The organism is Oculatella sp. LEGE 06141, assembly GCF_015207605.1.
Taxonomy (GTDB): domain Bacteria; phylum Cyanobacteriota; class Cyanobacteriia; order Elainellales; family Elainellaceae; genus Oculatella.
This window is the reverse complement of sequence record NZ_JADEWO010000003.1, coordinates 57,090-172,432: the sequence shown is the minus strand read 5'-3', so window position 1 is coordinate 172,432 and position 115,343 is coordinate 57,090. Positions and strand designations below refer to the sequence as shown.

The 115,343-nt window shown below is 51.5% G+C and carries 106 protein-coding genes (1 of these 106 only partly in view); 58 read left to right on the top strand and 48 right to left on the bottom strand.

The annotated features are described in order from the left end of the window. Positions 1-153: 153 nt before the first annotated feature. The gene (locus IQ268_RS03775) at positions 154-504 is read right to left on the bottom strand and encodes a YkgJ family cysteine cluster protein (protein ID WP_193875691.1); all 351 of its coding nucleotides are present in this window, start codon (positions 502-504) and stop codon (positions 154-156) included. 191 nt (positions 505-695) lie between these two features. On the opposite strand from IQ268_RS03775, the gene psb30 reads away from it, so the two are divergent. Together psb30 and IQ268_RS03765 are read left to right on the top strand one after the other, a co-directional pair. Next, a complete protein-coding gene (gene psb30 / locus IQ268_RS03770; protein WP_193875690.1) occupies positions 696-827 on the top strand; it encodes a photosystem II reaction center protein Ycf12/Psb30 in 132 nt (43 codons plus the stop codon). A 684-nt stretch (positions 828-1,511) separates the two neighbouring features. Next, the gene (locus IQ268_RS03765; protein WP_370584637.1) at positions 1,512-2,504 is read left to right on the top strand and encodes a ribose-phosphate pyrophosphokinase; all 993 of its coding nucleotides are present in this window, start codon (positions 1,512-1,514) and stop codon (positions 2,502-2,504) included. Between the two features lie 291 nt (positions 2,505-2,795). Here the strand turns inward: IQ268_RS03765 and IQ268_RS03760 are convergent, their stop codons facing one another. Then, the gene (locus IQ268_RS03760; protein WP_193875689.1) at positions 2,796-3,764 is read right to left on the bottom strand and encodes a PRC-barrel domain-containing protein; all 969 of its coding nucleotides are present in this window, start codon (positions 3,762-3,764) and stop codon (positions 2,796-2,798) included. A 94-nt stretch (positions 3,765-3,858) separates the two neighbouring features. After that, positions 3,859-7,554, bottom strand: coding sequence for a chromosome segregation protein SMC (gene smc / locus IQ268_RS03755; RefSeq protein WP_193875688.1), 3,696 nt, complete (start codon positions 7,552-7,554; stop codon positions 3,859-3,861). Between the two features lie 139 nt (positions 7,555-7,693). Between smc and IQ268_RS03750 the strand changes: the two genes are divergently transcribed. The 5 genes from IQ268_RS03750 (at position 7,694) to IQ268_RS03730 (ending at position 10,688) form a co-directional block, all read left to right on the top strand. Next, positions 7,694-7,837, top strand: a complete 144-nt coding sequence (locus tag IQ268_RS03750) for a hypothetical protein (RefSeq protein ID WP_193875687.1) — start codon at positions 7,694-7,696, stop codon at positions 7,835-7,837. Next, entirely contained in the window at positions 7,834-8,016 is a 183-nt protein-coding gene (locus IQ268_RS03745) for a hypothetical protein (RefSeq protein WP_193875686.1), read from the top strand. Before IQ268_RS03750 ends, IQ268_RS03745 begins: the two co-directional genes overlap by 4 nt. Before the next feature lie 236 nt (positions 8,017-8,252). After that, positions 8,253-8,789 (top strand): hypothetical protein, encoded by a 537-nt coding sequence (locus tag IQ268_RS03740; RefSeq protein ID WP_193875684.1) that lies wholly within the window; start codon positions 8,253-8,255, stop codon positions 8,787-8,789. Between the two features lie 92 nt (positions 8,790-8,881). Further along, a complete protein-coding gene (locus IQ268_RS03735; RefSeq protein WP_193875683.1) occupies positions 8,882-9,715 on the top strand; it encodes a DUF1350 family protein in 834 nt (277 codons plus the stop codon). Positions 9,716-9,809: 94 nt separating this feature from the next. Further along, on the top strand, positions 9,810-10,688 hold the full coding sequence (locus IQ268_RS03730; protein WP_193875681.1) for a prohibitin family protein: 879 nt from the start codon (positions 9,810-9,812) through the stop codon (positions 10,686-10,688). Between the two features lie 47 nt (positions 10,689-10,735). Here IQ268_RS03730 and IQ268_RS03725 read toward each other — a convergent pair whose 3' ends face one another. Further along, the gene (locus tag IQ268_RS03725) at positions 10,736-11,521 is read right to left on the bottom strand and encodes an HAD family hydrolase (RefSeq protein ID WP_193875679.1); all 786 of its coding nucleotides are present in this window, start codon (positions 11,519-11,521) and stop codon (positions 10,736-10,738) included. Positions 11,522-11,561: 40 nt separating this feature from the next. Between IQ268_RS03725 and IQ268_RS03720 the strand changes: the two genes are divergently transcribed. After that, positions 11,562-13,229, top strand: coding sequence for a D-Ala-D-Ala carboxypeptidase family metallohydrolase (locus IQ268_RS03720; RefSeq protein WP_193875677.1), 1,668 nt, complete (start codon positions 11,562-11,564; stop codon positions 13,227-13,229). A 59-nt stretch (positions 13,230-13,288) separates the two neighbouring features. On the opposite strand, the gene IQ268_RS03715 is transcribed toward IQ268_RS03720, so the two are convergent. Continuing rightward, a complete protein-coding gene (locus IQ268_RS03715) occupies positions 13,289-13,720 on the bottom strand; it encodes a hypothetical protein (RefSeq protein WP_193875675.1) in 432 nt (143 codons plus the stop codon). A gap of 32 nt (positions 13,721-13,752) precedes the next feature. On the opposite strand from IQ268_RS03715, the gene IQ268_RS03710 reads away from it, so the two are divergent. The 4 genes from IQ268_RS03710 (at position 13,753) to IQ268_RS03695 (ending at position 16,127) form a co-directional block, all read left to right on the top strand. Next, positions 13,753-14,508: a TIGR04283 family arsenosugar biosynthesis glycosyltransferase gene (locus IQ268_RS03710; protein ID WP_193875673.1), complete on the top strand. Its 756-nt coding sequence runs from the start codon at positions 13,753-13,755 to the stop codon at positions 14,506-14,508. Between the two features lie 16 nt (positions 14,509-14,524). Continuing rightward, positions 14,525-14,983: a rhodanese-like domain-containing protein gene (locus IQ268_RS03705; protein ID WP_228035060.1), complete on the top strand. Its 459-nt coding sequence runs from the start codon at positions 14,525-14,527 to the stop codon at positions 14,981-14,983. Between the two features lie 94 nt (positions 14,984-15,077). Next, positions 15,078-15,482, top strand: a complete 405-nt coding sequence (locus IQ268_RS03700) for a DUF4112 domain-containing protein (protein ID WP_193875669.1) — start codon at positions 15,078-15,080, stop codon at positions 15,480-15,482. A gap of 147 nt (positions 15,483-15,629) precedes the next feature. Further along, positions 15,630-16,127 (top strand): DUF4112 domain-containing protein, encoded by a 498-nt coding sequence (locus IQ268_RS03695; protein ID WP_193875667.1) that lies wholly within the window; start codon positions 15,630-15,632, stop codon positions 16,125-16,127. A gap of 22 nt (positions 16,128-16,149) precedes the next feature. Here IQ268_RS03695 and IQ268_RS03690 read toward each other — a convergent pair whose 3' ends face one another. Both IQ268_RS03690 and IQ268_RS03685 read right to left on the bottom strand, forming a co-directional pair. Continuing rightward, positions 16,150-18,093 (bottom strand): ATP-binding protein, encoded by a 1,944-nt coding sequence (locus IQ268_RS03690; protein WP_193875665.1) that lies wholly within the window; start codon positions 18,091-18,093, stop codon positions 16,150-16,152. Position 18,094: 1 nt separating this feature from the next. Beyond that, the gene (locus IQ268_RS03685; RefSeq protein ID WP_193875664.1) at positions 18,095-18,985 is read right to left on the bottom strand and encodes a substrate-binding domain-containing protein; all 891 of its coding nucleotides are present in this window, start codon (positions 18,983-18,985) and stop codon (positions 18,095-18,097) included. Positions 18,986-19,164: 179 nt separating this feature from the next. Between IQ268_RS03685 and IQ268_RS03680 the strand changes: the two genes are divergently transcribed. Further along, positions 19,165-20,235 carry a hypothetical protein gene (locus IQ268_RS03680; RefSeq protein ID WP_193875662.1) on the top strand — a complete coding sequence of 357 codons (1,071 nt, stop codon included), beginning with the start codon at positions 19,165-19,167 and terminating at the stop codon, positions 20,233-20,235. Positions 20,236-20,283: 48 nt separating this feature from the next. Here the strand turns inward: IQ268_RS03680 and IQ268_RS03675 are convergent, their stop codons facing one another. Together IQ268_RS03675 and IQ268_RS03670 are read right to left on the bottom strand one after the other, a co-directional pair. Further along, entirely contained in the window at positions 20,284-21,090 is an 807-nt protein-coding gene (locus IQ268_RS03675) for an MOSC domain-containing protein (protein ID WP_228035059.1), read from the bottom strand. 11 nt (positions 21,091-21,101) lie between these two features. Continuing rightward, a complete protein-coding gene (locus tag IQ268_RS03670; RefSeq protein WP_193875660.1) occupies positions 21,102-21,989 on the bottom strand; it encodes a carbohydrate ABC transporter permease in 888 nt (295 codons plus the stop codon). A 272-nt stretch (positions 21,990-22,261) separates the two neighbouring features. Here IQ268_RS03670 and IQ268_RS03665 point away from each other — a divergent pair, with 272 nt between their 5' ends. Continuing rightward, on the top strand, positions 22,262-22,957 hold the full coding sequence (locus IQ268_RS03665; protein WP_193875658.1) for an aldehyde oxygenase (deformylating): 696 nt from the start codon (positions 22,262-22,264) through the stop codon (positions 22,955-22,957). A 63-nt stretch (positions 22,958-23,020) separates the two neighbouring features. Here the strand turns inward: IQ268_RS03665 and IQ268_RS03660 are convergent, their stop codons facing one another. Both IQ268_RS03660 and IQ268_RS03655 read right to left on the bottom strand, forming a co-directional pair. Then, on the bottom strand, positions 23,021-23,644 hold the full coding sequence (locus IQ268_RS03660) for a TMEM165/GDT1 family protein (RefSeq protein ID WP_193875656.1): 624 nt from the start codon (positions 23,642-23,644) through the stop codon (positions 23,021-23,023). A gap of 288 nt (positions 23,645-23,932) precedes the next feature. Beyond that, positions 23,933-24,289: a hypothetical protein gene (locus IQ268_RS03655; protein ID WP_193875654.1), complete on the bottom strand. Its 357-nt coding sequence runs from the start codon at positions 24,287-24,289 to the stop codon at positions 23,933-23,935. 630 nt (positions 24,290-24,919) lie between these two features. Between IQ268_RS03655 and IQ268_RS03650 the strand changes: the two genes are divergently transcribed. Next, on the top strand, positions 24,920-25,501 hold the full coding sequence (locus tag IQ268_RS03650; protein WP_193875652.1) for a hypothetical protein: 582 nt from the start codon (positions 24,920-24,922) through the stop codon (positions 25,499-25,501). A gap of 140 nt (positions 25,502-25,641) precedes the next feature. On the opposite strand, the gene IQ268_RS03645 is transcribed toward IQ268_RS03650, so the two are convergent. From IQ268_RS03645 to IQ268_RS32720, 3 genes are all read right to left on the bottom strand, one after another. After that, positions 25,642-26,685 carry a lipopolysaccharide assembly protein LapB gene (locus IQ268_RS03645; protein WP_193875651.1) on the bottom strand — a complete coding sequence of 348 codons (1,044 nt, stop codon included), beginning with the start codon at positions 26,683-26,685 and terminating at the stop codon, positions 25,642-25,644. Further along, positions 26,682-27,383: a sigma-70 family RNA polymerase sigma factor gene (locus IQ268_RS03640; protein WP_193875649.1), complete on the bottom strand. Its 702-nt coding sequence runs from the start codon at positions 27,381-27,383 to the stop codon at positions 26,682-26,684. Before IQ268_RS03640 ends, IQ268_RS03645 begins: the two co-directional genes overlap by 4 nt. Positions 27,384-27,918: 535 nt before the next feature. After that, on the bottom strand, positions 27,919-28,053 hold the full coding sequence (locus IQ268_RS32720) for a hypothetical protein (RefSeq protein ID WP_255527137.1): 135 nt from the start codon (positions 28,051-28,053) through the stop codon (positions 27,919-27,921). A 55-nt stretch (positions 28,054-28,108) separates the two neighbouring features. Between IQ268_RS32720 and nuoH the strand changes: the two genes are divergently transcribed. The 5 genes from nuoH (at position 28,109) to IQ268_RS03615 (ending at position 31,960) form a co-directional block, all read left to right on the top strand. Then, positions 28,109-29,227, top strand: a complete 1,119-nt coding sequence (nuoH, locus tag IQ268_RS03635) for an NADH-quinone oxidoreductase subunit NuoH (protein WP_193875859.1) — start codon at positions 28,109-28,111, stop codon at positions 29,225-29,227. 76 nt (positions 29,228-29,303) lie between these two features. After that, on the top strand, positions 29,304-29,930 hold the full coding sequence (gene ndhI, locus IQ268_RS03630; RefSeq protein WP_193875647.1) for an NAD(P)H-quinone oxidoreductase subunit I: 627 nt from the start codon (positions 29,304-29,306) through the stop codon (positions 29,928-29,930). A gap of 100 nt (positions 29,931-30,030) precedes the next feature. Continuing rightward, positions 30,031-30,675: an NADH-quinone oxidoreductase subunit J gene (locus tag IQ268_RS03625; RefSeq protein WP_193875645.1), complete on the top strand. Its 645-nt coding sequence runs from the start codon at positions 30,031-30,033 to the stop codon at positions 30,673-30,675. A gap of 39 nt (positions 30,676-30,714) precedes the next feature. Next, positions 30,715-31,020 carry an NADH-quinone oxidoreductase subunit NuoK gene (gene nuoK / locus IQ268_RS03620; protein WP_193875643.1) on the top strand — a complete coding sequence of 102 codons (306 nt, stop codon included), beginning with the start codon at positions 30,715-30,717 and terminating at the stop codon, positions 31,018-31,020. A gap of 19 nt (positions 31,021-31,039) precedes the next feature. Then, complete coding sequence (locus tag IQ268_RS03615; protein ID WP_193875641.1) at positions 31,040-31,960, top strand: NAD(+) kinase; 921 nt, start codon at positions 31,040-31,042, stop codon at positions 31,958-31,960. On the opposite strand, the gene IQ268_RS03610 is transcribed toward IQ268_RS03615, so the two are convergent. Then, positions 31,957-33,822, bottom strand: a complete 1,866-nt coding sequence (locus IQ268_RS03610; protein ID WP_228035058.1) for a hypothetical protein — start codon at positions 33,820-33,822, stop codon at positions 31,957-31,959. The two genes, IQ268_RS03615 and IQ268_RS03610, sit on opposite strands and share 4 nt — an antisense overlap. A gap of 419 nt (positions 33,823-34,241) precedes the next feature. Here IQ268_RS03610 and IQ268_RS03605 point away from each other — a divergent pair, with 419 nt between their 5' ends. Together IQ268_RS03605 and IQ268_RS03600 are read left to right on the top strand one after the other, a co-directional pair. Continuing rightward, positions 34,242-34,631: a VOC family protein gene (locus IQ268_RS03605; RefSeq protein WP_193875636.1), complete on the top strand. Its 390-nt coding sequence runs from the start codon at positions 34,242-34,244 to the stop codon at positions 34,629-34,631. 104 nt (positions 34,632-34,735) lie between these two features. Next, positions 34,736-35,791 carry a dipeptide epimerase gene (locus IQ268_RS03600; protein ID WP_193875634.1) on the top strand — a complete coding sequence of 352 codons (1,056 nt, stop codon included), beginning with the start codon at positions 34,736-34,738 and terminating at the stop codon, positions 35,789-35,791. Between the two features lie 62 nt (positions 35,792-35,853). Here IQ268_RS03600 and infB read toward each other — a convergent pair whose 3' ends face one another. The 5 genes from infB to IQ268_RS03570 all read right to left on the bottom strand — a co-directional run bounded on the left by infB (position 35,854) and on the right by IQ268_RS03570 (position 43,794). Then, the gene (infB, locus tag IQ268_RS03595) at positions 35,854-39,015 is read right to left on the bottom strand and encodes a translation initiation factor IF-2 (protein WP_193875633.1); all 3,162 of its coding nucleotides are present in this window, start codon (positions 39,013-39,015) and stop codon (positions 35,854-35,856) included. Positions 39,016-39,562: 547 nt separating this feature from the next. Continuing rightward, a complete protein-coding gene (locus tag IQ268_RS03590; protein WP_193875631.1) occupies positions 39,563-39,868 on the bottom strand; it encodes a YlxR family protein in 306 nt (101 codons plus the stop codon). Positions 39,869-39,979: 111 nt separating this feature from the next. Beyond that, positions 39,980-41,434: a transcription termination factor NusA gene (nusA, locus tag IQ268_RS03585; RefSeq protein WP_193875628.1), complete on the bottom strand. Its 1,455-nt coding sequence runs from the start codon at positions 41,432-41,434 to the stop codon at positions 39,980-39,982. A 161-nt stretch (positions 41,435-41,595) separates the two neighbouring features. Then, the gene (gene rimP, locus IQ268_RS03580; protein WP_193875626.1) at positions 41,596-42,057 is read right to left on the bottom strand and encodes a ribosome maturation factor RimP; all 462 of its coding nucleotides are present in this window, start codon (positions 42,055-42,057) and stop codon (positions 41,596-41,598) included. A 285-nt stretch (positions 42,058-42,342) separates the two neighbouring features. Next, positions 42,343-43,794 carry a hypothetical protein gene (locus IQ268_RS03570; protein ID WP_193875622.1) on the bottom strand — a complete coding sequence of 484 codons (1,452 nt, stop codon included), beginning with the start codon at positions 43,792-43,794 and terminating at the stop codon, positions 42,343-42,345. A gap of 247 nt (positions 43,795-44,041) precedes the next feature. Here IQ268_RS03570 and IQ268_RS03565 point away from each other — a divergent pair, with 247 nt between their 5' ends. Next, a complete protein-coding gene (locus tag IQ268_RS03565) occupies positions 44,042-44,938 on the top strand; it encodes an alpha/beta fold hydrolase (protein WP_193875620.1) in 897 nt (298 codons plus the stop codon). Positions 44,939-45,004: 66 nt separating this feature from the next. Here the strand turns inward: IQ268_RS03565 and IQ268_RS03560 are convergent, their stop codons facing one another. Both IQ268_RS03560 and IQ268_RS03555 read right to left on the bottom strand, forming a co-directional pair. Further along, entirely contained in the window at positions 45,005-45,577 is a 573-nt protein-coding gene (locus IQ268_RS03560; RefSeq protein WP_228035057.1) for a Rieske 2Fe-2S domain-containing protein, read from the bottom strand. A 79-nt stretch (positions 45,578-45,656) separates the two neighbouring features. Next, on the bottom strand, positions 45,657-46,130 hold the full coding sequence (locus tag IQ268_RS03555; protein WP_193875618.1) for a DUF1643 domain-containing protein: 474 nt from the start codon (positions 46,128-46,130) through the stop codon (positions 45,657-45,659). A 211-nt stretch (positions 46,131-46,341) separates the two neighbouring features. On the opposite strand from IQ268_RS03555, the gene IQ268_RS03550 reads away from it, so the two are divergent. From IQ268_RS03550 to IQ268_RS03540, 3 genes are all read left to right on the top strand, one after another. Beyond that, on the top strand, positions 46,342-47,121 hold the full coding sequence (locus IQ268_RS03550; protein ID WP_193875616.1) for a PspA/IM30 family protein: 780 nt from the start codon (positions 46,342-46,344) through the stop codon (positions 47,119-47,121). 254 nt (positions 47,122-47,375) lie between these two features. Then, positions 47,376-47,711, top strand: a complete 336-nt coding sequence (gene trxA, locus IQ268_RS03545) for a thioredoxin (protein WP_193875614.1) — start codon at positions 47,376-47,378, stop codon at positions 47,709-47,711. Between the two features lie 31 nt (positions 47,712-47,742). Further along, on the top strand, positions 47,743-48,918 hold the full coding sequence (locus IQ268_RS03540) for an LL-diaminopimelate aminotransferase (protein ID WP_193875612.1): 1,176 nt from the start codon (positions 47,743-47,745) through the stop codon (positions 48,916-48,918). 112 nt (positions 48,919-49,030) lie between these two features. Here the strand turns inward: IQ268_RS03540 and IQ268_RS03535 are convergent, their stop codons facing one another. From IQ268_RS03535 to IQ268_RS03525, 3 genes are all read right to left on the bottom strand, one after another. Next, the gene (locus tag IQ268_RS03535; protein ID WP_193875611.1) at positions 49,031-49,993 is read right to left on the bottom strand and encodes an NAD-dependent epimerase/dehydratase family protein; all 963 of its coding nucleotides are present in this window, start codon (positions 49,991-49,993) and stop codon (positions 49,031-49,033) included. 112 nt (positions 49,994-50,105) lie between these two features. After that, positions 50,106-50,783 carry a 5'/3'-nucleotidase SurE gene (surE, locus tag IQ268_RS03530; RefSeq protein WP_193875610.1) on the bottom strand — a complete coding sequence of 226 codons (678 nt, stop codon included), beginning with the start codon at positions 50,781-50,783 and terminating at the stop codon, positions 50,106-50,108. A gap of 122 nt (positions 50,784-50,905) precedes the next feature. Further along, positions 50,906-51,466 carry an SRPBCC family protein gene (locus IQ268_RS03525; RefSeq protein WP_193875609.1) on the bottom strand — a complete coding sequence of 187 codons (561 nt, stop codon included), beginning with the start codon at positions 51,464-51,466 and terminating at the stop codon, positions 50,906-50,908. Between the two features lie 527 nt (positions 51,467-51,993). On the opposite strand from IQ268_RS03525, the gene IQ268_RS03520 reads away from it, so the two are divergent. Together IQ268_RS03520 and IQ268_RS03515 are read left to right on the top strand one after the other, a co-directional pair. Beyond that, positions 51,994-52,182, top strand: coding sequence for a hypothetical protein (locus tag IQ268_RS03520; protein ID WP_193875608.1), 189 nt, complete (start codon positions 51,994-51,996; stop codon positions 52,180-52,182). Between the two features lie 28 nt (positions 52,183-52,210). Further along, positions 52,211-52,393 carry a hypothetical protein gene (locus IQ268_RS03515; protein WP_228035056.1) on the top strand — a complete coding sequence of 61 codons (183 nt, stop codon included), beginning with the start codon at positions 52,211-52,213 and terminating at the stop codon, positions 52,391-52,393. Between the two features lie 35 nt (positions 52,394-52,428). Here IQ268_RS03515 and IQ268_RS03510 read toward each other — a convergent pair whose 3' ends face one another. The 3 genes from IQ268_RS03510 to IQ268_RS03500 all read right to left on the bottom strand — a co-directional run bounded on the left by IQ268_RS03510 (position 52,429) and on the right by IQ268_RS03500 (position 56,283). Continuing rightward, positions 52,429-53,412, bottom strand: coding sequence for a YihY/virulence factor BrkB family protein (locus tag IQ268_RS03510; protein WP_193875606.1), 984 nt, complete (start codon positions 53,410-53,412; stop codon positions 52,429-52,431). 190 nt (positions 53,413-53,602) lie between these two features. Next, entirely contained in the window at positions 53,603-55,621 is a 2,019-nt protein-coding gene (locus tag IQ268_RS03505) for a GAF domain-containing protein (RefSeq protein WP_193875605.1), read from the bottom strand. 314 nt (positions 55,622-55,935) lie between these two features. After that, a complete protein-coding gene (locus IQ268_RS03500) occupies positions 55,936-56,283 on the bottom strand; it encodes a hypothetical protein (protein ID WP_193875604.1) in 348 nt (115 codons plus the stop codon). Positions 56,284-56,569: 286 nt separating this feature from the next. Between IQ268_RS03500 and tmk the strand changes: the two genes are divergently transcribed. After that, the gene (gene tmk / locus IQ268_RS03495; RefSeq protein WP_193875603.1) at positions 56,570-57,256 is read left to right on the top strand and encodes a dTMP kinase; all 687 of its coding nucleotides are present in this window, start codon (positions 56,570-56,572) and stop codon (positions 57,254-57,256) included. Continuing rightward, positions 57,214-58,176, top strand: a complete 963-nt coding sequence (locus IQ268_RS03490; RefSeq protein WP_228035055.1) for a DNA polymerase III subunit delta' — start codon at positions 57,214-57,216, stop codon at positions 58,174-58,176. The genes tmk and IQ268_RS03490 overlap by 43 nt, the downstream gene beginning before the upstream one ends. Positions 58,177-58,207: 31 nt before the next feature. Here IQ268_RS03490 and IQ268_RS03485 read toward each other — a convergent pair whose 3' ends face one another. Together IQ268_RS03485 and pruA are read right to left on the bottom strand one after the other, a co-directional pair. Continuing rightward, positions 58,208-58,423, bottom strand: a complete 216-nt coding sequence (locus IQ268_RS03485; protein WP_193875602.1) for a hypothetical protein — start codon at positions 58,421-58,423, stop codon at positions 58,208-58,210. A gap of 152 nt (positions 58,424-58,575) precedes the next feature. Continuing rightward, a complete protein-coding gene (gene pruA / locus IQ268_RS03480; RefSeq protein WP_193875601.1) occupies positions 58,576-61,584 on the bottom strand; it encodes an L-glutamate gamma-semialdehyde dehydrogenase in 3,009 nt (1,002 codons plus the stop codon). 194 nt (positions 61,585-61,778) lie between these two features. On the opposite strand from pruA, the gene nth reads away from it, so the two are divergent. Next, positions 61,779-62,513 (top strand): endonuclease III, encoded by a 735-nt coding sequence (nth, locus tag IQ268_RS03475; RefSeq protein WP_193875600.1) that lies wholly within the window; start codon positions 61,779-61,781, stop codon positions 62,511-62,513. Positions 62,514-62,517: 4 nt separating this feature from the next. Here the strand turns inward: nth and IQ268_RS03470 are convergent, their stop codons facing one another. After that, on the bottom strand, positions 62,518-63,396 hold the full coding sequence (locus tag IQ268_RS03470; RefSeq protein WP_193875598.1) for an alpha/beta fold hydrolase: 879 nt from the start codon (positions 63,394-63,396) through the stop codon (positions 62,518-62,520). 314 nt (positions 63,397-63,710) lie between these two features. On the opposite strand from IQ268_RS03470, the gene IQ268_RS03465 reads away from it, so the two are divergent. The 6 genes from IQ268_RS03465 (at position 63,711) to IQ268_RS03440 (ending at position 70,513) form a co-directional block, all read left to right on the top strand. After that, positions 63,711-64,673, top strand: coding sequence for a cobalamin-binding protein (locus tag IQ268_RS03465; RefSeq protein WP_193875596.1), 963 nt, complete (start codon positions 63,711-63,713; stop codon positions 64,671-64,673). Between the two features lie 254 nt (positions 64,674-64,927). After that, complete coding sequence (locus IQ268_RS03460) at positions 64,928-65,797, top strand: PD-(D/E)XK nuclease family protein (protein ID WP_339383480.1); 870 nt, start codon at positions 64,928-64,930, stop codon at positions 65,795-65,797. A gap of 128 nt (positions 65,798-65,925) precedes the next feature. After that, the gene (locus IQ268_RS03455) at positions 65,926-66,504 is read left to right on the top strand and encodes an SRPBCC family protein (protein ID WP_193875594.1); all 579 of its coding nucleotides are present in this window, start codon (positions 65,926-65,928) and stop codon (positions 66,502-66,504) included. A gap of 630 nt (positions 66,505-67,134) precedes the next feature. Next, positions 67,135-67,569: a DUF29 domain-containing protein gene (locus IQ268_RS03450; protein WP_193875851.1), complete on the top strand. Its 435-nt coding sequence runs from the start codon at positions 67,135-67,137 to the stop codon at positions 67,567-67,569. Positions 67,570-67,634: 65 nt separating this feature from the next. Continuing rightward, complete coding sequence (locus tag IQ268_RS03445; RefSeq protein WP_193875592.1) at positions 67,635-68,321, top strand: SOS response-associated peptidase; 687 nt, start codon at positions 67,635-67,637, stop codon at positions 68,319-68,321. Next, entirely contained in the window at positions 68,318-70,513 is a 2,196-nt protein-coding gene (locus IQ268_RS03440) for an N-6 DNA methylase (protein WP_193875590.1), read from the top strand. Before IQ268_RS03445 ends, IQ268_RS03440 begins: the two co-directional genes overlap by 4 nt. Here the strand turns inward: IQ268_RS03440 and IQ268_RS03435 are convergent. Next, positions 70,510-71,022, bottom strand: coding sequence for a single-stranded DNA-binding protein (locus IQ268_RS03435; protein ID WP_193875588.1), 513 nt, complete (start codon positions 71,020-71,022; stop codon positions 70,510-70,512). The two genes, IQ268_RS03440 and IQ268_RS03435, sit on opposite strands and share 4 nt — an antisense overlap. A gap of 157 nt (positions 71,023-71,179) precedes the next feature. Beyond that, a complete protein-coding gene (locus tag IQ268_RS03430; protein ID WP_193875586.1) occupies positions 71,180-73,753 on the bottom strand; it encodes a mannose-1-phosphate guanyltransferase in 2,574 nt (857 codons plus the stop codon). A gap of 498 nt (positions 73,754-74,251) precedes the next feature. Between IQ268_RS03430 and IQ268_RS03425 the strand changes: the two genes are divergently transcribed. The 3 genes from IQ268_RS03425 to IQ268_RS03415 all read left to right on the top strand — a co-directional run bounded on the left by IQ268_RS03425 (position 74,252) and on the right by IQ268_RS03415 (position 76,128). Beyond that, on the top strand, positions 74,252-74,431 hold the full coding sequence (locus IQ268_RS03425; RefSeq protein ID WP_193875584.1) for a hypothetical protein: 180 nt from the start codon (positions 74,252-74,254) through the stop codon (positions 74,429-74,431). Positions 74,432-74,585: 154 nt separating this feature from the next. After that, complete coding sequence (locus IQ268_RS03420) at positions 74,586-75,320, top strand: class I SAM-dependent methyltransferase (protein ID WP_193875582.1); 735 nt, start codon at positions 74,586-74,588, stop codon at positions 75,318-75,320. Then, positions 75,313-76,128: a cobalt-precorrin-6A reductase gene (locus IQ268_RS03415; RefSeq protein WP_228035054.1), complete on the top strand. Its 816-nt coding sequence runs from the start codon at positions 75,313-75,315 to the stop codon at positions 76,126-76,128. The genes IQ268_RS03420 and IQ268_RS03415 overlap by 8 nt, the downstream gene beginning before the upstream one ends. Position 76,129: 1 nt before the next feature. Here the strand turns inward: IQ268_RS03415 and IQ268_RS03410 are convergent, their stop codons facing one another. Next, positions 76,130-76,399 carry a YciI family protein gene (locus IQ268_RS03410; protein WP_193875580.1) on the bottom strand — a complete coding sequence of 90 codons (270 nt, stop codon included), beginning with the start codon at positions 76,397-76,399 and terminating at the stop codon, positions 76,130-76,132. A gap of 91 nt (positions 76,400-76,490) precedes the next feature. Continuing rightward, entirely contained in the window at positions 76,491-78,974 is a 2,484-nt protein-coding gene (pheT, locus tag IQ268_RS03405) for a phenylalanine--tRNA ligase subunit beta (RefSeq protein ID WP_193875578.1), read from the bottom strand. A gap of 455 nt (positions 78,975-79,429) precedes the next feature. On the opposite strand from pheT, the gene IQ268_RS03400 reads away from it, so the two are divergent. The 4 genes from IQ268_RS03400 to IQ268_RS03385 all read left to right on the top strand — a co-directional run bounded on the left by IQ268_RS03400 (position 79,430) and on the right by IQ268_RS03385 (position 83,168). Beyond that, positions 79,430-79,570, top strand: a complete 141-nt coding sequence (locus IQ268_RS03400; protein WP_193875576.1) for a hypothetical protein — start codon at positions 79,430-79,432, stop codon at positions 79,568-79,570. 72 nt (positions 79,571-79,642) lie between these two features. Beyond that, complete coding sequence (locus IQ268_RS03395; protein WP_193875574.1) at positions 79,643-81,289, top strand: serine/threonine-protein kinase; 1,647 nt, start codon at positions 79,643-79,645, stop codon at positions 81,287-81,289. A 59-nt stretch (positions 81,290-81,348) separates the two neighbouring features. Next, positions 81,349-81,654 (top strand): DUF3493 domain-containing protein, encoded by a 306-nt coding sequence (locus IQ268_RS03390; protein WP_193875572.1) that lies wholly within the window; start codon positions 81,349-81,351, stop codon positions 81,652-81,654. A 251-nt stretch (positions 81,655-81,905) separates the two neighbouring features. Beyond that, entirely contained in the window at positions 81,906-83,168 is a 1,263-nt protein-coding gene (locus IQ268_RS03385; RefSeq protein ID WP_193875570.1) for an aspartate aminotransferase family protein, read from the top strand. 65 nt (positions 83,169-83,233) lie between these two features. On the opposite strand, the gene IQ268_RS03380 is transcribed toward IQ268_RS03385, so the two are convergent. Further along, positions 83,234-85,105 carry a mechanosensitive ion channel family protein gene (locus IQ268_RS03380; protein ID WP_193875568.1) on the bottom strand — a complete coding sequence of 624 codons (1,872 nt, stop codon included), beginning with the start codon at positions 85,103-85,105 and terminating at the stop codon, positions 83,234-83,236. Between the two features lie 339 nt (positions 85,106-85,444). On the opposite strand from IQ268_RS03380, the gene IQ268_RS03375 reads away from it, so the two are divergent. Beyond that, the gene (locus IQ268_RS03375) at positions 85,445-86,299 is read left to right on the top strand and encodes a tryptophan 2,3-dioxygenase family protein (RefSeq protein ID WP_193875566.1); all 855 of its coding nucleotides are present in this window, start codon (positions 85,445-85,447) and stop codon (positions 86,297-86,299) included. Between the two features lie 73 nt (positions 86,300-86,372). Then, complete coding sequence (locus tag IQ268_RS03370; protein ID WP_228035053.1) at positions 86,373-87,971, top strand: gamma-glutamyltransferase family protein; 1,599 nt, start codon at positions 86,373-86,375, stop codon at positions 87,969-87,971. A gap of 95 nt (positions 87,972-88,066) precedes the next feature. Here IQ268_RS03370 and IQ268_RS03365 read toward each other — a convergent pair whose 3' ends face one another. Next, positions 88,067-88,408, bottom strand: coding sequence for a DUF4870 domain-containing protein (locus IQ268_RS03365; protein WP_193875564.1), 342 nt, complete (start codon positions 88,406-88,408; stop codon positions 88,067-88,069). A gap of 178 nt (positions 88,409-88,586) precedes the next feature. Here IQ268_RS03365 and IQ268_RS03360 point away from each other — a divergent pair, with 178 nt between their 5' ends. Next, positions 88,587-88,784 carry a hypothetical protein gene (locus IQ268_RS03360; protein ID WP_193875562.1) on the top strand — a complete coding sequence of 66 codons (198 nt, stop codon included), beginning with the start codon at positions 88,587-88,589 and terminating at the stop codon, positions 88,782-88,784. Between the two features lie 147 nt (positions 88,785-88,931). On the opposite strand, the gene IQ268_RS03355 is transcribed toward IQ268_RS03360, so the two are convergent. After that, a complete protein-coding gene (locus IQ268_RS03355) occupies positions 88,932-89,414 on the bottom strand; it encodes a hypothetical protein (RefSeq protein WP_193875560.1) in 483 nt (160 codons plus the stop codon). Between the two features lie 374 nt (positions 89,415-89,788). On the opposite strand from IQ268_RS03355, the gene IQ268_RS03350 reads away from it, so the two are divergent. The 6 genes from IQ268_RS03350 to IQ268_RS03325 all read left to right on the top strand — a co-directional run bounded on the left by IQ268_RS03350 (position 89,789) and on the right by IQ268_RS03325 (position 95,705). Continuing rightward, complete coding sequence (locus IQ268_RS03350; RefSeq protein WP_193875558.1) at positions 89,789-90,313, top strand: pentapeptide repeat-containing protein; 525 nt, start codon at positions 89,789-89,791, stop codon at positions 90,311-90,313. 130 nt (positions 90,314-90,443) lie between these two features. Beyond that, positions 90,444-91,964, top strand: coding sequence for an NAD(P)/FAD-dependent oxidoreductase (locus IQ268_RS03345; RefSeq protein ID WP_193875556.1), 1,521 nt, complete (start codon positions 90,444-90,446; stop codon positions 91,962-91,964). Between the two features lie 81 nt (positions 91,965-92,045). Beyond that, positions 92,046-92,951: a DMT family transporter gene (locus IQ268_RS03340; protein WP_339383477.1), complete on the top strand. Its 906-nt coding sequence runs from the start codon at positions 92,046-92,048 to the stop codon at positions 92,949-92,951. 96 nt (positions 92,952-93,047) lie between these two features. Next, the gene (locus IQ268_RS03335; protein ID WP_193875554.1) at positions 93,048-94,142 is read left to right on the top strand and encodes an AI-2E family transporter; all 1,095 of its coding nucleotides are present in this window, start codon (positions 93,048-93,050) and stop codon (positions 94,140-94,142) included. A 139-nt stretch (positions 94,143-94,281) separates the two neighbouring features. After that, the gene (locus tag IQ268_RS03330) at positions 94,282-95,166 is read left to right on the top strand and encodes a carbonic anhydrase (protein ID WP_193875552.1); all 885 of its coding nucleotides are present in this window, start codon (positions 94,282-94,284) and stop codon (positions 95,164-95,166) included. Positions 95,167-95,171: 5 nt separating this feature from the next. Then, positions 95,172-95,705: a nuclear transport factor 2 family protein gene (locus IQ268_RS03325; protein WP_228035052.1), complete on the top strand. Its 534-nt coding sequence runs from the start codon at positions 95,172-95,174 to the stop codon at positions 95,703-95,705. Between the two features lie 5 nt (positions 95,706-95,710). Here IQ268_RS03325 and IQ268_RS03320 read toward each other — a convergent pair whose 3' ends face one another. The 9 genes from IQ268_RS03320 to IQ268_RS03275 form a co-directional block, all read right to left on the bottom strand. Continuing rightward, positions 95,711-96,844 (bottom strand): toll/interleukin-1 receptor domain-containing protein, encoded by a 1,134-nt coding sequence (locus IQ268_RS03320; RefSeq protein WP_193875550.1) that lies wholly within the window; start codon positions 96,842-96,844, stop codon positions 95,711-95,713. A 142-nt stretch (positions 96,845-96,986) separates the two neighbouring features. Further along, on the bottom strand, positions 96,987-98,126 hold the full coding sequence (locus tag IQ268_RS03315) for a DUF4231 domain-containing protein (RefSeq protein ID WP_193875548.1): 1,140 nt from the start codon (positions 98,124-98,126) through the stop codon (positions 96,987-96,989). Positions 98,127-98,133: 7 nt separating this feature from the next. After that, complete coding sequence (locus IQ268_RS03310; RefSeq protein WP_193875546.1) at positions 98,134-98,877, bottom strand: hypothetical protein; 744 nt, start codon at positions 98,875-98,877, stop codon at positions 98,134-98,136. 245 nt (positions 98,878-99,122) lie between these two features. Continuing rightward, complete coding sequence (locus IQ268_RS03305) at positions 99,123-100,691, bottom strand: NAD(P)H-hydrate dehydratase (RefSeq protein WP_193875544.1); 1,569 nt, start codon at positions 100,689-100,691, stop codon at positions 99,123-99,125. An 89-nt stretch (positions 100,692-100,780) separates the two neighbouring features. After that, the gene (locus IQ268_RS03300) at positions 100,781-101,707 is read right to left on the bottom strand and encodes a hypothetical protein (RefSeq protein ID WP_193875542.1); all 927 of its coding nucleotides are present in this window, start codon (positions 101,705-101,707) and stop codon (positions 100,781-100,783) included. Positions 101,708-101,891: 184 nt separating this feature from the next. Then, entirely contained in the window at positions 101,892-102,257 is a 366-nt protein-coding gene (locus IQ268_RS03295) for an MGMT family protein (protein WP_193875540.1), read from the bottom strand. 97 nt (positions 102,258-102,354) lie between these two features. After that, the gene (locus IQ268_RS03290) at positions 102,355-103,482 is read right to left on the bottom strand and encodes a site-2 protease family protein (protein ID WP_193875538.1); all 1,128 of its coding nucleotides are present in this window, start codon (positions 103,480-103,482) and stop codon (positions 102,355-102,357) included. A gap of 346 nt (positions 103,483-103,828) precedes the next feature. Continuing rightward, on the bottom strand, positions 103,829-105,112 hold the full coding sequence (gene codA / locus IQ268_RS03280; protein WP_193875534.1) for a cytosine deaminase: 1,284 nt from the start codon (positions 105,110-105,112) through the stop codon (positions 103,829-103,831). A gap of 377 nt (positions 105,113-105,489) precedes the next feature. Beyond that, positions 105,490-107,004, bottom strand: coding sequence for a GAF domain-containing sensor histidine kinase (locus IQ268_RS03275; protein ID WP_228035051.1), 1,515 nt, complete (start codon positions 107,002-107,004; stop codon positions 105,490-105,492). Positions 107,005-107,635: 631 nt separating this feature from the next. Between IQ268_RS03275 and IQ268_RS03270 the strand changes: the two genes are divergently transcribed. The 5 genes from IQ268_RS03270 to IQ268_RS03250 all read left to right on the top strand — a co-directional run bounded on the left by IQ268_RS03270 (position 107,636) and on the right by IQ268_RS03250 (position 115,206). Then, positions 107,636-109,918 (top strand): transglycosylase domain-containing protein, encoded by a 2,283-nt coding sequence (locus tag IQ268_RS03270; RefSeq protein ID WP_193875532.1) that lies wholly within the window; start codon positions 107,636-107,638, stop codon positions 109,916-109,918. 207 nt (positions 109,919-110,125) lie between these two features. After that, a complete protein-coding gene (locus IQ268_RS03265) occupies positions 110,126-110,407 on the top strand; it encodes an RNA-binding protein (RefSeq protein WP_193875530.1) in 282 nt (93 codons plus the stop codon). A gap of 533 nt (positions 110,408-110,940) precedes the next feature. Further along, a complete protein-coding gene (locus IQ268_RS03260; protein WP_193875528.1) occupies positions 110,941-112,482 on the top strand; it encodes a YcjF family protein in 1,542 nt (513 codons plus the stop codon). Positions 112,483-113,215: 733 nt separating this feature from the next. Then, positions 113,216-114,466 carry an RNA polymerase sigma factor SigC gene (sigC, locus tag IQ268_RS03255; protein WP_193875526.1) on the top strand — a complete coding sequence of 417 codons (1,251 nt, stop codon included), beginning with the start codon at positions 113,216-113,218 and terminating at the stop codon, positions 114,464-114,466. Positions 114,467-114,750: 284 nt separating this feature from the next. Continuing rightward, the gene (locus IQ268_RS03250; RefSeq protein ID WP_193875524.1) at positions 114,751-115,206 is read left to right on the top strand and encodes a transcriptional repressor; all 456 of its coding nucleotides are present in this window, start codon (positions 114,751-114,753) and stop codon (positions 115,204-115,206) included. Positions 115,207-115,246: 40 nt separating this feature from the next. On the opposite strand, the gene IQ268_RS33220 is transcribed toward IQ268_RS03250, so the two are convergent. After that, on the bottom strand, positions 115,247-115,343 hold the 3' end of the coding sequence (locus tag IQ268_RS33220; protein WP_193875522.1) for a peptidoglycan-binding protein. 914 nt of this gene lie beyond the right edge of the window; 97 of the gene's 1,011 nt are visible here — the last part of the coding sequence; the start codon falls outside the window, past its right edge — the gene reads right to left on this strand; it ends in the stop codon at positions 115,247-115,249.

The window sequence follows — 115,343 nt, the reverse complement described above, 5'->3', positions numbered from 1 at the left end:
GATGCTCTCGTTCAGCAACAAAGAAGCGAACTGTAGTAGGAGACTTCACAGGCAATCGCAGTTAGATTGTTTTCATATTCTTTTCATTTTATGCCCTACCCGACTGGAAAAGGCAACTATCTGCTCTGAAGTTTGAACGAAGCCTGAGCCAGATTACAGTCCAACTTCTCGGTTGAATCGGACTAGTTCCAAACTGCGATAGCCGTAAATGCTCTCAATTTGCTCATGGCAACAGTCGATCGCAAAATCGTTGAGTTCATCAGGCTCTATCCCATAGAGATCATGGAATACATCTGGCTCAACCCGGCAAAACCGGGGGCGATCGGCATAAATGCGGCATTCCCGAGTAACCTGATCAAAATGTATGCACCACCCATCAGCACCAACGAGCGTCAAATACTGCTCCAGTTCTGCTGGCGATAGGTATTGATCCAGATCAGGGCGATCGGCTGGATCAAGCTGACAACAAGCTCCACAGTTCTTTACACAACGCCAAGTTGCCATACTGCTGAAATTTTATACAAAATGTCTCTTTTTGAGCTTAACGATTGGATTGGAACCCACAGGGGCAACGCCCAGAGATGACTAATTTCTTTACAATTTTCTCAGGTTTCTGAAGTGACAGGGCACTTAGCGGGTAGAATGTGATTCAGATATTTCAGCTGAAACTATACTGGGTCACCTTGGGAGGATCAATGGAGGCTTTAACAAGCGTATTTAGCGGTATCAACTGGGAAGCGATCGTTCAGCTCACCCTTGTCGGCATGATCATGATTGCAGGGCCAGTCGTCATTTTTGTTCTAGCCGCTCGGGGTGGAGATTTATAGGATTCCCATACTCGCTGAATTTTGGTTCAGTCGTCAAATCTAGAGAAAACCAAGAAATAGAAGTAGTGGGGAAACGAAATGGGCAATGCTCATGTCATTTCCCCACTTTTTATGGCCGCTTTTTGCCAGGGTGTAGTTTGGCTGAATAGCTCTATGGCGTTATTCCTATTGGGGCGATCGCTAATCAGAATGAATGAACCGTTCAGACCCATGTTTTTAATTTGAATCAGTCTTTTTTATAATCTTCAGAATCAAAGATTTATCTCTTTTGATGAATTCTGATATAGTTTTGGCTCAGTGTCCGCAACCCTATTTTCAACACCGATCGGAGTAGCCTAATTCCACCAGCATCACTGCTCTGAGCTGCTGGAGATGTTCTGAAGTCTGGGAAGACAAATCCTCACCACCTCATTTCCTTTGCACCCATCTTCGCGTGGCAAAGGCCACCCCACAAAGCACTAACTTCGTGCCAACGATCCGCTCACTGGCACCAGGGCTGGAGTGAGAACAAGGTTTTAATTAACCTTAAATTTAACGAGCATTTGTCTCTCTACCGTGCTGCAATAATTGCCCATAATGGCAGTACGTTGTACCGATTCAAGCGTGGATCTCCGCAAAAACCCTGGAAGATGTTTTGGGTCTGAAATGATAAGATTGCGGTGAATATTGCGTCGAGGACCTGTCGTGATCCGCTCTGCTACTTTGACTCTTCAGCCTCCTCTACCTCAAATTTCTGATAACAGCCGCCTGAGGCTATTTTCAGGGTCAGCTAATGTTCCGCTGGCTCAGGAAGTGGCTCGTTATTTAGGCATGGATTTGGGGCCGATGGTTCGGAAGCGATTTGCTGATGGAGAACTCTACATTCAAGTTCAGGAATCTATTCGTGGTTGTGATGTCTACCTGATGCAGCCCACCTGCTACCCGGTGAACGATCATTTAATGGAATTGCTGATCATGGTAGATGCTTGTCGTCGGGCATCTGCTCGCCAGGTAACGGCAGTGATTCCTTACTATGGCTATGCCAGAGCCGATCGCAAAACGGCTGGACGGGAATCCATCACCGCTAAGCTGGTGGCCAACTTGGTGACTCAAGCGGGGGCAAGCCGTGTGTTGGCAATGGATCTGCACTCTGCTCAAATCCAGGGCTATTTTGACATTCCCTTTGATCATGTCTATGGTTCGCCTGTCATCCTGGATTACCTGAACAGCAAGCAGCTTGAAGATATCGTTGTGGTTTCTCCCGATGTGGGCGGTGTAGCGCGAGCTAGAGCCTTTGCCAAAAAACTAGATGATGCGCCGCTAGCCATTATTGACAAGCGCCGTCAGGCTCATAATGTAGCCGAAGTGATGAATGTAATCGGTGATGTTGCTGGAAAAACAGCCGTTTTGGTGGATGACATGATCGATACGGGCGGCACCATTTCGGAAGGGGCTAAGCTTCTACGCGAGGAAGGTGCCCGCCAAGTGTACGCCTGTGCAACTCATGCCGTGTTTTCACCACCCGCCGTAGAACGCCTGTCCAGCGGATTGTTTGAAGAAGTCATTATCACTAACACAATTCCGGTTCCCGAGGAGAAGCGCTTCAATCAGCTAACCGTGCTTTCGGTTGCAAACTTACTCGGGGAAACGATTTGGCGCATTCATGAAGACAGTTCTGTCAGCAGCATGTTCCGTTGATTGCTTGAGGCTAGGGTGGGCAGGTGCCCACCTTTTGGTTGATTTGTGATGGCTTTAAGCGATCGCAACTTGGTTTAGCCGACATTGCACCCTTTGCCATGAGGGTCATGTTAAGAACGTAGAAGCATCGTTCTGGAAAAGGCTTGCAGTCACCGGCGTGCCAGCGCTATTTTTACCTTCAGGCAAGCGAAAACCGTGTCAGTTCTCAAAAAAATGGGCAGTCAGGAGACATGAATTACCCCAACCGCCCGTTCTATTATTGTTGACTGTCAAGCTATTTGAGAAGGAAGGCTAGTAATCCGTTTCCTCTTCGTATTCCACAACGCGCTTGCGCTCAGGGATGTTGATTTGGGGACGGCGTTCTGGCTTGGGGTTTTCGTCATCTTCCCATGCATCGCCCGTCACATCCTCATCCTCTCCATAGTCCGTCTGGCGATAGTCTACGTAGGGCGCTTCTTCCAAATAAGCAGGCTCGTCGGCATATCGAGCCTCTGCCGCGTTGTCGCTCCAGTTGTCTTCTTCGTAGTAAACGGGTTCCGGTTGACGCTGCTGACGGAGCGGCTCACGGATAGGGGCACGGCGCGACTCCGACTCACTCCAATGGTCGTCATCCCAGGTTTCGCTGGCAACTCGCGTTCCGGTGCCTAGCTGTTTGTCGGTTGAGGTCGGCATGACGTAGTAATCTTCTTCCTCGTCTCGCTCCCAGGGGGGCTTGCCAATACCAAGGCGTTCCAGCACACCGACGGTAAGCTGAACCAGTTTATCTTCCGCCCCTTCAAACACGATGAGGCGATCGGGACCACTGCTGACCACTTCATCCATAGATAGCTCATAGGTGCTAACCACCTGATCTGGAATCTGAGGCAACCCGATTGAGGCGATGATGAGCGAGACCACCTTGCCATCGTTTACATCAAACTTAAAGCCTCGAACTTTACCCAGCAACTCTCCCGTCTCGGTAATCACCTCGCTGCTAATCAGCTTGCTGAATGCCTCGACGTTGACTTCATCGTCTAAAACCGTATCGTCGTCCACCAGAATTACATCACCAATCTGACGGATGCTCGTTAGCATCATCGCTTGCTGCGTGTTGGACAGTACACCAGAGAGCATACTTTCACGTAGACCGATCGCAACCACTTCTCGGCGATCGACATCAACCCAGAGCTGGCTGACCACTCCCAGGCGCTTCCCGGTATCGCGGGTGATGATTTGAGTTCCTAGGATGTCTGAGCGTTGGCAAAGTTGTTCAAATGTCATTTTCGAGTCCTAACCTCGAAGCGGCTGGCATGAAGAATATAGATATAGTTACCTATAGATACCGTTCTTAGTCAATATTAACTACTTATAGCAATCAACTGTTGGATTGTAGACTAAGTCCTAGCACTTGAGTATAAGCTCCCCGTGCCTGAGTTACTCCAATTGTACGCTCGGCAGACTCAATCATGGGTCGCCGTAGACTGACGACAAGAAACTGAGCCTGCTGTGCTTGATGTTTGATCATTCTAGCTAATCGGTCTACGTTTGCCCCATCTAAGAACATATCCACTTCGTCAAACGCATAAAACGGGGATGGGCGGTAACGCTGAAGGGCAAAGATGAAACTCAAGGCTGTCAGAGATTTTTCTCCTCCCGACATGGATGCCAAACGCCGCACCTGTTTGCCCTTGGGATGCGCGACTAAGTTCAGCCCGCTGCCAAATGGGTCTTGGGGATCATCCAGATGTAAGTAACCATCCCCATCTGACAATTCAGCAAAAATAGTCTGGAAGTTTTCGTTCACCGCATCAAAGGCTTCCTTAAAGGCTCGCTGGCGCAGAGTGGTAAAGGTTTCAATTCGCAGCAGCAATTCAGTGCGTTCTTCCGCCAGAGTTCCCAATTTTTGGCTGAGTTCATCCAGGCGCGTCTGGGTGCGATCGTATTCCTCCAGGGCCAGCATGTTGACTGGCTCCATGGCCTGCAAGCGTTTTTGCAGCGATCGCAGGTCTTGCTGTAACTGCTCTAAACCTAGAGATTCGGGCAATTCGGGCAACGGATCGGGTAATTCGGCTTGCTGGGTGGCAAGCTGTTCTTGCAATGTCAGTTGTTCCTGCCGCCGCCCGTGCTGGGTTTCTTGCAATTTTTGCTGCTGCCATTCCAATTGCTGCTGTGCGGTTTGTCGGTCGCGCAGTTGGCGTTCGGCGCGATCGCGTTCTTGCTTCTCGGCAGAAAGCCGTTGTTCCAGGGCAGCCAATCCAGATTGGGTTTGGGCAATTTGTTCGCTGAGCGTCGTCTGCTGAGTGCTGAGCGCCGCCTGCTGGTTCAACTGCACCATCTGAGCATTGCGGTACTCCTGCACCCGCTGCTGCTGCTGCTCGATCTTTTCGTGAAGGCGCTGGTGCTGCACGTCTAAATCTTGCGATCGCTGCTCGGCACTGCGTAAGGCTAGCTGGCGTTCATTAAGCTGTGCTTCTTGTTCACGCACCTGCGCTTGCGCCTGCTGCCATTCACTGTGGGTTTGCGATTGCTCTAACTCGGCTAACACCTGCCGCTGCTGCTGAAGGTCGGCTTCTTGCAGCGGCAATTCCCGCCCCAGGGTTTGCAAGCGCTGTTGCACCGTATTCAGCTCTTGCGTGTTTTGTGAGAGCTGCGTTCGCAGTTGCCCTTCCTGGGTAATCAATTTAGCCAATTGGGATTGGAGTTGCTCGGTGTGTAGCTGCACTTCTCGCTGCTGCTGACGAGCTTCGATTAACGCCTGCGACTGTTGCTTCACCGTTGCGGTGGCTTCGGCTACTTCCCGTTGACAGCGAGACAGAATTTGCTCGATTACCTGCAACCGTTCTCGCAGGGCGATCGCTTCTGCCGATTCCCCCGGTTCCACGGTGCCAAAATGCAGCGATCCCTGACGAGAAGACAGGCTGCCGCCAGTCATAGCGCCGCTGGACTCCAACAGTTCACCGTCTAGCGTTACAATCCGGTACTGCCCCAGATGTCGCCGCGCGTCGCTCAGGGTGGAAAAGACCACCGTATTGCCAAACACATAGGCAAAGATATCGCGGTAGCGATCGTCGCAATCAATCAGTTCAGCCGCATAGTCAATAAACCCATCGGGGCGCTTCCAGGCGGGAACAGGGGTGAACTGGGGCGCACGAATTTTGTTCATTGGCAGGAAGGTTGCCCGTCCGCCCCGTCTTTGCTTCAGTAGTTCAATCCCTGCTGCTGCCACACCGTCATCTTCTACCACCAGATGACCTAGCCGCCCGCCTGCGGCAATTTCGAGTGCCAGTTGATAGTGGGAATCGACCCGACCTAACTGCGCCACCAGCCCACACACTCCAGATAATCCCGCTTGCAGCAAAATTTGGGCGGCACCCGTCCCCTGAGCATCACGAACGGCCTGCGTCTGCGCTTCTAATTTATCGAGTTGGCGCTGCTTGTCACGCTGCTCCTGGCTCAAGCGGTTTTGCGTCTCTTGATGGGTTTGTAAGGTTTGCTCAGCTTGAGCCACCCTGTTGCCCAACGAGTGAATCCGTTGCTGTGCAGTATGGTTATGGGCTTCAGCCTGCGTTTGCTGGGCTTGTTTGGTAGCAACGTCCTGCGCGATCGCCCCCAATGCCTCGTTTTGCTCCTGAATTTTTTGTTGAAGTTGATTCGCCCGTTCCTGCAAACGGGCTTGCTCGGTGCGCTGGGGTTCAACGGCGTGCAATAGGGCTTCGATGTGGTGACGCAACTCCGTTTGTTGCTGTACCCACGCTTCGGATGCTGAAGCGATCGCACTCGCCGCTTCGCGCCCCCGATCTAGCGCGTGCTGCGCCTGATCCCGCTCGGTTTGCAGGGACGCAATCAACCGCGTATCGACTTCGCGCTTTTCGTGCGACAGTCGTTCTAGCATCTGCAAGTGTTCCTGAATCTCGCGCTGCACCCGGTCTAAGTTAACCGTCGTCTCACGGCTGGTATTAGCGAGTTCCTGTTCCTGACGCTGAAGCTGGCGCAGTTCGGCCTCACGGGTGGCTAATGTTGCTTGCAGAGCCAGTTGCTCATCTTCCCCCAATGCTTTGACACGGGCATTCAACTGTTCCAGTTGGGCGGTGGTTTCCTGAATCTCTGCCGTGAGTGCCAGCAATTGCTGATTTAGATCCGCCGCAGTGCGATCGCCCATTTCAATCTGTTCAATCAGCTGCTGCACCTGCCGCTGCTGCATTTGCCACAGCAAAACTGCTTCCCATTGAGCCTTGTTCTGCAAATCAGCCTTGAGCCGTTGATATTTTTCGGCTTTGACTCGATCTTGAGCGAGGCGATCGCGCTGGGCAATCAATTCTCGTTCAACAATGCGGAACTGTTCTTCTCGTTCTTTGACCGCATCCAGCTTGTCTTTCGCTTGAATAATTTTGCGATCGAAGGTAGCAACCCCGGCCAGTTCATCAATAATTTCCCGCCGTTCGCGCGGATTCATTGAAATAATGCTGGTTACATCCCCCTGCAAGACGACGTTGTACCCTTCTGGATAAATCCGAAACTTATGGAGCTGCTCGTGAAGCTGATTGAGCGTGCAGGGTTGGGTATTGATGTAGTAGTTGGAGGTGTAGGTGCCCTGAGGTGTGACGCGAAGTTTGCGGGTCACTGTCCACTCTGTTAGTAATGGCGCTCCATTGTCTATATGTCCATTGTGGGTGGCGTTACCGTTACCGTTACCGCCTGCACCACTGCCGTTGCCGTGCTGCTCAGCATGAACACCATTATTGCCAGTACCGTTGGTGGCAGCACTGTCGCCGTCGGCATCCTCCAACAAGCTAGTGATATCCTCGTCTTCGAGCGAAAAGGTCACAGTCACGCTGGCTTCTACCGTTGAGCGACCTCGACCCGCATGGGTTTGGTTGACCAGATCGGGCAAGCGCTCGGCTCGCATCCCTTTTGAACCCGAAAGCCCCAGCGCAAACAGCAACGCATCTAAAATGTTGGACTTCCCCGATCCGTTGGGGCCAGAAACCACGGTAAACCCTGGCAGCAAGGGAACCTGCGTCGTGCCGCCAAAGGATTTGAAATGAGAGAGTTCGACGCGCTTAATATACACTGAGCTTTCTACGGGAACGGCTTCAATTGGCAGGGCAGCACCCTTCGCCAGAGAGGATGGACGGTGTTAAGCGGCTAAAAGGACTAAGTACAAATATACTGATGAGTTTAGTAGTTGAACAGTATTTCTAACAGAAAAAGTGCAAAACCGCATTCACCTTAGTAAAATGCGTCGCTGGCGATCGGGTTCTACACAAATGTTTTCAAACGAACAGCCCTCCAGCAAACATGCGGCACCGGGGGGTGCCCGTTTCAGCAACGATCGCTCTCATCCAGACAGTTGACCCTTAGTTCAGATAGTTCAGACAACCAGAAAAGCGCCATAGAGCAAAAGCACCGCTTAACGAAGGCGATCGCGCTTCAGCAGACCAAACAAGATGCTTGTCATGGTAACGCGGAACTCTACACCGCATCAGGCATAAATCGGTTTATAGCAAGCCATTGCCTTGGGCTGCCGATTTAGCACTCAGACCAGACAGCGATCGCACAATATTCGCGTTTTCAAACAACTACTGAATAGTTGCATCAACCTATTAGTTAAAACCTTCAATCTCACCACTTCAAATTCCGTATTAGACCATAATTTACAAGCAATTAACAATTTATCGTTTCAGGAATCAAAATCACCCCCATGGGTACCCCTTATTCAAAAACAAGCTGACTAAAGTAGGTACATAACCAACTTAAAAGGTGAGCTTCATGTATATCTCCTCCTTTGAATTACTCGTTAAACCTATTGCACCAAAACCCTTTCCTTCAAATGTGTCTCGCCGAGTAGTTCAGGCTTACTTTTTGAGTATTTCCAACCTCGATTCGGCAGAGGATGTGGTTTTATCGCTTCAATTTACAGGCACACCTACAGTCACAACTGACAACACTTTCACCATTTTCGATTCCGGCAGTTCCAACATGTTTGGGGAATTAGCCCCCGACTCTGTTACTGGAAAACCAAGCCAGATTCTAACTCTTGCTAAGGGACAAACCGGACTATTTGTATTACAGCCCGACCTGTCTAAGCCAGGGATTTTGGATGAAGCAAATCTGGAAGTGCGCGGTTATGTTGAACTGTTCATTTCTCCCCTTTCTCCCAGCGACTCTGCTGAGCTGCTGATTTCCCCCCAGATTCGGGGCACATTTTTACCCAGTGATTTAACCGATCCAAACCCGGATTTTGACCAACAAGCCTATAGCTTGCCAACTGCAAATGGCACCGCTTTGATTAAGCTAGAGCGCTAAAACCAGATAGAGAAATAGGGCAGGTTAATCGTGTAATCTGCTCTATTTCCTGCAAAATCTGTAGGTCGTATTTCTTCAATTCAGGTCATTAAATGAATCTAATTTTTAAGCCCATTTCTCATAGCTGGGTCGCCAAGCATCCTCATCCAATTGGGGTGGTTGAATTCCTCGGAGGAGCATTGTACGGATCTAGCCCAACGATTGGTTATTCTCATTTTTTGTCGAGTTTATTTGAAGCAGGTTATACCGTCATTGCTGTTCCTTTTAGCTTTGGTTTCAACCATGAGGCGATCGCCCAAAGTTTGTTGGTTGAACGGGATGTGATCAGACAAGAATTAAATTATCCAGACAGCCTGCCCCATTTTTGGATCGGTCACAGCCTGGGCTGCAAATACATCATGCTGCTAGAAGCACTGGACGTTATTTTTGATCAACCGTCGTTGCTTATCACCCCTTGTATATCCGATACAAAGGATGCCCTGCCCTCTCCCAGTCTTGCCCGCTGGTTCGATCGCCACCAGTTAGGCGTGCGCCCAACCAAACAAGCCACTCAGGAGCTGGTGCATAACAGCGACCTATTTAACCTCACGGCTCTGCTGTCCTGTCGTGACGATGCGATCGCCGGAAATCAGCAGCAGTTGCCTGAAACGAGTGATGTTGCCTGGTTTGCCCAACAGTTAATTCAAAAGCAAGGAGATAATTCGCTTTGCCGTGAAATTGCAGGCGGCCATCGAGAAGTGTTAGCAGTCAGGCTGGGGCGCTACATGGTAGATTGGCAGCTCAACAATGGGTTGCTGCAAACCGCAAGGCAGCGATCGGTGGAACAACAAGCCCTGCATCTATTACAACAGCTAGGCCAACGGCTCAATGCCGCCAGCGCTGTTTCTAACCTGTCGAAAGTAACAGCGATCGTCCCCGCACTCTAAAACTGTAATATTTCTGTTATCCCTGGCCGTTAATGCCCTCAGTAAACAGTGAAGACTAGAGCAGGACGAACTTCTTCACCTGAGAGATTAATCTATGTCCTTTATTACGTCATTAGTAACGGCTCTCATTGCTATTTTGGTCTACTTATCCAGTGCCAAAATTCCGAGCAAGCGCAACCAGTTCACTATTCGGGCGATCGCTCTGTTAATTGGCGGTCTGGCTCTTTTTTCAGCCGCGTTTAGAAATTTAACTATTATCACGGCTGGTCACGTTGGTGTCGTTGAACTGTTTGGCACGGTGGCGGAGCGACCTCTCCAACCCGGAGTACACTTAACCAATCCCTTCTCGGAAATTATCCAATTTTCGACCCGGTTAAGAGACCTTAAAGAAACCATTGAAGTGACGTCCGCAGAAGGGCTAGCGTTCAATATAGATGTCAGTTTGCAATATAAGCTAAACCCACAAAAAGCTGCCGAAATCTATACCAATATTGGTACCGATGAGGACGAAATTGTCTCGTCTCGGTTTCGCTCGATCGTTCGAGAAGTAACAGCCAGTTACCCTGCCGTTGCTGTTTATTCAACCCGACGACAAGAAGTGGCACAAACCCTGCGCGATCGCCTCAATCAACAACTTCAGCCCTTAGGCTTTACCGTTGAAGAAACGCTGCTGCGTGAAGTGCAAATTCCAGAATCTCTACAAGCATCGGTGCAAAGCAAGCTTCAGGCAGAACAGGAAAGCCAGCAGATGGCATTTACCCTGGAAAAGGAACGGCAGGAAGCAGAACGCAAGCGCATCGAAGCTCAAGGAGCAGCGGATGCTCAACGAATTCTGGCTCAAGGCATAACCAGCGAATCGCTGCAATTGAGAGCGATCGAAGCGACCGAAAAACTAGCGGCATCCGACAACACAAAAGTGGTCATTATGGGAGGGCAAAACGGCACACCGATCCTGTTTCAGCTCGATGAATAAGCGTTAACGTCGCACCATTTGCAGTCAGATTGCGCTCAAACCGCTGCTCAAACTCTCACATGCGATTGCAAAATAAACCGCGCTAACTCACAAAATCCCCGTGCTTCCTCAAGTTGTGTCATGTAGGTGGGTTGGTAAACGAGCTGATTCGTATAGTGCCGAATGTTGGCAACGCCAACCGATAGCGGAAAGCGATCGCCATCAAACAAACTTTCATCATTGGGGCTATCCCCCACCGTCAACACCTGCGAGCGCTCGTATTGCGGAAAATGATGCTGCAAAACCCAATCCAACGCTGTCGCTTTATCTTGCCCGATCGGTTTGATATGGCATTGCACCGTACTGTAGGTAAAACTCCAACCGTCTGCCTCACAGCGATCGCGCAAGATTTGTAAATCCGCCAAGGTCAATCCCCGCACATCAAACGTCCAGTCGGTCAAGCGAAAGCAATTGTCCGCCGTTTCTCGCAGTTGGGGAAAATCGGTTTGCAACTTGTAAAACGTCTGCGCCAACGCCTGACGGTGGCTCGCTATGTGGGGAATAGGCACAATCGTTTTAGGCTCCGCATCATTTGCCAGGTAAAATAACCCCCCATTTTCGGCGATCGCCCCAACGACTGGTAGATAGCTCACCAATCCACTTACCCAACCTGCCGATCGACCTGTGATAATAAACACTTGGATATCAACAGCGGCTAAATCTGCAAGCGTTTGCAGCAGTGCTGGCGTAAACTTGTCTCGATCGGTGAGGGTACCGTCCATATCGGTGGCAATGAACCGCACATTCTTAAAGAATTTTGCAGAAAAATTCTGAGAGAGGGGCAAAAAAGGCATAAATTGATGTACAAAATTTAGGCAAATTTCAGGGTTGGCTATGGCAGATCTGACTCCAGACCAGCGCAACTATTACTACTTGAATGAATCCGCACGCACCGGCATTCACAAGTCCATTTTGGCAGCACTGTATGCCGCTCACGGCAGTCCTAACTTAACGGATGGTGAAACTGGGTTGGGCATATCTGCGGCAAACCGCATTCCGCCCGACCAGGTCAATACCTTTTCCGAACAGGTGCAATATGCCGCCAATACTATCCGCAGCATTACCGATAAGCTCACCGCCCAGGGATGGAAAGGCAGCGACCTGTGGAGTAACGATTTGGGACGGTATAGCGATCGCTTCGTCCAAAGTGTGGCAGAAGGGTATGCCCCTCCAGCAAATGACCTGGCGGCTGCCCGATTGGAGCCAACCAATAGCCAGAAGCTGTTGCAAGCTTACATTGAAGATTTAACGCTTGACTATAGAGCAGACGGTCTGCCGCAAAATTTGTCGTTTCTCGACTCGGCTCTGCTGCGGTTCGTTGAACGCCTGCCCCGCTACTATAACGGTCTGCCCTACCAGCGAGATGCCCTGCTGGAAGGGGCGCGGCTTTGGCGGAAGTCAGATACGCGGGAGATGGCGATCGCCTCTTTGCTCAACAAACCCGTTAGCGACCCCACCGTGAGCAGCCCCGATGATGCCGCATTAGACCGGGTGCTGCTCCAGTTTTTTCAACAGGTGTCGCCGTATTACTCTGGCTACCCCCACCAACGGGAAGCCCTGCTGCGGGTCGTTCAACTGTGGCGGCAGTTAGATTCTCGAGAAGAATCGATTACGTCTTTAAAGGAAAACACCTCGGCTGAAGCCAAAATTGATGTCGTCGATCCAGCTCTGGTGGCGTTTGTTCAACGCATTCCCCAGTTTTACCAGGGCAAGGGGGATCAGCGGCAAGCCCTGACAGAAGCCTTTCGGCTTTGGCGCGGGCTGGACTCTCGCTCTAGTGCATTGTCGGCGCTAGGCGTAAACCCTCAAGTGTTTGCCTCCAGCAACCCCGATCCCAATGCCCTGGCTAATACCGCAGCACAGGTCGATCGCCAGCTATTGGAGTTTATTAAACGCGTTCCGGCTAACTACAAAGAATCGAATGACCAGCGAGAAGCCCTGATCCGGTTGGTGCAGATCTGGCGTGGGTTAGACGCACGCGACAAAACCCTGCAAACCCTACTGGACGATCTGCGGAAGATGGATCGCGCCCGTCGCGATTCGCCTGAAGCAGTACCCAAGCCTGAACCTGCTCCTTTGCCTGCTCGTCCAGCCAAATGGACTCCCCGAAACATTCAGCTATTTGCGTCTATTGTTCCCAACGGCAGCTTTACATGGGCAGAAGCCACCCACGGCGGCACCCGTATGCCTCCCAACCAGGCAACCGTTGACGCAGTCGTGCGAATTGCACGGATGGCGCAGCAGGCACGCGATCGCATCGGTCGTCCGTTCCGCATTACCAGTTGGTATCGTCCACCAGACATTAACCGTCGCGTGGGTGGAGCATCCCAGAGCCGCCACATTGTTGGAGATGCGATCGACTTTTACGTCGATGGCTTAACCGGAAACCAGCTCTATCAGGCTCTTGACCCCTGGTGGCCTGGCGGATTGGGGCGCTACAACACGTTTCCCAACCTGAGCCACATCGATGCACGCAATTATCGGGCCAGATGGAGGCATTAGAAATGGGCAAGCCAGGGAGCTAAGACTTCTAGATTGACGTTCTGGTTGCTTAGCCCCCTTCACACGCTGGATGAGATGCGATCGATTCCTTGCCGAATCCAGTTCAGGCATTCAGCTTCGCTTTCAAACAGTTTAGGAGCAGCAATATTAGTTAACTCGGTGGGCGGATAGTGATCATAGAAAAAGGTGCCCGCCGCCTCAATGACAATGATCAAGTTATCGCGGTAAGTGTACCGACGTTTGAAATAATCGTCATAACTATCACTATCAGAGAATTGAGTCAGGTCGTCTCTGGCAATTTGCAAGATGCCATCGATCGAATCTGAATAGAGTTTGGCCGGATTTGTAGCCGTATGAAAGTGACCTTTGTGCCCTATCTCAGAGAGCAGTCTGTATGAATAGATCGCCTGGCTATCAGCCTGTCCATACTGGAATGGAATGATAAGATAGCCTCGACAAAACGTTGAATGTTCGTAGAGTAATCGATTCATTTCAACCGTTCATTTTGATATGGCCTGACTCAATGACTGGCGTTTCTATTGTTATTCCTACTTTAAATGAAGCCAGTTGCCTGGAACGGACGTTGCGCCATCTGATGTTGCTCAATCCGTCTGCGGCGGAAATTATTATTGCCGACGGAAACAGCCAGGACGAAACCGTGGCGATCGCTCATCGGCTGTTTCAAGAATTTTCCCCAACCACTCAAACGGTTTTAATTCAAAGTGAAGCACAGGGGCGAGCGATTCAAATGAATCGCGGAGCCAGGGCAGCAACCGGAGACGCACTCTGCTTTTTGCACGCCGATACCCTGGTGCCTGACGATTTGGTTGCTATTATCCACAACACCCTGGCCACACCGAAGGTCGTCTGCGGCGGCTTCATTTCCCTGATGGCTGGGGCAACCGTTACCCGATGGGGCGTGTCATTTCACAACTTCCTTAAAACCTACTATGCACCGTTACTGTTTCACCCCGTTTTGTTCTTCAAAGGGCTAAGGTTGCTGTTTGGCGATCAGGTCATGTTTTGTCAGCGTGATGTGTTTTTGGAGTGTGGTTGTTTCAACGAAGCGCTACCGATTATGGAAGAGGCCGATCTGTGTCTAAGGCTGGTACGCTATGGCAAAATTCGCCAGGTAAACCGGATCGTGCAGTCGTCCGATCGCCGCGTTGCCAAGTGGGGCACCTGGAAGGCAACCGCTATCTACATTTACATTGGCTTTTTGTGGGGTATTGGCGTGTCTGCCACTTATTTAAAGCAGTTTTACGATGATATTCGCTAGGTGAATGAACACACTCATGCAGATCGGGTGGGACATCGTGCAGCAAACGATCAAGCGACGCTTTCCGGAGGTTCGTTCCACTTCTACCCACGATTTGGCGGATTGGCTGAACCAAACCGAACGCCCCTTACCCCTATTGCTCGATGTGCGTACCGCTGACGAGTATGCCGTCAGCCATCTTCCTCAAGCGCAACGCCTTGAGCCAAACACCCAAGACTTTTCTGCACTGGCAGATTTGCCCCTCGACACACCCATTGTCACCTACTGTTCCGTGGGAATGCGATCGGCGGCGATCGCCTCTCAACTCCAGGCCAACGGTTTTACTAACGTTACCAACCTGGAGGGATCAATCTTTCGCTGGGTCAACGAGGGGAGAGCGGCTTATCGCAATGATCAACCCGTGCAGCAGGTTCATCCCTATAACTCGCTGTGGGGACTGTTGCTGCGCCACCCCTTCCACGCTTACACCCCTTGATATAGCGCGATCGCTCTCAGGGCAGAAGGACTGAGATTGAGTTTCCTTCCAACGATACAAGAGTGTCGCTGGCAAACCTGGCACGATTGAAGACATGAACAACGTCGAACGTCTTGCCACACTCAACCGTATTCGTAAGCTAAGCCGCTTGCTCGATACCTCTATCCGCATTCCAGTTATCGGCTTTCGGTTCGGACTCAACCCCATTATTGGATTGGTGCCCGGTCTGGGAGATATGATCTCGGCGGGGTTTTCAACCTATTTGCTGGTAATGGCAACCCGTTTTCGGTTGCCCGCGAAAACGATTCAATGGATGGTTTTCAACATTGCCATCGAGTCTATTCTTGGCTCAGTACCGCTGATTGGCGATTTATTTGATGCCTATTACAAAGCAAATATTCGTAATTTGGCATTGCTCGAAAAGCATTTGCAGACGGCAGAGCCTGAACTGGGTGAACTCGATCCGATGGATTTGTCGAGCGTGTCGGTGGCTAAGTAGCACGGCGTTGGGAAGCGCAACGTTTTAGGGTGCCGATCGCCATTCCTCGCCATTCCATAGAACTTCACTGTAGATTTTTGCAGTCTTGTCATAAGCTGTGAGAGAACGCCATTTCTATAGCCCCAGGGCGATCGCACGCCAATCGTTATGCAAAAACCCTCACATGATCCGTTAGTCGTTCATCCCCACACAGCCAGGGTCGCTCGTTTGCGTCGGCTCAGCCACGTGTTGGATAAGGCGATCGCCATTCCAGGCACAGGAGTGCGTTTCGGGCTTGACCCGGTTCTGGGGTTGATTCCGGGCGGAGGAGATACGATCGCCGGAGTGCTATCGGCCTACATTATTGTTGAATCGGCGCGTATGGGCTTACCGCGCCAGGTCATTGGGCAGATGGTAAGTAACGTGCTTCTCGACTCGGTATTTGGCACAGTTCCCGTTGTAGGAGACCTGTTTGATGTTGGCTGGAAGGCCAACGTTAGAAACATTGCACTGCTCGAACGCCATCTTGATATCACATCAACGCATCGCGCCAATCCCTTATTTCTGGCGTTGCTCATTTTAGCGTTAGCCACCATCGTCCTGGGATTTGCCGCCTTCGCAGTGCTGGTGATCCGAGCCTTATGGAACGCGATCGCAGGCGTGTAACAATTCTCAAACTAGCTTTGGCTTAGCGAACGGGAATGGTGATAACAAATTTCGTCCCCTCTCCTGGTGTGGAGTCGCACCCCAACATGCCGTTATGCTTCTCGGTGACAATCTCATAGCTGATCGATAAGCCTAGCCCCGTCCCTTTACCAACTGGCTTGGTTGTAAAGAAGGGATCAAAAATCCGCGATCGCACTGCTTCGGGTATTCCCAGACCGTTATCTGCGATCGTAATCTGGACTTTATTGTCAGCCGTCATTTGAGTCGAAATCCAAATGGTGTTGAGATGTGTTGGTTGATGATCTTCCGTTTGCTGTCGCTCAGAGCCTTCTAATGCATCAAGGGCATTCGTCAATAAGTTCATGAAGACCTGGTTGAGGTGTCCGGGGTAGCACTCCACTAATGGCAATGAACCGTAATCCTTCACTATTTGGACTGCCGGAAAGCCTGGTTTTGCCTTAAAGCGGTGTTGCAAGATCATCAAGGTGTTATCAATCCCTTCATGCAGATCGGCAGGCTTGAATTCTGCTTCATCCAGGCGAGAAAAGTTACGCAACGAAACGACAATGTCACGAATGCGGTCAGAACCCACTTTCATGGATTGAAGAATCTTTATAAGATCCTCAGTCAAAAAGGGAAGATCCACGTCATCCAGGCTAGCTTGAAGCGCTTGAGGAGGCTGGGGGTAATAGTGCTGATAGGAGTTCAGCAGTCGCAGTAAGTCTTGCGTATATTGCTCGACATAATTCAGGTTGCCATGAATAAAATTAACTGGGTTGTTGATTTCGTGCGCGACCCCGGCCACCATTTGCCCTAATGCGGACATCTTTTCGCTCTGCACCATTTGCCTTTGGGTACGATGCAAATCTTCCAGGGTGCTTTTTAGTTGCTGCATTTGGTGATTCAGTTGTAGATCGCGAGCAGTAAGCTGCTCTGCCATCATATTGAATCCCTGCGCTAGTACCCCTACTTCATCCTGGTTATCGACCCGAATGCGAATGGATAAGTCACCCTGAGCTAACTGTTGGGTTGCCTGAGTTAACCCTTGAATGCGACGGCTTAGCGCTTGAGTGATACGAAACCCTAAGACCGTTACCCCCACAATGAGAATTCCTCCTAGCAGCCCAAAACCACTCACAACTAGCCATAACTGATGGGCTGCCTGCTCCGTATCCTTAAGGGACTTAAGGACAGCAATTTTGAGAGTGGTTCGATCAAAGCCTGGTAGCTCAACTGTTTTAAGCAGGTAAGTTTCCCCTGCAATCGCTATCCGCGTAGGGACTACATCCGACTGGGGAAGGTGCCAAGGCTGAGTGCGATCTAGCGCCAGGGTAGAAGCCGTTACCCAGTCGCCCTGAAAGGCAACCAAGTGCATAGATGTGTCGCCTCGAACTTGCTGGAGTAGCCTATCATCAACGGCAACTCCCACGACTAAGGTAGCCAGAACTTCGGTTGACGATTTGACCGTAATAAAGCTGGATAGGGAGGAAGGAGCCGCATTTTCTGCTAGAAGAATGCCCGATAGCTCTAGGCCAGTTTGAGCAGTAAAGTTGATGGTCGCATCTTCAAATGTGGCTCGCTCCAGCGCTCCTTGCTGCAACGACACCAACGAGCGTCCATTGGTGTCAACCAGCCTGATCAAATCCAGCCCCAAAGCGGCTTGAATTGGCAATAGGGTACGGAGAAACAAGGCGCGATCGTCCGCCAAGACTGCCTCGACAACACTACGATCCTCGCTGATCCAGCGGGCTTTCAAGCTGAGTACTTCTTGCTTCTGCTGCAAGTCTTGTTGTAGCAAAATGGCAAGATCTCCGGCCTCTTTGTGCGCCGTTCGTTCTAAGTTATTTCTCGTAAAGTAACCAACTCCTACGGTTCCGGATGTCCATAGACTGAGGAATAGGATCAACAGTGGCGACAGCAGTTTGACCGAAACCGGAAGCCGTTTGTATTGGGAAGGAATGGTCATTTCATTTTTCTTGAAGTTCTGCTGTTTGGGGTGCAGCAATAAAACCAGCCTGCTCTATCGCTTCGATTCCGGGTTTGCTAAAGATGTAATCAACAAATGCTTGAGTCGTCTCCGCAGCGTTTTTACTCCAGACAATTCCGATTTCGCGTGCCATCAAGTACTGGCCTGTTTTCAGATTGGCTGGAGTGGGTGCAACATCATTGAGGCTGAGACGATTCACAGGCAGGTTATGGGTAATCGCATACGCCAGGGAAAAGGCACCAATGCTGTAGGGAATACTTTGCATGGCCTGGATAAGTTCCCCCTCTTTACGAAGCACGATGGCGTTTGGGGCATTCTGCAAATCCTGACCCAGGTAGTGTTTACGCAGCAGGCGCTTGGCAGTTTCGTCTTCTGGACGATCGAGTACAACAATTGGAGCATCAGGCCCCCCCAATTGCTTCCAGTTGGTTACACTGCCGCTGTAAATAGCTTTGAGGTTTTCAGTTGTGAGATTCTTTACCCCGGTTACGCTGGAGTGAGTAGCCACTAAAAGGGCATCTTGAGCAACCTCGTGGAAGGCTAAGCTGGCATCGTTTTCCTCTGGCTTTAAGCGTCTAGAAATGACACCTACATCGACCAGTTCTTGTTTGACCCCTGCAACTATGTTTTCGGATTGCCCTGGTTCCAAAAGGGTAATTTGTTCAGTGCCGGAAGTGGATTCATATGCCGTTTTCAGGGTTCGCAGGAAATCTACCGTACTGCTAGAACTGCCCGATCTGATTGCGGCTTGGGGGTTGCTTGCCCCGGGTGTTGCAGTGGGAGGCGGAAGGACGCTGGGAGTGGTTGAACAACTGGGTAGCCCTACGAGCACGATCGCCCCTAACGCCAGGATGACTAAATTCCGTTGCATATCAAAACACTGGTAAAAAATGATACTTGTGCCTAGAGTTCCCAACGCTGTAGGGGAATTTACACAATGCGTCCAGAGGAATCGAGGAGAGGTTCGGCCACCTGGCTAGCGGATCAGCCGATCGCACCACGCTAGATGTTGTGCAATAATGGCTTGCTGTTGTCCAAAACCTACTTCCTATGGTTCAAGCACTCGACTTCACGGCTGACCTGGCTTCCCCATTTGAAAACGGTGCAGAGTTGACCTTTCAGCTTCCCGACCCAGAGGATGAACAAATTTCTGACCAGGAGTTTGACCATCAGGTCGAAACCGCATGGCAAGTGTGCGATCGCTTCGACTTGCAAACCGACATTTGGCGAGGACGGATTTTGCGAGCTGTGCGCGATCGCGAGAAACGAGGAGGAGACGGGCGCGGCACAGGATTTCTTAACTGGTTGAAGGATCGAGAAATCAGCAAAAGCCAAGCCTACTCGCTGATTGAACTAGCCAACAGTGCCGATACCCTGTTGCAAGACGGCATGCTTGAACCGGAGGATGTCAACCACTTCAGTAAACGAGCCTTTGTTGAAACAGCACAATCGGCTCCAGAAGTGCAGCAGATGGTTAGCGATGCGGCTCGACGGGGCGATCGCATCACCCGGCGCGAAGTGCGGCAAATGTCGGACGAGTGGACCGCGATGAGTTCCGACTTGCTGCCCATCGAGATCAAAGAAAAAGCCGCCAACAGTACGATCCCGACCCGCTACCTTGCGCCCTGCGCGCGCGAGATGGCGAAGCTGCCAGAAATCCATCAAACGCCGCTCAGAGCAGAGATTGCCGAAAACCCCGATGTGGACACCCTGAAGCAGGTCACGGCGGAAGCTCGCTATTTAGCAAAATATCTCAACAGTGCGATTCAGGTTCAAGCGCTAAACAACGAATCGTTAGATATAGAATCTGCCTTAGAAGAAGCGCTGCGAATTGGCTGTTTGAGTTCCACGGCAGATTTGGTGAACCAGGCCGCCCAGCTAGAGCAAACCATTGCCAAGCTCTACACCACCTGGAAACGGCTAACTAACCTGGCAGAACGAGTGTATTTAGACAGCGGTGCTAGCACTCCCCATTTGCGAACCATGCTCTCGTGCCTCAATTCGCTCTCCGGAGAGACATTAGAAATGCACCTGGGTGACCCAGCCGGGGGAGGGTTCTCACGCACGATTCGGCTCAAAATCTTAAATGATGCTGAATTACCGCTTGAAGAGGAATCGTGAGATGGGTGATTTTGTGTCTCTGGTCGTGGCGATCGCATCACCACATTATCATTCCAGCACCTCAACCGGGTCGCCAAGGTTCAGCGTTCCAGCACCACCGGGCAACAGGTTTTGACCAAAGAAAATTTCTCCGTTCCTCATACGGTAGCGGGACAGGGTCAGTAACGGTTCCTTGCCTTTGATGGCGGTCTGTTGGTCGATCGTTGTAATGATGCAGCGTGAACACGGCTTGACCACATGAAAGAGCAGGGAGCCAATTCGGATTTGCCGCCAGCTATCCTCAGCATAGGGTTCGCATCCAGCCACCACCAGATTGGGGCGAAACCGATTCATGGGCAGGGGGGTGTCCAGGCGGCGGTTCAAATCCTGCAAAGACGCTTCTGAAATTAATAGGAACGGAGATGCATCCGCAAACCCAACCTGATCCTGAGACGGGTCGATCGCAAAGGTCGGATCGACCAACCGAATCGAGTCCTCTGGCATGTACACCAACTGGCATGGCTGCTTCAAAAACTGGCTAAACCATTGATTGATAGACTCATCAGCCGGGATGGCGTTGCAGATATCCCTCCACACTTTCACTTGAATACGATCGCCAGACGCATCTGGAACAGCCACCGCTAACGGCTCCATTCCAGGAGCGGCAACCACTAAACGGTCTGCATCGAGCTGAACGGTGATCAGCGCCATTTGAGAAACCCGACGCTGGGTCATAAACGTATGCGTCTGATCGACCAGCATCCAGCGGCGATCGCCCGCGAAACCCCGTGCCCCAACCACACCGCTAGATAACGAAATTCCTGCCGCCGACTTTATAGGATAGAGATTCAGTTCGCTCAAAACCATCTGAGTCATCAGGTCTGCCCCTAATTCTTAATTCCGGTCGCTGCAATACCACGAATAAATTGCCGTTGTCCTAACAAAAACAGCATCACAACGGGCACCGTTGCAATGACTACAGCCGCCATCAACAATGACCAGTTGTTGGTAAACTGCTCCTGAAATTCTGCCAGAGCAAGTTGCACCGTTCGCAGTTCTGGACGAGTAGTAAACACCAGCGGCTTAAACAGATCGTTCCACTCGCCAATAAATGTGAACAGGAACAGAGTAACTAACGCCGGACGAGCCAGAGGCAGCATCACCCGCCACAGGATCTGCCACCGAGTTGCTCCATCGATCGCGGCAGCTTCTTCCAACTCTACCGGAATCGTTTGAAAATATTGCCGCAACAAAAAAATTCCAAATCCATTCGCTGCTGTCGGCAAAATCAACGCGCCATAGGTATTGATCAAGTGCCCCCACTTCAGCACCAAAAAAACAGGGACGACTAAAAGCTGAAATGGAATAACCAGTGTGGCTAATACAATGAGCAAAATCGTCTGCCGTCCCCAAAACCGAAACCGAGCCAGGGCATATCCAGCCAGAGCCGAGGTAACCACCTGAAACGCCGTCACAGACAGAGCCACCAACGTTGAGTTAGCAAACGCCAGCAAAAAGTTGCCCCGATTCCAGGCATCCTGATAGTTTGACCAGGTTAGCGCTTCCTGGGAAACCCCAACCCCCGGTACCGTTCCAGTTGGAGTTAGAGACGCATAAACCACCACCCCAAGCGGCAACAGAACGACGATCGCCCCCACTAGAAGCAAGAGAGGGTTAAGCCAACTGAGCCATTGGCTCAGGGCAGGCTGGCTACGTTGGGGCGCGGCACCAGGGGGTTGTTCGGCAGAGAAATCGCTCGGATTGGAAGTAGACATTGGCATCTAAAGCGTTGGCGGTAATGAGTTCAACCCAAATGGGTTTAGATTTTGCACCGTAGGCAGTATTGATAACTATTCCACACTCGATCTCTGTCCAAAGATGTAATATTCATATTCTTGCCGATGAATCCTTGTAAATCCCAGCTTGAAAACAGTAGGGTGGAGGATGGTAAGGATCAAATGCACGACCTCAAATCAAACCAGCCTGAATCTAAACATTTTGCAGTCGATGTGCATCGACGACATGTCACCGAGGAGACGACGGAATTATGCAGCAACTTGAGCTTAGCCCTGAAATTGACTTTCAAAGTGAAGCCTACAAAGATGCCTACAGCCGGATCAACGCGATCGTGATTGAAGGCGAGCAAGAGGCGCACGAAAACTACAAGCGTCTGGCGGAGATGATGCCCGATCATCACGACCAGCTTTTGAGTTTAGCGAAGATGGAAAACCGCCACAAGAAGGGATTTCAAGCTTGCGGGCGTAACCTTGACGTTACTCCAGACATGGAGTTTGCCCGTGAGTTCTTCGCCCAATTGCACACTAACTTCCAAGAAGCTGCGGCAGAAGGTCGGATTGTCACCTGTCTATTAATTCAGTCGCTCGTCATTGAGTGCTTTGCCATCTCTGCTTACAATATCTACATTCCCGTAGCAGATGACTTTGCCCGCAAGATCACCGAAGGTGTAGTGAAAGACGAGTATCTCCACCTCAACTTCGGTGAAGAGTGGCTGAAGGCTAACTTTGAGGCATCCAAGGCAGAACTAGAAGAGGCTAATCGGCAGAACTTACCGCTGGTGTGGCGAATGCTGAACCAGGTTGAAGCAGATGCCCATGTCTTACAAATGGAGAAGGAAGCTTTAGTCGAAGACTTTATGATCAGCTATGGCGAAGCGCTGAGCAACATTGGGTTTACCACCCGCGACATCATGCGGATGTCGGCGTATGGGTTAACCGCAGCCTAAGAGTTCTCTTCGAATTCTCAAAACAACAGGCACCCGAAGGTGCCTGTTGTTTTGCAATACTTCTCAGGGCAGTAGATCGATCGCTGCAACCCCAGCGAAAATCAAAAATAGCACGCCCCCTAAGCTGGTGATGGTGCGTTCCGAGATTCGTCCACAGATAAATTTGCCGCAAGCCACAGCGATCGCCGCGCAGATGGCGTGTCCTAAGGTTGCGCCTGCTGCCACCCCAAACGGATTGTTGGATGCTGCTAAAACAATGGTAGCCAGTTGAGTGCGATCGCCCCATTCTCCCAGAAACGTCAGCACAAATGCTTCTGTGACGATCGCCATTCCCGTGTGGCGTTTGGGCAATTTCGCTTCCGCTTGAGTGACCACCGCCTCGGCTTCCTGCTGTTCTTCAGAGTTGCATCCGGCAGCAGGCATCTGGCTAGCGTCATACAGCAACTTGAAGCCAAATACGGCAAACAACAGCACCTCAGCATATTGCACATAGATTTGAGGCAACACGGACACAGCCTGCCCCAACAACACCGACAACACCGTCATCGTTGCCAGAGCAGCCACCACTCCCAAAAACACCAGGCGGCGAGAGTGGCGCATAGCCAAAATGACCGCAATAAAGAAGGTTTTATCGCCTAACTCTGAAACCGTAATTAGCAGTAACCCAGCAGTAAAAGCCGTTAGCACTCTCTTGAACTCCTCCAAATTCCTCAGACGGTCGAACAACCTGAGTGAACTTGAGGAGGAATACAATACCTCACCAAGCCCACCCATCCGTGGACTCAGTGAAGGTCTCGCTTGCAAATTGCTGATGAATTCAATTTGTCATCTGAACCAGGTTCATCACCAGTATGTTGATTCAGACGGGCTGACACAACGCCAGCAGCTACTCCCCTTCAGTTATAGGCAATTATACACTGCCCATTACCACTGGCGATCGAGTTTAACGAGAAAAGGCTTTCTGTTTGGTAAACATTAAACCTGCTGATTCATGTTTGTTGGGTCTTGCAGTTGCGGATGCTGGGAACTGAGGAACAGTTCAGCGTTACAGAGCAGTTCGATCGCCTGCTCTGCTGTAATCAGCCGTTTAAGTACCACCTGCCCAATACTACGAGTCGCCGGATTGGCCTCAACGGCAGGAGTTGGCTGCACTTCTACCATCAAAACGGCATCTTCAACCTGATAAAGCCACAGTTTCTCACCCTGCTCCATAATGCAAAGACTCGTTTGAGAAATCTGTGGTTTGCGTCTCCAGGCAAATTCGTCCCAGAGTCCACCAAATTCCCAGACTCTACCAACGACCCATCCATCTGATAAAAAAAAGTATTTCACAGCATGTCCCTATAGGTTAGGAAAAAATTGGGTCAGTGCTTGGCGTTACTGCTCAGGACAAGCCATCAAAAGAGCAGCCCGATAGACTAAATCTCTTAGGCGAACCAGTATTCAATCTAAATTAACTCAACACTGGGAACGAATGAACGCTTAGATGTTTCAAACGTGGTGATTGTCGCTCGAACCGCCCCCCTTCCGGATTACCACAGGCGCAAAGCCCTCTTTCGGGAACGTTGAAACGGCATCAGTTCGAAAGTCCCCAGGTTGGGAAAGTTTGAAGTCGAACGCGGCCCATTTACAGCAGTTCTCAATCGAGTCAGCCACAGTCTCGCCAAGATGGGTGTGGGGTGTAGAGTTTGAGGTGTGGTGAATGCAAATGAAAATGGCTGTAATACGTTTAAACCAATCGCTTAGGACGAACACACTCCTGTATTTGGGCACTGGTTGAACAACCGAACGCTATCTAAGTGAGACGCTTTATACACAGTCTTCTTGCGTATTTCCCTGAATTATGCAATTTCTTGATGAAATAGAGAAACAGTACCAGGGTTAAGTGGCTCAACTGTAAGCAGTGCGTCTGGGCACGTTGTCATTTGTTCGTTACCATTTCAACTTCACACAGGTTCAATTATGGCTATTCAATATTTGCTTGCTAAATCCAATCGAACCCTCGCCGTTCTCTTGGGTGGTAGTTTTATTTTCCTGGGTCTGGGTAGCACTCCTTTAGCGGCGATCGCCACTCCACTGGTTAAACAAACGTCTCAACCCAGTATTTTCCAGGAACCGCCCTACAATCGCACCCCGCGCGAAACGGCTCCACTCCCTACTACGGCTCCCACCCCTGCGACTACGCCTGCCCCCACAGAGTTGCTGCCTCAACCCGAACCCCGTCCCGATGGGGTCGTCAACCTGGCGGGCAATCGCGTCACGATTCAGATGGTCAACGAAACGGGAGCGGCGGTTAGCTATCAGGTAGTGGGAGACACAGAAGTTCGCACCCTGGCCGGACGGACAACCGTTACCTTGCGAGACTTACCAGCCCCCACCACCTTAACCTTCCGACGGCAAGATCAGGGTTTGTTGGTCGTTACATTACGAGCCAATGCACCCAACCCAGGAACGCTGATCGTTAATCTGGATGAAACGACTGATTTTGCCGCCGATCGCACCACGCTTAACATCAGCGAATTGGGCGAAGTCTTCTTGAATTAGGAATCAAGGTGCGGTTGCAGCTAGCGTCAAACGCTCAGCGGGCTTTGTTATGGCGAAGCCCACGCAGCCGCCTCAACGCTTCGTTTAGCAGGAACAGCCTCCGGATAGCCCTCACCAAACAGGCCAACCTGGCAATCTTGTCAACGAGCGGTGGTTAGAACCAGGCTTCCCAACCGCGCGCGTAACTCCGTTTCGGCTCGATGGTTTTGTAGCTCTTGGGCGATCGCGATCGCCTGCTGGTACGTTTCCTGTGCGGCCGTCATGTTCCCAGTGCGCCGATACGCCTCAGCCAACGACCGAACGCTAATCAGTTGTTGCTGGCGATCGCGCCGATCAGTCAGTTGTACCCGCTGTTCAAGCAGTTCTAGTGCCTGCTGATCCTGCCCCCTAAGGGTGTAAACAGCAACCAAATTATCGATTGCCCGCACCTGATTGGGGCGATCGCCATGATATCGAGCAAAATCCAGCGCCGTGAGCGATACCCGCAATGCATCAATGGGAAGATTGGCGTTGAGATACACCGTTGCCAGATTATTGAGCGTATTAACCTCACCGCTGCGATCGCCCGCTCGCCGCCGCAACTGTACCGCCTCCTCATAATATTCAATAGCATCGTCGTAACGTCCCAAGCTAGCGGCCACCAGCCCCAGGTTGCTAAGCGACAATCCTTGCCCACTGGAATGGTTCATTTGCCGCGCAATGGTCAGCGCTTCAGAAAACAAGGCTTGAGCCGATTGCGGATTGAGCCGATGCAGCAACACGGTGCCCAAATTGTTGAGGCCATACACTTGCCCCTGAAAATCCTGTTCGTCGCGGGCGATCGCCAAGCGCCGCCGCAACGCATCCTCCGCCTCAGCATATCGGCCTAAATCGGCAAAGGTTAGCCCCAAATAATCGTAAGCGCGACCCATTCCCGCAAAGTCTGCCAGACGAGAATACAGATCTAACGCCTCTTGCCACAACCCCAGAGCCTCTTCAGACGCTCCAACCGACTGCCGCTCACTGGCCAACCGCATCAACCGATCGGCTTCGCTGCGTTGGCTGGCGGTTTCACCACCCAGGGAAGTAGACGGTGAGTTAAATTCCAGCGCATTGGCGCGGTCAAACATGCCACCGGGGATAGGGGCGATCGCCAAACCAGACACAGAGACAGTCACCAGCGCAACCAGTCGCCAGCCGTTCATAGAATTTCCTCAAACCGATGTTCTAAGGGGTCTACATCCAACTCATCGTCATAGGCCGACGGATGATTAGCAACCGAGTGCTGTAAGTAGATCGCCCGAATGTCATCTGGCAAGATCCGCTCAAGTTGCTGATAGCAAACCTGCAATTGCGTCCGCACTTCTGCCGGGGAAATGGCTTCGCCTTCGGCCTGGAGATAGGCGGCAATTCGAGTCTCACTCCAGCGAAACGTTTGCGCCATCAAGATCATCAGCCGCTGCACCGGAGCTAACTGGTCTAACGCTTGTTCAACGTAACACCACAGCGGCGGTGAAGCCGCCTGAAGCGAGTAGTGAATCGATTCAACCGAGGGCAAATCTGCTGTGTTGATGCAATAGGCCGTCATGTTAATCAGCCAACTTTGCAACGTTAGCTGACCCGGTTCTGCCTGGGTTTGCGCGTAGTGGCGCAAATCTAGCCCGCTCAGTTCGCGGTGAACATGCCGCCAGATCGTGGCAAACAGATAATCTGCTTGCACAGGCGATCGCGCCGAATGCCGCACCAGGGTATAAACAATTGGGCTATAGCGACAAAAAATAGCCGTAAAATATTGCCCTGTATCGGGATGGCGTTGAAATAAAGTCAGCAACTCGTGGTCGCTGTAATGATGCAGGGACTTAACCAGGGAGTGACTACATTCAGGGAAGCTAGGAATCAGCACAGTTTTAATTGCTAGCAGTCGGCAAGGGGACGAATTAGCTCACTCATGTGAGGCACTGAACTTGACAGCAAAACCCTTCTGAGTGCGATCGCCGATCCAGACAGCAGGTCTGACCTCAACGGTATAGAAGAGAGCCTAAGCCAATTGATACGCATTCCAGGCGGTTTGCCAGGGTTGAACCCCTTAGCAGGTCAATGGATGAATAGCTCTCAATATACCCAGACTTCTAGATAAGTTGCACTATTTTATAACCGATGTAACTGAAATTGAGTCAATTTTTTCGCGGCTCAAGTTTATTCGTTCAGCCAGCCACTCAATTTGCAACCAACAGGAAGAACGAGCAGGTTATGTCGTGCCATCGGCGGTACGTTCATTCCGGCCAGTTTCCAACCGTTCATCCTGGCTTATCTGGCTCAACAGAATTTCTTCTAAATGACTGACACCGTTGTAAAAACCAGCGGCGGTATACTGAAGCTGGTGGTTAGTGAAGAATCTTCACAAACTGGGATGTTGCCTAGCGTCAACGGAGTTGAATTTATACCGTTTCACAAACCAGAGTATCCTCTAGGCAATACCCATTCAGGTTGACGGCATCAAACACGGTAGTGGCGATCGCGATCGACGCTGAAACCAGTACCTTTGCCCCCATGTCGGCTTTAGGGCTTGTCAATTTGATTGAGTATCCAGGACTGTGAATGCCTTATCAGTTAACGCTATTGAAAACCATGAATCCAGGAATTGATTTACAAGGAAGTTTTGTTCAGGTATTGACCGACCTGGGTTTACCTGTAGGAGTTGCCAAAGTCGTTTGGATTCCGCTCCCAATGCTGGTAGTTCTGGTGGGCGCGACGGTCGCCGTTCTGGTGACAACCTGGCTGGAGCGTAAAATCTCAGCGGCAGCGCAGCAGCGCATTGGACCAGAATATGCTGGCCCTTTGGGAATGCTGATTCCGGTTGCCGATGGGCTTAAGCTGTTGTTCAAAGAAGACATCATTCCAATGAAGGCTGACCGCTGGCTGTTTACCCTGGGGCCTGCGGTTGTCGTCATTCCTGTTTTCTTGTCGTTCCTGATTGTGCCCTTTGGGCATAACCTGCAAATTACCGATCTGGGGATCGGGATTTTCCTCTGGATCGCCTTGTCTAGCATTGCGCCCATTGGCTTGCTGATGGCGGGCTATTCCTCAAACAACAAGTATTCTTTGTTGGGAGGGCTGCGGGCGGCGGCTCAATCCATCAGCTATGAGATTCCGCTGGCGCTATCGGTGCTGGCGATCGTAATGATGTCTAACTCGCTCAGTACGGTTGACATTGTTGAGCAACAGGCTGGGTTTGGTATTTTAGGCTGGAACATTTGGCGACAGCCGATCGGATTTCTGATTTTTTGGATTGCAGCCCTGGCAGAGTGTGAACGCCTACCGTTTGACTTACCAGAGGCAGAAGAGGAACTGGTGGCAGGGTACCAGACCGAATATGCAGGCATGAAATTTGGGCTGTTTTATCTTGGCTCATACGTCAACCTGGTTCTTTCGGCACTGCTGTTTGCGGTGCTGTATCTGGGCGGGTGGGAGTTTCTTGTTCCTGTGGGTGCGATCGCCGATTGGATTGGCGTTAGCGAAACAACCGCCTGGCTACAAGTGCTGACTGGAGCCTTGGGTATCGTCATGACGGTGTTCAAAGCCTATCTGTTAATTTTTCTGGCGATCCTGCTGCGCTGGACACTGCCTCGCGTTCGTATTGACCAACTGCTCGACCTGGGATGGAAGTTTCTGCTGCCCATCTCGCTGGTCAACTTGCTGCTAACCGCCGCTCTCAAGCTGACATTTCCTGTCGCTTTTGGCGGTTAATTTGCCAAAATGAAGACTGAGCGCAGCATGTCACTAACCTCTATCCCTTGTTGTCCTTCATTTTCTAGAAGACAAGATGCTTAAGTTTCTCAAGCAAGTTAGCGACTACACCAAAGAAGCGGTTCAAGCGGCGAAATATATTGGTCAAGGGTTATCCGTTACGTTTGACCACATGCAGCGCCGTCCCATTACCGTTCAATACCCCTACGAGAAGCTCATTCCTTCAGAGCGGTATCGGGGACGCATTCACTTCGAGTTCGACAAGTGCATTTCCTGCGAAGTGTGTGTTCGGGTTTGCCCCATCAATCTGCCCGTTGTGGATTGGGAATTTAACAAAGAAACCAAGAAGAAAAAGCTGAACCATTACAGCATTGATTTTGGCGTTTGTATCTTCTGCGGCAACTGCGTTGAGTACTGCCCAACCAACTGTCTGTCGATGACCGAAGAGTATGAACTATCAACCTACGATCGCCACGAGTTAAACTTTGACAACGTTGCCCTGGGACGGTTGCCCTACAAAGTGACCCAAGATCCAATGGTTCAACCCATGCGAGAACTCGCTTACTTACCCAAGGGTGTTCTCGATCCGCACGGGTTGCCCCCAGGTTCTCGTCGGGCTGGTAAACTACCAGAGGAAATTGTGGAGGAGCTAGAACGCCAGTCAGCCAAAGACGAGCCAAAGAAAGAAGACGCTAAAAAATAGAGATAAAGGGCTTAGCTGAGCAGGTTCTTTGAGCCGTATCTCTACCCTGTTCACAAGTGCTCACCTGACCTGTAATGACCCTGAGGGAGACTGAATAGCTGTGAACTTAGCAGATGGAGTTCAACTCGTTTCGCTAATTGTGTTAGGAACAATGATGATCGCCACTGCTCTGGGCGTCGTCTTGCTAGAAAACATTGTGTATTCTGCTTTTTTGCTAGGCGCGGTGTTTGTCAGCATTTCTGGCATGTATGTTTTGCTCAACGCTGGATTTGTAGCGGCTGCTCAAATTCTGATCTATGTGGGAGCGGTCAACGTGCTGATCCTGTTCGGGATTATGCTCGTAAACAAGCAACAGGATTTTGTACCGCTCCGCAATGTCTGGTTAGGACGAGCCGCCACGGCCTCGGTTTGTGCCGGACTGTTTGCCTTGCTAAGTACGATGATTTTGGCGACACCCTGGGCTATTTCGTCGGGGCCGATCGCTGGCGATCAGGCGATTTATGTGATCGGCAGACACTTCTTTACAGATTATCTGTTGCCTTTTGAGCTAGCTTCGGTGTTGCTGCTCATGGCCTTGATTGGCGCGATCGTGCTAGCGCGTCGCGAGCTGGTTCCTGACGAGCAGCTTCCTGCCAAGCAGCGGCCTGTGCTCACGCTAGCGGAGCGGCCTCGTGAATTGGTTGCGACTGCACCCGGCAGCCTGGAGCGAACCACGACCACTTCTCCCCCCGACCAAAACGCCTAAACCCGTGCGACTTGTTAAGAACCTGTTCAGATTACGTCTATGCAACTCCAATACTTTCTTTTGTTGGCCGCGGCTTTGTTTTGCATTGGCATTTACGGCCTGGTCACCAGCCGCAACGCGATTCGAGTGCTGATGTCAATTGAATTGCTGCTCAACTCGGTTAACCTTAATTTGATGGCCTTCTCTAACTACCTCGATCCGGCTGAAATTAAAGGGCAGGTTTTTGCTGTGTTTGTAATTACGATCGCAGCAGCCGAGGCAGCAGTGGGGTTGGCGATCGTCCTCTCTATCTATCGCAACCGCGATACGGTAGATATGGAACAATTTAACCTGTTGAAGTGGTAGCAAATAAAGCGGTGAGGGAGTGCAATTAAATCAGGCCATTGTTGTTTATAAAGCCGGAGACTCCCTCAGCAAGCGCTGGGCAGAGCAGTGTGCGAAGCAACTGGAAGACCGCTCGTGTCGGGTTTTGGTTGGCCCTAGCGGTCCTCAGGACAATCCGTATCCGGTTTTTCTAGCTTCTGTGACGCAGCCCATTGACCTGGCGATCGTGTTAGGTGGCGATGGGACGGCTTTAGCGGCAGCCAGACAATTAACCCCAGATGGCATTCCGATTCTTGCGATAAATGTCGGCGGCCATTTGGGGTTTTTAACAGAATCGCCGGAAGAATTCGAAAATTTTGAGCAGGTGTGGACTCGATTGGCAGAGGATCGATTTGCCGTGCAGCGACGGATGATGTTGCAGGCAACCACGTTTGAGGGGCATCGCACCAATTTGGAGCCGATGAGCGATCGCTTTCTGGCACTGAACGACATGTGCGTTAAGCCCGCCTCAGCCGATCGCATGGTCACCTCTATTTTAGAAATTGAGATCGACGGAGAATTTGTAGACCAGTACCAGGGAGACGGGCTGGTGGTGTCTACTCCGACTGGCTCAACGGCTTACACCCTGGCGGCAAGTGGGCCGATTATGCATCCTGGGATGGAATCCATCATCATTACGCCCATCTGCTCGATGAGCTTGTCCAGTCGCCCTATTGTGATTCCGCCCGGTTCGGTCGTGAGCGTCTGGCCGTTGGTCGATCGCGATCTATCTACCAAGCTATGGATGGACGGTGTGTTAGCCACATCGATCTGGCCAGGACAGCGGGTTGATATTCGCATGGCTACGGCTCAGGCTCAGTTCATTATTTTGCGCGAAAACTATTCGTACTACCAAACGCTGCGCGAAAAGTTGCAATGGACGGGGACACTGGTACGGTATGGCAGCAACCATCGCAATTAACGATCGCCTTCTCGGCAATGGTAAAGCTGGTAGCCGTAGCCACTCACATACAGGCTGGGAGCAGAATCCAGCACGCATCGCGCGTCTACCGAACTGGCCGGAGCCTGAAAATTCACTAACCAAACGTCCAGCGGAGTAGAACTTTCAGCGATCGCCGTTTCCAGGGTTTCGGTGGCTACGCAATCCTGCATACAGACCGCTTGAGGTTGATGCGCTAGCAAAAACTGCACCTGCAAACGTGACGCCATGGCCGCATTGGCAGCAGTAGAGTTTTGGCGTTGCAGCACTTGCCAGCCAATTCCCATCATCTCACCCACTTGTACCAGCGTGTTGTGAGTGGTTGCGATTAACACGGGCACAGACGACTGATTTTGAATCAGGGGCAGCAGCAGATCAGGTCGATAGTATTTTTGGTACCCCAAATTGGCAACGACCGTTAGGCTACTGAGACAGCCGATCGCCCAAACTACAAGCACCGCCACCCGACCGTCCTTTGGGTAAGCCGCTTGTTTGATGCCTCTCCAATTGAAACCCGTCGGTAATTTTAGCCCTCGATTAGCGTCAGGGTTAGATGCCGCAGAGCGTGGCTGAAGCGGCGCTTCAGCCGCCGTTAAGGTAGGCCGAACGGCTGACCAGTGGGTCAACAGAGCGGCCAGACCGATGCCCAGCAACCCAACGACGGCTGGAAAATAAACAAAGTTATAGCGTGCGCCCCGGGTTAAATCGGTACCTAAGCCATAGGTAATCAGGAAGAATAGTGCGATCGCCCCCAGGCTAAAGCCTGCCAGAACCTGAATTCCCAGCCCTACTTGTGGCTGCGATCGCTGGCTGCGTAGCCCCTGCCACAGCAACGGCACCACCCAGATCAAAAACAACCCCATTGCCAGCCCCGCCAAAATTACGACGAAAATGGAGCTAGATTCAACGGGCAACAACACTAGCATCGTGATCCAGGCTGCCAGCGATTGAACAATCGGGTTGAGCAGACTCAGAAAGTTGAATCGCTCGTCACTTTGAATCCACTGGGTAATATCGTGGCTGCGAATATTCTGCCAGAGCGGAATCCAGATCAGGCTGGATACGGCAGTGCCAATCCCAATCGCATAGACTCGTCGCCAGGGCGATCGCCATAATGCAGCCCGATCGTCGCGAAATTGAACAACGCCAAAACCAAGCAACACCAATGCCGCCGCACAAAGGGTTAGCAAAAAGAAGTGATGGGTCGCCAACCCCAGCGCATTCACACCAATCCACAGCCCGCCCACCCACACGGGTACAGGCGACCGCCGCTGAACGGCTTGTACTGTAAAGCAGAGGCAGCACAAACAGCCAATGACCCACAAAATAGCCAGGGTGTAATGACGAGCCTCCTGAGCCAGATAAATGGCAAAGGGCGACACAGCCATGATGGCCGCCATAGAATGCCCGATCAACAGAGAACGAAATGCCAGCCAGCCCAGGCCAAACATGGCTGGAATTGAAACAACTCCCAACAGAGCCGGTAGCGATCGTGCTCCCCAAAGCGATACCAGGCCGTTCTCGGGCGCAAACAGCCGCATCCACCAATGCGCCACCACAAAGTAAAACGGCGGATGGACATCTTCAGCAAACAAATAGTGAATGACCGCATTGCTATCCGCAGCGGGACTGGGTTGCAGCGGTTGCATCAGTTCCTCCAGCGAAATCGGCGCATCCAGAGGAACGGTCGTAAAACTGTGTCCCAAACTAAACACCAGAGTCGCAAACTCATCAGTCCAGGGTGGTTTTGCCGTTAGCTGAGCAAAACGGAAGCCCGTTCCCACTGCAATCCAAATTAGCAGCACCAATAGATGGAACCAGCGGCTATAGGCAAAATCCTTCAACGTATGCAACCTCAAGCAGGAAAATCGTGCAGTAATCAACAAGTCACTGGCGAGAAAGCAACGGTAGATTCAGCAGGACACCTGATAGAATCCTGCTAAAGCGTGCAGCATTAGCGATCGCTTACCCGTTTACAGACGCACTGATCCAAAAAAAGTTGACCCATTCAGTTTAGTATCGTTGACGTTGAAGCAAATTGCAGGCCAAACCAACCGCGAAACGGTTGATGCCGATCCCATCAATCCGATCGCTTGAATCATCAGCTAAATCAGTAGCATCAGGCATTCAGCAATTTCTACAACGATTTGCAGTGTAGCAGGCCAGCGTTCCACTCTGAGCACTCTGTTACCAGTGGGGCATCGCACTTCATCCCACAGGGTCGAACTGTTTTAGTCTCTTCGTTGCCATAGGTTTAGAGGGAATGCACATCGATCGGCTTGACCACTTGGTTTTGACCGTCTCAAACATTGAGACCACTTGTCGGTTCTACACGCAAGTTTTGGGCATGAACGTGGTTACATTTGGCGACGATCGCAAAGCACTGCACTTTGGGCAACAAAAGATTAACCTGCATGAACTGGGCAACGAAATTGATCCCAAAGCGCATCATCCCACCGTTGGCTCAGCCGATCTGTGCTTCATCACAACCATGCCCTTACCCGAAGTTGTCACCCATATTCAATCTTGCGGAGTTGAACTGGAAACCGGGATCGTTAGCCGAACAGGCGCAACAGGCGCAATCCGCTCTGTTTATCTGCGCGACCCGGACGGCAATTTGTTGGAAATTTCTAACCGTCTGAGTGTTTTTTGAGTTCTATTCTGCATAGATCGGCTTTAACTAGCGACAAGGCACCATCAAAGACTGATGCAGCCAGGGTTAAGAACCTGATTGGTAGAACTATACGCTGTCACATTATGAAAATTCACGTTCACCCCTTTACGGTTCACAAGCGGTTTCCGCTCACCATCAGCCGGGGAACCAGTACCAAATCGACAAACCTCTGGCTGATTCTGGAACACGACGGTTTAGAAGGATGGGGGGAAGCCTCGCCCTTCTCGGTTGGGCAGGAACCCCAGACGGTTGAGCTGTTAATGGATGCCCTTCGGCAAAGCGCAACGGCTCTAGAAGCGTTGTCTCCGTTCGATCAGCAGCAGATTGAACACACAGTCCATACCCTGAAGTTGCCTTCGGCGGCACGAACGGCGATCGATCTGGCCGTGCAGGATTGGCTCGGAAAACGAGTCGATTTACCGCTATGGAAATTGTGGGGAGGCGATCGCAGCCGGATCGTACCCACATCTGTCACCATCGGCATCAACACACCAGCCGCCGCCCAGCAGCGGCTTCGAGACTGGCAACAGGTTCTCTCCGTCCGAGCGATTAAGGTGAAGTTAGGCAGTCCTGCTGGTATTGAGGCCGATCAGGCCATGCTGACGGCTATTCAAGCAGAGGCTCCCTCGGATGCTACCTTTAGTGTTGATGCCAATGGAGGATGGAGTTTAGCCGATGCCATTCGCATGAGCCACTGGTTAGCGGCACAAAACGTCACCTATATCGAGCAGCCACTACCGCAAGGGCAAGAGGCCGACCTGCTGCAACTGTATCAGCGATCGCCCTTACCCATTTTTGTGGATGAAAGCTGTTTTACCAGCCGCGATATTCCGCAACTGGCTGACCGGGTACACGGTATCAATATCAAGCTGATGAAATCTGGAGGCTTAACCGAAGCCAGACGCATGATCAGCACGGCAAAAGCCTGCGGCCTCCAAATCATGTATGGCTGCTATTCAGATAGCACTTTAGCCAATACAGCCGCTGCTCAACTGGCTCCCTTTGCTGACTACCTTGATCTGGATAGCCATCTCAACCTGACTGACGACCCATTTGAGGGCGCGATCGTGCAGAATGGCTGCCTCCTGCCCAACGACCTGCCAGGGCTGGGTGTGCAACAAAGTGTTCAACAAAAATAGAGACGCTGTACTACAGCGTCTCTATTCATTAAGCAACTCCTGGTTAAGGAGAATCTGGTGAATTACGCGGATAACGTCCGCCGCTTCGTTGCCAGACGGTAGGTTTCAATGATGTCACCGATCTGCCAGTTGCTGAAGTTGTCCAGGCGAATACCGCACTCATATCCGGCATTCACTTCCTTGACATTCTCTTTCACGCGCTTAAGCGAATCGAGACCGCCTTCGTGAACAATGTCCTTGCCCCGACGCACCCGCAATCGACAATCACGGATTGCCTTACCCGACAAGACATAACAACCGGCAACAGCGCCTTTGTTTAGCGGGAAGATAGCTCGAACTTCGACTTCGCCAAGCGGCTCCTCTACCATTTCAGGCTCTAACAAGCCTTCCATTGCACCCTGGATATCTTCCAGAAGCTTGTAGATAATGTCGTAGTCACGAACATCAACGCCAGCCGCATCGGCCGCCTGACGGGAACCGCTGGCCAGAGTGGTGTTGAACCCAATGATGACCGCATTACTGGCCGCCGCTAAATCAACATCCGTTTCAGTAACTTCACCCGGAGCCGCCAGAAGCACCCGCACCTGAACTTCATTCTGCGGTAGCCGTTGCAGGGAACCGAGAATCGCTTCGACCGATCCCTGTACATCTGCCTTGAGAATTAAGTTAAGTTCCTTCAGCTCGCCTTCCTGGGCTTGAGCCGAAATGGTATTCAACGACACCCGACGAGATGCCATTTGCTGCTGGAGGCGAGACTGACGCTGTTGTTCGTTGCGGCCTGTAGCCAGCAACCGCGCTTCCTTCTCTTCGGGGTAGACTTCAAAGTCGTCTCCGGCGGCAGGAACGTCGTTAAGGCCAAGCACCTCAACCGCAAACGATGGAGAAGCAATTTCAACCCGCTTACCCCGGTCATCGACCATGGCTCTAACTTTACCGAAGGCCGATCCTGCTACCAAAACATCACCCACCCGCAACGTTCCATTCTGAATGAGCAAGGTTGCAACAGGGCCTCTAGCTTTATCCAGGTGGGCCTCAATCACAGTTCCCTTGGCTCGGCGATCGGGGTTGGCGTGCAGGTCTTCCACCTCGGCCACAAGCAGAATCATTTCTAACAGCGTATCCAGGTTATCGCCGTTGATAGCGCTCACAGGCACCATAATGGTGTCGCCGCCCCACTCTTCCGACAACAAGCCATGCTCGGTCAACTCTTGTTTGACCCGTTCAGGCTGAGCGCCTTCTTTGTCAATTTTGTTGATCGCTACGATGATCGGCACTTCAGCCGCTTTTGCGTGGCTAATTGCCTCAATGGTTTGAGGCCGAACACCATCATCAGCCGCGACCACCAGAATAGCGATATCAGTGACTCGCGCTCCTCGTGCCCGCATCGCGGTAAACGCTTCGTGACCGGGGGTGTCTAAGAACACAACCTGCCGGGTTTCATCATCGTGATCAACGTCTACATGGTAGGCACCAATATGCTGCGTAATTCCGCCCGCTTCACCCTGAGCCACTTTGGTTTTGCGAATAGAGTCGAGCAGTGTAGTTTTACCGTGGTCAACGTGACCCATGATAGTGACCACCGGAGGACGATATTGCAGATGGCCTACGTCCTCTTCGTCCAGCATTTCAGTGATTTTCTTGGCTTCAGCCTCAGCCTGACCCGTCTTCACTTCGACACCAAACTCTTCCGAAACCATTGCAGCCGTTGGGATGTCCAAAATCTGGTTGATGTTGGCAGCAATTCCTTTAAAGAAGAGAGTCTTAATAATTTCGGTTTCTTGGACTGCCAGCGCTTCTGCCAGATCGTGAACCGTCAGGCTTCCCGTCAACGTCAACTCTTCGGGACGCTGTTTGGTTTCTTCCTGTCGGCGATCGCGACGGAACCCCCTGGATGACTCTCCAGAACTGCCCGAACGACCGCCCCGCTTTGGCGCAGCAGGTGTAGATGCTGGTTTGCTCTGGGGCATCCGGTTTTTGGGTTTTGCCGGACGAGCCAAGGATAAGCTCACCTGCACTGGGGTAGGCTCGCGATCGTCATCGTCTGAATCGTCCTCCAGATCGATTTCCCCAAGCGACTCAACGAGGTCTTCGTCGTCGTCAATAACGGGTTGAGCGCGACGCTTCGCTTTCGCAGGCGCTTTGGCTTTTTGTAGTGCCTCTTGATCGTCTTCCTCCTCCTCCCAGTCTTTGGTGCGCTTCGGTACACGCGGCAAAATTGGGCGGCGCAGTTCTACCCCTTCGCCACCGGGTACTGGCGGCTCAGGTGAGGTGGATCGTGAGGCCGTATCGACTTCGTCTGTACTGGTTCTGGCACCCGGACGCACCGGTTTGTGCCGTAGCTCGATGGAGGGTTTTGGCTTGAGAGAGACCTCTTCTCTACGAGGAGATGAATCGTCGTTGCGTACAGGTCTAACCCGCATTTCAACGGGTTCAGCCGGCGCTCTCTCAGGCGATCGCGCTCCATTGCCGCCCCCTTGAGGTTCATCAGATCCAGTTTTAGGCCGTCTCAGGATAGGTCGGCTAACGGGTGGGCTGAACTGAGCGCTGTCGGGTGGCTTGGGAGAAACAGGTCGAACGGGTGGAGACACCAGTTCCAATTCTGATGAATCGTCTTCATCCACAGCCGTTTCGGCCATTTCTAGCTCAGGCGAACCTTGCAACTCTTCTGCGGTTGGTTCAGTTGAATGATCGATCAGATACTCTGTCTGCTCGGGGTCAACCAGGTTCGAAGGCATCTCTGGCGCTTCAACGGTAGCGGCGATGTCGCTGGATACATCCGGTTGGCCAACTCGGCTGGGCGCGTTGAGTCGAACTGGACGAGCAGATTGACTAGGCTGACCAGATTGACCTGTATGTTGAGCCGACGGTGCAGGTGGAGCAGGCTGAGGTGGAGTCGCTTCCATCTCAGGGCGCTTGGGCGGTTCGGCAACGGTGCGATTTCGGCGGATTTCTAAAATCTGCTGCTTCTTCACAGGTGGCTGAGTTTTGGATTGTCTACTTTGGGTACTAGCAGCGTGGGACGACTGGGTCGGCTTGCTAGAGGAGGAGTGGCTGGGCACGTACTTCTCGGCAGCATCTCGAATCCGAGCGGCCTCAGTTTCTGTAATAGTGCTGCTGTGACTCTTCACTGGAATATTCAATTGTTCGCAAACTGCCAATATGTCTCTGTTGTCCAAATTTAATTCTCGCGATAACTCGTAAATTCTGACTTTGCCGTTGTTCATCCACTCTTCCCTCTTCGTTCCGACTGGTTTTCACATAATGACCTGCTCTACCTTGATGAAACTACACTCGACTAACTTACTCTGGTAACACTACGGTATTGACGCCGCATAGGCAGAGATAAAAAGTTGCTGGCATGCACTGCCGATTTCGTTCCAGGAATTGAACAGCTTCCTTTGATTAGGAAACAGCTTCCTATATCATCTTGCACGAATCTTAGAAAAATGGGGGGCAGTTTCTGCCCACAAACTCAACAGTATGCTTTTTTCTGTAGCGTTTGCCCCATTTCCGCATTGAATCTAACCCTAATATTGCTTTACTACGCACGTTAAAACTGAAGTATCGAACGAACAAAGATGCATTTCCTACCAGAAGTATATCTTCTGCGACATTATCTTCTAGATCCGCATCGATCTCGTGCTTCTTAACAAACTCCAGAATTATCAGGCGGTTGGTTTGGAGTGAATGGTTTGATTCTAGATAGATTCATCAACGATTTTAAGGTTAATCGACTTTGGCTTTAAGTCCAGGATAACGCTTTTTTGACGACTAGACTTGCTTTGCCCCAGACGGATTGGCGACCGAATTGGGGGGGCTTGCCGTATTGGTTGAGGATAACCGTTGCCCTAGTTCTTCGTAGATCGTGTTGGGCACAGCGGCTTTTAGCGATCGCCCCAGTCGATTCTTCTTTTGAGCCAGGTGCAAACAGTCTGCCGTGGGGCACAAGTAAGCGGCTCGCCCCGCTCCCTGATCGAGCTGAACCGTGCGATCGGGGAACAATCGCACGATTCGCCAAAATTCTGGCTTGGGGGCAACTCTACGGCAGCTAATGCAACGACGGTAGTTTGGTTTCATAACGGGAGCAGCAGGAAGCAGACACACCAAAGGCATAGAACCGCAAGCGAGTTATGGCTCGATCGCACCTCATTTATAGCCACTATGATAGTGCTGCTCCCATGACTGGGACTACCCTTGAGGCCGTCTGACGGCATCGGCACTTTCAATCCCAAAGCCATCCGAGTTAGCAACCGCGTCATCGCTGTCATCACTGTCGTCAATGACTTCGGGCGAGTCCAGAGTCCCTGAAGCCGTTACCGGGTCTAAATCTGCGGTATCCCGTTCATCTGGGTCGTTTAGCTCCTCGGACTCGTCTAACTCTTCATCCAGTTCGTCCTCTAGTTCGTCCTCTAGTTCATCCTCTAATTCCTCGGCTTCCCAAGCCGCTTCCTCCTCTGCACGACGGCGACGCTCTTCTGCTAGCGCTTCTATTTTGCGGTTTTCAGCTTCGTAGTCGTATTTGGCTGCATCTTTGATGTCGATTTTCCACCCGGTCAAACGAGCCGCAAGGCGAACATTTTGCCCTTCTTTACCGATCGCCAAACTCAACTGATCTTCGGGCACCAGGACATGCGCCTGACGTTCTTCTGGGTTTACTAAGCGCACTTCATCGACCCGCGCCGGACTCAGGGCATTTGCAATATAGGTTGCCGGGTCGGGTGACCAGCGAATAACATCAATTTTTTCGCCTCGAAGCTCGTTAACCACCACCTGAATGCGTGAACCTCGCGCCCCGATACAGGCTCCAACCGGATCAACATCTCGCTCCAGGGTATCCACGGCAATCTTGGTGCGGGGGCCAACCGAGCGAGACGGCGGATTTGCTTCCCGTGCAACTGCTACAATCCGCACGACCTCGTCTTCAATTTCGGGTACCTCGTTGGCGAAGAGGTAAACCACCAACCCAGCATCTGCTCTCGACACTAAAAGCTGTGGCCCCCGATGAGAGCCTTCGGAGACTTTTTTCAGCAATACCCTGAATGTGGCGTTGGCGCGGTAGTTATCGTTGGGCAACTGATCGCGCTTCAGCAACTCGGCTTCCACCTCAGGCTGGCCAAAGCCACTGCTCACCGCCATGATCACCGACTGCCGCTCAAATCGCAGCACTCTGGCCTGTAGCACCGTTCCTTCTAGATCCTGAAATTCTTCCTGCACCAGTTTGCGCTGCTGGTCGCGCAGTTTCTGCGCCAGCACCTGTTTGGTTTGAATGGCGGCCATGCGTCCAAACTCGCCCTGGTCGGGCGTGACATCTAACACAACCGTGTCCCCAAGTTGCGCTTCCGCCGCGACTTCTTGAACCTCTTGCAGCGCAATTTGATGATCGGGGTTGTCAACCTCTTCCACAATGGTCTTGGTTGCCAGCACGCGAAATCCTTCGTCTTCAACGTCAAGCTCCACTTCAAAGTTTTTGAAATACTCTTCGTCGAAGCTTGAACTATCCGGACGATGGGTTCGTCGATAGCGCTCGTACCCCTTTAATAGCGCTTCTCGGAGTGCGGCTTGAACTGCATGTTTGGGTAGATTTCGTTCCCGGCTGATGCCGTCGATCATCTCCTGCAGTCCGGGTAAAGTAACCATTGACATAGAAGGAACCTCTGGGAGTCTTGAAATATGAAGTTTTAGTGGAGTGAGCGTTAATAGCAGTGGGTTGACGGCGGTGACAGTAAAGACTTAAGGAGGCAGAAGACTTTAAGGCCAGTGGCGAACAGCAGTTGTTCTTCGTCTCTCTTGGTTAGCCCCCACGTTTAACGTTGTTCGTCTAATTGCACTTTGCTGATTTGATCGCGAGGAATGGCGATCGCTCTTCCCTTCTGGCTGAGATAAACAGCAGCATCGTCTCGCCGAATCAGTTGACCAGCCCAGGATGTTTTTCCTTCAAACGGTTCTGCCGTTGTCACAATGACGGCAAAGCCCTTAAACGAAATAAACTCGCGATCGGTGGCGATCGTGCGGGAAATACCAGGACTGGACACCTCTAAAACATATGCGTCGGGCATCAGCTCTACCTCATCTAGAGCCGCTTCCAGCGATCGACTCATACGCTCACAGTCATCCAAGCTGGTATCTTGCTGGAGATTGCGAATGTCTACCCGCAAAACAGGAGGACTCTGGTTGGTCTGAAACACAGCCCCAACGACTTCTAGACCTAGCGTTTCGGCAACAGGCGTTGCCAGATCAATGACATGTACAACTACCGGATGAGCCATCTTCTGCTACAAAGCTAAAACAGCGAGTGCAGGTTTAGAAAACAAAAAAAGTGGGCGACGACCCACTTCAGACGAAATGATGTCCTGAGACATCACCCTGGAGTAACATAACTCCAGGCCACCCCAGTTTAACGCATCTATTTCGAGTCGAGTTGCGGTCAACTTCGAGCGGGTCGCCACAGGCAAGAACAGAACGTTTGCCGCCGCTTCAGGGCAATGTTTTGGTTAACCAGGGTTCGACTAGTTAGAGGCTGTTTTAAAGGTCTACGGGCAGGCCGACTGGTTTTACACAACTTGTTTGTTGTTTCCCTGGGTGATTTCGTAAAGATGTTGAGTTTTTTCGCGCAGCAAATCGGCATCCTCTTCGGCAATCCGCTTAACGTAGTTGATTTTGACCTCATCCAGCCATACGGTTATCAGAGACTGAATCTCTTGCACAGCATCATCTTTCTGAATTTCTGTGCGAAAGGTCTTGCTCACATTTTCTAACAGGCGTTGGGCAAGCTGTGCCCCCACTTCATCCCGCATGGATTCAGTTAGCACGCCGTAAAAGCTTTGATAGAGTTGAGAGACAAGCGGCTTGGTAAGCTGATCGGGCAACGTGTTCAGCCCTGGAACATGCTTAATCCCTTCGTATCCTGGCAAGCCCTGTAGCGTGTTTACAACGTTATGGTGCAGCAAAGCTTCAATATCAGGTCTTACCTGGGGTAAAACCTGATGAATCAGCGTGGCAGAGAGCCGCTGGGAAATCGCGCTGGCCTCGTCAATATCGTTGAGATCAATATACCGAGGAGCCGTTTCTGGATGCAGCAACGCCCGAGTAATGTCTCCCTGGCGAATCAGGTTTTGCAGTTGATCGATCACCCGCAGGATCACAATTTCGGTTAGCTCAACCGCAATATTGGCAACAATTCCACGGGTAATGCGGTTACGAAGCGGCTCCAGGTCAATTAGATTAGACTGGTTGATGCGAATGATGACCGGGATCAACCGCAGCAGCGCCCACGATGGCAGAAACAACGAAAAAGGAATCAACAGCAGCACGTCATACCATCGCCAGAGCATTGTATCTAACCAGCTAGTGCCGCTGTATCGACGGCTAAGATACCAGGTACGGGCAAGAAACTCGATCCCAAACAAGCCAATAAACCAGATATCAATTAGGATAAATCGGTTCAAAGGACTGCCATCAAACCCGATGTTGCGAAAGTAGTTGGTTTCAATCAGCGGTCGCACTCGTTGCTCAAAAAAGAGCATCTCTTGCCGAAAGCCCTGCTGCCTCAGATAAGCATCACTCCAAAAGGTGTCAAACGCTTGCTTGGATGATTCAAGGTCTTCTCCGGTGGTGGTTCTGATGCGATCGCGCATCCGCTGTTTAATGCGTTCCAGTAAGCCCGATTTATTGGCCGTTTCAAACGGATCTTCATCAATCATTGCCTCGCTGCGGCTCCGCAGTTGCAGCAGCAGCGCTTCTGTGTTGGGGGAGGTTAGCCCCTCTAAAGCCACCTGCTCATCTAGCTTCGTCACGGCTTGCAGATAAGACTCGGTTTGGCGGTTAGGTTCTATCCCTTTGAACTGCTCTCCGTACCAGCGGGTGAACCCCGGAAACTGGGTCAAATAAAAATCGCGCAGCGGAATGTAACTGAGATCGAACAAAACCAGCCCGAAGTTGGCAAGGGCGATCGCGGCCATAATCCGCTCAAACCAGCGATTTCTGCGAAGAACAGTCGGAGACACAGATTTGGTCGGACGCTTGCGGGCTACCATAACGGAACGCTAGGGAAGATAAGGGATGAATCAAATATGAGAAGTTTAGGCAACTGTATCATCCACAGCGAGTAGGATTTTTGTTGCGTGCGAAAAAAGCGGTGAGCCGTATGTCATGGCCGTTCACCCCAAACTAACCAGGCGATCGCGATAGGATGATTAATAGTGCTTTACACTACTTCTCATTTTCGACATCCTGGAGCTTTTTGACCGCGCTATGCAGACCACCGCAGCCGCTCCAACGGGAGCTTACTGGCAATGGCAAAACCAATCTATCTATTACGTCAAAGCAGGGCAGCCACAGCCACAGCATCCGCCCCTGCTGCTAATCCACGGGTTTGGCGCTTCGACAGACCACTGGCGTAAGAATATTGCAGAACTCAGCACCCATTTTGAAGTGTGGGCGATCGACTTGTTAGGATTTGGCCGATCGGCCAAACCCGATTGGCAATACAGTGGCGATCTTTGGCGAGATCAGCTACATCACTTCATTACCGAGGTAATTGGACGACCTGCCGTTTTAGCAGGCAATTCCCTTGGCGGGTATTCGGGGCTGTGTGTAGCCGCCCAGCGACCCGAATCGGCGGTTGGGCTGGTTTTGCTAAACAGTGCTGGCCCCTTTACCGACCTGCAACTGACCTCAAAGCCCGACCCAGCAAAAGAGCTGTTTGGCAAGATGGTTCGATCGGTTTTACTACAGCCGTTACCCAGTTTTTTGCTGTTTCAATACGCCCGCCAGCGCTCGATAATTCGTAAAACGCTAGAAAGCGTCTATTTAGATCAATCCGCAGTTACCGATCAACTGGTAGAAGAAATCTATCGCCCGTCGTGCGATCCGGGAGCGGCTAAGGTATTTGCATCGGTGTTCAAATCTCCCCGGGGAGAAACCATTGATGTTTTGCTCAATCAGCTCGATCGCCCGCTGTTGTTGCTATGGGGCGAAGGCGACCCGTGGATGGATGCGCGATCGCGCGGTGCTAAATTCCGTCAGTATTACCCCCAACTCACCGAGCATTATTTGCAAGCAGGCCACTGTCCCCATGATGAGGTGCCAGAGCAAGTCAATGCGCTGTTGCGAGATTGGGTGTTCGCCCTGCAACCCGAAGCGGTGTAGTCAATTCTCGATGACCACAGAGAAACGCGATCGCGGCACGCAACGAACCGATATGTTGAGCCAGCCTTACTGCGGAGCAGATGACCTTGTAGAACCTGACAGTTCACGAGGGTCAATGGCTGGGGCTTGCTGAACCAGTCGGGCTTGATCCTGTTTCACAACCACCGTAACTAGTTCCAATAGTCTGCGGGCTGGCCCCTCGGTGACTCGTCCCTGATCATCGTATTCTGAGCCATGACAGGGACACACAAAGCGATCGCGTTCTGCATCCCAATCGACCGTGCAGCCAAGGTGGGTACACACGCTGCTAATACCGTAGGTTGCAATTTCCGGGCCAGCATCGATCACCAGATAAGACTCTCTTTCTAAGCCAAGGGCAAGGACGCGATCGCCCGGTTGCGCCTGCGTCAGCAGAGCGCTCACCCCGATGGGAACCTCATCCTGATCCAGTGCTTGTACGCCCGGCAAGTAGGTTTCGCAACGAGAATTGAGCGGAAATAGCGAGCAAAGTGTTTCCAGGTCAGGCTCTTGGCTGCGACTAGTTTTGGGGAACCAATAGCTAAGGGCAATCGTACTAACCGTTCCACCGACAAAATAGCGTAGAAACAAACGCCGAGACGGATTGTGTCCTTGCATCATAATTCTCCCTACTTATCTAAAGCGTGGTTTTTGAATCAGCACCCCAATCCCCGCCGGGTAGCATTTGATGGGGAAAGGATCAACCAAACCGCACCAAAGCAGACTTAGCTTTAACATACAGCGGATGGCGCGGCTGTCCGGTTTGATTCATTCCTAAGCAGTAGAGATTGGCATACGGAGCCAGCAGTTGCAAAACGGCTTGATCCCGCTGATAGAGTTTCCCCCAATTTCCCCAAGCTAGGATAATAGTGGTGGCACGTTGCCCTGCTGCCAGTAAATATTGGTCGTTCTCTGCGCCAACCGGGTCAACTCTCATTTGTAATTGCGTTGGATGGGTCGCCACTAACGCGAACAAATTTACAACTTCGAGGGAACCATATCCCCATGTTTGGGCAAAACGAATACAGCGGCGAATGGTGGCATCGTCAGTACGTGCATCTGCTGTACTGGGATTAAGCATCACAAAGGCAACTTGCGGTGCGACAGTCTCCCAACTTCGCCAAAGCGAGTATCGGTAGGTTCCTGTTACATCAAACGTTGCACCCATTTTCATAACCGGTTCATCATCAACGGTCTTAACCAACAGCTACCGCAAATGGCCGCTTACCAAACTTTAATTTCTTATTCCTGGAAGCGGTTGCCAGACGTATGTTAAGACTGTTGACAGGAGCCAATTTATTTTTAGCGCATTAAGCCAGAATGGCATTTTATAGCGCATAGATTACCGCCACTCACCTCGTAACCTCTGAAAGGAAAGTAGAGTCATGGGATTGTTTGACCGTGTTAGCCGAGTAGTCCGGGCTAATCTCAACGCTGCCGTCAGTTCTGCTGAAAATCCAGAGAAGATTCTGGATCAAGCCATCATTGACATGCAGGAAGACTTGATACAGCTTCGCCAGGCGGTTGCGAGTGCGATCGCCAGCCAGAAGCGAATTCAGCAGCAAGCCAATCAGGCTCAGTCTGAAGCAAATAACTGGCATCAACGGGCACAGCTAGCGCTACAAAAAGGCGACGAAAACCTGGCACGGGAAGCCTTGAACCGCAGAAAAGTTCAAACTGAAACCGCCACCACGCTGAAGGCTCAACTGGATCAGCAGTCGGCCACAGTGGATGCAATGAAGCGCAATTTGATTGCCCTGGAAGGCAAAATTTCAGAAGCGAAAACGAAGAAGGATATGCTCAAAGCCAGAGCCAGCGCAGCCAAGGCTAACGAGCAGTTGCAGCGCACGGTTGGTGGATTGGGTACCACTGGCTCAATGGCCGCCTTTGAGCGGATGGAAGAAAAAGTGATGCAAATGGAGGCACGCTCTCAAGCGGCCGCCGAGCTGGCCGGTGCTGATTTAGAAAGTCAGTTCGCCATGCTGGAATCGGGAAGCGATGTCGATGACGATTTAGCGGCTCTCAAAGCGCAAATGCAGTTAGGCGGTGCGGCTCCGTCGCAGGGTCAGCTTCCTGCTGCCAACGCAGCCAGCCCTGCTGCACCGAAAGATGCCGCGATCGACGACGAGCTTGAGAGCCTGAAAGCGGAGCTAGATCAGCTATAGCCGATCGCCAACGGTTCTGGCTACACAGGTCTTATACAGGTCTCATATAGGTCTCTCCGCAGGCTGGGTTGTCATGAGTTGACCCAGCCTCATTTCATGGTGGTCAAATGTCGCTAGCAGCATTAGCGTCCTCCTGCCAACCGAGTTCACTTCACCCTACAGCCCTCTATTCGGATCGCAATAGAGGCTAACAGACAGGTAACCTAGAAAGTAGTGTCAATTTGTGTTCAATCCTTAAATTACTTTTACTTGTCATGAGCAGCGTTCTTTCCATCACCGATAGCGAATTTGAATCACAAGTTCTTAACACTGCACAGCCCGTTTTGGTTTACTTTTGGGCACCCTGGTGTGGGCCTTGTCGCCTCATGTCTCCTACGATGGATTGGGCTTTGCAAACCTATGGCGATCGCCTCAAAGTGGTCAAAATGGAAATAGACCCCAATCCAGAAACCGTGGCAAAGTATCAGGTACAGGGTGTACCAGCGTTGCTTTTGTTTAAGGATGGTGAGAAGTTGGAGGAAATCGAGGGAGCGATTAGTAAGCAGAAAGTCGAGAACTTCTTAAACTCCCATCTCTCTCCGGCGGTCTAGTTGATCAGTACGCTTGCTGGGAGCCAGAAAAATGCAACTCGCGAACCGAATGCAGCCGCTACAATCTAACGTTTTCGCTGATATGGATCAGGCGAAGGCAAGAGCGATCGCGGCAGGACAAGATTTGATCGATTTGTCACTTGGATCGTCCGATCTGCCAACCCCAACTCACGTTTTGGAGGCGATCGCGCAATCCCTGTCTGACCCCAGCACGCATGGTTATCTTCTGTTTCACGGCACCCGCGCCTTTCGGCAGGCTGCTGCTCAGTGGTACACCCAAAAATTTGGCATTCCAGTTGATCCAGAAACCGAGGTGCTGCCCCTGATTGGCTCGCAAGAGGGCACAGCCCATTTGCCGCTTGCGGTTCTCAATCCCGGCGATTTTGCCCTGCTGCAAGATCCGGGCTATCCCTCCCATGCTGGCGGCGTTTATTTGGCAGGTGGGCAAATTTACCCCATGCCCATGCTGGCTGAGAACGGCTTTCTGCCCGTGTTCGAGGATATTCCCACCCCGGTGCTGGCTCAGTCGCGGATGATGGTGCTGAGCTACCCGCACAATCCAACTACGGCGATCGCCCCTTTGTCATTCTTTGAACAGGCCGTTGCCTTTTGTCGGCAGCATCAGCTTGTGCTGGTTCACGACTTCCCCTATGCCGACCTGGTATTTGATGGGGTGGCTCCCCCTTCGGTGCTACAGGCCGACCCCGACAAGCAGGTGTCGATCGAATTCTTCACGATGTCGAAGTCCTATAACATGGGCGGTTTCCGGGTTGGATATGCGATCGGCAATCCAGAGTTGATTCGTGCCCTGCGGCAGATTAAAGCGAATGTAGACTTCAACCAGTATCGCGGCATTTTAAATGGGGCGATCGCCGCCCTCACGGGGCCACAGGAGGGCGTTCAAGCAGGCGTTGAAACGTTCCGTCAGCGGCGAGATACCTTCATCAACGCGCTACACCGCATTGGCTGGCAGGTGCCCACGCCTGAGGCCACAATGTACATTTGGGCTAAACTTCCCGAACCCTGGTCAGCCGATTCTATTCGCTTTTGCGTTGAACTAGTTGAACAAACGGGGGTCGCGGCTGCGCCCGGAGCGGGTTTTGGCAAGTCTGGCGAAGGATACATCCGTCTGGCGTTAGTGCATGAGCCAGCTATTTTAGAAACCGCTGTCGATCGCATGGCTCAATTTCTGCATTCATCTTTTTAATAGCGGCAGCAATTCAGCCCCAATTCAGCCCCAGTTCAACCCCAATTCTTCAGCAGCAAAGCAGCTTAGTTCACGTCTACTTTGCTGCTGCCATGTTCTCTGGATGCGGTTATCAGGCTGGAACCGTTTCCTCTGTTCGTGATGACTGCTTCAGAATTTCATCATCTATCGAAAAATCTATCTCTGCGTTGCCCCGTTCCGAAGCAAGGTAATCCGTTTTGAAGGAATCCCTTAACCCAGCAACCAGATCGAACGCTGGCGACCAGTGCAGGTCTGTAGTGGCTTTGTGGATATCCGCGAAAAAGTGTTGCACCCTCAAGGGGAAAGGCTTGCGTTTGCCAAAGTCAAACCGCCTGGGATCGTAGTGAACCAGTTGAATCGTATCGGGCGATTTTCCGGCGGCTTCGGCACAGGCATAGGCCAATCCATCAAAGGTGACGTATCGATCGCCCGAAATGTTGTAAATTTGCCCGACGGCTGCGCTATTTCCCAACACGCTTGCCATTGCGCTTGCCAGGTCATTTACGTGCCCTAGCTGGGTCATGTGCATCCCGTTCCCCGGAATCGGAATCGGGCGATCGCGCACAATCCGGTCAAAGAACCAGGCTTCCAAATCGTTATAGTTTTGCGGGCCGTAAATATAAACCGGGCGAATTGAGGTAAAAGGCATTCCCCGATCTGCCAGATAGGATTCTGTCTCGAACTTGCCCCGGTGGCGGCTTTTGGGATCAACCGGGTCGCCTTCCCGGTGAGGCATTTGATTGGACTGCCGATACACCCCCGCAGAACTAACGTAAACAAAATGCTGAAGGCGATCGCTGAACAGGTCAGCCAGCGGCTGCGTGTCGCTCAGTTCGCGCCCATTATTGTCAAAGATGGCATCAAAGGATTCTCCCGAAAGAGCGTCTTTCAACTGGGTAGGATTGGTGCGATCGCCATGAATTTGCTGCACACCAGCCACGGGCACAGGCTTATTGCCCCGGTTAAACAGCACCACCTCATGCCCTTGTGCAACCAGGTATTGGGTCAGGTATACCCCAATGAACCGCGTGCCCCCCATGATTAAAATTCGCATACTGATGTCCCTCCTCTGCAACGTCGTCACACAAATCTGCCGGTTGCTTGCTGCAATCGAAGCATTGAGGAGTATTCTATCGAATTGGCATAACCGCACAGCTTACTATCATTCAAAGCTGGAGTTGCGTAACGGCAATATGACCCGAAAAGCAAACGTCAACATCTGAGCCGGGATCGCGGGCACGCTTACTGTACTCGCCCACATAGCGCAAATAATCCCCTTCGATCACATAGTCAACGGGTAAGGGTTGGGTGCATCGATCGCAGAAGACCATATCGGGATCAGCCGCGCCCGGTTCTAAATGCGGTAAATTGACGTTCCAAAAATACGTCGGTTCCAGCGGCGTTTGCAGCAGTTTTGTAATAACTTGAGCTGCTAAATGGCTAGCTCGTTGCCAGTCGATCGCCCGCCCACGATGAATGTAGTGAGAGATGGCGATACCGGGAACGCGATGAAATGCAGCCTCACGCACAGCGGCCACCGTACCAGAGATGTAAACATCTGCGCCTAAATTACCGCCAGCGTTAATGCCAGACAGAACCCATTCTGCGGTTGGGTGCAAATGGCTCAACGCAATGCGGGTACAGTCAGCAGGTGTTCCGGCGATCGCAAACTCAGTATCGCTGCGCTTATGAACGTGAATCGGCGCTCCGGTGGAAACCTGATGACTGCATCCAGAATGGTGCTGTTGAGGTGCAACAATGACCCCATGTTGACCAACAGCACGCCACAGAGCCTGAAGCCCAGGTGCATCAATTCCATCATCATTCGTTAGAACAAAAGCCACAGCGTCGTTGAACAGAACAGCTTCTATAGCGTAATGGAAGACCGCCAGACCTGCCAAAATGCTGATCGTGGGCTGGTACGTGGGCTGGTAGTGCTACAGAAGCCGATGCTGGAGCGTATCGCCTAACCGCAGATGGTTTGCCGCATCTTACGCATGTTTGCGGGTAAGTCAAGCCGCATCGCTTCTTGAATCAGGATGCTGGGAACTGGAATGGTGGGAGTGGCCTTGACCGTATAGGTTAGCAGGGTGCCTGTGCCGCAATCTTGCAAACACAAATCGGCTGAAAAGTCTGCAAAGCTGCCTTTCTCCATCTGAAATTTAACGTGTTGAGCCGCCTGATGCACCACCTCAAACACCTGTAGATAAATTTCAACCTGAGCGGTGAACATTAAAAACGCCTTTTTTGCGGTTTGATAGAGGCGTTTGACCTTGCCATGACACAACACTTCGCTGTGGGTTAAGTCAGGAAAGTAATGAACCCAACGGGGATAGTCTGTAATCTGCTGCCAAACGCGCGATCGGCTCAGCGGCAGGTACATTTGAGCAGTAACGGCTCCACCCCAGGCCGAATGAGATTGAGTTTGGATTAAAATTTCGCCGTTTAACAGCGCATCTTGATTCGGAATGGTTGGGAAGCCAATATTGGTTAGATGAACCTGGTTTGCAGTTATGAATGCTGTCATGGTGTCGAACCTCTTGTTCACTCATCACACACTGAAAAAGACTTGAGAATGGGCAACCATTAGACTAATCGCGATCGCATCGTCTGAAAAGCTGCTGCTTATCATAGGTGATGGAATTGCCATGACTTTGTTCTACCCGTAACTAAGATTAAAGTCCATTGCAAAACAGGCTCTAGAGGTAAAGATTCAGACAATTTTGCGTGAGTGATGGCTCATTTCAGGTACAAGAACAGGGCTAATTCGCACCCTTTTGCCATCAGGAAGTGAGATGCAGCACCTACTTCAGCAGCTTCAGAGAATGTTTTATAACATCTAATTTGTAGCCCTACACCTTTAGGGGCGTACCATTCAGCCAATCCGTCTGGGTCTGTTTCAAAGGCTATCTGCCAAATGCTGCACGCTTACAGGAACCGTTGAGTTCGGTTCAAACAGCCTCGAATCCCCTATTTTTGATCGATGAATCAGGCGTATACACTCACATCCCGTGTCACAATGGTGGCTGCGATTCTCTGAGAGGAGTAGAGTTCGTGAATCGATCCCCTAACCTTGGCATCACCATTTTTCTATACATTTCCGGCATTCTGCTGGTAATTTTGGCCATTGTGTTATTACTGCAAGCATTTGGTGTACTCACCAACATCCCTAGAGCTGCTATTTGGGCACTGGTGTTGCTGGCGGTTGGTTCCGGCATCCTGGCGGGAGTTCGCAGTCGATAAGGCGATCGCAGGTTAATGAACTATGTCCATGAAACGATCGATTAAGCCTGAGACGGCTATTTTTTCAGCTATTTTGACCGTTACGATTGTCACCTGGGTTCTCAGGGGGCTGGGCATCCTCACGTTCATCCCAGGGCTAATTATTTGGCTGTTGCTGTTGCTCACCATCGGCTCTGGCGTGGTTATGGGCATTTTAGGAACCCGACGATAACAGTGTGCCATCCGCCTGTTCAACGGCTGAATTAATTATGGTTGGTCGGTTTCCTCAGCTTTTTTCCGCTGTTTTCGTCGTTGCCAACGTCGCTTAACTAGCGCTGGTATTCGCTGCGACAACCTAATTTTTTGGGACGGTAGAGCAGGGTCCATCCCTTCTCGCATGGCTGCGCCAACGGTCACATTTAGCTGATCGCCAATTAGCATGATCAGTGAACTGAGATAAAGCCATAACAACAGAACGATCACAGCACCAACGGCACCATAGGCTCGGTTGTAGTTGCCAAAATGAGAAACATAGAGGCGAAACAGGCTGGAAATAACGGCCCACGAGATGGCGGCTAAGATAGCACCTGGCATCAACGGTTTACCAGCACTCCAACGGCTAGGGCCAAACCGATAGATAAACGCAAAGGCCACCGAAACAATTCCCAGAGCCAGCGGCCAGGTTAGCAGTCGCCAGAAAGTGAGAACACCCGTTTCCAGACTGCCGCTTTGCTGCGCCACATGTTTAACAATCAGGTCGCTGACGAACACCAGCATTGAAGCCAGCATCAGCAGCACAATAGAGCCAATCGTCAGGATCAGGGAGATGATTTTGGCTTTCCAAAAAGGCCGAGTTCTGCCAGGCGGAATCTGGTGGATTTGATCTAGTGCCGTCATGGCTGCACTCAGCGCTCCGGAGGAGGCCCACAAGGCGATCGCAAAACTGATGGAAAATAGCCCGCTATTGCGGCTGGTGCTGATGTCGTCAGCAAAATCTTGAATGAGAGTCAGCACTTCCTCTGGGGCAACTTCACTCACCTGCCTCGCCAGGTTCTCAAAGGTCGTCTTGAGCGGCTCAAATAGCCCGATCGCGGTCAAAACAGCTAGCACCGCTGGGAACAGAGCCAACATGGTGTTGTAAGCCATCTCCGAGGCCAGACCCGGTAGCCGTTGTTGTCCAGCATGTTTAATCGTTGTTTTCACCGTTCTCAGATTGAGATGCTGAAAAAAACGGATAAAGGGCGATGACATGGGTCCAGTTAGTAAGAAGAATTTTGTGATTTACTTTGCCAGGTTCACGAGCGATCGTCACTACGTTTAGCAAGAAGCCATCGTTTGAGGTCAACCTGGATAGGTTGCGGCCTTCGCTTCTCATGCACCACAGAAACCAGAGAACAGGTCTGTCTGATAACCTCTAAGCTGAATGGCTACAGCCGTTCAGCTAGGGTAGGCGTTGCTTGGGAAGTGCAACCGTGAACGTTGTCCAGCCGTCGAGGCTTTCTACTCGGATGATGCCATCCACCTGATCAACAAGCCGTTGAACGAGAGCCAAGCCCAGTCCGGTGCCGCCGTGACTCCACGGATCAGCATGGGAACAACGATAGAACTTTTCGAAAATTTTGGGTAGTTCGGCTGCCGAAATTTCAGCTTGATTCCGCACAGTGACAATATGGGCAGGAGAAGCCCCAAACTCTTGAGATGACGCTTCAAACTGCGCTTCTAACTGAATTTGACCACCCCGATCGGTATATTTACAGGCGTTGTTGAGCAACTCAGTTAGAATGCGGCGCAGGATCGTAAAATCTGAAACGACGGGTGGCAGGTTGTCGGGGCACATTAGCCGCAGGGTTTGTTGTTGAGTAGCAATTCTCGATTGAAATGGCTCAACCAGGTTAGAAAGTAAATTGGCAAGCTGAATTGATTCTAAGGCCACTGGAAAAGATGCCGCTTCTAACCGCTGCAAATCGAGCAGATCGTTAATTAGTTCGGCCTCTCGGGTCGATTCTCGTTCCAGAATTGCTAAATATTTTTGCTGCTTCTCTGCATCCGACGCCACCTTCAGCATCTGAATGGCCATTTTCACATTGGTGATTGGCGTTCTTAATTCGTGGGAAACAGTGCTGAGAAATTCGTCCTTGAGCCGATTGAGCTTGGCTAATTCCTGCACTTGCACTTGAGCCGCTTGATACAGTTGTGCTTGTCGGATGGCGATCGCACACTGATTAGCCACTTGTTGCACCAGGCGAATTTCAAACTCGGAAAAGATGTGCTCGGGGTTATGAATCAGCCATAGGTCACCCAACACCCCCGGTTTAATCCCCTGGGAAGAATGAGCATCGACAAAAATGGGGCAGGCCAGCAAGGCAACCCGACCTCGCTCAGGATTAGGGATCAAAGAGCAAAACTGAAAAGAAAGCCCCTGCTGAAGCTGAGAATAAATGCGGGGGAACCGATCCATATGTGCCACTCGCCCACAGTAAGCGGGAACAGAATGGGCATACTCATAGCGAACCACCGATATTCCCTGTTTCAAATCATATAAGGCCGCATTGCAGCCGCTGAGTTCCAGCACCAGAGCCAGCTCTTGCACAGCCGCCTGGAGAATTTGGTTTTCGTCTAGCGAATCGCGCACTTTGTCGGTAATGCGCTTCAGCATTGACTCAAAATCAAGCGCCCGTTGCACCAGGACAGTACGCTGGTGAACTTGCTGTTCTAAATCCACATTGACTTGCTGCGCCGTTTCATATCGCTCTGCATTTTGCAGGGCGATCGCCACTTCCTGCACAAACTGCTGCAATAGCTCCAGTTCGAACGGTTGCCAATGACGCGATTGCGAACACTGCTGCCCACAGACCACTCCCCACAAATCATGTTCCAGGAACAGGGGAGATATTAAGCTTGATTGCACCTGCTGTTGCCGCAGCAGAGTAGCCATTTCTGGCAACGATTCGACGAGCGATAGGGAATCAACCGCTTGAACGCGATCGTGCCCATGGAGCCAAAACGAGTCTTGAAACAGGGCAATGCTGCTCGTGCTACCAACCATAGAGTCCCAGGCAGGCTGAACGGCCTCGGCAACAACAACCCCCGTTCCGTCGGCTATCAGGTGATAAACAACGACTCGATCAAGCTGTAATAGCTTCTGGATAGCCATTGCAGCGTAATCCAGCACCGCTTGAGGGCGAACCGCCTGCCGCATCTGACGAACAGAGGCATTGAGTAAATGAATTTGCTCAAGCTGCTGCTGTCCCTGTGCAATCGCCTGGTGAGATAGCTCTAGTGCCTTATCCTTTTGATGCAGCTCTGTCTTGATCGCTTGCAACTCAGTCAGAGCAGTAATTAAATCTGTAAGCGCGATCGCCAATGGCTCCGGTTCAGAAGTAATTGAGTTGCCGATAGAGCGTGAAACGTCATCCAATTGCGCTTGAGCTGCCTTGATGCGCTGGTCAAGGTCTCTCATTGTTCACACCTGTGTCCCTTGCAACGCAAACATTGCCTTTTGCCAGATTGAGAGTTGCAGATGGCAAACATGCATCAGTTGCTGGGAACTCCGGAACGCAAAACCAGAGATCAACCGCTTTCACCGGCTGAGGCTCTTCACAGGCTTCGCTCATATCTCTGGAAATCTTGAACGCCATGCAGCAACTGCAAGGTTGATCTACACGAAGATAACTCCAGATCTAAGCTCCTGTCACTATTGTTTCTACGTACGCGTTCACAACCCGATGACAGCAAAGCTAAGTAGAGACGGTTGCCTAATCGCCAAGGATGCTGCTAGCTAGCTACACTTTCGATTAACTGCCATTGGCGGTTTTCTGTTACAGCCCGGTTGACTAAATTAAACATTCGCCGACAGTGGTTGTTGTTGTGTAACGGCAACTCCTCGTTTTTGACAACAAAATTCATGCGAACTTCTTTGTCGGTCGTGGGATAGCGATCGATCAGGACTTCAACCGTTACCAACTTGGCAAACGAAACATTACCTGGAACTTCACGAGCCACCAAGTAATCTTCCGTGTCGTAAATCACATCAAAGTCACAAGACCGCAGAATATCTGTCAAAGCCTGCCGAAAGCGGTCTAGCGAAACTGCAACTGTAAACAAGCTTGTGTAGCGGGCCATAGGCAACACCGAACGTGCAACATTTAAAACCGTCTAATCATACCCAACCTGAATTTTAAGCCACAGTCAAGACTTGGTTGTAACTAAAACTGAATTCCCTGCGCTCGATGGAGCACAAAACTGTAGGATTTTTGTTGAACTCGATTGAATTCGTTTTTCTCAGTATATTAGCCTTCTAACCAGGTGGATCAAAACAGTAATTAATTTTGAGTTTATATTTTTTGTCAGATTTGTGCAGAAGTTTGTTCCCATACCTTAGGCCAAGTTGGAGCCAGAACGCTATCACATGCAGGGAAAGCTGATTGTATTTGAAGGGGTTGAGGGCTGTGGCAAAACGACCCAAATTCAGCGCTCGTATACCTGGCTGCTCCACAGCCCGCTGTTTGCCGCGCTACAAGCGAACGAAGTGGTCAACCAGCTTGTTGTCACTCGTGAGCCGGGAGGAACGGCATTAGGCCAGACCGTGCGGCAGTGGTTGCTTAACCCAACGGTGCAGTCGCCGCTGCACGATCGCGCCGAGCTGCTGCTTTTTGCTGCCGATCGCGCCCAGCATGTGGAGGAATTGCTGAAACCACAGCTTGCCAGCGGTGGCTTAATTTTGTGCGATCGCTACACCGACTCCACCGTGGCTTATCAGGGATACGGACGACGATTAAATCTTGATTTGATTGATCAATTAAATCAAGTGGCCACGAATGGATTAGAAAGCGATCTCACCATTTGGTTAGATTTAGACGTAGCAGTTGGATTAAACCGAACCAAACGCCGAGGTGCAGCCGATCGAATGGAGGCGATCGATTTATCGTTTCATCAGCGGGTACAGCATGGCTTTACCGAGTTAGCCAGAGCGCATCCGCACCGAATTGTTCGAGTGGATGCTAGCCTGAGCGAAGCGGAGGTTTCACAGCAAATTCAGTCTATTTTGGAGCAATGGTTAACTCGGTGGTATCCCCCCCTTTCGCTGACCTCGTAGGGCAAACGCAGGCGATCGAACTGTTGACACGAGCCGTAGTGCAAAACCGTTTGGCTCCGGCCTATCTGTTTGCTGGGCCAGAGGGTGTTGGCCGGAGTCTTGCCGCGTACGGACTGATAGAGCTGCTGTTTGACAATCCCGCTTCAACGCCGCTCAAAGGGTTACAACAACGCATCCGGCAGCACAACCATCCCGATTTGTTTTGGGTAGAACCGACCTATTTACACCAGGGCAAACGGCTAACGGCGGCTGAAGCGGCTGAGGCCGGGCTGAAACGCAAAGGTTCTCCCATTATTCGCCTAGACCAGATTCGAGAAATCACTCGTTTTTTGGGTCGCCCACCGCTGGAAGCCGCGCGATCGGTTGTGGTTATTGAACAGGCCGAAACCATGCCCGATGCTGCCGCGAATGCTCTGCTAAAAACCTTAGAAGAACCGGGACAGGCAACGCTGATTTTGATTGCTCCGGGCGTTGAGTCGCTTTTGCCTACGCTGGTGTCTCGCTGTCAACGCATTCCGTTTTATCGCTTAAGTGCAGAGGCGATCGCCCAGGTTTTAGCCCAAACGGAGTATGCCGAAATTTTGCAGCATCCTGAGGTGCTGGCACTGGCGCAGGGTAGCCCTGGAGAAGCGATCGCCCACTGGCAGCAACTGCAAGCCATTTCGCAGGACTTGCTCAATCTGGTGCGTCAGCTTCCGACCTCCCTGCGAGGAGCGTTAGATTTAGCCAGAACCATTGCCAAGGAGCTGGATACCGAAGCACAACTCTGGTTGATTGATTATTTGCAGCAACACTACTGGCAAGAGCAAGGCCAACCCGCTCATTTGAACAGCCTGGAGCAAGCTCGCCGCTATCTGTTGCAGTATGTTCAGCCTCGTTTGGTGTGGGAAGTCACACTAATGCAGTTGGGCAACGTATAACCCAACCACCAACGGTTCGAGGTTGATGGCGTTACAGCCCAAACGGTAGAGATTGGCGGACGTTCTCCCAAAGCGCTCTAATTTGCTCCCAAAGGTCGCCAGGGCCGATACCAAATACGAGCTGTAAGACGAGAACGATGGCAGCGATCGCGATCGCTGTGCCAATAGTGGCCTTCACCACTCGAATGAGCAAAGTAAAGACTAAGAACGATACAACTAGCGCTGCAATGAGGATAATCCAGTCCATGGCTTTTCCCTCAACTGTTTCCAACCTCACCAATGTGCCACGAATTGCCAGCCCTGACCCAACGTTTAAGCCAGGTTAACTACCGTGGGATAGTTAACCTGATTGAGTAAATCTAGCGTTGTACCAGTCCTGCCTGGGTTAAACCAATCGCTTCACTCCATGCCTGCAATGGGTGCAAACCCTTGACGCTGGATGTTTTCGGTAACTGCTTTGGGTTCCAAAAACTGAAGCAGATAATCGGGGCCGCCTGCCTTGGAGCCAACGCCAGAGAGCTTAAAGCCACCGAAGGGTTGGCGAGCGACGATCGCCCCCGTAGTGCCCCGGTTGATATACAGGTTCCCGACTTCAGACTCGATTTGTGCCCGTTCAATGTGGGACGGGGTGCGAGAATAAAGCCCGCCTGTGAGCGCATAGCGGGTGCCGTTGGCGATCGCCAACGCCTCGTCAAAGTTGTTGGCTTGCATTACAGCCAAAACGGGACCAAAGATTTCCTCCTGGGCAATTTTGGCATCTGGTGAAACATCGGTGAAGATGACCGGGCCGACAAAGTAACCCTGCTCGGGGGCGGGCATTTCCAGCGCCACGGTGGCTTCTGCCCTGCCTTTGTCGATGTAATCGCGAATTCGAGCTTGAGCCGCGTGGTCAATCACTGGCCCCATTTGGGTGCTGGACTGTTCCGCTTCCCCAATATTGAGCGATCGCGCCGCCTCAACTAGGCGATTCACAAAGGTTTCGTAGATTGGCTCTAGCACAATCACCCGTGAGCAGGCCGAGCATTTTTGACCGCTGTAGCCAAAGGCAGATTGCACCACGCCTTGCACCGCCTGATCTAGATCGGCGCTTTCATCCACGATGATGGCATTTTTGCCACCCATTTCGGCAATAACCCGCTTAAGGTGTCGCTGTCCCGGTTGCAAAATGGCAGCCTCGGCATAGATTTGACACCCCACTTCCTGCGATCCGGTAAAGGTAATCATGTGAACATCGGGATGCTTCACCATATGGGCACCTGCTGTTGAGCCTTTACCCGGAACAAACTGGAACACCCCTTTGGGAATACCTGCATCGACGAGAATTTCGGCAAGTTTGGCGGCAATCACCGAAGACGTTTCAGCGGGTTTGAGCAGCGTACAGTTGCCCGTAACCAGCGAAGCCACCGTCATACCCGTGGGAATGGCCAGCGGGAAATTCCACGGCGAAATGATCACCGAAACGCCTCTGGGTTGGTAGAAATAGCGGTTTGTTTCACCAGGTAAATCGTAGTGATGACCGCGATCGAGCCGTTCCATTTCGTCGGCATAGTAGCGGCAGAAGTCGATCGCCTCTGATACTTCCGGGTCGGCTTCCTTCAACGGCTTGCCCGTCTCTAATACCATCCAGGCCGATAGTTCAGCGCGACGCTGCTCCATTAAGTCGGCGGCTTTTCGTAGAATATCGGCTCGTTGTTTAACCGGAGTGTTTCGCCAGGCCGGAAACGCGGCTTTTGCAGCTTGAATCGCCTGTTCTGCCTGCTCGATGCTCATTAACCCTATCTGCCCAACCACTTCACTTGGATTAGACGGATTGACTGAATCAACCGTGTTGAGCGTGTTGCGGTATTCGCCATCAATCAGCGGCAGGTAGGTTTTGCCCAACTGCTGACGAACCGATTGGAATGCAGACTTGGCGCGATCGCGCTCTGCAACAACGGCATAATCGGTGTCAGCCGCATTGCGAAATGGAGAGGGGGATGTGGAAGTGGCAGCTTTGCCGTTGCCATTAGCATGATCTACCCGACCGTTGCCTTCTTCTAGCGTTGGCGGGGCTAACAGTTCTTCAACCGGGCGGTCTTCCAGGTTTTGCCGCAGAAATGAGGTGTTGGCGGTATTTTCCAGCAATCGGCGAATCAGATAGGCCATGCCGGGAATCAGTTCACCATAGGGACAGTAAACGCGCACTCGATAGCCCTGATCGACCAGCGATTTGGCTAACTTATCGGCCATGCCGTAAAGCACCTGTAGCTCGATGCGACGACGCGGAATGTTGAGGGTTTCGGCAATGGCGATCGCATGAGCCTGGGAGCGCACATTATGGCTGCCGATCGCAGCATAGAGATGCTCGTGATTTTCCAGCAGCATCCGCGTTAGCGCCTCAAAGTTAGCATCCGTAGAGGATTTCTCGTCAAAAACAGGTTGCTGCCAATCTTTTTGCACCGCTTTAATCGTTTCTTGATCCCAATAGGCTCCTTTCACCAGGCGCACCGTGACGGGATGCCCTCGCTCTTTTGCCCACTCAATCAGCCCGTTCAGGTCTGGGACGCTGTCTCTTAGATAGGCTTGTAGCGTGATGCCAATATCGGTACGGGTGCGGAATTCATCTTCTAAAAGCAGTTGTTTGAGAATCTCAAGGGTCAGATCCTTGTAGGTATACTGCTCCATATCGAAATGAACCGCCGCCCCCAATTCATTGGCTTTGCGTAACAGGGTACGAATGCGATCGATCACACGGGCTCGACTGCCTTCCGGATCGAGCGGGTCAAACTGCGAATAGAACGCGGTTAACTTAACAGACACCTGAACCTGGGGCAGCGGTTCGCCATCAGCCAGGTCGATCGCCTCAACGGTTGACCATTTGCGAGAGGCTTCGGTCAACTGTTCCATGAGTTCCAAATAACGGTTGAGATACGACTCGGCTTCCGCTTCTGTGATAACCGCTTCCCCCAGCAGGTCTACCGTAAACGCCATCTTGTTTTTGCGGAGCTGCTCGATGGTTTTGATCACCTGCTTGATGGTTTCGCCAGAAATGTATTTGTGCGCCAACGTTTCAACGGCCGTTGAGAACGTCGTTGCTGCAACCTGGCCGGGCAGCGAATCGGCACTGGCGAAGTTAAGAAGACCTTTAAGGGCACTCGGCAATTCCACAGATGGATCGCCCAGATATTCCTGCATATGGCGGGCAATTTCTGCTTTGCTGCGAAGCGACGGCAAGCAGTCAATTAGCCGAAATAGCTGAACTCGCAACCCTGGATTACCCATTGCCACAGCTAGCAACTTATCATCCCAACGCATTTGCTCTCGCATTTGGGCAAAGAAGGATCGATTTTCCCGTGAAGCAGCTAACAGTTGGCGGGCGATCGCCTGCGTTTTGGCTTCATAGGTACTTTCAGAAACTTGTAGAACCACGGTTAATCAACTCCTGACGCTGGAAGAAGCGAAGCGATAGCGGATCGAGCTACCTACTTCTATTCTCAGAGTTTAGGCAATGATTGTGGCTCTAACTTAATGGATGGTCATGGTCTGATGAGTTTTGCGTTGCACTTAGCCGACTACGACTTGAGCTAGAAAGCAAACGAAGCGGGTTACGGTACAAGGAGAAGATGACTGCATTACCGTTTGTTTCCCCAGAGTTAAAGCAAAAAGCGCAATTGGTTCACGATCGCCTCTGCGCTGTCTACGGTTGCCCGATTCCGTACTTTCATAACCATGACCCGCTGAGTGAATTAATCTCGTCGTTGCTGTCTCACCGGACAAAGAACGCCGATTCAAGTCGAGCCTTTAAGCAGCTAAAACAGCGGTTTCCAGATTGGGCTGAGGTGGCTAATGCTGACACCGTCGAGGTAGAAAGAGCGATCGCACCCTGTACCTGGCCCGACCAAAAAGCGCCTCGCCTTCAGCAAGTGCTGCGCCTGGTGGCCGAACGGCGCAATGGCGACTTATCGCTGGAATTTCTGGCCGATTTGCCCGTTTTAGAGGCAAGAGCCTGGCTGGAAGCGTTGCCAGGAGTTGGCCCCAAAACCAGCGCAGCCGTGCTGCTATTTAGCCGCCTGCGTCGTCCAGCCCTGCCAGTGGACAGCCATCATCACCGGGTTGCCGTTCGATTGGGGTTGATTCCGGCAAAGGTTGCCGTTGGGCCATCCCATGCGGTGCTGTCTGCTCAACTGCCGCCAGATTGGTCGGCTCAACAGGTGTACGACAACCACGAAGTGTTGATGCTGCATGGGCAAAAATGTTGCTATTACAGCAATCCGGCTTGCGATCGCTGTGCCGTTTTCGATCTCTGCCCGTTTGGGCAGGCTCGCTTAGTGGCAAGCCCTAAGCAGTCTGGCGTTTAAGCGCTCAGGCTTGCCGCAAGAAATGCAGCAATTCGCGATTAATCGTTTGAGGCGCTTCCTGCTGAAGCCAGTGACCGCAGTGGGGCACAAACTTAATTTGAAAAGGCGCATCAACGAACTGTTCGGTGCCCTCGGTCAGGTTATGGCTAAGCAACGCATCCTCCTCCCCCCAAAGGACTAAAGTGGGTGATTGGACTGGATTGGGTTGCCGCCCCCAGTAGCGCAACCACAGTTGTGGAGTCGATAGCTGCCGATAATAGCTCAACGCGGCTGGAATCACTCCTGGTTTCTCTAATGCCGCTTGAAAGATCTCCGTATCTCGATTGCTGAAGGCACCTTTGCGAACGGCCTGTTCTTGAAACAAGGTTCTGACAAAACTGCTGAGATTATGTCGGATTATCCATTCTGGTAAACCGGGAACTTGAAAAGCAAGCAAATACCAGCTTCGCCGCAACTGGTCTAGATTACCAAACAGCTCCTGTAAAAACCGATGCGGGTGCGGGGCATTGAGAATGGCAAGGCGATTAAGGGAGGTTGGAAATTTGTGAGCTAAATGCCAGGCGATCGTCCCCCCCCAGTCGTGCCCCACCACGTGCGCTTTCAGATACCCTAAATTCTCAATCAACCCTTGAATATCGGTGCTGAGAGTATCCAGGTCGTAGCCGCTTGTGGGTTTGTCGGAGTCGTTGTAACCACGTAAGTCGGGCACCACCACTTTAAAGTGACGCGCTAGAGCAGGGATTTGGTACCGCCAGGAGTACCAAAACTCAGCAAAGCCGTGGAGTAAAATGACGAGATCGCCCTCTCCCTGAGTAACGTAGTGCAAGCGGATACGGTTGGTTTCGATGAAGCGGTGTTGCCATCCAGAACTGATTGCGGTCATAGCACGCTCGTAACGTCGTCAGTGACGATGCTGATTTTTCCAAGATTGTCCAGAGCCAGAAGATTGTAGCGGTAGACACACTCTGGTCTGCTTCCCAGCCTAGCATTTTAGAACTCAAAAGCACAGTCCAGGCTCTCTCTGGAATGCGCGGTTGGTCAGGTTTTAGTGAATAGCACAGTTGGTCTAAAGAGGGTTCGGGCAAATCAACCCGGTCTATGCTGGTTGAATGAGGTCTTGACCATAGAGACAGTGGTACAGTCACCAGTACGGCCAACATTGAGCTGAGGCAGATCCTCATCAACAGGCAAGAAGCAATGACCTACCCACTCCTCAAAATTGTTTCGCTTATCCCCAGTGCAACCGAGATCGTTGCTGCGTTGGGTTTGACAGATTATCTGGTAGGGCGATCGCACGAATGCGACTATCCCGCCACCGTGCAAGCTCTGCCAATCTGCACAGAACCAAAGTTTAACCCAGACGGAACCAGTCTTGAGATCCACGATCGCGTCACGGAGTTATTGCAGTCGGCGTTGAGCGTTTATCGCATCAAGACGGACGTATTGGAACAATTGCAGCCGACTCACATCCTGACACAAGCGCAGTGTGAGGTTTGTGCGGTGAGCCTAGGTGATGTGGAACAGGCCGTTGCTACCCTGACTCAGGGCAACCCTCAGGTGATCTCTCTTCAGCCGCAAGTGCTGGCAGATGTGTGGATGGATATCGACCGGGTTGGTAAAGCGCTGGGGGTAGCGGTAGATGGGGCGATCGCCTCCCTGCAACAGCGAGTCGATGCTTGCATTCAAAAGACAGCCCCCCTGCCAGAGGCCGAGCGGCCTACCGTGGCGTGCATTGAATGGGTTGAACCCCTGATGGCGGCTGGGAACTGGATTCCAGAATTAGTAGACCATGCCGGTGGGCACTCTATATTTGGAGTCGTTGGCAAACATTCCCCCTGGTTACAGTGGGATGATTTAGCAAAAGCCGACCCGGATGTGATTGTGTTTATGCCCTGCGGGTTTGATTTGAATCGCACCCGCGACGATGCATTACAGCTAGCTAAACGTCCAGGTTGGTCGAGCTTAAAGGCGGTTAAAACCGGGCGAGTGTACATCACCGATGGCAATCAATATTTCAACCGTCCGGGGCCACGGTTAGTCGATTCGCTGGAAATTTTGGCCGAAATTCTGCACCCTGAACGGTTTAACTTTGGCTACCAAACAACAGGCTGGCAAACATTGATGCCCCTGGCAACGACAGAGAGCCGTTTGAATGGCTAGGTTAGCCCCACGTAGAGGGTGTCTGAGAATGGCTCAACATTCTAAATTAGCCCCCTAAATCCCCCAATTTTGGGGGACTTTGAAACAGAATTGATCGGAAGTCCCCGTTCGGCTGAGCGCTCACGTCGAAGCCAAAATTGGGGGATTAGGGGGCGGTTCGAGTTGGAGCTTTTTTAGATTCAGCATAGGCCGCTGACGCAAGATGTAGGGGCGATCAGTACAAAAGATCCTGGTCTAATCCTAGATATAGTGCCATGATGAGATTGAGACGCAACACCTGTGGTGTTGAGCCTGAGGAGACTGGTTCCATCCTGCTCGATCGCACGATTATGACCTATCATCTTTCGGCAGCCAAGCTGCAATCTTACTACCGCTGTCCTAGAGCCTATTATTTTCGTTACGAGCGCGGTATTTCTGGGGCGGCATTTTTCGGTTCCGCAGCGCTGGGGCTGTCACTGCATCAGGCGTTGGCGCAGATTTATCAAGACTGGCACTACAAGGATGCTGTTCCTCGCCTGGATTGGATTGAGTATTGCTGGAACCAGCAGATTACAGGCTTAACCGCGAACCAGGTGACCGAAGGGCGAAATATCTTAAGGCACTACTATGACTCGTTTATTGTGAACCAATCGTCTATGCGGCGACCGCTAGCGGTAGAGGGCAGAATTCAAGGGTCGTTGCAGGTTCAGAACTTAGAGTTTGTGCTGTCTGGACGGTACGATCGCCTCGACTACCTGGATGATGGCCTGGAGCTGATTGACTACAAATCGGCTAAAGAAGTCGATTTGATGGAACCCGATGAAATCGACTTGCAAATCGGTTTGTACTATTTGGCGCTAGAGCAACGGTATCAGCGAAACCTGAAGCGTATGAGCTTGCTTTATTTGCGATCGGGCGAAAAGATTAGCTTTGAAGCCACCCCCGATCATCGCCATTGTGTTGAAAGCATGATCAGTGATCTGGCCGTTGAACTGCGGAGCGATCGCCGCTGGCAACCTTTTCCCGGCAACCAGTGCAACCGCTGCGCCTATTCTCGCTATTGTCCGGCGGTGCAGGCCGATCCAGAACCAATCCCAGACGATGCTCGACCAGAACAGGGCTTACAGCTCGTCTTAAGCATTTAGGTCTATCCCTCAGGGCAGGTTTTAACCCAACTGAACAGCACAACTGGTCTAAGTTGTTAAGATTCGTATAGAAGCGTTAATGGTGTTTAACACAAGTGCTTCTATTACTGCTGTTCCAGGTACGGTTTATGACTGCTTCTCTGATTTCAACTCAGGTTCTTGCTGATCTAACTCCACCCTTATCGCCAGCAGAACAAGACCGCTTGCAGCAGGGGCAGGCTATCGTTACAGGAAGCAATGGCAGCTATGTCGGCGTAGTTTTAGTGTCGGCAGGCGTTGAGACGGCCTGGGATGTGCTGACGGATTACGAGAGCTTCGCCAATTTCTTGCCCAACGTTTCATCGAGTCGCGTGTTGGAGACAGAGGGCGATCGCAAAGTTGTTGAACGAGTAGATGTTCGCAACGTTCTATTAATGAATCTGGAGTCTCGTATCTGTACCGAAAGCATCGAAAATCAGCCGGAACAGATCGATTTTCGGTTAGTCGAAGGCGATCACATCAAGAAATTAGAGGGGTTCTGGCAGATTCAGCCCGTTGAGCAGTCCAAACCAAACGCACCGCAAGTTTTAGTGAGTCAGACGGTTGCAGCCGATGCCGATGCTGGATTTTTGCAAGGCGCGTTTCATGGCCTGTTTGAGAACAGCCTGGAAGATAGTCTCAATGCACTGCGTCAGGAAATCGAGCGGCGATCGCAATCTATCCACTAGAAAACAGCGTGCGATCGAGTAAGAACGGCGAACAGGCAGGATATCTCTCGTTGCTGAAGTAGCTGAATTAGACATTCAATTGCTCTGGACACAAGGCCGAGGAAAGATCACCACAAGCGGCAGTGATTTTAACAATCGACTCAAAACGTCGCTGGATGCACCTACAGCCATTTTCATTGCATTCACTACCCCCTACACCCATCTTGGCGAGACTGTGGCTGACTCGATTGAGAACTGCTGTAAGCATTCCATCCGATACAGCACGAACTGAGGGAACAACTCCTGGAATAGATGAACGTCCTTTCTTCTGCTTGCTCCAGGTCAAAGCAGCTCGTCTGCTAGAGCCAGTTTGTAGTCCTTCAGACGTTGGATTGTTCATCCGTGCTATTACGAAACAACTGAGAGTTACTATGGATACGATTGGGCTTGCCTAAGCCACTCTTCCGCCGCAAAACGTTCAGTTACAGCGGATTTGCAGGCGGCTCCAGGACATACAAGAACAATTATTAGCCGCCGCTCAGCGCACCGTTAGATCTCCTGGTTCGAGTGAGCGTGAGTTCGATCGTTATCCCTGAGATGCCAGGAAGCTTCGTCAACACGTACTCAATGCTGTTAGGTACGGGGTTAAACATGAGCGAGAAGTATTTAACAGATTTTAGTTCCTGGGTTAGTCAAACAGCCCAACTGTTACGGGAGCGCCGTTGGCATGAACTTGATGTGCCGAATTTGATTGAAGAGGTCGAAGATTTGGGCAAAAGTGAACGGCGGGGGATTGTCAGTCAATTGACCCGTCTTTTATTGCATTTGCTTAAGTGGCAGTATCAGCCTCAACGCCGTTCAGATAGCTGGCTTGATTCCATTACTGATGCGCGTACCCAAATTGAATTAGCTCTTGAAGACAGCCCCAGCCTAAGGAGTTATCCCGTAGAGAAACTTGAAGAGAGCTATCAACGGGCACGTCGTCAAGCGGCCAAGCAAATCAGTATGGAAATTTCGGTACTTCCAAATGCCTGTCCATATGACATCGAACGGGTATTGGCAGACGATTGGCTGCCGGAGAGCTAACAGATGATGCGATCGATTGGTCGCATCATCGTTAAGATCAAGATCTCCAGTCTGTCTTGATTGCCATGTGTGGACGATTTACGTTAAGTCAATCTGCTGACGCGATCGCTGAAGCGTTTCAGCTAGAGGAGGTGCCAGATATGCCTCCGCGTTACAATATTGCACCCACTCAGCCAGTTCCAGCCATTCTGTTTGATGCAACCCGCTCTATGCGCCAGTTTAAACCGCTCTATTGGGGGTTAATTCCGTCTTGGGCTAAAGATACCAAAATGGGTGCCCGTTTAATCAATGCCCGTGCCGAAACAGTGGGTGAGAAACCTTCATTTCGCAATGCGTTTCGACAACGGCGTTGCTTAATTGTGGTCGATGGTTTCTATGAGTGGCAGACGCTTAAGCGCGGCAAGCAACCTTTTTATTATCGATTAGAGAACGGACAGCCCTTTGCGTTTGCTGGGTTGTGGGAACATTGGGAAAGTTCTGAAGGCGATACGATCGACTCCTGCACCATCTTGACCACGGAAGCAAACGAGTTGATGCGTGCTGTACACGATCGCATGCCCGTTATTCTAGAGCCGCAGACTTACGATCGCTGGCTCGATCCATCTGTGCGAACATCCGAACCGTTGCAGCCGCTACTCCGTCCGTTTGATGCCACAGCCATGACCAGCTATGCCGTCAGCCCGGTGATGAACAGTCCCAGACACGACCACCCAGATTGCATTCAGCCCCTTGAGACAACCGTGCCGGAATGAAGGCAGATCTGCCCAGGCAGATCGAGCGCTGGCAACGCACGATCGCCAACGACCTTGCAGCAAACTATCCCCACCTATCCACCGACCAACAGCATCACAGCGCTCAGCAGGTTATTCACAGCATTCTTGGCCTTCACCTCTGCGAACAGCGTGGAGTGTTGCCAGGAGGAGAAATGCGATCGCTGCACCACGCAACGGATGCCTGTGACCAGTTACAGCAGTTGTGGCAAACCGTTAGCCAGCGGTTGGGACTGGTTTCCACAGTGGCACATCTGCAAGCAGTGGCGATCGACAGTAAAACCGTAAGGGCAATAACCCGTCAAATCAGCGATCGCTGGTTTGCCCAGGGCGACCTGGTGCCCGCCGACCTGTTGGGGCAGGTCTACGAGCAGACTCTCTCTACCAGGAACCCCAAGCAAGGCAGCACCCGAAAAACCGGAGGCGCGTATTACACCCCGGCGGCGATCGTGCATCACATGGTGCGCCTCACCGTAGGTCGCTTTTTTTCATCCCAACCAACCCAGCCGCTACGAGTGTTAGACCCTGCCTGCGGAGGCGGTGCATTTTTGCTGGCAACCTATCAATATCTGTTGGATGGATACTTACAGCACTACATCACAACCGATCCAGAAGATCATGCCAGGGCTGGACGGCTGACCAACCATCGAGACCAATGGCGGCTGACGATCGCAGAACGTGAACGAATCCTGCTTCATTGCATCTATGGGATAGACATTGACCCCCAAGCCATCCAAATCACCCGGATGGCTCTACTGCTCAAGCTGTTTGAGGAGGTGTCTCAATCGGCTTATGCTTGCCCCAACTTAAGCCAAAACATTCAGTGTGGCAACGCGCTCATTAGTTCCGATTGCCGCACCCACCAGATCGATCCTGCCGCCGTTACTGCCTTTGATTGGGACATTGCATTTCCCGCCATTATCCAGACGGGTGGATTTGAAGTGGTAATTGGCAACCCGCCCTACATTGATTCGGAGCGAATGAGCCGCTACCTGCCCGACTGGCGTACCTATTGCGCCGCTCGTTACCGCACCGCCGTGGGCAATTGGGATGCGTTTTGCGTATTTATCGAGAAAGCGTTGACCCTGTGCCGCACAAACGGGTTCCACAGTTTTGTTGTGCCTAACAAACTGGCCGCCGCCGACTATGCCGCGATCGCGCGATCGCTGCTAATCCAGGAACATCGCCTCCTGTCTATTCATGATTACTCGCGCACCTGTACCTTTTCGGTTGCCGTTTATCCGCTGGTTTACGTTGTCCACCGGGCAAAACCGCAGCCCACATCTCACGTACTCTACGAGGTCATGCAGGCACAAGCAGACAGCTTTTGTGTGGCCGAGCAACGGCACCTGCAATTCGGTTCTCACGTCAACGGTGCAACCCCGTGGTTAATGACGGCTGGTTCTAACCAGTCCAAGTTGTTCCTAAAACTGCGTCAGGCGTTTCCTCCCCTGGCCGACCTGGCCGAGATTACTGGAGCGGCTACGGTCGCAGAAGCCTATGAGTTAAAAGCCTTAATTCAAGATAAATCGGTGATTGCACCCGGAGATTTACGGCTAGCGAATAGCGGTACGATCGATCGCTATTGCTTCCACTGGGGCACCAAACCATTGCGATATTTAGGCATGACTTACATTCGGCCTGTTGTCCCAGTCGAACAAACACAGTGCTTGCCCCGAAAACGCTACCATCAGGCGCGACAGCCCAAGATTGTGGTGGCAGGCATGACCAAAACACTGGAGTGCGCCCTGGATAGACAAGGCGATATATTAGCCGCCAAATCAACGTCAGTCATTTGCTTTAAACCGAACGTCTCCCTGGATCTTCGCTACCTGGTGGGCATACTCAACAGCCAATTGGTTAACCTGTTTTTTACCAGCAGCTTTGGTGGAAATAGCCTCAACGGGGGGTACTTGAGCGTTGGCCCTCCCCAACTGCGGCAAATTCCGATGCCTCAAATAGACCTGGACAATCCAGATGAACGACGGATGTATGAAACGGTGATTGTGTGGGTCGATCGCCTCCTCTTACTCCACTTCCAGTTGCAGCACCAGAGCAATGCTGGCTATATCACATCGCAAATTCAAGCCGCAAACCAGGCGATCGATCGTCTGGTTTGCCAGCTTTATCGCTTAACGGCACCCGACACAGAGATGGTGTTGACCGCATCCTAGAACGGAATGTCATCGTAATCCGGCACATCGTTATCGGCAGCAGGATAGGCTGGCGTTTTTGGCTCGGCTGTAGTGCTGCGCGACGGAGCCGCAGAACGGCCTGGAGCTGCCGCCCTGGGCATAGCAGGTGTAGCTGCCGGGGTGGTACTCGATGAGGGATTGGTGGCAACGGGTGCCGTACTTGAAACAATTCCCACATCTGCACCTGCGCCGAGTAAATGAATTCTCTGTGCTGTGAGTTCTGCTCGTTTCTCTTTGAAGCCTTCGGGGCGATCAAACGTGATCATTCCCAATCGGCCTTCAACGATGACGCGATCGCCCTGGTGATATTTCTCTTGAATTTCCTGAGCCAGGTTACCCCAACCCACCACCTTCACCGTCGATGGAGGGTCTTCGTCTCGCAACCCTGAAAACTGAACCATCATTTCGGCAATTGCAATTTGCGTATCAGGGGTATAGCGGAGTTGTGGATCTTGGATAACCTCCGCCATGAGGATGCAGTTATTCACAAATGTGCTCCTGATGAAATCAAGTCAAGCTAAGCGAAGCCTGATAGTACTGTTGTATCAAAAAAAAGAGAGGACGTATCAGTTTAGTACTCTAGCGCGTTTAGGCCGGAATAAAACCAGGTTAGCGAGAGGCACCACAGCAGGCAAGTTGAGCCACCTACGAAGTAATCCCAACTTTCTCCATTCTGCTGTCTTCCATACCCTGCTCGCGTTCTACAAATTCCTGCACATAGACCCGATATTCTCGTAATGTTTCGTCTACCCAACCGCGATCGCTGCTGTCGGCGACCAGATGCACCAGGGGTTCACCCGCATCGGGCAACACCAGAACCCAACTATCGTGCTGGCGGTTCAGGATTTTGACACCATCGGTCAGGTCAAGGCTTTCTGCCGGATGCGACTCCACTAGGTGCCGCATCAACGAGCCTTTAGCCGTCCACGGGCAGCGAATACTCATGGTGCGGTGGCAAGCATAGGGCAAATCGGCTCGAATCTGGCCGAGAGTGCGCGGCGTGTGCCCAAACGAATCATGCTCCTGCAAATTCAGCATTTCAATCAGCTTGGCAATGCAGAACATGGCATCAAAACCGGGATGCAACTGGGGAAAAATAAAGCCCATTTCGCCGCTACCGCCCAACACGACGTTTGGATTAGTATGGCAAGCCTCCATTAGTGCGGTTGGGTTGGCCTTAGTGCGAAGCACCTTACCATCATGGCGGCGGGCAATCTGTTCCACTAAACTCGATGCGTTGACGGGCACCACCACCGTTCCGCGAGGATGATCGGTCAAGATCATTTGCACCATCAAGGCGGTCAGCAGTTCACCTCGAATGGGGCTGCCAGATTCATCCACTAAAATGAGCTGCTCACCGTTGGCCGAAACCTGTACGCCTAAATTGGCTTTCAACGCCTCTACCACGTGCCCAAGCTGGCTCAGCAGCACGTCGCGATCGGAGGGAGACGGCACCGTCTGGCTCAGGCTGGCGTTTAACACAACCGCATCGCAACCAAACTTACCCAGCAAGATCGGCAACACGGCTCCCGACACCGCATAAACGTAGTCGATCACGACCTTTGATTTGCTGTGGCGAATGGCTTCAACATTGAGGTGGCGCTCGAAACTGGTGCTATAAATGTCCGTTGCGTTGTTGATATAGACAACGTTGCCAATTTCCTGAACCTGCGCCCGCCGGAAATCTTCCTTGAAGTATGCGCCTTCAATCTTCTTCTCTCGCCCTTTAGATAGGTTGATGCCTTTGTGGTCAAAAAACTCGATCAGAATGTGATCCGATCGCTCTGGATGAACACGCACATGAATTCCCCCGGCCACCGACACCGTTGGCACCACCGCACGAGCGACCGGAATCGCTGTCGCCTCCAGGTTTTGCACGTTCACGCCAACAGACATCAACCCCGCAATTAAAGACCGAGACACCATCCGCGAGATGCTGCGCTGATCCCGTGACACAGTGACGTAGGAACCCGGTTTAAGAGTTGAACCAAAAGCAGCACCGAGCCGCACGGCAAACTCTGGGGTGATGTCAATGTTAGCCAACCCGGAAACCCCCCGTTGCCCAAACAAGTTGCGGTAAGCGGCGTGTCCCCAGATCAGATTCATGTTGAGGATGGCACCCGGTTCAATCTTTTTGCTCGGCCAAACGCGCACGTTGGGGCTAATTTGCGCTTCCTCGCCCACGCTGGAGAGGGAGCCAACGATCGCCCCTTCCAGCACATGAGCACGGCGATCGACACGGCTGCCTCTGGCTGCAACACAAGCACGTAGATGAGCTTCTTCGCCAATAATCACACCGTTCCACACAATTGGGCGCTTAAGGTCGGCATCGGCACTGATGGTCACGTTGTCGCCAATCACCGTTCCGGCTTCAATTTGCACCCGTGGGCCAATGCGGCAATTATTGCCAATCAGGGCAGGGGCATCAACGGTGGCAGTGGCATCAATGTAGGTGTTTTGCCCAATCCAAATACCGGGCGATCGCTCCGCATAATCGGTTTCCAGCATCACCTTTTGTTGCAAGGCAGCATAGTGCGCCTCGCGGTAGGCATCTAAATGGCCAACATCACACCAGTAGCCCTTGGCAACGTAGCCATACATCGGCTCTCCTTTTTCCAGCAGGAGCGGAAACAGATCCTTGGAAAAGTCAGATTCTTGCTCAGGCGGCAAGTAGTCCAACACCTCTGGTTCCAAAATATAAGTACCTGTGTTGACCGTATCGGAGAAGATCTCGCTGCTGGACGGTTTCTCTAAAAATCGCTTGATTCGCTGGTTTTCATCGGTAATAACAACACCAAACTCGACTGGATTGGGCACATGAGCCAGAACCAGCGTCGCTTTTGAGTGATGACTTTTGTGGAATTCGATCGCGGCAGTTAAATCAAAATCAGTAATGCTGTCGCCGCTAATGACCAGAAACGTTTCGTCTAATAGTTCTGCAACGTTCTTAACGCAGCCAGCGGTGCCCAACGGCTGATCTTCTTCAACGGCGTAGGTAATCTGTACCCCAAAATCGTTCCCATCCTGAAAATAGTCGCGCATTGCGTCGGGCAGATAATGCAACGTCGCAATAATTTCAGTAATGTGGTGCCGCCGAAGCAAATTGATAATGTGCTGGGCGATCGGGCGATTCAAAATGGGCACCATCGGTTTAGGCAGATCGCAGGTTAACGGTCTTAGTCTCGTTCCTGACCCGCCAGCCATCAGCACTGCTCGCATAAATCCTCCTTGTGATCAAGCTTCTCTTTGCTCCTAGCGGCGATCGGGTTCCGCTTGTGGGCTAGAGTTCAATTTTTATTAAGGTGCGTCTTGGACGTTCTTGAAAAACTTAGCGCCGATTCTGACAACACCAGGGTTCATTGTTTAAGATGACAGCGTTTAGACCTGCATTGACTAGCACGGCTGAAGTTCTGACACGCTGACAGGTTCATACTCTTTTTGCTAATGATTTTTGCTAATAGCTACTGATTGACTACGGCGAGCCAATGCCTATAACCAGGATCGTAACGATATATTCGCCAGATGGGAACAGAGTATTAAGCCTGCTTGAACCTGTGGCAGGAAGCGGATTGGCTACTCTAAACTTGAGGGAGATGGTTGATTAGTAAACTTGCAGATTTGTGCTTGCCTAACTCAATCTTACTTTTTTCTAAGTTTCTTGATATCGCACCCGATTGAGTGCGCTGTTTTCTAGTCATCAGTCGAGGAGGAAAGGGAATGTCTTTGCTCGGATTCGCGGCATTGGTTGTCTATGTGGGCGGTATTTGGAAGTTTTGGACAGGCTTTCACCGCACCAATTTTAGTTCGGGAAAACTATACCTGGCGCTAATGTGGCCTGTTTTATTAGCTTCTAACAAATCCTATCGGCAGAACTTCAATCGGGCACTCAAAGGTTAACCCCGGCAATGACCCACGAATAGTGACTGTTGGGTAAGCCACCACCCGTTGCTGTAACTCGGCGGCACCCAACTTTCACTGTTCACAGCTTCCAGTATCGTTTCCCAATCGTTTCCTATCAATCGATCCATTGCTCCAAACGTGCCCAAGCAGAATGCCCCCCAAAAGTCCCGATTTTTCTGATCAGCAATTATTTAAGTCGTTGGGCGATCGCACCGCAGATTGGCAGGGTTATATCGCTACTGTCGCCCATCGCTTCAATCAAGACTACCAAGGTGAACCGTTTGAGCTTCCAGCCGAAGTGGAAGCCATGCCTATTTTTCGAGAACGAACCTCTGGCATTTTAGCCGCCAAAATCGCTTCACCCTTTTGGGAACTGGCTAAACCGCGCAAGCAACAAAAATGCCTGGATATTGGCTGTGGGGTCAGCTTCTTAATTTATCCCTGGCGCGACTGGGAAGCGCTGTTTTACGGGCAGGAAATCAGCACGGTGGCACGCGACACCCTGAATGCCCGTGGCCCTCAGCTTAATTCAAAACTGTTCAAGGGCGTGCAGCTTGGTGCAGCCCATGAACTGCACTACGAAGCGAACCAGTTTGATCTGGCGATCGCCACCGGGTTTAGCTGCTATTACCCATTGGAGTATTGGTCTGACGTACTGGCCGAAGTGAAGCGTGTGTTGAAGCCAGACGGTGTATTTGTCTTCGACGTTATCGATACAGAATCCCCAATTGCAGAAAATTGGGCGATTTTAGAAATGTATTTGGGATCTGAGGTCTTTCTGGAACCGTTAGCAGACTGGCAAAAGACGATTCAAATGGCAGGAGCCAAGATAGTCAAAAAGCAGCCAGGAGAGCTGTTTCAACTGTATACCGTGCGCTTTGCCTGACCCCCTCATGGCGGCACGCCCATCGCTTTGGCTCATTGGTGGAACGCAGGAAAGCGCTCAGCTTGCAAGGGCGATCGTGCAGGCTCACCTTCCCTGTGTAGTTACCGTTACCACAGAACAGGCGCGATCGCTTTATCCATCGGTTCCAGGCTTGCGGATTTGGGTGGGCACCCTGACCGCAGAACAGATGGCTTCATTCCTGAAATTGCAGCGGGTTAGCGCTATTTTAGATGCATCCCATCCCTTTGCAGCAGCGGTGTCAGAATTGGCGATCGCAGCCGCCACGACCCACCACCTTCCCTATCTTCGCTACGAACGGCAAAGCTGGAACGAGCAGGAACCCGCCGATTCAGAGGTACAGCACTTTGAAACCGTTGATGCGTTGCTTGCCAGCCATGTGCTTCAAGGTGAACGGGTACTGTTGACGATGGGCTACCGCCGCTTACAACAGTTTCAGCCCTGGCAGCAGGCCGCGACTTTGTTTGCCCGAATTTTGCCATCCGCCACGGCACTAGAAGCGGCACTGGCCGCAGGCTTTACGCCCGATCGCCTGATTGCCATCCGTCCACCCATCGTGGCTGAACTAGAAACGGCGCTGTGGCAACAGTGGCACATTTCAACCGTGGTTACCAAGGCATCGGGTGTTGCCGGTGGAGAAGCGGTGAAACGGCAGGTGGCGGCTGCACTGGGAGTCAAGCTAGTGATTGTGGATCGTCCGGCGATCGCCTACCCACACCAAACCAGCAACTTACAGACAGCATTAACATTTTGCAAGCAGGTACTCGCACTCGATGCCAGGAGCCAGTGAGTTAGAAAGCTTGAATCCATTCTTTGATGCTGTACTCCGTCCAAATTCCATATTGCCAATAGGGGTCATCTTCGACGAACCGACGCACAGCCGTTTCATCCTCAGCTTCATACACGCCAAACACTTGAGTCAGGTCTTGAGTAGGACCAAGGGTGATCAACGTCCCGGCCTGTTTCAGTGCAGCCAATCGATCTAAGTGTGCCTGACGGTGTGGTGCCCGCTTTTCCAGCACGTCCTCGCAATAGCTTCCCCACATCACATATTTCGGCATAGATTCAGTCGCAGCGATTGAACAAGAGTGGACGGTGAGATAGAACAGGAGGGTATCTCTCCAGGCAAATACCCTCCTTGTCGGCTGAGGGTTAACTTCTGGGAACCACACTGAACTTTTCGATCAGCGCATCCCGAACGTTTTGATGAATCGGTTCAACGTCCTCATCGGTCAAGGTGCGATCGCCCGCCCGATACACTAACCGAAACGCCAAACTGCGTTTGCCTTCGGGAACGTTTTCGCCTCGGTATTCGTCGAACAGCTCCACCGACTCCAGCAAGGAGCCACCGGCCTTTTTAATCAGCCGCTCCAGTTCTGCAACCGATACCTGCATAGGCGCAAAGAAAGCAATGTCGCGATCGGAGGGGGGATAGGTTGAGTAAGGCTTGAAAGTCGGTGCCAACAACGTGTCCTGATCGAGCTGATCCAGAATCACATCCAGGTTCATCTCGAAGATATATACTTCGTCTGGCAATCCTCGCTGCTGCCGTAGCGACGGGTGCAGTTGACCAAACGTACCCAGCCGACTACCTCGCACCCACAACGATGCGGTGCGTCCAGGATGCAACTGTGAATTGCGGCGATCGGGCTGATACTCAACCTCTAACCCCAGGCGCACAAACACGCTTTCCAGCATCCCCTTGGCCTCAAACCAGGACATCGGCTGTTCACGGCCACTGCGAACCCATCGACCCTGGCCAGGATCGCCACCCATAATGCCAGCAACAATATCAGTCTCGTTTAGCCCATCTTCTTCCCGCCAAAAAACGCGCCCAATTTCAAAGGCATTTAGCGAACCGTTGCCCTGTTCTAAGTTGTACTGAAACGCATCGATCAAGCCAGTCAGTAGCTCAGTCCGCAGGGCAGAGTATTCAACAAAGAGCGGATTGGCCAGCGTAATTTGGTTTTCCGCTTCCGCCTTCACCAGCGAATAATGCATCACCTCTGTTAAACCCACTGCCCGTAAGGCTGCCCGCAAATTGCGCGTTAGCGATTCTTCAACCGTGAGATAACCCGGTTCTGTTTTACTGGGCAGCGTGTCACAGAAATTGTTGTAGCCGTAGAGCCGCGCAATCTCTTCAATTAAGTCAATCTCGCGCTCTAGATCTCGATAGCGATACGGCGGCACTGTTACCGTCCAAACATGCTCTTGGGCAGCAGGGGTGAGGCTGCACCCCAATGCCGCAAGAATCCGCTCGATATCCTCTGCTTGCAGTTCTCCAATCGTTTCGTCATCTGTGTCTTTGGTCGAAGAGACCGGAGAAAGATCGTCAGTACTTAGATCAATTGGGCCTAACACCTGGTTAACTCGCTCTAGCCGTAGCTCAATAGTGCGAGTCGCTGCGGCTTGGCCTGCGGTTGCATCGGCGATCGCCTGTACACCAACCACCCCACCAGCCAATTCAGAAAAGAGTTGCAGCGCCCGCCGACAGGCCACACTCAGTTCAACCTGATTGACCCCACGCTCATACCGAGCCGATGCCTCGGTTCGTAATCCTTGGGATCGAGCAGAACGCCGAATTGCCGCCGAGTCAAACAACGCCGCTTCCAGCATTAAGTTCCTGGTATCGCCATACACCTCCGTTGTTTCTCCCCCCATTACTCCAGCAAGGGCAACTGGCTGGTCGTTGGCGGTAATCAGCAACGTTTGCTCAGTCAGCGTCCGGGTTTGACTATCTAACGTTGTCAGCGTTTCTCCAGCATGGGCAAACCGTACACCAATGGTTAACGTCTTGCTGCCCGTCTCAGATTTGAGGCGATCGAAGTCAAACGCATGGAGCGGCTGCCCCCACTCCAACATCACATAGTTTGTGATGTCCACAATGTTATTGATCGAGCGGGTACCTGCTGCCTGTAGCCGCCGCTGCAACCACTCCGGGGAGGGGCCAATCTTAAGATTCTCAATTAGAGTGCCAATATAAATAGGACACGCTTGAGGTTCTGCCACCTTAACCGACAACACCACCGACTCCGGCTGAACCGAACTCTCGGCAATCTCTGGCAGGCGTAAGGTTGCGCCTGTAATGGCAGAAATTTCCCTAGCCACCCCAACCATGCTCAAAGCATCAGCGCGGTTGGCTGTTGAGGTCAGATCCAGCACAACATCATCTAAGCCCAACAGCGGACGGGCATCGCTGCCCACCTGAAGCGTAGCGTGCGGAAAAATGTGAATTCCGTCAGAGTCTTTCTCTAACCCAACTTCAGCCAGAGAGCAAATCATGCCTTCCGACGGCACATCTCGCAGCTTGCGGGGGCGGATTTTAAGATCAATCTTGGGCAAATAGGTGCCAATCGTTGCCACCGGTACGTAGATGTTGGCTTTGACGTTGGCCGCCCCACACACAATCGTGGAGGGAGTATCTGCCCCGATATCAACCTGACAAACGCTCAGCTTATCAGCGTTGGGGTGGGGGTCTCGGCTTATCACCTTGCCAACGACAACCCCATCAGCCCAGGTGCGGCGGTCTTCAATCTCCTCTACTTCAAACCCGGCCATCGTTAGCGCGTCAGCTAACTCTTCTGGGGTCATTGCAATGTCTACTAATTCCCGTAGCCAATTTAAAGAGATACGCACCGCTCGTTTTCCCCTCGGTTGCTCTTAATCGTTCTGGTTTGCCTCATCAATTCTATCGCTCAATGTTCATTGCTTCAGGTTTGAGTCGATAGCAGCAGGGCGATCGCCTACTCTCCAAACCATCGGCACCCCACCAGTATTTACAAATCTCTACGGATTGCTTGATTGCATTGTTTCAGCGGCGATCGCCCTTAAAATTTGTCAGAAATCTATACCTTTAGATGTCCTGAGCAAAGAAACTCCGGACGAAAGGTGAATTGAGCGTCAGGGAATTTAGTTATTTCCTGCCTCCAAATAGCTCCCAAAACCATTCGTGGGCTTGCATCACCTACTGAACTGGGTGAACAGGGGGTCTGACCCATCGCCCACCTCCGCCTGAAATGGGATAGAAGTTTGAACAATCAAGAATGCGAGCGTTGATCGATCGCGTTCAGATTCATCCACATTGCTCAGTCATGGTGTTATCTAATGCAGTGCCGCCCCGTGAATTTATCGGCATTCATCCCGCCTTAAACGAATACGACGTTATCTTTAGCAACTCTTTAAGAGATTTCCCGCAAGAATGGCGCTTCAACTCGCCTTTGTTGGAAGGATAATTACAATAGGGTGTCGAAAAGCTAACGCTGTGACCAACGACACCAGGCGATCGACAAAGCGAGTGATACCGCATGAGCTACTGCTTGAATCCAGCTTGTCCCAATCCAGAGAACTTAGTCCACACTGAGCTATGCCAGGCTTGCGGTGGCAGCTTACTATTGCGCGATCGCTACCGTGTCTTCCAATCTTTAGGGCATGGCGGTTTTGGAGCGACATTCCTCGCTAAAGACGAGGCGCTTCCCGGTAGCCCCTATTGTGTAATTAAGCAGCTTCGTCCAGCCGCTCCATCGCCGCACGTGTTGCAAATGGCACGGGAGCTATTTAAGCGAGAAGCTAAGACGCTGGGTAAAATTGGCAACCATCCTCAGGTGCCTCGCCTCTTGGATTACTTTGAGGCCAACCAGGAGTTTTACCTGGTTCAAGAATATATCAGTGGTTCTACCCTGCAACAAGAAGTTAAGCGGTCTGGGCCGTTTAGTGAAACAGGAGTCAAGCAATTTTTGAGCGAACTCCTGCCGATGTTGCAATATATCCACAGCCAGCAGGTGATTCATCGAGACATCAAACCGGCCAACTTAATTCGCCGCACTCAAGACAAAAAGCTGGTTTTAATCGACTTTGGCGCAGTCAAAGACCAAGTCAACCCAGAACGAGCCGGGGCTACCGAGCAAACCGCACTCACAGCGTATGCCATCGGTACTCCAGGTTATGCCCCTCCAGAGCAGATGGCAATGCGTCCGGTGTATGCCAGCGACCTCTATGCATTGGGGGTTACTTGTATCTACTTGTTGACCGGCAAATCCCCCAAGGATTTAGATTACGACCCCTCTACCGGAGAAATGATCTGGCAAGACTATGTCCAGGTCAGCGATCATTTTGCGGCTGTGCTGCGTAAAATGCTGGAGGTATCCGTTCGCCATCGCTACCAGAATGCGGGCGAGGTGCTTCGAGCCTTAGATCTGGAACCGTATCTGGATAGTTTGGCTCAAAGTATGGTGACGCAAGCCAGCCGCTCCCATGCAAGCGACTTCCATTCTGCTGGCACGATCGATGATTCGCTGCCCAGCTCTTCTCACTCATCCCCTTCAGCCCGCATGGCAGCGGCCATTCGAGCAAGGCAGTCAAAGTCATCGTCTGAGGCAACGAGTTTACAGCCAGGTTCGCCCCGTCGCCGTGCGATCGCCCACGGGCTGCCCTCCTCTACCTCCCGATCTACAGCCTTGCAGCCAACAACGCTGCGATCGAGTTCCTCCGGCGGCGACTCGACGGGCTCCACCACATTAATGCCAAAACTTGGGGCGGGCGATGTGCTGCTGGCCTACGGCAAAGGGCAGCGAGATTTCACCTCCCATGACCTCAGCTTGCTAAATCTGCAACGGGCGGGCTTAGCGGGCGCTAATTTCCATCAATCTAAGCTGCAAAAGGCCAATTTTCAGGGCGCTAACCTGTTTAACGCCGATTTCGGTCGCGCTAGCTTAAACCAGGCCGTTCTCAAGAATGCCAACCTGGCACGGGCATATCTGAGCCATGCCGATCTGCAAGGGGCAGATTTGCGAGGGGCAGATTTGAGCTATGCCTACCTCAGTCACGCCAACTTGCGGGGGGCTAACTTATGCGGCTCTGACCTGACTGGGGCAAAAATATCGGATGAGCAGCTCGCCACCGCCCGAACGAACTGGGCCACGGTTCATCCCAGCGGCAAACGAGGATTGTGGTAAAGACTGTATGGCTGCCCTAAGCTACAAGAAGGTAGCCGCAACAGGTATCAACGCATTCCATGAAAGATTCAACGCCCAACCAGTCGCCCAAACCAACCAGGGCAAGTCAGTTAAGCCCCGACGATTATGCTCGGCTTAAGGCAGAACTGAAAGCACCATATCGAGGGTTACGACAGTTCATCTATGCGGCCTTTGGTGCCTCTGGGTTAATTGGAGCCTTTATCTTCTTGATGCAACTGCTGGCTGGACGGGACGTAAATGCGGCCTTCCCTAACTTTGCCTTACAGATTGGAGTCGTAGCACTGATGGTGTGGCTATTTCGATTTGAGCAGCGATCGAACCAAAAATCGAAACAGAAGCCGTAACCCAATGGCTGTAGCGTGCCGTTGAGATACAGCCAATTTGGCTAAATCATGACATTGTCCAGCAAACCGTAGCCATTTCAGCCCACTTTTACGGTATTCGAGGCACAAAACGGTTGCAGGAGCCGTAGCCGTATCGAAAAAACTGCCCTAAGATTTAGCTTTAAAGGAAACGGTTTGTTTGAACCCAAATTAGAACAGGTTTAGATACGTTGCTCCTTTTGCAGTGCCCTTTTTGACATGAGGAATAGCCAGTGAGTCCAGACACACTCGTTCAAGTCCCCTCTGTAGCAACCCCTTCCTCTCCGTTCACACCAGCCGACTTTGATGCATACGTCATGGCGACCTATGCTCGATTCCCGTTGGTGTTAGAGCGAGGGGCGGGATGTCGAGTTTGGGATACGGAAGGACGCGAGTACCTGGACTTTGTAGCTGGGATTGCTACTTGCACCTTGGGGCACGCCCATCCCGTGATGGTGGAGGCAGTCACTCGGCAAATTCAAACGCTGCATCATGTCTCAAATTTGTACTACATCCAGGAGCAAGGCCAACTGGCGCAGTGGCTGGTACAGCATTCGTGTGCCGATCGCGCTTTCTTTTGTAACTCGGGGGCTGAGGCCAATGAGAGTGCAATCAAGCTGGCTCGCAAATATGCCCATACCGTTTTGGGAATTCAACATCCGGTGATTCTCACGGCTCATGCCAGCTTCCACGGACGAACGCTGGCAACTATTACCGCAACGGGGCAGCCGAAGTATCAAAAGAATTTTGACCCGTTGATGCCAGGTTTTGCATACGTTCCGTACAACGATATTGCCGCATTGGAAGCCACGATCGCCCAGCTCGATAGCGATGAGCGGCAGGTAGCCGCCATTATGCTGGAGGCGTTGCAAGGGGAAGGGGGCGTTTGTCCTGGTGATCAGGCTTATTTCCAGCGAATTCGACAAATCTGCGATGAAAAAGGCATTTTGCTGATTCTGGATGAAGTTCAGGTTGGGATGGGGCGTTCAGGCCGCTACTGGGGATATGAACAGTTGGGAATTGAACCCGACATTTTCACCTCTGCGAAGGGACTGGGGGGTGGCATCCCGATTGGCGCGTTGCTGTGTAAGTCGTTTTGCGATGTGTTTCAACCGGGTGACCATGCCAGCACGTTTGGTGGTAATCCATTTGCAGCAGGGGTCGCACTGAGCGTATGCCAACTGCTGGAACAGGAGAACCTGTTGGCTAATGTGCAGGCACGGGGTGAGCAGCTAAGGGCAGGGTTAAAAGCGATCGCCCAATCGCATTCCGACCAAGTTGTTGCCGTTCGGGGCTGGGGACTGATCAATGGTATGGTGCTTAACCCTGATGTGGCCTTAACCTCAGGTGATGTGGTTAAAGCAGCGATGGCTGAGGGATTATTGCTAGTTCCGGCTGGGCCAAAAGTGGTGCGGTTCGTGCCGCCGCTGATTGTATCAGAGAGCGAGGTTGACCAGGCATTACAGGCGCTTGAACGGGCGTTTGCTGCGGTGTAGCTGGTGCCGTAGAGACTTGGCCAATCGTCAAGTCTCTACGCTGCTGGTTAGATAGCCAGACGCCGCTACGGCTTAAACGAGTCTGGTTGCTGCTCTGCCCGTTTCAAGTCCTTCGGTTCTGAATAGCCGTTACTGGCGATCGCATTTTTCAGTTCGCCCTTGAGATCCAGCGAGCTTGTAAACATGAGCGACTGTTGGGGAATTCCAATTGGAATACCTGCTTCATCAAAGGCAATCTTGAGACGGCGACGATATTCACGGGCTACATCCCACTGTTTTAAGGGTCGAGTTTTGATCCACAGCCGCACCGTTGCGCCCGTATGATCGAGCTTCTCAACTCCCAATAGAGACGGTGATTCGAGAATGAGTTCCTTCCAGAGGCGATCGCGGCTCATCTCTTTGGCAACGCGGTTGATCAACTCCAGCGCGTCATCAATGTTGGCACTATGGCCAACGTTGATCATCAAATCCACCCGCGACCATTCCTTTGATAGGTTCTGGACGATCGTAATCGCACTGTTGGGAATGGTAATTAAACGCCCTTCTTCGTTTCGCAGTTGGGTAATCCGCAGGTTCAGGTTTTCGACCAACCCTGCAACCTCATCTACAACGATCACATCACCCACGCCGTACTGGTCTTCTAGCAAGATAAAGAAGCCGTTAATGATGTCTTTGACTAAGCTTTGAGAGGCAAATGAAATAGCCACACCCACGATTCCAGCACCGGCCAGCAGTGGGCCAACTTCAATGCCAATTACCGCAAGTGCAGTGATAAAGCCAATTCCCACCAGGATTACAGCACTGCTTGCTTTTACCACTCTTGAGAAGGTGGAAAATCGCAACACGAGCCGTTGAGGAGCGTCTGTCGAAAAGCTGGTGCTGTTCTGTAACACCCAAAAAAAGCGATCGACCAGAACAGCGCTGAACCGAACCGTTAAGTAAGTGCCTAAAACCACACCCAGAATGCGGATAGGGTAACGAATGAGCGTAATGATAATGGGCTGTAGAAGACGCGTGTAGGGAAAAAGCCCCAGGGCAAAGAAAAGACCGCCACTCCAGATAATCAGTTGGCTTACTTGGGCTAAACGCCGTTGAATATCATTGACGCTAAGCCGCTGACGAATAGCCATCTGCTGTTGCAGTAGTGCCGTCATGACAGCATCTGCCGATTCGGTAGTGCTAGATAGGCGAACGGTATCCGCTCGAAACTGGCTGTCGAGGTTACGGCGTTCCGTTTGTAGCCGCCGTTGAAACGCCGTAATAATGAGGCTGCCAACGCCCAGGGTTAAAATAACGCCACCCGCAACCAGTCCTTGTCGCCGCAGAAACGCGGGTTGCCGCTCGGCTTGTGCTCTGATTAGCGCTTCCTCAATCAGGGTGCTGAATACCTGTGCTAAACTGCTTGCCGCATCCGTACCATTCACGGTTGCATCCAGATAAGTGATGGTGAGAATTTCTAACGGTTCTTCAATGCTGTCATAGGTAGCGTAGATGACGGGCTGTGTAATGGTTTGGGCATCAGCGGTTTCGGAACTAACTTCTTCGACCGTAACTTCTAAGGTGTCTGGATCAAAGTCACTATCGAGAATCCGTTGCAGTCGGCTTTCAACGGTAGCGACCCGTTGCTCAACTGAAACTGAGGTGGGAGCATTGACGCGAGCCGCGATCGTGAAGAGATAGCGCCCATCGAGCCTCACATCACCTCGTTCCACTCCTGTCGTATCTGAGTCTAAAAAATTGCTGAGTTCAGGTGGGCGGATATCGAATCGGCCTAATTCGGACGGCAGAAAGTCTCGGATCGGACCGATCTGTCCTAATGCGCTGAAATGGGTGAAGGGTACAACGAAGAAAAAGGTTGCCCCCAAAACCACTTGAATTGCAGTATGGCTCCGGCGTTTGCCTCTAACCTGGTGTTTGCTCCGTTTATAGATAGTCATCTGAATCGGATTGCGGTACAGCAAGGTTGGTAATGTTAGCGAACGAGTGCATCAAAGGCTACACAGCTTGAAGGGTAGCCTGGATACTCTGGATGCTAATGCATAGAGTGTTTGCCGTTTGGACATTGCACCGTTAGATGATGGGTTGCACAAACCTAGTGTAAGGTAAGTGATTCTTCAGTCTAGTTCATCTACCTATTGAACGAGCGATCGCTCGCCTCACATCGGGCTGAACCCAATTTGGCCTGAAATGGCTGGTGAACAGGGGTGACTGTGGGTGCATACCATACGGTTCAACCTCAGCAAACGCACACCATCAGCAAATGAGAGTTCTGTCCTGTGTCTACTCCATACCACCCCCAACCGTTGCCGCCTTTAGATCCAAACCTGGATGTGACGCAAAACCATTATTGGAGCTATCACGATCTAGAAGCACTGCTTCAGTGTAAACGCCCGCTTACAGCGTCTCAGGATGAGGATTTATTTATCGCGGTGCATCAAATTTGTGAGTTGGCGTTTAACCAGATGATCATCGACCTCGATCGCGTTCTGGAGGCGATCGAGACGGCCTTACAAGCCCCAAGCAATGCCATCATTGGCGATACCAGTGAAGCGTGCTACTTCTTTCAACGGGTGTTGAAGCTGTATGAGGTGGCTGTGGGCACAATGCCCATTTTGGGAACCATGCGAGCATTTGCCGAATTTCGCACCAGCATTGGCCCCACCAGCGGCTTTCAGTCGTTTCAGTTTCGCCGACTGGAGATTATGAGCGGAGTGCATAAATATTGGGAGGGCGGCACAAATAACGCTCAAGGCACGCCCCATGTGGCTGAAACAGCATTCGATCGCCAGTATGGAGCCAACCTGGCTCACTGGTTTGACCAGTATCAGCAGCATAATCTGGCGCATTACTACCAGGCTTTACTCGATCGGGCACCAGGCAAACCATTGGCGGAAAAACTGCTGGAATTACAACAGCATCCCTACGCCAAAGCAGTACTGAACGATTTAAAGACCTATGACGAGCTACAAACCCGATTTCATCGTCATCACTTAGGGTTAGCCGTACAGCAACTCAAGTTAGTCGGTGTCGATGTCGGCACAGGCGGCACATCCTTTCGTGACTACCTGGCAAAGTATGAAAAAGAACTGACACCGCTATTTCCAGGATTAAGCGCAGCAAGTTTGACCTGAGGCAATCCCTCAGGCGGTAGAATAAGCCTCTACATATTGCCCCGGCGTTCCTCCCACAGCCACACCAAGCCCTATGGTTTTGCACGTTAATCTCACCGATTATCCCTATCCGTCTGGTCGCCGTGTCATTATGGGTTCTCGGTATGCAGCGGCAACCAGTCAACCGTTGGCGACGCTGGCCGGAATGGAGATGTTTTGGGCGGGCGGAAATGCGGTCGATGCGGCGCTGGCAATGGCGATCGCCCTCACGGTCGTGGAACCCACCTCTAACGGCATTGGCTCCGATGCCTTTGCGCTGGTTTGGGATGGGCATCTGCATGGGCTAAACGCGTCGGGAAAAAGTCCTAAAGCGTTAACACCCGACCACTTCTCGGCCTATGACACGGTACCTCAACTGGGTTGGCTGCCTGTTACCGTGCCAGGAGCAGTGTCAGCATGGCGATCGCTCTGGGAACGTTGGGGAAAGCTGCCGTTTGAACAGCTCTTTGCCCCAGCCATTCGGTATGCCGAAGACGGCTTCCCGGTGTCTCCCGAAACGGCACGAGCCTGGATACATGCCGAATCACTGTTTGTCAGGCAAACGGGCAAGTCTTTTCAGCCCTTAAAGCAAGTCTTTTTTGGGGGCGATCGCGCTCCACGCGCCGGAGAGATGTGGGGCAGCCCTGCCCATGCAGCAACCCTGCGTCAGATTGCCGCCACGGGAGGAGAAAGCTTTTATCGGGGCAGCCTGGCAGAAAAAATGGCCGCTTTTGCGGCAGATACCGAGGGCTTACTGACGCTAGAAGATTTAAAGACCCACCAACCGCTGTGGGTAGACCCGATCTCGACCACCTACCGTGACCTGACGGTGTGGGAAATTCCGCCTAACGGGCAGGGCATTGCCGCCCTGATGGCGTTGAATATTTTGGAAGGGTTAGAGTTGGCTCAATATCCGCGCGACTCGCTTCAGAGCTATCATCTGCAAATTGAAGCCATGAAGCTAGCCTTTGCCGATGTGCAGCAGCATGTGGCCGATCCAGATTGGATGACGCTAGCAACCGAGCATCTGCTCGACAAAACCTATGCGGCAGAGCGGCGAAACCTGATTGGCGATCGTGCCATGCTGGCTCAAACTGGCTTTTTGACGGGTGGAACTGTTTATGTAGCAGCAGCCGATCAGGATGTGATGGTGTCCTTTATTCAGTCCAACTACGAAGGATTTGGCAGCGGTATTCTGGTTCCGGGAACGGGCATTGCCCTGCAAAATCGGGGAATGGGCTTCTCGCTAGCACCCGGACATCCCAACCTGGCTGGATCAGGAAAACGACCATTCCACACCATCATTCCGGCGTTTCTAACGCAGGGCAACGAACCACTGGGGCCATTTGGTGTCATGGGTGGGCACATGCAACCCCAGGGGCATCTACAGGTAGCGGTGAATCTAAGAGACTACGGCATGAATCCGCAAGCGGCATTGGATGCCCCTCGCTGGCAATTTTTGTCTGGGCGATCGGTACTGTTAGAGCAAACTGTACCCCGATCGGTGGCATTGGGCTTGAGCGATCGCGGCCACCAGATCCAAACCACGGCAGAAGGACAGCAATTTGGCAAAGGACAAATTATTTTGCGGCAGAAGGGTGCCCTTGTAGCCGCCTCTGAGCCGAGGGCAGACGGGTTGGCGATCGCTGGCTAGATGCGCCAGGAACTCCAAATCAATAGGGGCGATCCGTGAACCGCCCCTACCCTTACAGTTATTTAGTTTTGCAGAATCTTCGGGAATCCGCTGGTTTAGACCACGCGGAAAATAAACGGATAGCGGAAGGCCGTTTCGGGAGTACGCAAACAATGGGTAATTGCCCAAATGCTAAGCCCCCAATGCACCAACCACCAAATGCCACCAGCCAACCCAAACGTAATAAACGACAACGGTACCAGGATCAGCCCATACAGCCAGACGTTGAGGTGAAAATTGATGGCTTCTTTAGCGTTCTCTTTCACAACTGGGTCTTCTGAGACAACCAGAATGGCGATGGGGATGCCAATCGACACCAGCAACGAACTCAAGAAAATCGACCCATGACACAAAGACGATAGTAACTTGCGTTTGTCTGTGTCGTATGTGCTTTGCATTCAGTATCCTCCTTACCCAGTCAACAAATGCTGTCTTGCTTTAACGGTAGAAATCGCTTACATTTCGATCCTATTCCGTCAGGGTCTGCCTTGTCTGTTGCAATAGGTAGAAGATACCGTACTTTTTGTCGCTAGATTTCCATCGCGAACTATATCCATTGCGAATTACCGGAGTACTATGTCAGAGATTCCCCGACAGCTCGATCCGGCTGAACTGCACGAATGGCAACTCCGCATTGCGGCGGCCAACCTGCACAATATCCTGTGCCATTGCCGTCGTTGCGATCGCGAATGGGTGGCATCAACGCAGGAAGCGTGTTGTTGCGGCAGCACCAGCGTAGAACACATTTCGTGCTGGCAATTTCCCGACGACTAGTACGCTGAGGCGGAGTGAGCATACTGTTATTTCTGCTCCATACTATGTTCTGCCCCGTACTATTCCTGCTCCATACTATTCCTGCCTCGCCACTGGTTCTTGATCCTTTGTTCAGATAACCAACCGATCGATGTCTGCCCGAGCCTACTAAATTGATGAGTGGGAGTGCTTCAGGCAAGAGTTCGCCCGCAAAACCTCATCATAATCGCCGTCCAGCATGAGTCGATAGTGGCAGGGGCGATCGTCTTTCTGAGACTGACAGCTCATGGCCTCAATCAGGCTACCGCTTACAGCTCCAATTCCGGCACCTGTAATGGTCGTCAGTAACGTAGACCCCCAGGCTCCAACGGCAAGCGGAATAGACACTTCTGGCGCAAGGAGTAATGCCAGCCCTGCCACACACCCCCCGGCAGCACCGAGCAACGAGCCAATGACCGAGCCACAGGCGGGTGTGTCTGAGTCGTCGTCTAAATAAGCGTCAAAGGTAGTGACCGTGGGTTCCAGGTCATAAAAATCGGCAGAGAGCCACGCTTGCTGAAATCCCGCTTTTCTTAAATTGCGGAGCGCTTCTTCTGCCGACTGTCGATCGCTAAAGGTTGCTACTGAATATTGATGTTGATTCCAAACCATAATTCCCTCCTGTGTGACACAGAAGCATGACTAGTGGGCACAAGTCAGTTAGGATGTCTGAGCTGCGTAATATGACTTCTGCTGTCACTTATATTTCCAGTAAATAAAACATTTGGTTTGGCAACGCAGCCTGGTGACAAATCTATAAACAAGGAGATATCTGTTAACAAATTGAGCCACAAAGCCCCTAATAACGACCTAATAACTAACAGTGAAATGGGCTAATAGAGCTTGTTTTGCAACGCATTGCAGAGAAACTTAATTTCCAATCGCATAAAAAATAGTTAACATTAAGTTAGATTCAAACCGATGGGCGGAGCTTTTCCCATTCACATCTGATTCACATCTGAATAGTTAGGCTCCTGCTAACAGTCATGGCAGTAAAAAAATTAGCGATCGCCACAGTATTAATTACCTTTGGAATAGCCGCCGTTATCTACACTCCAATTTTTTTGAAGCAGGGACGGGTAAGGCAACTGCTGCAAACCAAGCAATGTGTAGGATGTAACTTGCAAGGCGCAAATTTAGAAGGGCTTGACCTGCGAGGCGTGAATTTAGAAGGCGCAAACTTGAGGCAGGCCAATCTTGAACGAGTGAAGTTAGCCAACGCAAATTTGCAGTCCAGCAATTTAGAGGCAGCCAACTTGAAGCAGGCGGATGTGGGGTGTACTGCCATTCGGTTTAATCTGCGATCGCAGCCCGACAGCACCAACGTCAGCCTCTCCGTAGAGGCCAGCCCCACGCCAATTCCATCAGACAACAGCAACACAATTCTGGGGTTGGATTTGCAGACGAACGAGCAGGGCGCAACGCTCGATCTAAACGTCGGAGGCTGTGCCAATTTAGAGAACGCCAATTTGGCGGGAGCAACCTTACCCGACGGGTCTATCCATCCCTGATTCAGGCACGCATCGAAGCAGTATTGCGCGGCTATCGCTCCACGCTGTTCGTTGCTCCCGTGGGGCGCGATCGCGCGTCAATCTCGTTACAATCGCAAGGGTGAAATCGACAAACGCTTTGGCAGGCTGAATGCAGGACGCAGATGTAATTGTAATTGGTAGCGGCATTGGTGGATTGGTAGCGGCTGCCCTGCTGGCTCGGTACGGGCAACAGGTCATTGTGTGCGAAAGCCATTCCATTCCAGGTGGGGCAGCCCACAGCTTCTCGCGCCAGGGCTTTCACTTTGATTCAGGGCCATCATTTTATTGTGGATTGAGCGATCGCCAGTCTTTGAATCCGCTCCGGCAGGTGCTGGATGTATTGGGCGAAGCAGTAGATGCCATTCCCTACGATCCGCTGGGGCATTATCACTTTCCCGAAGGCACATTCCCGGTCTACGGCAACGCCGACTGCTATCGAGCTGCCGTAGCAGACGTTACGCCCCAGGGTGCCCAAGAGTTTGCCCGGTTGGAACAGCGGTTTTTGCAACTCTACGAAGCAATGCGGCAGATTCCAACGCTGGCACTGCGGGCTGATTTGAATGTGGTTCTCACGTTACTGAGCCGCTATCCGCTGGCGTTGCTAAAGCTGCTGCCCCAACTGGTTTCGGTTCAAGGCTCAGTTGGAGACTTGCTCGATCAAGAAGTACGCGATCCGTGGGTGCGTCGTCTGGTTGACCTGGAGTGTTTTTTGCTGTCTGGGTTGAAGGCTCACGGCACCATTGCACCGGAAGTTGCGTTCATGTTTGGCGAGCGATCGCACTCTGTGATTGATTACCCCGTTGGCGGCAGTGGCGCGATCGTGCAAGCGCTAGTTCGAGGATTAACGAAATGGGGCGGCACGCTGCGGCTGAAGGCTCATGTTGACAAAGTTGTAGTAGAAAACGGCAAGGCGACTGGAGTTATGCTCCGCAACGCTGAACGACTAACCGCACCTGTTGTCATCTCCAATGCCACGATTTGGGACACATACACCCGCCTGTTAAGCCCACAGGATTTGCCTGCTGCCTATCGTCAGGCTGCTCTTAAAACCCCAGCCATAGACAGTTTTATGCACCTGCATTTGGGCATTCGTGCGGATGGGCTGGAGCAGCTAACCGGGCATCACGTCGTAGTTCACGATGCGGCACAGGACATCACTGTTCCTGGCAATACCTGTATGATCTCGATTCCCTCGGTGTGGGATCGTTCGCTTGCCCCAGCAGGACATCATGTGATTCACGCCTATACGCTGGAACCCTACGACGGTTGGCAGCGAGACGAACCTTACGACAGGCAGAAGCGAGAGCGTGCTGAACCGTTGTATCGAGCCTTGGAACGGGTAATTCCCGATCTGCGATCGCGTCTAGTTTTAAACCTGATTGGCACCCCCCTCACCCACGCCCATTATTTGCGACGACACCAGGGCACCTATGGCCCGGCGATCGCCGCCACAGACGGGATGTTTCCCGGTTGCCAAACCCCCATTTCCGGGTTGTATCGGGTGGGAGACAGCACCATGCCAGGAATTGGCGTTCCAGCGGTGGCAGCGTCCGGCATTTTGTGCGCCAATACCTTGGTGAAACCCAGCCAAACAGCAGAATTGCTGGAACAATTGCAGAGCGGTCGCTAACGCCCTCCTGCTGTAGGCGTTTGGCAGTGCCAAGCCCCCACGTATCGTTTCATGTCATCTGGTATTTAACGTCTTCTGATCGTGAACACACTCATCCTTGACTTTAGAGGCGAATTCGCCGCCCTGGGTGCTGCCTTCATTTGGGCGATGGCCTCATTTATTTACATCGGCATTGGCAAACGCATTCCTCCCCTGATATTGAACTTCGCCAAAAGTGGGATTGCGATCGCCTTAATCTTCATTACCGTACTGATAAGGGGAGATGGCGCTCCAGTTATGCCCACGGGTTCGCTAGCCCTGCTATTACTCAGCGGTGCAATCGGGATTGGCGTAGGGGATACGGCTTTCTTTGAGTCGTTGAATTGTTTAGGGGCACGGCGATCGCTGTTATTGGAGGCGTTGTCTCCACCGCTGGCAGCACTGCTGGCGCTGGTCTTTTTAGGAGAGCAGTTAAGCGTAAGCGCCTGGATGGGAATTGGGCTGACTATCGCCGGAGTGGTTTGGGTGGTGGTTGAACGCACACCCGAAACCTTGAAGGGAACGAGCCGTCCACTCCGGGGGATTAGCTTTGGGCTGCTTGCGGCCCTGGGGCAAGCCAGTGGAGCGGTGATGTCTCGAGCGGCATTAGCCACTACAGAGGTCAGCCCACTGTGGAGTACGCTGGCGCGGCTGATAGCGGGAGTAGTGATGTTAGGACTGTGGATTGGAGTGAGGCGGCAATCCTGGCAGTGGTTTCAACCGTTGCAGTCGGTGCGAATGGTCAGCATCTTGATCGGAGCGTCGTTTTTCAGCACGTATCTTGCCATCTGGCTTCAGCAAACGGCGCTTAAATATGCCGCCACCGGGATTGCTCAATCCCTGAGTGCCACCAGTCCGCTGTTTGTCCTTCCCGTTGCGATTTGGTTGGGCGATCGCGTCAGCATACGAGCCATTGTGGGTGTTCTTGTTGCCCTGGGTGGTGTTTGGTTGCTGTTTGATTTTGGCTGATTTTGGCTGGCAGAATAGCTGGTTCATCTTGCCAAACCTGCATTCGTACTGGTTTATAGCAATGGTTTTACTCAGAGAAACATGGCATTAAAGACAATGACTAAATTAGAAACGCTACTGCCACGGTGGCTGATTCTGGGGTTGGCCTTGCCGCTGATCTTTCTAAACGGTTGGTTGTTCCTTCAGTTCCTACAATACTTTTGGCCTGTGGTGAGCGTGTTTGCGGTGGCAACCCTGCTCGCCTTCATTCTGGACTACCCGGTCACTCTGCTGCAAAATCGCGGCATGAGCCGGGGACACGCAACTGGATTGGTTTTTCTGGGGGCACTGGTTGTTTTGATCCTGATTGGATTGCTGCTGCTGCCAGCCCTGGTGGAGCAGTTGACGGAACTAGCAAAATTACTGCCGCAATGGATCGACTCTGGCAATCAGCAAGTTCAAGCCCTACAAAATTGGCTGACCTTCCGCAGAATTCCAGTCAATCTGACCAGCCTAGTCACCCAATTTGCCAGTTTGCTGCCAGAAGAGTTTGAAACCCTGCCCGATGAAATTTTGGCCTTTGTGTTGGGTGCGATCGACAGCCTCTTAGGCGTAATTCTAACGACCGTTCTGGCCTTCTATTTGCTGCTGCATGGCGAAAGTTTTTGGAATGGCATTGCCCGCTGGTTGCCTAACGAACTGGCGCTTCAGGTTCGGCAAGCGCTGCAAACCAACTTCGAAAACTATTTCATTGGGCAAGCAACCATTGCCGCACTGGAAGCAACGGCACTAACGATCGCCTTTTTTCTATTAAAGGTGCCGTTCTTTCTGGTGTTTGGGGTCGGCATTGGAGCAATGGTCTTTATTCCCTTTGGCGACATTGTTGGCGTAACCCTGGTGAGTTTACTGGTAGGTCTACAAAATATCTGGCTAGGCTTGCTGGTACTGGCGATCGCCATCCTGATCGACCAAATTATTGACCAGGGGCTGGCTCCGCGAATTTTGGGAGAACTGATTGGCTTAAATCCGATTTGGATCATTTTGTCGCTGCTCATTGGTGCCAGAATTGGTGGAGCCTTGGGAGTCGTGGTTGCGGTGCCGATCGCCAGTTCCATCAAAAGCATTTCAGATCACTGGCTTCAGCCCAACCCACCGCCGATTTCACCACCTCAACCCGCCCGACTGACCAGTGAAGTATTACCCGAAGTGTAAACGCCGGGTAGGGATACGCCCGGATTCTAATCACCAGATTCTAATCACCATAGGTGTTAACAAATTGATAATCTTGTGATTACGGGAAACAGTTCGAGCGAGAATCAAGAGTGCCCTAGTTTTGGGGATTGTGTGCTTTATGAAAAAACTGCTAAAAGGTCTGCGCGAGTTCAAAACCAGCTACTTTGCGACTCATCAAGCTCTGTTTGAGGAACTATCTCACGCGCAACGGCCACGAGTCTTGTTTATTACCTGCTCTGATTCGCGAATTGACCCCAACTTGATTACTCAGGCTGGACTGGGCGAGTTGTTTGTCATTCGCAATGCGGGCAACATCATTCCTCCCTACGGCGCAACCAACGGCGGAGAAGGGGCAACGATTGAATATGCCGTTCACGCGCTAGACATTCAACACATCATTGTCTGCGGGCACTCCCATTGCGGAGCCATCAAAGGGCTGCTCAAGCTAGAGAAGCTAGAGGATGAGATGCCGCTCGTACACGACTGGTTGAAGTATGCAGAATCTACCCGTCGCCTGGTGAAAGACAACTACGGCACCTACAGCGGTGAGGAATTGCTAGAAGTGGCAGTTGCCGAAAATGTGTTGACACAGATCGAGAATCTACGCACCTATCCGGTCGTTCATTCCAAAATTTACCGAAAGCAATTGCACCTCTATGCCTGGGTCTACATGATCGAGACAGGCGAAGTGTTTGCATACGATCCAGTCAGCCATTCCTACATGCTGCCCCAGAGCCAACTGCCTGAGCTTGCTAAGGATGAAAGCTTGACCAATATGTTTCCAGCATGTGATGCCCTGATCAAAGATGCCGATGACGAGGAGATAGAAGAGGTCATCGTTCATGAGGTTGCAAATTCGCACAAACATCGCTCTCAGGAGGCAACCGCTCAGACTTATCACCGTTCCGAGGAGTTAGTTGTTCCCGGCAATCGCCGCATTCCAACCACTCCGCTCTCGCCTGAGCAACAAGATCGCATCTATCGCGGCTCTGCGGCTCGATAGATACGATGGTGCAGAGGAGCCTGGTTGCGGTTCTGTTGCTGTTGACGCTGGCGGCAGGCGTAGCAATTGAAGTGAATCCTCTACCAGGCTTAACCTACTCTATTTGGCCTGGGCGATCGCTCATCGCCTCTCTACAACCCACGTTGGGTATCGCGTTTCAGGACACAAATATGACCGAACCGGATCAGATTCGAGCGGCGATCGCCCAGGCTCAAATGGCCTGGATGAATGGTAATGCCGATGCCTTTGCAGACCTGTTCACGCCGGATGGAGAATTCGTGGTTCCGGGAAAACGCTGGCAGGGGCAAGACGCAATTCGAGCGGTGATTGCCGACTTTGCCCCTGGCTATACAGATGTCACGATCGCCATTCAACGCATCATCATTGATGGCGATCAGGCCGTTGTAGAGTGGACCTGGCAAGATGTCGAAGCAGCGACAGGCACGCACACTCATGCGGAGGATGCGATCGTGGTTGACTTTGAGGACGGCAAAATTAGCCGCTGGCGCGAATACATTGATACCGATACGCCAGGCTAGTTCATTCAGTCTGCTGCTGCTGCTTGAGATTGACATTGCCTCAGTTCTTCCCGCAGGGCTAGCACTCGTCCCTGCGATCGGTCTAAGTCTGCTTGCGTTCTTTGCAGAATCTCCAGTCTAGAATCACCAGCCTGTACGCTGCGTGCAGCAACCGCCAACGCCTGCTGCGCCTCTGCCAGTGCTGCTTTACTTTGAGCGAGTTCTGCCGTAATAGTGGCTAGCTCCCGCTTTGCGTTTTGTACCTGTTCTTGCTCAGTTTGCAGACTTTGTTGGGTCTGTTCCAATTCACGTCTAGCCTGGTTTAAAGTCTCCACGACAGCAACGGCTTCTGATGCAGCATTAGCCGCTAGCCGTTCTGCGCTTTCCGCCTCTGCTAATGCCTCTTTTTCGCGCTGTTCTGCCTGGTCTGCTCGTTGGGCGGCGGCCTGTGCTGCTTGATTTTGAGCTTGAATGTCTTGTCTAGCCCAAACGACTGCTAAAGCAGCGATCGCCAGCATAATACTCATAGCTCCAGCCCCAATGGCAACCAGTCGTTTGGCGCGGCGGCTGCCATTTTCAGCTTCACGACTCTTACTGATATAGTTTTTGTGCAATTCAATGGGTACAGGAACGTTGGTGTCATTCTGTTTGAGCCATTGTTCTGCGTCTTTTAAATCATCGCCTCGCAGCAAAAAACTGTCGTTGCGGCCTTTGTTATCCCATTCCTTTGCTTTGACCAGCAGGCGAGTATGGGAACGGACATGCTCCAAATCGGTGTCGATCGCTTGAATCAACGACTGAAAAGCAGGATTAAATTCATCCGTTTCTCGAAAGAAGAGCCAGTTGTGTTTCGACAAAGCCGGGTGAATAGTTAGCCCGTCAACATCACGGTGTACTACTGCCAACAGCCGTTTGTGGTTAGCGACAGCGCAGTCAATCTCCTGGTTACAAACCTTCGAGCTAACTGAATCTGGACTAATAACAAAAATAAAGGTGTTGGATGCCTCAATTCCAGCCTCAATTTCTTTCCACCATTCGGTACTCGGCAGGATATCTTGCCAGTCAATCCAGGTATCGTGATTGCTTCGACGCAATGCTTCATGCAGCATATGGACAAACTCCTTATCACGGCGGGAATAGGAGATGAACACGTCAGCCATACTGCTGTCCTCAGCCCTGAGATCGACTTTGTTTCAAAATACAACTTTTTCTCTGCTAACTACAAAGTGAGGCTTGGCGATCGCCCCTGATGCGGATAGTGTATTTATCGATATCTCTAAAGATCCGTACAGTTATAGACTTCTACACCCGTGGAACAGGTTTGACCGCATCATCTGACTCATTTGTGGGTTCTTGAGAGGGCAGCGATCGCCCATGCCCCGCATTGTCTGGCGCTCGGGTGTCGTCTGATTGCTCGTCTTGCGTCTGACTGTCCTTCTCCTGCGATTCTGGCTCTTTGTAAAGTCCGGCCAGGGCATCCCGCATCTCTTGCACCCATCCAGTCGATTCAGCCTGAATCACGGCTTCTGTATTCTCGACCAGTTTTTCAAAATTCTCGAAGCTGGATCGTGCGTCGGAGGAAAGCGAGTGCCACCAGCAGAGAATATTTTCCAGGTTACTGGCCGCCTGGTTGTAGGCCGTTAACGTTGCGCCAAGTTGCCGAAACTCTAGATAGCTCGCGAAAGCAGCAGCAACGGAATTACTGACCGCCACCCAGACTTCTAATCCAATTGCAGCCAGAAAAGTGCCAATGCCGCCAAACAGGTAAACCAGCCATTGCCAGAGTTGCCACTGCCGGTCGAGGACTGCGGTTTTGCGGCGATACCACTTCAACTGATCCATCAATCGAGCGTTTAAGTAGCTATCCGCATCTAATCGAGAGAAAATTTCCGGCTCAGGATCGCCCCCCCTGGGTTTGAGTGCAGCCCGGTTCACCTGAGTCTTCATCAACCGTTCGCCAATGGTTCGCAGTTCAGCAGATAGGTTGCTGTCACGCAGATCACCTCTATAAATGCCTACATTCGCGCGATAGCGATAGAGTTCTCGCTTAACGGCTTCGGCACTGCCCCGTAGCAGAATCCAATTAACGCCGCGATCAAACTTGACCGCTCCAGCCAGTAAAATGCTCACCACGATCGGCATGATGATCACAGCACCCCGCAAAAAGTAATACAACGCCATTACCCAGGGGGAATAATTCTGCACATCGGCTTCATTTTGGAAGGGCAACACTGAGCCAAAAATAAACGAATGGGAAACGGCCAGGAATGTCGCTGTTACTCCCAAAATCAAAATGGTTCGGCGAAGAAAGGTAAACCGTAGTTGAGACTCATTGGCCGTGCGATCGTAAATTCTGTAGCGATGCCATGCCTCTTCTAGCAGTTGTTGATTAAGGTTCCCTAAATTAGTGGCCTGAGAGGACTCTGGGGCTTCTGCAACCATGAGATACCTAACCCGATAGTTTTTGTCTCAGCAAGTCTTCTAAGTTGGTAGTGGGTTCAGAGAGATCGAACAATGATATCTGCCCATCTCTTAACACAACAGACACGGGTTCTCGAACCTCTGGCTCAACCTGGCGAACCGCCATTGCAATCTCGTCGGCTAAACGCCCACTGCCTTTAATGACCACAATAGGACGACCTGCTTTTACGTTTTCCTGGACATCAATTAGGGCAATCGCCCCACCATTGACCAGTACCGTCACCGAAGGGGCACCATCTGCCAATAGGCTGGCAATTTGAGCGAGCCAGGGCGATTCGTCTCCCCAGTTCGAGCCAGGAACCAACATGAAGTGAGTGTGGTTCGGCTCCAGTGGGGTTGTTTCTGCATCTAAGATAGGCCGATTGGGCATACTCACCCGCCCAACCGGAGCAACGCCAATCAGCGGAAATCGGCCTCCTGTAATAGACCGGGCATCCCCCATTAATCGCATCACTCCTGCATCAGTACCACCATCAATCACAAAGATTCCTAGCTCTTCGGCCAATGGAGCCAGCACATCAACAAATAGAGACTGTAACCGTGCTAAATCGGCCTCACTTACCTGGCTTGCTCCACCAATAATGACCAGTACAGGACGCGGCTGATGCAGCCCAAAATCGTTCAGCGTGGTGACAAGCTCATCCTGATGCTGAATTTGTTTTGCTTGAGCGGTAAAACCGTTTGAAAAGGTGAGCCTGGAGCTAGAAATCATTTAAACCTGCTGCACAACTATTAATTGATGCATCTAAGGGATTACTTATTTTAAGATTCCCAGAGCTTAATTCAAGTCAGCACAAATGGAGGGAGTGCATCACCTGAACCAGTGTTGAATTGGATGTATGCATATTAGCGTTACTTGTTCACGATGGTGGGTAGCGCGATCGCTCCAACTCCCATTCTCATTCAAATTCGTCTTCAATTCAGTCTTCGCATGAAGTGTCAACCATCTTTATTTGCTCACAAACGTTTAATGGCTTCAGCGTGCTGTTGCAGTGTTGGAATCAAATAGTGGGTCAACGTATAGGCATCTACCCCCAACTCGGTGCGTTCTTGCGCGGCCAAAATTCCTGCCTGAGCGTGCCACCAGGCGGCACTTTGAACAATGGCCTCAGGAGAGACACCAGCAAGAACGGCTTGAGCCAGCAGCCCGCCTATCAACCCGGTCAGCACGTCGCCACTGCCGCCTCGCGCGAGTGCGGGTGTACTTTCTGGATTAAACCAGACGTGATCTGAATTGGCGATCGCCGTTCGTGCCCCTTTCAACAGCACCACCGCTTTACTCTGCTGTGCCGCTGCTTGTAAACCGCTGATGCGATCGTCTTGCTTGGCGAAGTCGGGAAACAGCCGTTTGAACTCACCCAAATGGGGCGTGAGTACCGTAGGAGCGGCGCGTTTTGACAGCGTCGCAACGGTACCCCGTTGTGCCACAATATTCAGCCCATCGGCATCCAAAACCAGAGGAGCATCGTTCTCTAACACTTGCTGAACGACAGGTTCAGCGTTGCGTGTCAGCCCTGGGCCACAGGCGATCGCACTATATTTGCTCAGGTCTACCTCCTGGGGCAAGCGGGCGATCGCTCCCGTTTCATCTTCGGGGCAGCCAATCGTCAACCCTTCTGGCACCTGAGCCATCAGCACCGACCTGGCCGATTCTGGAACAGCCACCGACAACATGCCAACTCCACTGGCTCTGGCGGAAAGTGCAGTTAACAGAGCAGCTCCCATATATTGCCGGGAACCCGCAATTAGCAGCAGGTGGCCTTGCTTGTATTTGTAGGTCGAAGACGGACGGGGAATAGATAACGGGGCGATCGCCGTCTGGCGGGTAATTCGTTGCAGTGGGGGGGAGGCACCCAGCACGGCCTCAATGTCGGCCAGCGGAATGCCAAAATCAATTAGTTCCGAGGCTCCAGTGTACTCCAGAGCCTGATCTTGCATAAACGCCAGTTTCCACAACCCCAGGCACAGCGTCCGCGTGGCACGAATGGCAGTACCCAGCGCTGCGCCACTGTCGGTATGCAGCCCCGACGGCACGTCAATACTGATGACCGGAGTAGACCACTGGTTGATTTGATCGACGATCGTTGCAATCGTTCCATCAAGCGATCGCGTCAAGCCAAACCCAAATAGGCCATCAACCAACACATCGCAATCGGCCAGCGGCTCAACCTGCTCACAGTGGGGAATCCCTAACCGTTCGGCATACTGTGCGTGTTGGGCCGTCAGGTCTTTGAGCTTGCCAAACGGTCGGTAAATCGTAACGTCATACCCCTGGCTATGCAGTTCGCGGGCAACCACCAGCGCATCACCACCATTGTGCCCTGGCCCCACTAAACAGCCAATTCGTTTCGTTCGAGCGTTGGGATAAAGCGCCTGAATTCGTTGGGCTAGTTGTCCACCCACCTTTTCCATCAGGGCTGCAACAGGCATTCCAGCGGCAAAGATGCGAGATTCAATATCGCCCATCTGCTGGGCCGTTACAACAACCTGTTGCAATCGTTCCGATCGCGTCTCCGGTGCAACCAAGATTCGATCCTCAATGCGGAGGGCTGAGTCAGAAACCTCTCTTTCGACAAGGGCAATTTGCCACTATCCATAGGATGGTTCCATTTCTCTTACCGTCTATAGTAAACCCTGGCATCTAATCCAAAATCGCGGAAGTATCGGCTCCAGCGAGCGGCTGTCCCCCGGCTCGTAAACGGCCCTACCAACACATGGGTGCCGCGTGGCGCGCTCCGTTCGTTCGTCACTTGACCAATCCCCAGGCCACCACCAAGCCGCCGCACTTGATTGCTGACCGATTCAATATTGCTCGCCCGCTCTGGAATAGCGACGTAGTAGGAATTATCGGGCAGGGCAGCCGATTCAAACGGTTGCGTGCCAGCCTGACTAATTTGAGCGGGCTGCCCAAACTCAATTTCTCTCGGTACCTGTGTCACCGGAATGAGATCGGGGGACGGTGTGGCGATATTAACCGTTTGCGGCGCAGATTGCCCGCTGGCTGCGGTCAGTTCGCTGCCCGAAATCGGAATAACCTCTGCCACAATGCCCTGCGAGGCCAGTGTAGCCGCCTGACGTTCAGCGCTAGTCTGCTCGCTAAACAGACCCGCCTGAATTACCTGCCGCTCTTGATAGGTTTGTAGAAATGCTCCCGACTCTACTTTACGCACCTGCGCCAGTAATAGCGGACTGTCTCCATTGACATAGACCAAATAACGCTGTTGAGGGGATGCCTGAGCAGGCGTGTCAACCCGGGGCACTAACGGCGTTCCAGCCGGAGGAGAATTCAACGGTTGAACGGGCTGCTGTGCGGGTTGCTCGAAGATTAACGGGGGCGGAGGCGGTAGCCCATCAATCACTTGTTGTGCCAGCAAAAGGCGATCGCCAGTTGTGCCTGCATAGGCTGGCGTAGCTATCCAACTTCCGGTTGTCATGACCAGGGAGATGAAACCAATCACGCCTTGAGGAGTGAAACGGTTTCTTGCTAACCACGACAGCAACGTTGCGGATGAATATGGTCGGTTGGTTTGATGAGTCATCATGCACTAGCCCGACAGTCGAATGTGTCGAATATGAGTAAAACAGGTGGTAAAAGTTGCAGCAAGTGTAGCACGCTCAGACAAGGTTTCAGGGTGAATTATGTAATGTTTGGTTTTGGTTGCAGCCACTCATGGCTGGCCGACTCTTTAAGCAGGTTGAACAAGCAAGTTAAACACTTGCAAATCGTCAAGGCGTTTGAGTGGAACAGCTATCCTCGGCCTGGAGTGATGTCAAAACAGCACATGGATCAGGCCGCCATCGATGCTCGTTCAGGTCGATTCTGCCAGTAGAACTAAAACGAATGCCCTCTTCTTCTAGCAGCGATCGCTGTAAATCATCCCCTCCGTCACGAAATGACGAATACGAAATCTCTCCTTTGGCGTTAATCACCCGATGCCAGGGAATATCGGTTGATTGTACCCGGAACAGAGCATAACCCACCAAACGCGCTTGCCCATACAAATTTGCTAACTCGGCTACTTGTCCGTAGGTTGCCACTTGTCCATAGGGGATTTGGCGCACAACGGTATATATTGCATCGTAGGTAGACACACCATTACCTCATAGGGCTTTGCATATCACTATAAAAAACTCCCCCAACCGATTGAGGGAGTTTAAAAGTAAGGAACAGACTAAAGAAGAGCGATCGCTATGCGGGTTTAGATTCCATTCGCTTTTGCAACAGCTTGATAATAGACGCTTGTTCCAACAATCCCACCAGAACGCCGTTCTCACGAATCACAGCCAGGGCTGGAATTTGCTTTTTCTCGAACAAACCAACCACTTCCAGCAACGGTTCATCAGATGGCACCGTTTCTAGCGCCTCGGTGGGTTGCATCAGGTCACGCACTTTCACATCCCACCAGTCGTTGGTTGGAATGGTTTTGAGGGCATCAACCGCAATTTCGCCCATCAGTTGTCCGGCTTCGTCTGTAACCAAATATTTGCGCCAGTTAGCCGAGTTACCAATGATGTGGTTGTTAGCAAATTCTCGTAGTGAACTGTCAGCAGACACGATTGGACTATTAGGGCTAATGGCATCTGCGGCGGTTAGCCCACTCAGTTTCTCTTGGATCGCAGCAGATTGACCGTACCGACCCGCGTTTTGCAGCAAGAACCAGCCGATTAGCAATGTCCAGATGCTGCCAATGTTGCTAATGCCAAGTACGGCTAAGACACCCATTACTACAGCAATCCAACCTAAAACCTGGCCAGCACGGCTGGCAAACGCAACACCGCGATAGGGCTTGCCAGTGATCTTCCAAACGATCGCCTTGAGCACGTTGCCACCATCCAGCGGCAAACCGGGCAGCAAATTGAAGACACCCAATGCCAGGTTGATATAGGCCAACAGCCCAACGATCCCAGCGATCGGGCCAGATAAACCAGCAAACAGGTTAATCGCGCTAAATACTCCGAACAAGACAAAGCTTACGAGAGGACCAGCGATCGCCACCCGAAAAGACTCGCCCGGAGTCTTGGATTCTTCTCCCAGGCTGGCAAGTCCACCAAAAATAAACAACGTAATTGAGTTCACTGCAATGCCTTGCCGCAAAGCCACAAAGCTGTGTCCCAGTTCGTGAGCCAGAACTGAAGCGAATAGCAGTAACGCCGTGGCCAGTCCCAATACCCAGGGAGTAACACCGCCCAGGTAAGGAAACTCAGTGGCGATGCCGCTGCCATAGCTCCAGGTCACCAGACCCAGCACTAAAAACCAGGACGGATTAATAAAAAATGGAATACCAAATAGGTTTCCAACTCGTAAGTTGCTGTTCATATAAACGACCTCTGTTGAAGGCTTTTGAATTATTCAGTTGTTGTCGCTGACATCTTCTATCGTAACGAAGTGTAAACGAGTCTTTAATCCTCAAATTGAGGTAATGTCCGTCCATTTAGGTTCGGCTATTGGCATGAGAAGCAACTCTCACCTGAGAGAGACTCAAGCCAGGAACGGCATCGCTCTCATAATCCTTTGCCTGGGAACCACAATTGTCTGGATGAAGCCAGCCGGATTGACGAGCGCCGCCAACTCTCTCACCCCGATTCCAACCCACTCGCAGTCGCACTTACAAACTGGGGATAAACCTTCTGCCTACCGTTACTTGTGGCATTAGCGATGCATGTCACCCTGTAACGACTGAAGTATCGGCTTTCCAGTGCGATGTTGGAGAGTCTGTCTGTGCAATCAGTTTACCGCGTGAAATCACATAGCGAACGGTTGCCCGTCGCCGAATGGCATCATATGGATCGATCGCATCCAGCACAATCAAGTTAGCAGGCTTGCCCACCTCAATTCCATAGCAATCGTCAATCTGTAATGTTTTGGCACCGTTCCACGTCACCATGTTGTAGCAGGCATTCATCTCGCTCATTCCCGTCATCTGGCAAACATGCACAGCCATCGTTGCCACATCCAGCATGTTGCCTGTACCCAGCGAATACCACGGGTCTTGGATGCAATCGTGCCCCAAACTCACGTTTTGCCCCTGCTGCCACAGTTCTTTGACCCGCGTCACACCGCGTCGCTTAGGATAAGTATCGGTTCGCCCTTGCAGCGTGATGTTGATCAGCGGATTAGAAACAAAATTGACCTGGGTGCGCTGCAAAAGTCCCAGCAGCTTAAACGCATAGGCATTGTTGTAAGAGCCAAAAGCAGTGGTGTGGCTAGCAGTGACTTCTGTTCCCATACCGCTGCGGATAGCGCAGGCCATCACGACTTCCAAAAAGCGAGACTGATCATCATCAATCTCATCACAGTGAACATCAATGAGGCGATCGTACTTCTCAGCCAGTTCAAAAATGCGATGCACCGATCGCACCCCATCTTCCCGCGTTAGCTCGTAGTGAGGAATACCACCCACGGCATCTGCCCCTAGCTTCAGCGCCTCCTCCATTAACTCTGCATTTTGAGGGCCGCCGTACAGTCCATCTTGCGGAAAAGCAACTACTTGCAGCGTCATCCAGTCTTTGACCTGCTCTCGCACCTCCAGCAACCCCTGCAACGCAATCAAGTTCTTCTCGCTAACATCAGCATGGCTGCGAACAAACAGCACGCCTTGCATGGCCTGCTGCTTGAGGGTGGCGATCGCCCGTTCCTTAACATCGTCTAAGGTGAGGGTTTGTTTGCGATCGCGCCAAATTTCAATCCCTTCAAACAAGGTACCGCTCTGATTCCAGCGCGGTTCTCCTGCTGTTAAAGCAGAATCGAGGTGAACATGGGATTCCACAAACGGTGGGCTAACCAGTTGCCCCTGAATATCCAGTTCGAGTGGTGCAGTGCAATCCAGTTGAGGGGCGATCGCAACAATTCTGCCGTCTGCAATGGCAATATCTACGTCCGTAATTGATGCGGTTGGATGCAGCAGGCGGCAACGTCGAAGCAGAAGGTCGTTAGACGGTTGAGCCATAGCGGATGTCGTTGAGCAACAGATTGAAAGCTAGCATGGCACAAAACCGCTCCTCAGCCTGTTACTAGCTTCACCGTAGGTTCACCACGGCGACGGCTATAAGAATTCTGGAATCGCTCCAAGCCAAACGGCTCCACGCTAGTTAAAACTATTCAAACCAGCTTAAACCAGCGATTCGCAACGTCACTACAGTCTGCAATGTCATTCTGATACCAAGCCAGAGCCAATCTTGATGATAGAAACGCCAGGACTTCAATGAAACAGACTGATCTTCGAGTTCGCGATCGCAACGAATCCGTCACTGATGTTAATGCAGCGGAAACAGTAAAAATGGCATCAGTGATATCGTTCCAGTTCCCCTGGCGAACCAATGCCGATCAGTCATCCCCGTTTCCAGTCATTTGAGGCAAAGTAATCACATAACGATATCCTGACTCTATAGAGCCTTGAATTGTAATTCGTCCACTGTGCATTTCTGCCAATTGACGACTCAACATTAACCCCAAGCACTGACGAGAGCTTTCAGAGTTCTCTTCGAGCGATGCCTCTGCAACTTCAGCAGCGACTGCCTGACTCAAGCCTGAAACCGCTTCTGAAGCATCGCTATCCGATTCGTCAAACCAGCGGTGCCCAACCTCTGCGGTATCAGCATGGGATGGGGGCATGGAAGTCAGCAAATGGCTGGAGCAAAGTGCAGTTTGCGGCAACCCGTCTCCTAACCACGGATGAGAAGGCCAAAGGGTGATATTGAGCTGCTGCCGCCGCCGAGAAACGTGAACTCGAATAATGCTGTCGGTGCTGGCTGATTGAATCACACTGAAAACAAGGTGATATAGCAGTTGACGCACCTTGTCTTTATCCAGTAGCCAGATACGAGGTCCCGGTTCTACCGTTAAGCGAATTTGTTGCTCCCGTCGCTGAGCCGCTTGGCCTACGGCACTTAGAGCCTGCTGACATAACATTTCAACATCAACAGGACTCAGGTTTAAATGGCGGTTGCTATCATCTAATAAGCCTAATTCCAGGATTTCATTGACTAAAGAAAGCAGGTATTGTCCGCTATTGCAAACAATATCCATATATTCCTTTTGCTTATCAGTAAGTGGACCATAAATCTCACGACTAAGAACACTTGCCATGCCCAAAATTGATGTGAGTGGAGTCCGTAACTCCTGGGTCATTTGTGAAATCAAATCTACCTTAGTTGAGTTGACTACTAAAGCGTTGGAATTGGATTCTGTTCCATAAACGGTTGGTGTTGATGCTGGATTGTAATGATGTAGTTGAGGGCTTAGTTGTTGTTTGATTAAATGGTTTCGCTCAAACTCGCTCATGCTCCACCGAGCTGTTAATTCTAGAAACTCAATATCCCGATCGCTAAAATGTCGGGGTTTCAGCTCCATAATGGCTAACGTGCCGATACAGTGACCGTTTGATGCAATTAGAGGCACACCAAGATAGGCACGGATACCGTAGCGCTGTACCAGCAAACTATCTGCAAAGGCTGGATGAACGACCGCATCATCAATTGCTAGGACTTGATGGCTATCGACCACATGCGTGCAAAATGACTCATGTCTGGGAAGCTGACGAGAGGAAGCCAGATCGTTCATCAGCCCGATTCTCGACAAACCAACGGCTGCTTTAAACCATTGGCGATCGCGATCGACTAAACCCAGCACACAAATTGGCGCATCGAGGAAATGAGCGGCAGTTTGTGTCGCTTCTTCAAATACAGGTACGCTTTCTGCTTCCAGCAACGCTAAGGTCGTCAGGGTTAACAGTCGCTGCTGTTCTTTTTCTGAATCTGGTGTATTATCAACACGGCAAAATAATCTACTATCAGGGCCAAGCATCACAACCCCTTTCCTCGCATAAGCTGTATTAGCCATCTACTTTAGTGCTGAAAAAGCCATCCACTGTACACAGCATTCCCTAACTTTCTTTGTGGCAAACACCGCTGAATAGAAGATGATTGCGCTGCTTTTGCACAGAATTCAAGGTAAATTTTCAATATTGAAATGTCTGTAATATCTCTGAAACTGAAGTGATTTTAATCACGCCTGTGGTGGCTATCCTAGAAAGATGAATTGCAGTTGTTAGTTTGACAAGGTAATTCAAATGCCGCATCTGCTAAAAAAAGCACCCAAACTAGAGTGTTGTACCAGTAAGCTGCTATGCTCGCTTGAGAGGATGTTTTAGAAGTCTAACTGGTAGCCCAACACCTCAGGGGCATGACATCCCCTGCGGCAAAAAATACAGGCAATCTGTCTGAGTTTATTTCAAGGACTTCCAATTTGTTGTAGAAGGGACAGTTCGTACCCAAATTCCCCAAATTCTTCGGACGCACCCAATGCACCGAACGCACCAGGCTCTACACTGGTGGTTTAATCCCAAACAGGCAGCGATCGTCCGAAACCGAATACTCAGGACAGCGAGTAGAATAGTCCATAACTGAACTGAATCTGGAACCTAAGTAAGCTAGTTTGTTTCCTTACCTTGTATAGTTCCTGCTAACTGTGCATGACTTCACCTCCGCCCTCAAACCAACCTCCCACCCCACCCCCGAATGCACCGAAGACGCTAATGGGTGCCATTACCCAGGCTGTGCAAACGGTACAGGCTAAGGTCAATTTCTCCAAATTGGCGCTCAAGCCGAATGCCAGAGTAGCAGAACTTTGGGTTCAAGATTCCGAGTCTGAAAAGGCGGAAGTGTACCCATTGCTGGGTGAACGCTATCTTCTGGGTCGCAGTTCTAAATCGTGCGATATTGTCATTCGCAATCCCATTGTTAGTCAAATTCATCTATCGATCACGAGAGACAGCCAGCGTCCCAACACTCCTTTCGTCCTGAAAGACGAGAATTCTACCAATGGAATTTATCGGGGCAAACGGCGGCTGATGAATACGCCGTTACGGCATGGCGATGTTTTAACCCTGGGGCCACCGGAACTGGCGGCTGCGGTTCGCATTCAGTACGTCTACCCACCACCGTGGTATGTCAAAGCAGCTCGGTACGGGTTATATGGTTTTACCGGAGTTACAGCGGCAACAGCTTTGTGGATCGGCATTGAATGGCAACGGTTTACCGTTCGTCCTTTGCCAACCTCCGTTCAGGGGCCTGTAGCGGTATATGCTCGTGACGGGGTTACAGAGTTACGGCCTCAAACCGGGCGAGCGCATGTTGAACTCAGACAACTTGCTGATTTTTCTCCCTATCTGGCTGACGCGGTTATTGCTTCCGAAGACTCCCGCTACTACTGGCATTTGGGGGTTGACCCAATTGGAATTTTGCGGGCACTCGCGACCAACATTCAAGGGGGTGGAATCCGTGAAGGGGGCAGCACCATCACGCAACAGCTCTCTCGCAATGTCTTCCGAGATTATGTGGGAACAGCGGATTCAGCAGGTCGAAAGCTGCGAGAGGCGATCGTTGCCCTTAAACTGGAAACCTTCTACAGCAAAGACTTTTTGCTACTCACCTACCTAAACCGGGTGTATTTGGGGAACGGCAACTATGGGTTTGAGGATGCGGCTCAGTTCTACTTTGGCAAATCTGCCAGAGATTTAACGCTTTCAGAAGCAGCAACCCTGGCTGGAATTTTGCCTGCTCCCAACAGTTTCAACCCCATTCGGGATTATGGAGCATCGGTGGAGTTGCGCGATCGCATCCTTAACCGCATGGCCGCCCAGGGGAAAGTTAGCCTGGAAGACGCTCAACGCGCCAGACGATCGCGGATTGAAATTAACCCAGATGCCATTGAAGAGCTAGAAAGTACGATCGCCCCCTATTTTTACAGCCAGATCTTTGCGGAGCTAGAAGAATTGTTGGGGGAGCAACTGGCGCAAGAAGGCAACTTTATTGTTGAAAGCAGCTTAGATCCTCGCCTGCAAACCCAAGCAGAAGCGTCATTGCAGAACGCGATCGCCAACAGCGGTGCAGCAGCCGGGTTTTCTCAAGGAGCCGTCGTCACCCTGGACGCAAGTACAGGCGGTGTCCTGGCAATGGTGGGCGGAGCCAGTTATCAGGAAAGCCAGTTTAACCGCGCAACTCAAGCGTTGAGACAGCCCGGCTCAACCTTTAAAGTATTCGCCTACACGGCTGCGATCGAGCAAGGAATTTCTCCCGGTCGTTCCTACTCCTGTGCGCCATTAAGCTGGGGAGGACAATCCTTTGCAGGCTGCCGTTCCGGGGCAGGCAGTATGGATATGTATCGGGGATTGGCGTTATCCGAAAATGTAATCTCACTTCGAGTGGCGCAAGAGATCGGACTCGATGCCGTCGTACGCACGGCTCGACGGATGGGAATTGATTCTGAGTTGAATCCCGTACCAGGGTTAGTTTTAGGACAGAGTGAAGTCACGCTACTAGAACTCACAGGTGCCTACGGCGTACTGGCAAACCAGGGGGCACGAAACCGGCCTCACACTATCAGTCGTATTTTGGATAGCAGTGATTGCACAAACGTTGATGAACCCAACACATGTCGCGTGATTTACGACTACAGCACTGATGCAGAAGCAAATGTAGCTGTGTTGCCCGCCCCAGTGGCGAATACAATGACCAATATGCTGCAAGGGGTGATTCAAAGCGGCACTGGACGCAATGCCTACCTGGGAGTTGGGGAAGCGGGTAAAACGGGAACAAACAATGACAACACAGATCTATGGTTTGTGGGGTACATTCCCCGCACTAGTGTTGTAACCGGGGTTTGGTTTGGTAATGACGACAATGCCCCAACCTCAGGCAGCAGTGCTGATGCAGCTCGGCTCTGGGGAGATTATATGGGACAAGTAGTCCAGTAACCCATTCCCGATCTGGTTTTAATCGTTAATTAAATAAAATTAACAAACGATGGATAGGTTTTGCTGACATGCTACTGCCATTTGGCTGAAGATCGGATATGATCTCTGCCAAGCAGAGTTAGGTAACTGGACGTGAGAGCATTGCTCTAGCAGGTCTCACCAGTTCTCCGATCTGCCTCAAATAGGTCGATTGGTTTGGAGAAGATCGTGACTATCTATATTGGCAACCTATCTTTTCAGGCCACTGAAGAAGATATTAAAGAGGTATTCTCTGAGTACGGTAAGGTCAGTCGTATTAGCCTGCCTACCGATCGAGAAACAGGACGAAAGCGCGGTTTTGCATTCGTAGAACTGGAGGATGAATCAACTGAAGATAATGCAATTTCTGAGCTTGATGGTGCTGAATGGCTTGGAAGAGAAATTAGAGTCAACAAGGCTAAGCCACGCGAGAGCAATCGTCGAAGCGACGACAACTTTGCTCGCAACTAGAGACACCATGTTGAACGCTTAACCAATTTAGACGAACGATGCAACTACTTGGATAATCTCAGCCGACGATGAGCGGCTGATGTGGTTTTGTGTTGCATCAAAATATGCATAAACGGCTTGAAATACTTCTGGCGATCGGTTCGTATCTTGGTGTTGACCCACTCGTCATCAAGCTGATTTCAAGTCGTTTATCCTTTTACGATCAGAGGTTGTGTTGTTTAGAATACACTATATTGCAAACTATTGCGACGGGTAAAACCTGTTCAGTCAACCGTGGGACAGTCCGATGCATCAATCGCTCCAGGTTGAGTAAGCTGGACTCGAATAACGTCATTCAGCTCGGTTGGGCTAACGTTCAAGCTTAGAGGGGGCAGATCCTCTTGATTCTGCTGTTAGCCTGTTTTACGACAACATCCTCGTCAGTTCATCCAGACAGGAGCAGAATACAATAGGAGTCATTGCTCGACGGGTACTTCCAGCTTTTCTGAAAATAAGGTTGGTAAGTCATTCAACCAACTAGCGTAGTGTAGCTCATGTCGCGATCGCGTCTTCTGGCAGTAATTGTCAGTATTGTCCTAGGCTTAGGGCTACTGCTTTGGCTGATCGATTCAGTGATACGGCTTTATACGAGCGCTTACTGGATATCGCCCTTACTCGGTCAACTGCTTTTATTTGTCATCATTGCCCTGCTCCTCTGTTTGCTGGGAGCGCTGCTTTATTATGCAATCTTGTTTCTGCGCCCCAAACAGAAGCAACCACCGCGACCAACCGTACCAACGCAGCGAGCAGATGCGGCAGAAGAGACTCTACGAGCCATTCGGCAACAGGTGGCTCAAATTCAAGATGACGTTGCCAGACAGGCTCTTTTGGAGCGATCGCATGAAATTGAAGAGAGCCTGACTCGCCGAGAATTGCGGATTGTTGTATTTGGGACCGGTTCCGCTGGCAAAACGTCTTTAGTGAATGCTGTAGCCGGACGGATTGTTGGGCAGGTTGGTGCACCAATGGGAACCACCACTATGGGCAACACCTATCGCTTGCGCTTAAACGGGTTAGAACGAGAAATCTGGATGACGGATACCCCCGGTATTTTAGAGGCTGGAGTCGTTGGCACAGAGCGGGAACAGCAAGCTCGTCAATTGGCCGCTGCCGCCGACCTACTGCTCTTTGTCATTGACAACGACTTACGCAAGTCAGAATACATTGCTCTGCGGCAACTGTTAGAGATTGGCAAACGATCGCTTCTAGTATTGAACAAAACCGATCTGTACACGGAGAGCGACCAGAACGCCATTTTGATGAGTTTGCGCCAGCGTGTGCAGTCCTTGATGGAACCTGCCGACATCATTGCGATCGCTGCAAATCCTCAGGCTGTAACGCTTGAAGACGGTTCACGGTTGCAACCTGAGCCAGAGATTTTGCCATTACTACGGCGGATGGCAGCCGTGTTGCGCTCAGAAGGGAATGACCTGGTTGCAGACAACATTTTGCTGCAATCGCAACAGTTAGGCGAAGAGGCACGCCACATCATTGATGCCCAACGGCGGCAGCAGGCTGAGAAAGTAGTAGAACGGTTCCAGTGGATTGGGGCAGGTCTCATTTCAGTCACCCCGTTACCCGTCATCGATCTGCTCGCTACAGCCGCAATCAATGCCCAAATGGTGGTTGAAATTGGTCGAGTGTATGGATGTGAGTTAAACATTGAGCGGGGCAAGGAATTAGCCATTTCACTCGCAAAGACCCTGGTTAGTTTAGGCGTAGTGCGCGGCGCGATCGAACTATTCTCGATCGCCATGCAAACCAACGTCGGCACATTTCTGGTTGGTAGGGCAGTGCAGGGAGTGACAGCCGCTTATCTCACCCGGATCGCTGGTAAAAGTTTTATTGAATATTTTCGACGGAATCAGGATTGGGGAGACGGCGGCATCACAGAAGTGGTGCAACAGCAGTTCCAGCTCAACCAGCGTGACGAATTTGTTAAAGCGTTTGTCCAGGAGGCGATCGCCCGAGTTGTACAGCCTCTACGTGAACAGCTAGATGCGCCACCAAACCCTGGGCAACGCAACGAACGCTGAACTAATTTCATGCCGCTTGAGCCAGGAAATGAGTGGCTGGCTGCTGTAGTTTGAAGCAACACCTCATCCCTTCAACTTTATGAACTAACACTGCTCCTGTACCGCAACGGAGTGATGACATTCTGCTGTAGCACTAGCCCTATTCCGCCGCTAGTGCTAGTTTCGCGGCCAGAACGGCATAGGGCACAACTTAAGATTCATCCAATCTTCACCGCAGCTTGACGTAAAAGCCCTAACAATTAAACAAAATGCTTGGGAATTGCCGTTAAATGTGTTGTAGTCTGTCGTATTGACTGACTTATAATCATTCACTGTTGATGTCTCCCCTGTTGCTCCATTGCCAAGTTAAGTGTTCATTTCAATTGCCCAAATAATTTGGAAATTGTCCAGACTCGGCTAATTAGTTTGGAACAAGTCAACAGGTAGTAACTGTATCTACTCCCTCTCTGGAAAGTGAAGTCAGGGTGATCCAGAGATATTGAATTCATTGGCGCTCATTTACTGATCTACTTGATAGCTAAAGTAGATCCCGATGCGCCTCCGTCAGACTACGTAGATTCGAGCCGTCGAATGAAGTTTACAAAGTTGAGTAATCCGTAAAGATACTCTAGACCGCGAAACTCTACCTGATCTTGTTCAGTCCTGGTTAATTAGTCCTGCACATCGGGCACACTAGCGGAAAGCAGTAGTAGAACGGCCCCCTTGTTACCTGGAGATATTGAGACGAATCATTATGCCAGCAAAATCTTTTTACGCTGACGCCGAATACGACGAATCACCTAATCCCATACAATTTCGAGCGGATGAAGCTGATCTTGACTTTGAACAACTCTCAGAAGAGTTGGTCAGTCTTGATCTTGACTCTTCCGATCCATCTAGTTTGGGCAAAGGGTCAGGTCGGCGTACTACTGACTTGGTGAGGTTATATCTCCAAGAAATTGGTCGAGTTCGTCTCCTTGGGCGAGATGAAGAAGTTTCAGAAGCCCAAAAAGTTCAGCGCTACATGCGATTGCTTGAGCTGTGTCATCAGGCAGCCGATGAAGGGGATGAGCTAACCCAAAATTATGTCAAACTTATTGACGCGCACGACCGGCTGGCATCCAATTTAGGCCATCGTCCTTCTTTAGAACGGTGGGCATCTGCGGCTGGTGTGGAACTGTTAGACCTTAAGCCTATTTTGGCTAACGGGAAACGTCGTTGGGCCGAATTGGCAAATCTGGCGGTAGAAGAGCTAGAACAAATACAGGCCGAAGGAACCTCCGCCAAGGATCACATGATCAAGGCGAATTTGCGCCTGGTCGTCTCCGTCGCCAAAAAGTATCAAAATCGAGGTCTAGAACTGCTAGATCTGATTCAAGAAGGAACATTGGGGCTAGAACGGGCGGTTGAGAAATTTGACCCTACAAAAGGGTATCGGTTTAGCACCTATGCTTACTGGTGGATCCGCCAGGGGATTACAAGAGCGATCGCCACTCAAAGCCGGACGATTCGTCTCCCGGTTCATATCACCGAGAAGCTCAACAAAATTAAGAAGGCGCAGCGCAAAATCTCTCAAGAAAAAGGACGCACACCCACGATTGAGGATATTGCATCTGAACTAGAAATGACGGCACCTCAAGTTAGAGAGGTACTGTTGCGAGTTCCACGTGCTGTTTCGTTGGAAACAAAGGTTGGCAAAGAGCGAGATACCGAACTAGGAGATTTGCTGGAAACAGACGGCATTTCGCCTGAGGAAATGCTGATGCGGGAAGCGCTGCACCGAGACTTACAGCAACTTCTGACCGACCTCACCAGTCGAGAGCGAGATGTGATCCAAATGCGGTTTGGGCTGGGTGATGGTCAACCTTACTCGCTGGCTGAAATTGGTCGCGCTTTAGACTTATCTAGAGAGCGAGTTCGTCAAATTGAAGCCAAAGCCCTTCAGAAACTTCGGCAGCCCAAGCGACGCAATCGCGTTCGCGATTACCTGGAAACGCTGTCTTAATTTCATGTAGCTTATACGCTCAACACACAATACAGGGGCAGCCCACAGGGCTGTCCTTTGTGTTGATTAGCTACGTTGTTCGTAGCAAACAACCATTCGAGCGCTGTTGAGATCGCCATCGGTTGAATTAGCAAGTTCAAGCAATCTGCAAAGTCGAGCGACTGAGCGCGGGGCGATCGCTCCTTACTTCTGCATCGCAATTATTCTCAACAAGTTCATTTTCTTGCAAATCCTGAATTGATTGTGTATGATTCTCATTAAAGAGGCATTATTGAGAATTTGAGATGGCATCCTATACAACAGTGGCACTTAAGGCAGAGCTAAACGAGCGAGGATGGCGATTAACGCCCCAACGGGAAACCATTTTGCAGGTTTTTCAAAACCTGCCGAAAGGAAACCACCTCAGCGCAGAAGACCTCTACAACCACTTGTCTGGCGAAGGAGAAAACATCAGCTTATCCACCATTTATCGGACGTTGAAGCTGATGGCACGAATGGGGATTTTGCGTGAGCTTGAGCTGGCAGAGGGGCACAAGCATTATGAACTGAACCAGCCTCATCCTCATCATCACCACCACTTAATATGCGTGCGATGCAATAAGACGATTGAGTTTAAAAACGACACGATTTTGAAGACGGGTACCAAAACGGCTCAAAAGGAAGGGTATCATCTACTCGATTGCCAGCTAACGATTCACGCGATTTGTCCGGCATGCCAGCGGTCTTTGTTGCCGCTTTAATTAACTCCGTGCTCAGCAACTAGCGTGCAACTAGCGCTGCTTAAAAGCGTCCGTTCAGAATGTCGGCTTGGGTCAATCCATAGGCGCGTTGTGCTTCAGCGATCGCCGACCGAGTTTGTGCCCCAAATACCCCATCT

Excerpts from the sequence above, each read along its gene's own strand:
- IQ268_RS03390 (WP_193875572.1), top strand. The coding sequence starts at position 81,349 with ATGAAAGATTCAACGCCCAACCAGTCGCCCAAACCAACCAGGGCAAGT.
- IQ268_RS03310 (WP_193875546.1), bottom strand. The coding sequence starts at position 98,877 with ATGATTTCTAGCTCCAGGCTCACCTTTTCAAACGGTTTTACCGCTCAA.
- IQ268_RS03510 (WP_193875606.1), bottom strand. The coding sequence starts at position 53,412 with ATGTCATCGCCCTTTATCCGTTTTTTTCAGCATCTCAATCTGAGAACG.
- IQ268_RS03565 (WP_193875620.1), top strand. The coding sequence starts at position 44,042 with ATGCAGACCACCGCAGCCGCTCCAACGGGAGCTTACTGGCAATGGCAA.
- IQ268_RS03400 (WP_193875576.1), top strand. The coding sequence starts at position 79,430 with ATGGTGTTATCTAATGCAGTGCCGCCCCGTGAATTTATCGGCATTCAT.
- IQ268_RS03425 (WP_193875584.1), top strand. The coding sequence starts at position 74,252 with ATGTCTTTGCTCGGATTCGCGGCATTGGTTGTCTATGTGGGCGGTATT.
- IQ268_RS03505 (WP_193875605.1), bottom strand. The coding sequence starts at position 55,621 with ATGAGAGACCTTGACCAGCGCATCAAGGCAGCTCAAGCGCAATTGGAT.
- nuoH (WP_193875859.1), top strand. The coding sequence starts at position 28,109 with ATGAATCCAGGAATTGATTTACAAGGAAGTTTTGTTCAGGTATTGACC.
- IQ268_RS03605 (WP_193875636.1), top strand. The coding sequence starts at position 34,242 with ATGCACATCGATCGGCTTGACCACTTGGTTTTGACCGTCTCAAACATT.
- IQ268_RS03500 (WP_193875604.1), bottom strand. The coding sequence starts at position 56,283 with ATGGCCCGCTACACAAGCTTGTTTACAGTTGCAGTTTCGCTAGACCGC.
- IQ268_RS03380 (WP_193875568.1), bottom strand. The coding sequence starts at position 85,105 with ATGACTATCTATAAACGGAGCAAACACCAGGTTAGAGGCAAACGCCGG.
- IQ268_RS03700 (WP_193875669.1), top strand. The coding sequence starts at position 15,078 with ATGAACAACGTCGAACGTCTTGCCACACTCAACCGTATTCGTAAGCTA.
- sigC (WP_193875526.1), top strand. The coding sequence starts at position 113,216 with ATGCCAGCAAAATCTTTTTACGCTGACGCCGAATACGACGAATCACCT.
- infB (WP_193875633.1), bottom strand. The coding sequence starts at position 39,015 with ATGAACAACGGCAAAGTCAGAATTTACGAGTTATCGCGAGAATTAAAT.
- IQ268_RS03275 (WP_228035051.1), bottom strand. The coding sequence starts at position 107,004 with ATGGCTAATACAGCTTATGCGAGGAAAGGGGTTGTGATGCTTGGCCCT.
- tmk (WP_193875603.1), top strand. The coding sequence starts at position 56,570 with ATGCAGGGAAAGCTGATTGTATTTGAAGGGGTTGAGGGCTGTGGCAAA.
- IQ268_RS03715 (WP_193875675.1), bottom strand. The coding sequence starts at position 13,720 with ATGAATCGATTACTCTACGAACATTCAACGTTTTGTCGAGGCTATCTT.
- IQ268_RS03550 (WP_193875616.1), top strand. The coding sequence starts at position 46,342 with ATGGGATTGTTTGACCGTGTTAGCCGAGTAGTCCGGGCTAATCTCAAC.
- IQ268_RS03555 (WP_193875618.1), bottom strand. The coding sequence starts at position 46,130 with ATGAAAATGGGTGCAACGTTTGATGTAACAGGAACCTACCGATACTCG.
- IQ268_RS03470 (WP_193875598.1), bottom strand. The coding sequence starts at position 63,396 with ATGACCGCAATCAGTTCTGGATGGCAACACCGCTTCATCGAAACCAAC.
- IQ268_RS03315 (WP_193875548.1), bottom strand. The coding sequence starts at position 98,126 with ATGGTTGCAGAAGCCCCAGAGTCCTCTCAGGCCACTAATTTAGGGAAC.
- IQ268_RS03670 (WP_193875660.1), bottom strand. The coding sequence starts at position 21,989 with ATGTCTACTTCCAATCCGAGCGATTTCTCTGCCGAACAACCCCCTGGT.
- IQ268_RS03330 (WP_193875552.1), top strand. The coding sequence starts at position 94,282 with ATGAAAAAACTGCTAAAAGGTCTGCGCGAGTTCAAAACCAGCTACTTT.
- IQ268_RS03460 (WP_339383480.1), top strand. The coding sequence starts at position 64,928 with ATGATGAGATTGAGACGCAACACCTGTGGTGTTGAGCCTGAGGAGACT.
- IQ268_RS03775 (WP_193875691.1), bottom strand. The coding sequence starts at position 504 with ATGGCAACTTGGCGTTGTGTAAAGAACTGTGGAGCTTGTTGTCAGCTT.
- IQ268_RS03350 (WP_193875558.1), top strand. The coding sequence starts at position 89,789 with ATGGCAGTAAAAAAATTAGCGATCGCCACAGTATTAATTACCTTTGGA.
- IQ268_RS03395 (WP_193875574.1), top strand. The coding sequence starts at position 79,643 with ATGAGCTACTGCTTGAATCCAGCTTGTCCCAATCCAGAGAACTTAGTC.
- IQ268_RS03525 (WP_193875609.1), bottom strand. The coding sequence starts at position 51,466 with ATGACAGCATTCATAACTGCAAACCAGGTTCATCTAACCAATATTGGC.
- rimP (WP_193875626.1), bottom strand. The coding sequence starts at position 42,057 with ATGGCTCATCCGGTAGTTGTACATGTCATTGATCTGGCAACGCCTGTT.
- IQ268_RS03320 (WP_193875550.1), bottom strand. The coding sequence starts at position 96,844 with ATGGCTGACGTGTTCATCTCCTATTCCCGCCGTGATAAGGAGTTTGTC.
- IQ268_RS03490 (WP_228035055.1), top strand. The coding sequence starts at position 57,214 with ATGGTTAACTCGGTGGTATCCCCCCCTTTCGCTGACCTCGTAGGGCAA.
- IQ268_RS03675 (WP_228035059.1), bottom strand. The coding sequence starts at position 21,090 with ATGACTCAGATGGTTTTGAGCGAACTGAATCTCTATCCTATAAAGTCG.
- psb30 (WP_193875690.1), top strand. The coding sequence starts at position 696 with ATGGAGGCTTTAACAAGCGTATTTAGCGGTATCAACTGGGAAGCGATC.
- IQ268_RS03440 (WP_193875590.1), top strand. The coding sequence starts at position 68,318 with ATGAAGGCAGATCTGCCCAGGCAGATCGAGCGCTGGCAACGCACGATC.
- nusA (WP_193875628.1), bottom strand. The coding sequence starts at position 41,434 with ATGTCAATGGTTACTTTACCCGGACTGCAGGAGATGATCGACGGCATC.
- trxA (WP_193875614.1), top strand. The coding sequence starts at position 47,376 with ATGAGCAGCGTTCTTTCCATCACCGATAGCGAATTTGAATCACAAGTT.
- IQ268_RS03465 (WP_193875596.1), top strand. The coding sequence starts at position 63,711 with ATGACCTACCCACTCCTCAAAATTGTTTCGCTTATCCCCAGTGCAACC.
- IQ268_RS03250 (WP_193875524.1), top strand. The coding sequence starts at position 114,751 with ATGGCATCCTATACAACAGTGGCACTTAAGGCAGAGCTAAACGAGCGA.
- IQ268_RS03695 (WP_193875667.1), top strand. The coding sequence starts at position 15,630 with ATGCAAAAACCCTCACATGATCCGTTAGTCGTTCATCCCCACACAGCC.
- nth (WP_193875600.1), top strand. The coding sequence starts at position 61,779 with ATGACTGCATTACCGTTTGTTTCCCCAGAGTTAAAGCAAAAAGCGCAA.
- IQ268_RS03730 (WP_193875681.1), top strand. The coding sequence starts at position 9,810 with ATGTCCTTTATTACGTCATTAGTAACGGCTCTCATTGCTATTTTGGTC.
- IQ268_RS03355 (WP_193875560.1), bottom strand. The coding sequence starts at position 89,414 with ATGGTTTGGAATCAACATCAATATTCAGTAGCAACCTTTAGCGATCGA.
- IQ268_RS03290 (WP_193875538.1), bottom strand. The coding sequence starts at position 103,482 with ATGAACAGCAACTTACGAGTTGGAAACCTATTTGGTATTCCATTTTTT.
- IQ268_RS03735 (WP_193875683.1), top strand. The coding sequence starts at position 8,882 with ATGAATCTAATTTTTAAGCCCATTTCTCATAGCTGGGTCGCCAAGCAT.
- IQ268_RS03445 (WP_193875592.1), top strand. The coding sequence starts at position 67,635 with ATGTGTGGACGATTTACGTTAAGTCAATCTGCTGACGCGATCGCTGAA.
- IQ268_RS03410 (WP_193875580.1), bottom strand. The coding sequence starts at position 76,399 with ATGCCGAAATATGTGATGTGGGGAAGCTATTGCGAGGACGTGCTGGAA.
- IQ268_RS03450 (WP_193875851.1), top strand. The coding sequence starts at position 67,135 with ATGAGCGAGAAGTATTTAACAGATTTTAGTTCCTGGGTTAGTCAAACA.
- IQ268_RS03485 (WP_193875602.1), bottom strand. The coding sequence starts at position 58,423 with ATGGACTGGATTATCCTCATTGCAGCGCTAGTTGTATCGTTCTTAGTC.
- IQ268_RS03720 (WP_193875677.1), top strand. The coding sequence starts at position 11,562 with ATGGCAGATCTGACTCCAGACCAGCGCAACTATTACTACTTGAATGAA.
- IQ268_RS03270 (WP_193875532.1), top strand. The coding sequence starts at position 107,636 with ATGACTTCACCTCCGCCCTCAAACCAACCTCCCACCCCACCCCCGAAT.
- IQ268_RS03710 (WP_193875673.1), top strand. The coding sequence starts at position 13,753 with ATGACTGGCGTTTCTATTGTTATTCCTACTTTAAATGAAGCCAGTTGC.
- IQ268_RS03260 (WP_193875528.1), top strand. The coding sequence starts at position 110,941 with ATGTCGCGATCGCGTCTTCTGGCAGTAATTGTCAGTATTGTCCTAGGC.
- IQ268_RS03590 (WP_193875631.1), bottom strand. The coding sequence starts at position 39,868 with ATGAAACCAAACTACCGTCGTTGCATTAGCTGCCGTAGAGTTGCCCCC.
- IQ268_RS03650 (WP_193875652.1), top strand. The coding sequence starts at position 24,920 with ATGGCTATTCAATATTTGCTTGCTAAATCCAATCGAACCCTCGCCGTT.
- IQ268_RS03515 (WP_228035056.1), top strand. The coding sequence starts at position 52,211 with ATGAAACGATCGATTAAGCCTGAGACGGCTATTTTTTCAGCTATTTTG.
- IQ268_RS03535 (WP_193875611.1), bottom strand. The coding sequence starts at position 49,993 with ATGCGAATTTTAATCATGGGGGGCACGCGGTTCATTGGGGTATACCTG.
- IQ268_RS03690 (WP_193875665.1), bottom strand. The coding sequence starts at position 18,093 with ATGACCATTCCTTCCCAATACAAACGGCTTCCGGTTTCGGTCAAACTG.
- IQ268_RS03455 (WP_193875594.1), top strand. The coding sequence starts at position 65,926 with ATGACTGCTTCTCTGATTTCAACTCAGGTTCTTGCTGATCTAACTCCA.
- IQ268_RS03645 (WP_193875651.1), bottom strand. The coding sequence starts at position 26,685 with ATGAACGGCTGGCGACTGGTTGCGCTGGTGACTGTCTCTGTGTCTGGT.
- IQ268_RS03685 (WP_193875664.1), bottom strand. The coding sequence starts at position 18,985 with ATGCAACGGAATTTAGTCATCCTGGCGTTAGGGGCGATCGTGCTCGTA.
- IQ268_RS03420 (WP_193875582.1), top strand. The coding sequence starts at position 74,586 with ATGCCCCCCAAAAGTCCCGATTTTTCTGATCAGCAATTATTTAAGTCG.
- IQ268_RS03680 (WP_193875662.1), top strand. The coding sequence starts at position 19,165 with ATGGTTCAAGCACTCGACTTCACGGCTGACCTGGCTTCCCCATTTGAA.
- IQ268_RS03665 (WP_193875658.1), top strand. The coding sequence starts at position 22,262 with ATGCAGCAACTTGAGCTTAGCCCTGAAATTGACTTTCAAAGTGAAGCC.
- IQ268_RS03430 (WP_193875586.1), bottom strand. The coding sequence starts at position 73,753 with ATGCGAGCAGTGCTGATGGCTGGCGGGTCAGGAACGAGACTAAGACCG.
- IQ268_RS03360 (WP_193875562.1), top strand. The coding sequence starts at position 88,587 with ATGTCAGAGATTCCCCGACAGCTCGATCCGGCTGAACTGCACGAATGG.
- IQ268_RS03365 (WP_193875564.1), bottom strand. The coding sequence starts at position 88,408 with ATGCAAAGCACATACGACACAGACAAACGCAAGTTACTATCGTCTTTG.
- ndhI (WP_193875647.1), top strand. The coding sequence starts at position 29,304 with ATGCTTAAGTTTCTCAAGCAAGTTAGCGACTACACCAAAGAAGCGGTT.
- IQ268_RS03560 (WP_228035057.1), bottom strand. The coding sequence starts at position 45,577 with ATGATGCAAGGACACAATCCGTCTCGGCGTTTGTTTCTACGCTATTTT.
- IQ268_RS03540 (WP_193875612.1), top strand. The coding sequence starts at position 47,743 with ATGCAACTCGCGAACCGAATGCAGCCGCTACAATCTAACGTTTTCGCT.
- IQ268_RS03300 (WP_193875542.1), bottom strand. The coding sequence starts at position 101,707 with ATGATGACTCATCAAACCAACCGACCATATTCATCCGCAACGTTGCTG.
- IQ268_RS03740 (WP_193875684.1), top strand. The coding sequence starts at position 8,253 with ATGTATATCTCCTCCTTTGAATTACTCGTTAAACCTATTGCACCAAAA.
- nuoK (WP_193875643.1), top strand. The coding sequence starts at position 30,715 with ATGCAACTCCAATACTTTCTTTTGTTGGCCGCGGCTTTGTTTTGCATT.
- IQ268_RS03325 (WP_228035052.1), top strand. The coding sequence starts at position 95,172 with ATGGTGCAGAGGAGCCTGGTTGCGGTTCTGTTGCTGTTGACGCTGGCG.
- IQ268_RS03760 (WP_193875689.1), bottom strand. The coding sequence starts at position 3,764 with ATGACATTTGAACAACTTTGCCAACGCTCAGACATCCTAGGAACTCAA.
- IQ268_RS03345 (WP_193875556.1), top strand. The coding sequence starts at position 90,444 with ATGCAGGACGCAGATGTAATTGTAATTGGTAGCGGCATTGGTGGATTG.
- IQ268_RS03335 (WP_193875554.1), top strand. The coding sequence starts at position 93,048 with ATGACTAAATTAGAAACGCTACTGCCACGGTGGCTGATTCTGGGGTTG.
- IQ268_RS03600 (WP_193875634.1), top strand. The coding sequence starts at position 34,736 with ATGAAAATTCACGTTCACCCCTTTACGGTTCACAAGCGGTTTCCGCTC.
- IQ268_RS03705 (WP_228035060.1), top strand. The coding sequence starts at position 14,525 with ATGCAGATCGGGTGGGACATCGTGCAGCAAACGATCAAGCGACGCTTT.
- IQ268_RS03725 (WP_193875679.1), bottom strand. The coding sequence starts at position 11,521 with ATGCCTTTTTTGCCCCTCTCTCAGAATTTTTCTGCAAAATTCTTTAAG.
- IQ268_RS03370 (WP_228035053.1), top strand. The coding sequence starts at position 86,373 with ATGGTTTTGCACGTTAATCTCACCGATTATCCCTATCCGTCTGGTCGC.
- codA (WP_193875534.1), bottom strand. The coding sequence starts at position 105,112 with ATGGCTCAACCGTCTAACGACCTTCTGCTTCGACGTTGCCGCCTGCTG.